The sequence below is a fragment of the Paraburkholderia bannensis NBRC 103871 genome (assembly GCF_000685015.1).
Classification (GTDB): Bacteria; Pseudomonadota; Gammaproteobacteria; order Burkholderiales; family Burkholderiaceae; genus Paraburkholderia; species Paraburkholderia bannensis.
This window is the reverse complement of sequence record NZ_BAYA01000001.1, coordinates 342,722-458,064: the sequence shown is the minus strand read 5'-3', so window position 1 is coordinate 458,064 and position 115,343 is coordinate 342,722. Positions and strand designations below refer to the sequence as shown.

The following is a 115,343-nucleotide window of genomic DNA, read 5'->3' as shown; positions in this document are numbered from 1 at the left end:
TCGCCGGCTGGAAGGGCATCGAAGCCTCGGACATGCTGCTCGTCCCGGACGCGAACACGGCGTTCATCGACCCGTTCTACGAAGAGCCGACCCTCGTGCTGACCTGCGATGTGGTCGAGCCGGCTGACGGCAAGGGCTATGAACGCGATCCGCGCTCGCTGGCGAAGCGCGCTGAAGCGTACCTGAAGAGCACGGGCCTGGGCGACACGGCTTTCTTCGGCCCGGAACCCGAATTCTTCATTTTCGACTCGGTTCAGTGGAACACGGACATGTCGGGCACGTTCGTCAAGATCGGTTCGGACGAAGCACCGTGGTCGTCGTCGCGTGAAATGGAAGGCGGCAACCCGGGTCACCGTCCGGGCGTGAAGGGCGGCTACTTCCCGGTTGCACCGGTCGACCAGTTCCAGGACATCCGTTCGGAAATGTGTCTGCTGCTCGAACAGATCGGCATTCCGGTCGAAGTGCACCACCACGAAGTCGCTGGCCAGGGCCAGAACGAAATCGGCACGAAGTTCTCGACGCTGGTTCAGCGCGCGGACTGGACGCAGCAGATGAAGTACATCATCCAGAACGTGGCGCACACGTACGGCAAGACGGCAACGTTCATGCCGAAGCCGATCGTTGGCGACAACGGTTCGGGCATGCACGTTCACCAGTCGATCTGGAAGGACGGCCAGAACCTGTTCGCAGGCAACGGCTACGCAGGCCTGTCGGAATTCGCGCTGTTCTACATCGGCGGCATCATCAAGCACGCTCGCGCGCTGAACGCCATCACGAACCCGTCGACGAACTCGTACAAGCGTCTGGTTCCGCACTTCGAAGCACCGGTCAAGCTGGCTTACTCGGCACGCAACCGTTCGGCATCGATCCGCATTCCGCACGTCTCGAACCCGAAGGGCCGCCGTATCGAAACGCGCTTCCCGGATCCGATGGCCAACCCGTACCTGTGCTTCTCGGCACTGATGATGGCAGGTCTGGACGGCGTGCAGAACAAGATCCATCCGGGCGAAGCCGCCGACAAGAACCTGTACGACCTGCCGCCGGAAGAGGATGCAAAGATCCCGACCGTGTGCGCCGGCCTCGACCAGGCTCTGGAAGCACTCGACAAGGATCGCGAATTCCTGACGCGCGGTGGCGTGTTCACGGATTCGATGATCGATGCCTACCTCGCACTGAAGGAAGGCGAACTGCAACGCGTGCGTATGACGACGCACCCGATCGAGTTCGAACTGTACTACTCGCTGTAATCGACGATGGCGTTTCGCTCGCCTGTGCGTAGCGAAACGTCTGTCCGACGTCGGCGATCGGTCACGAAGGGACGGCGGCGCCGTCCCTTTTTTGTTGGCGTCACCTTGCGCTTCACAGTGATGCCGCAGTGGCCTTCATCGACGTCGTAGTGCCAACCATCATCGACATGGACTGCCAGCCGGCGTGCCATCTGGCCGCAGGCGCCGAAACATGGTGCTCAAGAATCTGATCAAGGCAAGAAAGGGTCACGCAGATCCGCTCTCGGACGATGCGCCGCTCGCCGACTCGGGCCTCTTGCCCGGCTTCGAGGCGCTGCCCACGGTCGTGCTCGTGCTCGACAAGCGCACCTTGCGCGTGGCCTTCGCGAATCCCTCGGCCGAAGCGATGCTCGACCTGTCGCGTCGCCAGCTCGCGCAGATGGCGTGGTCTGATCTGTTCTCCAATGCCGACGAACTGCTGGAGACGATCGCATCGATCGCCGCGCATCGTTTTCATGCGACGCGTCTGGATGCGACGCTTGAGCGTCCCGGTCGCGAATCGTTGCACGTGCATGCGATCGTCGGCTTCCTGGAGAGCGCACCCGATTACGTGCTGCTCGAACTCTTCGAGAACGAGCGGCATCTCAAGAGCGATCGCGAGGAGCGCATTCACGACCTCGCGACCGTCAACAAGCATTTGATCCGCAACCTCGCGCACGAGATCAAGAACCCGCTCGGCGGCATTCGCGGCGCGGCCCAGTTGCTCGAATTCGAGCTCGGCACGCTTGAGCGCGGCGAACTGCGCGAATACACGCAGGTCGTCATCAAGGAGTCGGATCGCCTGCAGACGCTGGTCGACCGGCTGCTGGAGCCGCACCGTCACCCGCATATCGTGGGCGACGTGAATATCCACGAGGTCTGCGAGCGCGTGCGCGCCGTGATCCTCGCGGAATTCCCGCGCGGCCTCACGATCGAGCGCGACTACGACGTGAGCGTGCCCGACCTGCGCGGCGACAAGGAGCAATTGATTCAAGCGCTCCTGAACATCGTGCGCAACGCGGCGCAGGCGCTGCGCGAACGCATTTCGCAGGGCGATGCGCGCATCGAATTGCGCACGCGCATCGCGCGCAAGATCACGATTTCAAAACGCCTGTGCAAGCTGGCATTGGACTTGCATATCATCGACAACGGCCCCGGCATTCCCGAGGACATCCGTGACCGCATCTTCTATCCGCTCGTTTCGGGACGCGAGGATGGCAGCGGTCTCGGCCTCACGCTCGCGCAGACTTTCGTGCAGCAACACGATGGCCTGATCGAAGTGGAAAGCCGGCCAGGACATACCGAGTTTCAGATCCTGCTGCCGCTCGATTCCTGAGCGGGTTTAACCGGCAAGAGCCGTTTGAAAATTAGCTGAACCTGTTTCCCGATCTACCGCTACCGCACGCCACCAGGACTTCTGACCGACCTTATGAAGCCGATCTGGATAGTTGACGACGACCAATCGATTCGCTGGGTGCTTGAAAAAGCACTCGCCCGCGAAAATTTCGCGACCCGCAGCTTTTCGAACGTGCGCGACGCCGCAGCCGCGCTCGACCACGACAGCCCGCAGGTGCTCGTCTCCGACATTCGCATGCCGGGCGGCTCGGGGCTAGAGCTGCTGCAAACCGTGCGCGAACGCCTGCCCGGACTGCCCGTCATCATCATGACGGCGTTCTCGGATCTCGATAGCGCGGTGGCCGCGTTCCAGGGCGGTGCATTCGAGTACCTCGCCAAGCCCTTCGACGTGGACAAGGCGGTCGAGCTGATCCGCCGCGCCGTGGACGAAAGCATGCGCGGCGAGCAGCACTGGGACGACCGTCCCGCCGAAGCACCCGAGATGCTGGGCCAGGCGCCCGCGATGCAGGACATGTTCCGCGCCATCGGCCGTCTCTCGCATTCGGCGGCGACCGTGCTCATCACCGGCGAGTCGGGCACCGGAAAGGAGCTTGTCGCGCGCGCCTTGCACCGACATAGCCCACGCGCGAACGGCCCGTTCATCGCGCTGAACACCGCGGCGATCCCCAAGGATCTTCTGGAATCCGAACTGTTCGGTCATGAGCGCGGTGCGTTCACGGGCGCACAGGCGATGCGCCAGGGCCGCTTCGAGCAGGCCGAGAACGGCACACTGTTCCTCGACGAAATCGGCGACATGCCGTTCGACCTGCAGACGCGCCTGTTGCGCGTGCTCTCGGACGGGCAGTTCTATCGCGTGGGCGGCCACAATCCGTTGCGCGCCAATGTGCGCGTGATCGCGGCCACGCACCAGAACCTGGAAACGCGTGTGCGTCAGGGCCTGTTCCGCGAGGACTTGTATCACCGGCTCAACGTGATCCGCTTGCGTCTGCCCGCGCTGCGCGAACGTAGCGAGGATATCCCGCTGCTCACGCGTCACTTCCTGCAAAAGAGCGCACGCGAGCTGGGCGTCGAGCCCAAGCGCGTGTCCGACGAGGCACTCGCGTATATGTCGTCGTTGCAGTTCCAGGGCAACGTGCGCCAACTGGAGAACCTCGCCAACTGGCTCACGGTGATGGCGCCGGCGCAGACCATCGAGATCAAGGACTTGCCGCCCGATCTGGTGCCTGCGCATGTTGCGGCGACGGACGGCGCGCACATCATGGCGGGCGATGCGGCGACGGCTGGTGCCGTGGCGGCCAACGGCATGCTCGCGGGCGCGGCTGGCGGTCTGGCGACGGGCGCGGGCAGTGCGCTGGGCAGCTTGCCGGGTGCAGCCGGGGCCGTCGGCGGCGCGCTGCCTGGCGGCTTTCCTGCCGTCAACGGCGTGGCTTCGTCGCCGGTGAGCGTGTGGGAAAGCGGCCTGCGTACCGAAGTCGCGCGTCTGCTGCGCGAAAATAGCGCCGATGTCATGGACGAACTCTCGCGCCGTTTCGAAGCCGCCGTGATTCGTGAAGCGCTGGATTTCACCCGCGGACGCAAGGTCGAGGCCGCCGAGCGCCTGGGCATTGGCCGCAACACGATTACGCGCAAGATCCAGGAACTCAACCTGGAGTAAGTGGAGTAAGCGCGCTGGACGCAGCGGTTCCTGTGATCGCTGCGTCCACTGCACATAAGCGGCAATGCGCAGACCTTCGCGCATGCTGGGGCATAATCGACGCTGTTTTCCTGTCGATAACCACTATGCCCGTGACTTCTCCTTGGCCCGCCGAGGCCGATCCCTTCCTGTCCCTCGAAGAGCTCGACGATCCCGCCGCGATGGCGTGGGTCGAGCAGCAGAACGCGCGCACGCGTGCCGCGTGGCAGGGCGGCGCGCGTTTCGAGGCGCTGGAGAAGCGCCTTGCGCAGGCCTATTTGCCGCGTGAGCGGCCCGTGATTCCCACTCGCTGGCAGGAGTGGGCCTACGACCTCTGGGAGGACGAAGACAATCCCAAGGGTCTCTGGCGCCGCGCGAAATGGGCCGACTGGCGGGCGCATCGCCCGCAGTGGGACAGCCTGATCGATTTCGACGCGCTCGGCGAAGAGGAGGGCGTGCCCTGGGTGTGTGCGGGCATCGATATCCTTTATCCCGATGGCGACCGCGCGCTGATCCAGCTCTCCGATGGCGGCGCCGACGCTGTGATCGTGCGCGAGTTCGATCTCGACCGGCGCGTGTTCGTCGACGGCGGCTTTGCCATCGAGAAAGAAGGCAAGCACACGATTTCGTGGATCGACCGCGATACCGTGTACGTGGGCTGGGATCACGGCAAGAAGACGCTTACGCGTTCGGGCTATCCGCGCGAGGTGCGCCGCTGGAGCCGTGGTACGCGTCTCGCCGACGCCGCTGTGGTGTTTCGCGGCGAATTCGACGATATCAGCGTGGAAGGCGACTACGATCCTATCGAGCAGCGTCACGACGTGGTGCGCAGCGTCGACTTCTTCGATTCATATTCATATCGTCTCGATGCCCAGGGGCAGTGGCAGCTCTACGACGTGCCGTCGCATGTGGCCGTGGGCGCGTGGCATGGCTGGCTGCTGCTCGAACCGCGCCTCGACTGGACGCTGGGCACGCATACGTATGCAGGCGGCTCGCTGCTCGCGATTCGGGAAGACGCGTTCGTTGCGGGCGGTCGCGATGTGACGGCGCTTTTCACGCCCACGCCGGTGACGTCCGCCTGTGACTGGACTTATACGAAGAACGTCTTGATCGTGTCGTGGCTCGACGACGTGCAAAGCCGCACGAAGCTCTGGCAACCGGTCGAGGCGCAGGGTACGTGGACATGGCAATCGCGCCTGTTCCCGGGACGCGCCAGTTCGCAGGTGGAGGTGTCGCCGATCGAGGACACGCTCAACGACGAAGTCTTTGTCGATGTCGACGATTACCTGTTGCCGCCCGAGTACTGGCTCGCGGATCTCGCGAAAGAGGATCTGCAGACGTGGGAACTGCTCGATCGCTGGCCGACGCAGTTCGACGCCGCGCCGCTCACCGTGATCCGCTCGCATGCGCGCTCGGCCGATGGCACGCAGGTGCCGTTCACGGTGATCGGCCCGCGCGATGCGCTGGAAGGCGGCGCGCGCAAGCCGCTGCCGTGCCTGCTGGAGGGGTATGGCGGCTTTGCAATTTCGCTCACGCCGCAATATCTGGTGGGCTCGGGGATCGGCTGGCTGGAACAGGGCGGCATTATCGCCATCGCCCACATTCGCGGCGGCGGCGAATACGGTTCGTCCTGGCATACGCAGGCGCAGTGCGAGAACCGGCAGCGCTCGTTCGACGACTTCATCGCGGTCGCGCAGCAACTGGTCGCCGATGGCTTCACGAGCGCGCCGCAACTGGGCATTCGCGGCGGCAGCAACGGCGGGCTGCTGGTCGCCGCGTGCATGGTGCAACGTCCCGAACTGTTCGGCGCGGTGATCTGCGAGGTGCCGTTGCTCGATATGCAGCGTTATCCGCTGCTGCATGCGGGCGCGTCGTGGATCGACGAATACGGCGATCCTGAGGATGCCGAAGAAGCACAGGCGCTGGCTGCGTACTCGCCGTATCAACGCGTGAAAGCGGGCGTAGCGTATCCCGATGTACTTTTCACGACCTCGACGAGCGACGATCGCGTGCATCCCGCACATGCACGCAAGATGGTCGCGCGCATGCAGCAGCAGGGGCATGCGAACGTCTGGTATCTGGAGAATACCGATGGCGGCCACGGGCCGGGCAGCGATGCGCTGGAACGTGCGCAATACGATGCGCTGGTGTTCCGCTTCCTGTGGACCACGCTCGCGCAAGCGTGGTGATGTAGCGGTACAAGCGGCCGGCGCTCAGACAATGCGCCGTGCCGCTGTTTCACGCGGGTCTTTTCCTTCGGACTCGCGGTCTGATGCCTGCTCAGGCCGTCTGGACGATATCTGAATATCTTCTCCAAATCTCCCGTAAATAATCTGTATTCCGAATTATTTAAATCGAGTCTCAGGGCACGTTCCTGCTTTGCCTTTGACTTGCCCCTTAATAGGAATTTTCTTATTCATCGGCCCGTTATGGGGGCGATACACTCGCCTTGTTGCCGGAAGCTATAACGAAGCAGGTCGCAGAAACGATCACGGGGATTGACGTTTCGATTGGGTGACCCTATCAGGGCAACGCAGTGTGTCCGTTACGGGCTATCTAAAGCGGTGAATAGCGGTCAGTACGTTCAACAAGAACGTTCGCCACTATCAATAAGACATACTAAATGACCAGCAAAGGCATTCTGATCGAACGGGTCAGCAAGTTCTATCGTCTCGACAACGTCCAGATAGCGGGTCTTGTCGAGGTCAACCTGCAAATTGCCGCGAACCGCATGACGGTACTCAGCGGCCCATCCGGGAGCGGCAAGACCACCTTGTTGAACCTGATCGGCTGTATCGATCAGCCCGACAGCGGCCGCATCGTGATCTCAGGTGAAGATACCGCGCGTCTGTCCGATGACGCGCGATCCGACTTTCGCGCACGCCGTATCGGCTACGTGTTCCAGACCTTCAATCTATTGCCGGTTCTCTCCGCACTTGAAAATGTGGAGTATCCGCTGGCGATGGTTGGCGTGCCGCGCGACATGCGCCGCCGCCGAGCCATGGATCTCCTCGAACAAGTGGGTATTGCCGACCAGGCCCGTCATCGGCCAGGGCAGCTTTCTGGCGGTCAACGCCAGCGTGTCGCGATTGCGCGTGCGCTGGCGGCGCGCCCGGCATGGGTGCTGGCCGACGAGCCGAGCGCGAGTCTCGACAGCCAGACGGGTGCGCAGATCATCGCGTTGATGCGGCGCCTTCAGCGCGAGCAGGACGTCTCGTTCATCGTCTCTTCGCATGATCCGATCGTTCTGGATGCGGCGGACGATATCGTGCGCATTCGCGACGGCCGCGTCGTCGATCACGTGAGTCTTGCGCAGCAGGGGGCGGCATGATTGCCACTCTCCTGTTGGCGTTGCGCAACCTTCAGCGCAATCGGCGCCGCTCGATCGCCACGCTGCTCGCCATGATCGTCGGGGTCTGCGCCATCCTGCTGTTCGGTGGCTTCACGACAGACATCACGCTCGGCTTGCAGTCCGATATCGTGCGCAACAGCGGTCATCTACAGATCCAGCGTCGTGGTTATTACCTGTTTGGCAGCGGCAACTCGCGTGCTTACGGCATACGCGATTACACGCGCATCGTGCAAGCGCTGCAAGGCGATCCAGCACTGCGTAGCGAGGTCACCGTCATCACGCCCACGCTGGAACTCGGTGGCGTGGCGGGAAATTTCGACGCGGGCGTGACGCGCACGGTCGTTGTGGAGGGGGCCATTGCCACGGATCAGGCGCGCATGCAGCAGTGGGACGACTATGGCCTGGGGGCACCCGCCGCTTCGTCGCCGCTCGCAGGCACCCAGCCCGATGCGGCCGTAGCCGGTTTTGGCCTTGCGCGCGTGCTGAAGCTTTGCGAGCCGCTGCATCTGACCGGCTGCGCGTCGGATGACGTGATCGCCGATCACCCTGCCGGCGCCTCTGCTTCTACGGCACCCTCTGAGCTGCTCGCGCTGGTGGCGGCCGAGGCGCCCGCGCGCCCGGCAGCGCCCCAGGCGCGCATCGACGTACTCGCTGCGGCGGCGCAGGGCGCACCCAATGTGGGTAGTTTCGATGTCGTCGGTGTGGCTCAGCAGGGCGTCAAGGAATTCGACGACATCTACCTTGCCGTGCATCTGCCACGCGCGCAGCGACTCGTCTACGGCGGGGGCGAACCGCGCGTGACGGCGATCGAAGTGCAGCTTCGACACACGGCACAACTTCCCATGGCGCGCGAGCGCATCCGCCAGATCCTGGCCGCGAGCTTCGGCGACCAGCCGCTCGACGTGCAGGACTTCGAAACACTCAATCCGTCCTATGGGCAGACCAACAGCATGTTCTCGGTCATCTTCGGGTTCATGTTCGCGCTGGTGAGCTCAATCGTCCTGTTCGTGGTCGGCAACACCATGAGCACGGCGGTGGTCGAGCGCACGGTCGAGATCGGCACGTTGCGCGCGATGGGGATGCGGCGACGCGGCATCCAGAAGCTATTCGTCTGCGAAGGCCTGATGCTTGGCGTTCTCGTCGCCGTTGGTATCGCCGCGGTGGTCAATCACAGCGGGCTCACGTGGACCCCGCCTGCGCGGGTCGACTCCGTGCCGCTCTCCGTGCGCGTCTGGGGGGAATGGCGACAGATTGGCCTGGTTTTCGGTTGCCTGTCGCTTGTCGCGGCGCTGTCGGCATGGTGGCCTTCGCACAGGGCAGCGCGTCTGTCGGTCGTCGATGCGTTGCGTCATGTGTGAAGCGAGTTCGACACGTTTTGTACTGGAGATGGCCATGCGGCTGCGTTGGTTTAATTCGATCTGTTTTTTCCTGGTGTACGCAACTACGACACCGGCTTTTTCCGCGACAGATGGCCAGCAGCTTCTGGCGGCAAGCGACGTCATTCGCGTACCGGGCCAATCATTCTTGCTCAATGCCGCGCTGACCGAGTACCGGGCGGGCAAAGAGATCGACAGCAACGCGCTGACGATCTATACGAAACCCGATAGCGGTGGCGGCACATTTCGCACACTGGTGCGCTTCATCGCGCCAGCGCGCGATGTCGGCAAGCTGATGCTCAAAAGCGGTGACGACCTCTGGTTTTACGACCCCGCCAATCAGGCAAGCTTGCGCATTTCGCCCGACCAGCGTCTGCTTGGTCAGGAGTCCAATGGAGATGTCGTGACCGCGAATTTTTCACACGACTACGCCGCGACGCTCGTGGGCGAAGAAGACGTGATGGACGGTGATCGTCAGACGCGACACTGCTACCGGTTGTCGCTCGCGGGCAAGACCCCGAATCTGATTTATCGCCGCATCGACATGTGGCTCGACGCGAGCAATGCGCGTCCCGTTAAAGCGCGTTTCTATGCGGACGGCGATCGATTGCTGAAAACGGCCTTCTATCGCCGTTATCAGCAGGAACTCGGCGCCATGCGTCCGACCGAGGTCGTGATCATTGACGGCCTCGATTCGGGCTGGGTCACGGTCATGCGTTTCGATAACTACGCGTGGCGAGATATCCCCGATGCCTGGATGCAGCGCGACTATCTCGCGCGGTTTCGGCCGGAATGAGTAAGGGAAGGACAAGGGTACTCGTGTTGGCCGCGCTCATCGGTACGGCATCGCTGGTGTCGCGGGCCGCGTCGGCGGGTGAAGCTGCAAACGCCGCTCGGGACGATGCGATCGACGCCGCCTTGCGCCTCGCCGATCAGCACGATCAGCACGATCAGCACGATCAGGTTATGCCCGCCGAGGCGGCAGACAACGCTGCGTTGGCCGGGCGTGCGCAAGCCGCAGACGGTGCGAATCCATCGGCGCAGCGCGCAAGCGACACGACCGATCTTCCGCCCGTTCTGCCTGCGCCCGTCAGTGCTGGTTCGGCGCCGTCGTCGTCATCCGGTAGCCGGGATCTCGCATTGAGTGTTCAGGATGCGGTGCGATATGCCGATCTGCGCGACGGTGGGGGCGCCTGGCGCAATCAGGCTTCGCTCGACCTGCGCTATGAAAAGACACTGGCCGGGCAGTTCGATGTCAACGCGTCGTGGCGGCTCGACCGCTTCGATCCGCTTTCATCGGCGGCGGCGCCGGCTCATACAGAGAGCCTCTTGCGCGAGGCCTACGTGGGTTGGCGTCCGGGCAAGCTGACGACGCTCGACGTGGGGCGCATGAATCAGCGCGTCGGTGTGGCGTTCGGCTACAACCCGACCGATTTTTTCAAGGCGGGCGCGGTCGATCTCGATGTGTCGCCCGATCCGCTCAGTCGGCGCACGAACCGGCTCGGAACGATCGGCGTGCGCGGGCAGCAGGTGTGGGACTCGGGCTCGGCGCAGATGCTTTTCTCGCCGCGGCTAGCCAGCCGGATGGAGCCGGGCGACCCTGAGGCGTCGGGCACGCTCGAGCGGACCAACAGCATCGGCCGGTGGATGTTCGTTGGCAGCCAGCGCATGGGCGCTTCGTTGCAGCCGCAAGTGGTTGCATACGGCGAAGAAGGGCAGGCGCCGCAGTTCGGCATGAATCTCAGTGGCTTGTTCGGTAATGCGGTCGTTGGCTACACGGAGATTTCCATGGGACGCCGGCCTTCGTTGATCGCAAGCACGATGGGTACGAATGGCGATTCGGCGTTTCGGGTCAGTTCGGCGAGCGGTCTGACGTGGACGTTGCCGACGACTAACCTTGCGCTGACGCTCGAGTTGCAGACCAACGGCGCGGGTGCCAGCCCGGCGCAGTGGCGCACGCTTGCCGCGACGAATCCGATGGCCTGGGGCCGGGCCGTGCAGGGGAGCGTCACCGCACAGGAGTTGCCTACGCGATATGGAGTGTTTGCGATGGCGATCTGGCGTAACGCCGTTGTGCGGCGGGTCGATGTTTCGGCCTTCGGGCAGTTTGACCAGGGCGGGGGCGGTCAGGGGTGGCTGGAGGTCCGTCGGCATTTCGACCGCTTCGATGTGGCGTTGCAGTTGCAGACGCAATATGGCCCGGTTTGGGACCGCTACGGCGCGATGTCCGAGCGCAGCAGTGTGCAGGTTCTCGCGGCGTTCTATCGGTAACGACGCGTGAGGAAGCGCGGGATTCGGGGAGCTGGCTGAACACTGTCGGTGGTGGGTGTCCAGCGCTTCTTTTTCGATTGATTAGGAATGGAAACAAATAAAATGCGAGAAATTGCGGTGGTTGGCATGGCATGCCGTTTGCCCGGAGGACTCGACAATCTCGAGTTGTTGCTCAACGGCATGCGCAAACGCGTGGTGACGGCCGGCCCGGTGCCGGCGGACCGTTGGGACGCGAAGCGCTACTACGCGAAGGACGAAAGCGCCAAAGGGCGGGCCTATGTCGACCGCGCCAATTTCCTCCAGCAGGATATCCGCGCGATGGACGGCGAGTTCTTCGATCTGCCGCCGCGCGTGGCCGAGAATATCGACCCGCAGCAGCGTCTCCTGCTCGAACTGATCTGGGAAGCATTCGAGAACGCGGGTCTCGACCTCACCGCGCATGCCGGGCGCAACGTCGGGGTGTATATGGGCGGCTTCATGCTTGACCACATGGTCACGCAGATGCAGACAGCCAACCGGGCGCGTCACAACGCGAATACCGCGGCCGGCATGATGATGACCATGCTGTCGAATCGCCTCTCTCATATGTTCGATCTGCGCGGGCCGAGTCTCTCGATCGATACGGCATGCTCGTCCTCGCTCGTTGCCTTCAGCTACGCGTGCCGGGACATCTGGGCTGGCGTGTGCGATATGGCCGTCGTTGGCGGCGCCAATGTCATGACACGGCCCGAATACGCGATCGGCATGAGCAAGGGGCAGTTTCTGTCTCGCGATGGCCAGTGCAAGTCGTTCGACGCGCGCGGCGACGGATACGGGCGTGGGGAAGGCGCTGGCATCGTCCTGCTCAAGACCCTGGAGAAGGCGCTCGCGGATGGCGACACGATTCTCGCCACGGTTGCGGGCGCGGGGGTGAATTCCGACGGCCGCACGCCCGGTATCTCGATGCCCAGTGGCGAGGCGCAGAGCACCTTGATCCGCGAAGTCTGCGAGCGTCATGGCATCGATCCCACCGAGGTCCGCTACGTGGAGTGCCACGGCACCGGCACCGCAGTGGGCGATCCAATCGAGGCCGAAGCGATCGGCAGGATTTATGGTGTTGGCCGAAGTGCAGACAAGCGGGTGACGATTGGCTCGGTCAAGAGCAACATCGGCCATCTCGAAGCCGCCGCCGGTGTGGCTGGTGTCATCAAGGCTGTGCTGACGCTCCAGCATCGCGAGGTTTTTGCGCTCGGCAATCTGCAAACGCCGCATCCGGGCATCCGCTTCGAGGAACTCGGTGTGCGGCTCGCGGACTCGCCCTCGACGCTCGCCGCCGACGGCGAGCCTTGTCTGGTCGCGGTGAATTCTTTCGGCTACGGAGGCACCAACGCCCATGTGGTGCTGCGCTCGGCGCCGGTACCCCGCTGCGGGGACAATGCCCGTGACCGCATGCCGCGTCTCGAAGGATTTCCGCTCTATTTGCCGATTTCCGCTCGCCATCCCGGCGCGCTGCGCGCACTCGCCCGGCAATATGGCGCGATGCTCGCCCAGCCCGATACCGTGGTTGCCGACGTGCTCCATTCAGCGGCGCATCGACGTGCCGCGCTGAGTCATCGCGCGGTGGTCATCGGTGAGGATCTAGAGGCGTTGCGCGAGGGGCTCGATGCACTTGCGCGCGGCGAGAAGTCCGAGCGTGTCGTTGCTGGCCAGCAGCCTGCGATGGGGCGCGAGGAGTCCGTGTGGGTCTTCACCGGCATGGGGCCGCAGTGGTGGGCGATGGGACAGCAGTTGTATCGCGAGGAGCCTGTGTACCGCCGCGCCGTCGATGAAGCGGACGCTATCTTTCAGCGTATCGCGGGCTTTTCGGTTCTGACGGAAATGCTCAAGGACGAAGCGCAGTCGCAGATCACGCGCACGCAATTCGCGCAGCCGGCCAATTTCATCCTGCAATGGGGGCTCGTGGCGATGCTGCGCGCGGCAGGCGCGACGCCGGGCGCCGTGGTCGGCCACAGCGTGGGAGAAGTGACGTCGGCTTGTGTGAGCGGCGCGCTCAGCCTCGAAGATGCGCTGCGCGTGAGTCATTCGCGCAGCCGCCTGCAAGCCCGGCTTGCCGGCACCGGCAGCATGCTCGCCGTGGGCCTCGGTGCGCGAGAACTCGCGCCGCTGCTTGAGCCGTTCGGCGGGCGGGTGGAGATCGCGGCGATCAATGCCCCGGCAACGATTACGCTCGCTGGCGAGACGCTCGCCATCCGGCAACTCGCGGCGCAACTCGCGGAGCGCGACGTGTTCCATCGTCTGCTGACGGTCGAGGTTCCTTACCACAGCCATCTGATGGCGCCCATTCTCGGCGAACTGGAAACCGCCCTGGCGCCGGTGGCCGGCCGCGAGCCGGTTTTGCCGGTCTGGTCCACCGTGACGGGCGCGCGGGCGTGCGGGCCGTCGTTTGGCGCGGGCTACTGGCCGCGCAACGTGCGCGAGCCGGTCGCCTTCATGGCGGCGATCGAATCGCTGCTCGACGAAGGCTATACGACGTTTGTCGAGGTCGGTCCGCACCCTGTGCTGGCGAGCGCGATCCGGGAATGTGCGCAGGCGCGCGCGAAGGAGGTGCGGCTCGTCGAAACCCTGCGCCGTACGGAACCGGAACGCGCGCGCGTACAGCGTAGCGTGGCGCAGATTTTCGCTAGCGGGACGCCCATCGACTGGCGCGCGCTCAACGGCGAAGGGCGCTTTGTCGCGCTGCCGAACTATCCCTGGCAGCGCGAACGCCTCTGGCTGGAAACGGAGCGTGCCGCGTACCAGCGCGTGGGTTCGACAGACCGGCCGTTGCTGGGCTGCGAGTTCTATCCGGCCACTCATGTCTGGCTCAACGATCTAGAGCACGAGGCGCTGGCATATCTACGGGACCACGTGGTCTCGGGCACCGCGATCATGCCGGCGGCTGGCTACCTCGAAACGATGCTGGAGGCGGCTGCGACGCTGCACGCCGATGCGCCTGGCTGGCGTCTGAGTGACGTATCGATCCACGCACCGCTCGTGCTTTCGACGGATCGCGCGCTGGACTATCTCGCAGCCTTCGAGCATTCGACGCGCACGCTCAGCGTGCGTAGCAGCGAGACCGGCCGGATCGGCGAGGGGCAGTTGCATCTGAGTGGCACTCTCGATGCGCTGGTCGCGGCTGAACGCGCCGATGTCGACCTTGCTGCGTTGCGTGAGGAATATACCGACACGTGCGACTCTGCCGTGTTCTATCGGGGCCTCGCCCGGCTGGGTCTGCAATACGGCCCCGCGTTCCAGCCGGTGCGCGCGCTTTATCGCGGGGACAAGCGCGGCAGCGTGCTGGCACGCGTTGAACTGCCCGCGGATCTCGCGAGCGATGGCTATCGCGCGCATCCCGCGATGCTCGACGGTTGCTTCCAGGTGCTCGTCGGCATGCTCGACGACCATCAGGCGACGTGGCTGCCGACTGCCATCAAGGAGTTGCGCCTGCTGGTCGACGCGCTTCCCACGCGTTACTGGTGCCATGCCGCCGAGGTGGCGCGCACCGCGCGGCATATCGACTCCGATCTTCGGATCATCGCGGACGATGGCCGCGTGCTTGCGGTACTGCGCGGCCTTCGCGTGACCGCTGCGGCGGCGAAGCCCGGGCGGACCGACAGCCATGGGGACCCGGTCAAGCTGCAAATGGTGCAGTACGCGTGGTCGGAAGCGGGGCATCGTGGTGAGCCGCGCCGGATGGGCCGGTGGCTCGTCGTGGAGGCGCGTGGGTGCACGCGCGGCGTGCGTGTGGCAAGGGCGCTTGAGGCATTCGGGGCATTCGGCACGGTACGGCTACATGCTGCCGATGCGGCGGGCGCAACGGGCAATTGCTACGGTGTACGAACCGATTCGTCCGGCGATCTGGCGCAGGCGCTGGAAGAGATCGGGCCGCTCGATGGCGTGGTGTTCGTCAACGGCACGCCTGCCCAGTTGGCGAGCGCCGACCCCGTCGGCACACAGGCGCTGACGTTCATGGCGCAGGTCTCGCGTGCGCTTGCGTTACGTTCCGCCGAGTCCAGACCGCGCGCCTACGTGATGACACAAGGTGCATTCCAGCTCACGGAGCGCGATGCGCCCGTCGAGCCGGCCCAAACCGCGCTCAACGGTTTTGCGCGCGTCGCGTTCAGCGAGATCGAAGGCATGCGCTTCAGCACGATCGACCTGTCGGTCGAGGCGAGCATGGAAGACTTCGATAGCGCCATGCTCGAATTGCTCTGCGATGCGCCGGAAGATGAAGTCGCGATTCGCGCTGGACAGCGCTACGTCAGCCAGTTGAGCAACGACCTTGCGATAACGCAAGCGCGTATATCGCCGATCCCGCTCACGCAGGCGCGTCGCGTGCTGGTGCGTCCGCTTGCGGAAAATGAAGCGGGAGAGGGGCTCGTCAAGCTTGTCGAAACGCCGCCGGTCACGCTGGGTGAGGGCGACGTCGAACTGCGCGTCGAACATCTCGGGCTCACGTTGCGGCAACTCGATGCGTCGACGTCCGAGGCGTTCGACGGGCGTTTCGTCGAGGCGATCGGCACGGTTAGCGCGGTCGGTGCCAGCGTGGTCGACCTGAAGGTGGGCATGCGTGTCTACGGTCTTGTGCCTGCCGACTTCGCGAGCCATGTGCACGGCCCGCATCGCGATTTCCATGTCGTCGAGCTCCCGGCCGACGTTGCGCCGCGCGCGGTACTTTTCGCGGCGGTGCGGGCGGCGGTAGCTGAGCGCCTCGCGCAACAGATGGCGCTCGGGCCGGGCGCATGCGTGCTGGTGGTGCCCCACCCGCTCGGTGTCGCCGTGGCGGCGGCGCTGCAACGCCGCGGGGTCGAGGTCGTGAGAGCGCCGTCAGGCGATAACGGCTCTGTGCTTTGCGGCGATGTCCTCGAAGAGCTCATGGCGTCGCACACGGCCGGCGCCGGTTTCGACGCGATCGTCGCGCCGCTTGCGCAATGGGGCGAACAGTTCGGCTGGCGTGTGCTTGCCGAGGGTGGGGGACTGGTGGACATCGCCGCGCACGCGATGCCCTTCGCGGCGCCTGCGGCTGCGTCGTTCGTGCTGCGTGCCGACCTGGCTGCGCTCGCCGGCCGCACGAGCTTCGATGCCGCCTTGCGCGATGCCGTGGCGCGCGCCGCGCGCGGCGAGCTTGTGGCGGCGGACGTATTGCCCGTCTCGCTCGCCGACCTCGCCACGCGCAAGCTCGCCATGCCGCAGGCCGATCTCTCGATGATCGTGAGTTTCGATAGCGGCGCGGCGGCGTTGCCGGTCCAGGTTCACGAAGCGATAGCCTTGCGCGCCGATGCCACGTATCTCGTCACTGGCGGGCTCGGCGGCTTCGGGCAGAAAACGGCCGCGTGGCTGGTCGATCGAGGAGCGCGTCACCTCGTGCTGGCCGGGCGCAGCGGTGCCACCACGCCCGAGCGGCGTGCATTTGTCGAAGCGCTGGAGGCACAAGGCGTCGACGTGACCTGCGTCGCAAGCGATCTCTCGGACGCCGGCGCGGTCCGCGATCTCTTCGAAATGTTGCACGGCCGCCCTCAACCACTGCGCGGCGTATTTCACGCTGCCGCCGTGATCATCGACGAACCGGTCAGCGAGCTTTCTGCCGTGTCGCTCGACCGTGTCATGCGCGCGAAAGCACTGAGCGCCTGCTTGTTGCACGAGCACACGCTTGCGCTGCCACTCGATTACTTCGTGCTCTATTCGTCGATCGCCAATCTCGTCGGCAACAGCCGGCAGGCGAGCTACGTCGCGGCGAACGGGTTCCTCGACGGGCTCGCCTGGCGCCGCCGCGCGCTGGGCCTGCCGGCGACGAGCATCAACTGGGGCGCCATCGAGGATACGGGCGTCATCGCGCGCGACGAGAAGCTCGCGCAATTCATGCGCTACATGGGCCTGCGCGGCATGCAAACCGCAGAGGCACTGCATTGGCTTGAGCGCGCGTTGGCGCGCGACGTCGTGCAACTGGGCGTCATGCTGATCACGAACTGGACCGACTGGGCGCGTTTCGAAACGCTGGGCGGCACATCGCCAAGGTTTGCTGCGTTGATCGCAGCCGACTTGAGCGCCGACACGGGCACGCGCGAGCGGCTTCGGGAAGAACTCGAAGCGCTTGCGCCGCGCGAGCGCTTCGCGGTACTCGCGGGGCTCGTGTGTGCGCTGGTTGCCGACGAGCTCGATATGTCGATGGAGAGCATCGCGCTAGACCGGCCGATTCTCGACTACGGCGTCGATTCGCTGATGGCGACGGAGATTCAGTTGCTGATGGATCGGGATCTCGGCGTAGCCGTGTCGGTACTCGAGATTCTCGATGGTCTCACGGTGCGCCGGATTGTCGAGCGGACGCTGGGAAGCTTTGGTTGGGACGATAGCGTCCATGTCGCCGACGACAAGGCGGCGTGAGCGCGCAGGAAGCACATTCAAGGGAAGCACGACATGAGTCTGGAAATGCAAATCGAAATGGTGCGCAAGCGCGTGCTCGGCGCGCAACGCGGCGCGGCGGCGGCCGGTGACGCGCAGGCGCGGCGTGCAACGAAAATCGAGGTTCGCCCGGAGTTCACGGACTTTGCGAAGTTCGCCGAAATGCGTGAATACGACACCATGCGCTGGTACTACGAGAACCAGGGCTACGAATGGAACATGTTTCGCGAGCACCTTGGCGCTGCAACGGCCGAAGTCGAGGTAGCGGGGCGGCGCATGATCAACTTCTCGTCGTACAACTATCTCGATCTTTCGGACGATCCTCGTGTGAAGGACGCGGCCAAGCAGGCGATCGACGATTTCGGCACCTCCACGGGTTCAGGCCGCATCATTCGCGGCGAGATTCCGATCTTCGGCGAATTCGAGCGTGAGTTGAGCGAAACCTTGGGTGTGGAAGGCGCGTTGCTCGGGGTGAGCGGCTATGGAACCAATGTCGCTGCGATCGGCTACCTGATGCGCAAACAGGATCTGATTGTCTACGACGAACTCGTGCACAACAGCATGCTGACCGGCGCGAAACTCAGTGGCGCCCGCCGCTTCGCATTCGCCCACAACGATTGCGATGCGCTCGAAAGCCTGCTCATCGAGCATCGAGGCAGCTATGAGCGCGTGCTGATCATGACCGAAGGCGTGTTCAGCATGGATGGTGACATTCCGGATATTCCCCGCATGATCGAACTCAGCAAGCGTCACCACGCGTGGCTCATGGTCGACGAAGCACATTCGATCGGCGTGCTGGGTTCGCGCGGGATGGGCGTGGTCGATCACTTCGGGCTCGACCCCTCCGATATCGATATTCACTATGCGTCCATGAGCAAGGCTTTCGCGACGGTCGGCGGCTATATCGCCGGGCGTCAGGAAATGATCACGCTGCTCAAGCACTATGCGCCGGGACTGGGTTTATATATCGCTTCGCCGACGCCGGCGAATGCGGCAGCCGGTCTCGCCGCGCTGCGCATCATGCGCGCAGAACCGCAGCGCGCTCAGCGCGTTGTCGCTAACGCCCAGTACTTTCGCCAGCGCGCGCGTGAAGCGGGACTGGATACGGGCGCGAGCGAAAGCTCAGGTGTCGTGCCAGTCATGCTGCCCGATTCCGAACTGGCGCTCTGGTTGTCGGCGCGATTGTTCGACAACAACGTCTTTGCGTTCCCGATGCTGTTTCCGGTCGTGCCGCGTAACGCGGCGCGTCTGCGCTTCTTCCTGAGCGCGGCGCATACGCGTGAACATATCGACCATACCGTTGCGTTGCTGGCGACGCTGAAGGCGCAGGCTCCGGCGAGCAAGGGCCTGATATGAAGCAAATCCGCTTTGAAACGTTCGGCGTACCGGCGGCCGTGGCGCGTTGCGTCGAAGTTGCCGATCCGGGGCGGCCGTCGCCGTGGGAGGTGCTCGTCGATATCGAGGCGTGCGCGATCAACCCGGCCGATCTTGCGCAGATGTCCGCGAAATATGGCGTGCTGCCTGAATTGCCGGGCACGATCGGGCTCGACGCCGTTGGCCGCGTCGTCGAGTGCGGCAACGCCGTTCACGATATCGAGCCTGGAGATCGCGTGCTGCTGGTCGGTAACGAAAATGGGTGTCAGCGCCGGCGCGTGGGTCTCGCCCAGGTGTTCAAGGTCGCGCCGCATCTCGATGTGCTGCAACTCGCGGCCCTCAAGGTGGCGGCCTGTACGGCGCTTGAGTTGGTGCGACGCGAACGCGCGCTGGCGGCGGGGGACTGGCTCGTGCAGACGGCGCCGCTGTCGAGCGTGGGCCGCGCGGTGCTCCAGATCGCACGGCGCGATGGGCTGCGCACACTCAATGTGGTGCGTCGTCCCGAGGCCATCGATCCGGTGCGCGAAGCGGGTGCGGACGCAGTGATCGTCGACTGCGAGGATGCTGCCGAACTGGCGCGCCGCGCGCGCGAGGCGACCGGCGGCGCGTCGATCGCGCTTGGGCTCGACGGCGTGGGCGGGCAGGAGTGTGGCCGCCTCGCCGCGCTGCTCAAGGCGGGCGGTACGCTCGTGAACTACGGCATGCTGTCTGGCCAGCCGCTGCAAATTGCCTGTGATCTGACCATCTTTCGCGATATCACGGTCAAGGGATTCTGGCTGACCGGACGGCTCGGAAAAATGTTGCAGGCGCAACGACACGCGTTGATCGCCGAGGCCATTGCGCTGCTCGAAGAGGGGGTGTTCAACTGTCCGGTCGCCGCGACCTATCGGCTCGATCAGATTGGCGACGCGCTGCGCCACGCAATGACGCCATCGCGGAAGGGGAAGGTGTTTCTGTTGCCCAACGGCGCCATCGAATCCGCGATGGCGCTGTCGTGAGATGACCTGCGTAACCGGTGCCGGCTACGTGGTCGGGCTGGGGCCATTCAGCCCGCGAGCTTGAGATCGGCCACGACAGGCGTGTGATCGGACGGTTGCTCCCATTTACGCGGTACCTTGTCGATCTCGCACGAAACGAGCGCAGGGGCAAGCGTGGGCGACAGCAGGATGTGATCGATGCGCAGCCCCGCATTGCGGCGGAACGCGAACATGCGGTAATCCCACCACGTGAACATCTTTTCGGGTTGCTCGAACTGGCGGTACGAATCGACGAAACCGAGCGCGATAAGCCGCTCGAACTGCGCACGCTCTTCGGGCGAAACGAGATTCTGGCCTTCCCATGCCTTTGGATCGTGCACGTCGCGGTCTTCGGGCGCGATGTTGTAGTCGCCGAGCAGCGCGAGCTTCGGGTGCTGCTGCATCTCCTGCGCGAGCCAATCGTGCATCGCGTCGAGCCATGCGAGCTTGTAGGTGAACTTCTCGGAGCCCGGCGCCTGGCCGTTCGGGAAATAGGCGCTGACGAGGCGCACACCCTCGACCGTCGCCGCGATGACGCGCTGCTGCGGGTCTTCGAAGCCGGGGATGTTGCGCACGACCGTCGCTTCGTCGACGGCGAGGCCGTCGCGCACGAGAATCGCCACGCCGTTATAGGTCTTCTGGCCCGCGAACCAGCTGCGATAGCCGTGCGCTTCGAGTTCGGCGCGCGGGAACTTGTCGTCGGTGAGCTTGAGTTCCTGCAGGCAGAGCGCGTCGACCTTGCTTTCGCCGAGCCAGTCGATAACGTGCTGCAGACGGACTTTCAGGGAGTTGACGTTCCAGGTCGCGATTTTCATGGATGGATGAGCCGTTAAATGTGCGGGATGCGGGGAATCGCGCTGCCTGCCGCAGCGGGCGCGGGCGTTCCCGGGAGCGATACCGCACTATAGCCGCTCGGGCGGCGTCGGGCCAGGCGGCGGCCCGCAGCGCATGGCGAGCGACAGCACTGCCGCTCGCCATGCACTCCCGCCCGAAGCGATCCAGCCATCCGGCTCCGGCAATCAGGCTACTGCTTCAGCGGCCACGCCCAGTCGTTCGCGTGCCGCCTCGTATTCGCGCTTCAGACGCGCGACCAGATCCGCAGCGGGCACGATGCTCTTCACTGCGCCGATGCCCTGGCCCGAACCCCAGATGTGCTTCCACGCCTTCGCGCCGCTCGACGCGAAGCTCATCTTCGACGGATCGGATTCAGGCAGTGCGTCAGGATCGAGGCCGCTTGCGACGATGCTCGGGCGCAGATAGTTGCCGTGCACGCCGGTGAAGAGATTCGAATAGACGATGTCGGCGGCGCTGCTCTCGACGATCATCTGCTTGTACGCTTCGACCGCATTGGCTTCTTCGGTCGCAATGAACGCCGAGCCGACATAGGCGAGATCCGCGCCCGCCGCCTGCGCGGCGAGAATCGCGTTGCCGTTGCCGATCGCGCCGGACAGAAGCAGCGGGCCGTCGAACCATTCGCGGATCTCGTGGATCAGCGCAAACGGCGACAGCGTGCCGGCATGGCCGCCCGCACCGGCTGCAACGGCGATCAGGCCGTCGGCGCCTTTCTCGATGGCTTTCTTCGCGAAGGTGTTGTTGATGACGTCGTGCAGCACGATGCCGCCCCATGCGTGAATCGCGTCGTTGACTTCGGCGCGCGCGCCCAGCGACGTGATGACGATGGGCACCTTGTATTGCGCGCAGACGCCCAGATCGTGCTCCAGTCGGTCGTTGGACTTGTGGACGATCTGGTTCACGGCGAACGGCGCGGCAGGGCGGTCGGGATGCTTCGCGTTGTACTCGGCGAGTTCGGTCGTGATGCGGTCGAGCCATTCGCCCAGTACGTGCTCGGGACGGGCGTTGAGCGCCGGGAACGAGCCGACCACGCCCGCCTTGCACTGCGCGATCACGAGATCGGGGTTCGAAATGATGAAAAGCGGTGAGCCGACGACGGGAATCGACAGGCCGCGGCGCAGAACGGCGGGCAAGGACATGCGTATCTCCTGGACAGAACCGGCGGCCCCGCAGCCATGCGGGACGCCATCGTGTTGTTGGTGCTGGGTGCGATCAAACATAGCAAAGCGGCGGATACTATGCAACCAGTTGCATAGTATCCGCGCTCGGGAATTAACCGGGGCGGTAACGCGCGAGGCGTGGTTTAGAATCGGCGCATGTCCACGCCCCACGCCATCCTCATTGCCTTGCTGGAAAAGCCGTCCTCCGGCTACGACCTCGCAAGGCGCTTCGACCGTGCGATTGCCTACTTCTGGCAGGCCACGCATCAGCAGATCTATCGCGAACTCGGCCGCATGGTGGACGCCGGTTGGGTCGCTGTGATCGAAGAGGACGCAGCGGCCACGCGCAAAAAGGTGTATCGCGTGTTGCCGGTCGGGCGCGAGGAGGTGGCGCGCTGGGCGCGCGAAACGCCGCTGGGTGTCGATGACCGCAACCTGCTGCTGCTGAAGCTGCGCGCCGATGCGGTGATCGGGCCGCTCGGTCTCGCCGGGCAGGTGCAGCAAATGATTGCGGATGCGCGCGAGCGTCTGGACACCTATCGCGCCATCGAGCAACGCGACTTCGGCGCGTCGTCGCTCACGCGTGGCCAGCAGTTGCAGTACGCGATTCTCAAGGCGGGGATTCGTACGCAGGAGACGTGGCTCGAATGGGCCGACGAGTTGCCGTCGCTGCTGGAAGAGGGCGAACAATAATGGTTTGGATTCCGAATTAATGTGTGGCGACCCTGCGTTCGTCAACCGCAGTCAGAAGGCGTATCAGAAATAAGTGTTGACTTCATGACAACCTCATCCTATAATTCTTTTCTCTGACGGACGCGGGGTGGAGCAGTCTGGCAGCTCGTCGGGCTCATAACCCGAAGGTCGTAGGTTCAAATCCTACCCCCGCAACCAAACGCTGTAAGCTGTCCTGTCAGAAAACATAAACCCGCCGCGAGCGGGTTTTTTGTTGCCCGAAGAAAATCTATCTGGGCAGCCGTCCATCTCGCTGGGGGCTTTCTCCTGCCGCAGCGCGCAGCTATCGCGTCGCGCGCGCGCCCTCATGCGCAATAGCAGCACGGCCTTGAGCCGACCATAAAAACCCGCCCTTTGCGGGTTTTTTGCATTGCGCCGTTGACTCACCGCATATCCACGGCTGCTTGCGTCACGCCGCAATCGCGATGGTGCTTCCGTCCGGTGCGCCGCGACCATTTGGGGCAACTTGACCGCTGACAACTCGCGGCGACATCGCGCTTTCGCCGCTGCAATGCTGCCCGTAACCTTCTGCGCTTGCGTGCATTCGCCGTTGACCTTTCGGGTTCCCCGCTCTGTCCCTTGCCGTCAGCACTGCCCCCATCTTCGCGTTCCGTCGTTATCCGGTCGGGCGCAATGTTTCGTCCCGCAGCCCATGAAGAAATCCGTTACTCCTGAAAAGTACCAGTCGGTGCTCGAACACGTTTTGCAGCGTTTCGTCGATTCCAACGAGTCCGATATCGTGCTCCTGAACGACCTCGTCAGCAGCGTGCGGCCGCGCCGCGCATCCGATGGCGAGGCGGCCAGGCACGCCGTCTACACGCTTTGCTTCCTGCTTGAGCACAGCGCCGACTATCGGGCCGCGCTGCGCGGTGCGCTGCGGCGTTTGCTGGGCGAGCGCAAACAGGTGACGCTGTACACGGACGTCGGCATCTTCCCGAACAAAGGCTTTTTCACGGAAGTCACGCACCGGCTTGTTCGCAGCACGTTGCTGCCCGACCTGTTCGACCTCGGTCAGTTGCGCGACGTGATCGCCAAGGTCTTCAAGCGGGCAAGCGACCATCTGTGGGTTCGCGAGATGGGCATTGACGCATGGACTGACTTGCTGCGCGCGCTGCGCTTCGACGAGGAGGCGGGGCAAGAGGGCGCACGTGCCGCGCAGGACGCTGCGCCGCCATTGCATCAATTGCTTGAAGCGTTGCGCGTGCTGTCTTACCGGATTGCCGCGATTGGCCTCGAACCCGAGATGCTGCGGCACGATACGACGCTTGACTCGCTGCACTCGCCGTTCATTGCGCAGAACCAGGAAATGCTGGCCTACATCGCGAGCTTCGATGCATCGTCCGGCGCGGCACGGCAGTGTGCCGACGCATGCGACGACGACGGCGACACCATGCTGGCGGTCGCGGCCGGCGTCGACTCGCAACACCTCGCCGTCCTGCTCGACCAGTGCCGCGCCGTGGGTGACCGGATCCGGCGGCGCGCCGCGCGTGCCGGCACCAGCGTCTCGCTGACGCTGCACCTGCTGCGGCTGAACCAGCATCTGTCTCGCGCGGAAAGCCTGATTGGCGTCGTCGCCGCCCTGCGCGAGGAGCGCGGTGATGACATCGTCCTGCCCATGATCGCCACGCTGGCTTCCGGACTGATTCAGGCGGAATGCTGCCGCAACAACCTGCGCGATTACTTCCGCCAGAATGTCGAGCTGATCGCCTTGCGCGTGACGGAGAATGCCGGCCAGGCCGGCGAGCACTACATCGCGGCCAGTCGAAGGGATTACTTCGCGCTGCTGCGCTCGGCGCTTCTGGGCGGTTGCATCATCGGCTTCATGTCGGCGCTCAAGTTTCTCATCGCGGGATGTGGCTGGACGCCGCTCAACGAATCGTTCGGCTTTGGGCTCAACTACGGGCTCGGCTTCGTGCTGATTCACGTCCTGCGCGGCACAGTGGCCACCAAGCAGCCTGCGATGACGGCCCATGTTCTCGCGGCGGCCATCAAGGACAGCAGCCGCAAGGGCGGGCGCGACCTGGAGCACCTCGTCACCCTCATTGTTCGCACCATGCGCAGCCAGACCGCGGCGATCCTGGGCAATGTCGCGCTGGCCGTGCCGGTCGCGATGCTCATTGGGCTCGCGTACCGGGAGCTGATGGGGCATCCGATCATCAGCGCCACGAGGGCGACCGGCCTGCTCAACGAGGTGGCGTTCAAACCGTCGACGCTCGTCTACGCGGCGCTCGCGGGCGTCTGTCTTTTTCTTGCTGGCCAGATCAATGGCTACTGCGACAACCTGTGTATCTATGAGCGCATTCCCGAGCGCATCACGCATATCCGCTGGGCGAGGCGAGTGTTCGGCGAGCGCAACCTGCCGCGTATTGCCAACTACGTCAGGGGCAATCTCGGGGCGCTGATCGGCAACTTTGTCTTTGGTTTCATGCTGAGCGGGGTGTGGGTGGCCGGCATGTTGCTCGGGCTGCCGCTCGACATCCGGCACGTCGCGTTCGCGTCGACGTACTCGGGCTTCGCGAGTGTTTCGCTCAATTTCGCGGTGCCTCATGCATTGATGCTGACCGCGATAGCGGGCACCTGGGCAATCGGCGCGATCAACCTGTTCGTGAGCTTCAGTCTGGCGATGTGGGTCGCGCTGCGTGCGCGCAGCGTGACTTTCGCTGAAACGCGCCGTCTGCTCGGCGGCGTGCTGAGCCGCCTGCGCCATCATCCAAGGGAGTTCTTTTTCCCGCCGCGCGTCCATCCGGCAGCGGGTCACGATGCGCATGGCGAGGCGCACTGAGTCAGGGCCCGCTGTCGATGCGGGCGCTCAGCCCTGCAAGGCCCAGTCCACCGCGGCCTGCGCATGCAGCGCGGTGGTGTCGAACACCGGCAACCTCGAATCGTTCTGGCCAATCAGCAGCGTGATTTCCGTGCAACCCAGAATCACGCCCTGTGCGCCTTGCGCAGCGAGGTCGTCGATCACACGCTGATACACGCGACGCGATTGCGCGTCCACGTTGCCATGGCACAGCTCGTCATAGATGATGCGATGCACGTCCGCGCGATCGGGTTCGTTCGGCACGATGGCGTCGATGCCGTGCACCTCGCGCAACCGGCCCACATAGAAGTCCTGTTCCATCGTGTAGCGCGTCCCTAGCAGCCCCACGCGCGTCACGTTTGCCGCGCGCAGCGCTGCACCTGTCGGGTCGGCGATATGGAGGAACGGGATCGAGATAGCCGCTTCGATCGCGGCGTACACGCGATGCATGGTGTTGGTCGCGAGCAGCACGATATCGGCGCCGCCGCGTTCCAGTTGCTGCGCGGCCTGCGCCATCAAGACGCCTAGCGCCTCCCAGTCGCCCGCGCGTTGCAACGCCTCGATCTGCGCGAAATCGACGGTAGCCATCAGGCTGCGCGCGTTGTGGTGTCCGCCAAGCCGTGCCTTCATCTGGCTGTTGAGCAGCCGGTAGTACTCCGCCGACGATTCCCAGCTCATGCCGCCAATCACGCCAATTGTCTTCATTGCCTGCACCGCGAGTGGTTGAGATGTTCGCACGAGTATAGGCGTGGCGTCGCCGCTGTACAGGTACGGTTGTGCCCAGGTGTCACGATACGGGCAGGGGCGGTTTGCAGACACATCGCGCGCTCGCTGAGCCGCGCTCCAACTGTGCGCAGATTTCTGTCATCGCTAGAATCGGAACTCCGTGCATAACGAGACGCCAGCAAGGAGCCGTACATGGACTTGATCATTCGCCGCGCCGTGCTTGCGCATGGACATCCCGCCGGGCATTCGACGGTCGATATCGGCATCGAAGCGGGGCGCATTGCCGCCGTCGAGCCGCGACTGGACGCACCGGCACGCGAGGAAATCGACGCTGCCGGTTCGCTCGTTTGCGCGCCTTTCATCGACGCGCATTTCCACATGGACGCCACGCTGTCCTACGGCCTGCCGCGCGTGAACGCGTCGGGCACGTTGCTTGAGGGCATTGCGCTGTGGGGCGAGCTCAAGCCGCACCTCACGCAGGAAGCGCTGGTCGAGCGCGCGCTCCAGTACTGCGACTGGGCCGTCGCGCGCGGCTTGCTGGCGATCCGCTCGCACGTCGATGTCTGCGATCCGCGACTGCTGGCCGTCGAGGCGCTGCTTGAAGTGAAGCGCCGCGTCGCGCCGTATCTCGATCTGCAACTGGTGGCGTTCCCGCAGGACGGCGTGCTGCGCAGCGCGGGCGCATTCGACAATCTCAAGCGTGCTATTGCGATGGGTGTCGACGTGGTCGGCGGCATTCCGCATTTCGAGCGCACCATGGCCGACGGCGCGGAATCGGTGCGGCTGCTGTGCGAGTTCGCTGCCGAGAAAGGCCTGCGTGTCGACATGCATTGCGATGAGTCCGACGATCCGCTCTCGCGTCATATCGAAACGCTCGCGGCGCACACGCATCGACTTGGCCTGCACGGACGGGTGACGGGTTCGCACCTCACGTCGATGCATTCGATGGACAACTACTACGTGAGCAAGCTGATCCCGCTGATGCGCGAATCGGGCGTGGCGGCGATCGCCAATCCGCTCATCAACATCACGCTGCAAGGCCGCGCCGATACCTATCCGAAGCGTCGCGGCATGACCCGTGTGCCCGAGTTGATGGCGGCCGGCGTGACCGTCGCGTTCGGCCACGATTGCGTGATGGATCCGTGGTACAGCTTCGGTTCGGGTGACATGCTCGAAGTCGCGCAGATGGGCCTGCACGTCGCACAGATGACGGGCGTGGAAGCGTCGCGTGCGTGCTTTGACGCGGTGACGGTCAATCCCGCGCAGATTCTTGGCCTCGAAGGCTATGGCGTTGCGCCGGGCTGCGCGGCGAACCTGGTCGTGCTCGATGCACGCGATCCGATCGAGGCGATCCGACTGCGCGCGGCGCGTCTAGCGGTGGTGAGTCGCGGCAAGGTCGTGAGCCGGCAGCCTGCGCAGCGTGCGTCGCTCACGCTTGAAGGGCGGCCTGACAGCGTGGACTTCAAGCTGCATCGATAAAGCGCTACGGCAATAAAAAACCGCGCCCGGTGAAGGGCGCGGTCTTAAGGATGCTTCAGGCGTAAAGCGCTGGTTTATTGCGCCGGCGGCTGTTCCATGCCGTTATGACGCAGCAGCGCGTCGATGTTCGGCTCGCGGCCACGGAACGCCTTGAACGATTCCATCGCCGGGCGGCTGCCGCCCACTTCCAGAATCTCCTTGCGATAACGCGTGCCGGTGGCCGGATCGAGCACGCTCGACTTCGCGGCTTCGGCGGCTTCTTCGAAGGCTGCGTAGGCGTCTGCGGACAGCACTTCCGCCCACTTGTAGCTGTAGTAGCCCGCAGCGTATCCGCCCGCGAAGATGTGGCTGAACGTGTTCGGCCAGCGCGAGAACGGCGCCTGTGCGATCACGTGGTAGCGCTCGTTGATCTCGCGCGCGAGATCGTTCACGGTCTTGCCCTTCGAGGCGTCGAAGTCGACGTGCAGCGCCATGTCGAACATCGAGAACACGATCTGGCGCAGCGTGCCCAGGCCGCTCTGGAAGTTCTTCGCAGCGATCATCTTGTCGAACAGCTCGCGCGGCAGCGGCTTGGCGGTGTCGACGTGCGAGGTCATCTCGGTGAGAACGTCCCACTCCCAGCAGAAGTTCTCCATGAACTGCGAGGGCAGTTCGACCGCATCCCATTCCACGCCGTTGATGCCCGAGACCGACAGCTCGTCCACGCGCGTGAGCATGTGGTGCAGGCCGTGGCCGAATTCGTGGAACAGCGTGATGACTTCATCGTGCGTGAAGCAGGCCGGGCGGCCGCCCACCGGCGCCGAGAAGTTGCAGGTCAGGTACGCGACCGGCGTCTGCACGCCGTTGGCGTCGAGCTTGCGGCGCGAGCGCGCGTCGTCCATCCATGCGCCGCCGCGCTTGCCTTCGCGGGCGTAGAGGTCGAGATAGAACTGCGCGACGAGCGTGCCGTCGGCGTTCTCGACGCGGAAGAAGCGCACGTCGTCGTTCCAGACCGGCGCGCTGTCGTCGCGAATGCGTACGCCGAAGAGCGTCTCGGTGACCTTGAACAGGCCCTTGAGCACGAAGTCTTCAGGGAAGTACTGCTTGACCTCGTTTTCCGAGAACGAATAGCGGTTCTGGCGCAGACGCTCCGCCGCGAAGGCCATGTCCCACGGTTCGAGCTGCGCGAGGCCGAGTTCGCTGGCGGCGAATTCGCGCAGTTCCTGCCAGTCCTTTTCCGCGTGTGGACGTGCGCGCGTGGCGAGGTCTTCGAGGAAGCTCATCACCTGGGCGGGCGTTTCGGCCATCTTCGGCGTGAGCGAGACTTCGGCGAAGTTGTTGTAGCCGAGCATCTTCGCTTCTTCGGCGCGCAGCTTCAGTTGCTCGTCGACGATCGCGGTGTTGTCCCATTCGGGCTTGCCGCCGCCATAGACCGGGCCGAGTTCCGAGGCGCGCGTCACGTAGGCGCGATACATCGTCTCGCGCATCGCACGGTTTTCCGAGTACTGGAGCACCGGGAAATACGAGGGGAAGTGCAGCGTGAACTTGTAGCCTTCCTTGTTCTCGCGTTCGGCGGCTTCGCGCGCGGCGGCGATCACGTCTTCGGGCAGGCCGGCCAGTTCGCTTTCATCCTTGGCGTAGAACGCGTAGGCATTGGTCGCGTCCAGCACATGATCGGAGAACGCCTTGGCGAGCGCGGCCTGGCGTTCCTGCAGTTCGGCGAAACGCGGCTTCTGGTCTTCGGGCAGCTCCGCGCCCGAAAGGCGGAAGTCGCGCAGGGCGTTATCGAGAATCTTCTTGCGCTCGCTCGTGAGCAACTGGAACGAGTTGTGATTCGTGATGGCCTTGTACTTCTCGTAGAGCGCCAGATTCTGGCCGACGCTCGACCAGAATTCGGTCACGCGCGGCAGGTTCTCGCCGTAGACAGCGCGCAGCTCGGGCGTATCGGCGACGGCGTTCAGGTGGCCCACCACGCCCCAGGCGCGCGAGAGCGGTTCGGTGACGCGCTCGACCGGTTCGACCACGTCGCTCCATTGCGCGGGCGTCATGGGCTGGGCGGCGCGTTCGACGGCGGCGCTGGCGTTGGCGAGCAGCACGTCGAGCGCAGGCGTCACGTGTTCGGGACGGATCTCGCCAAAGCGCGGCAGGCCGGAAAAATCGAGCAGCGGATTATCGGAAAAGTTGATTGCCATGATGCGTCCTGTTCCTTCTGTCGCGGTTGATTCGCATGCGGATGTCGCATTGTGTGGGGCCGGGGCGGGCGGCTTCAATGCCGGGCGGCGAGACGTCTGCGCCAGGCTGCGCCCCGATAGATCGGTTATTGGGGCGCGGAGCCGACTTTCCAACCGGGTCATCCGAGCAAATTAACAGAAGTCGGGGCGCGGCGGCGTAACGGGCGCTCTATGGCGCTTGAAAGCGCGCCAGCAACAGCGCGACAAATCCGCGCCTCAAATGCAAAGCGGCCCGCATGGGGCCGCTTCTTTGCTGCATCGCTGGGTGGGGCGCTGCGCTTACGCGCCTGCCGCACGCTCCGCAGCTTCAATCGTGTTGACGAGCAACATCGTGATCGTCATGGGGCCGACACCGCCCGGCACCGGCGTGATGAAGCCGGCCTTGTCCTTCAGGCCCGCGAAATCGACGTCGCCGCACAGCTTGCCGTTATCGTCGCGGTTCATGCCCACGTCGATGACCGTCGCGCCCGGCTTGATCATGTCGGCGGTCAGGACGTTGCGCTTGCCCACGGCGGCCACGACGACGTCTGCGTCGAGCGTGTGTTTCGCGAGGTCGCGCGTCTTGCTGTGGCAGATCGTGACCGTCGCGCCCTTTTCGAGCAGCAGCAGCGCCATCGGCTTGCCGACGATGTTCGAGCGGCCGATCACGACGGCATTCGCACCTTCGAGGGGGATGTTGTACTCCTCGAACATCTTCATCACGCCATAGGGCGTGCAGGGGCGAAACAGCGGCTGGCCCGTCATCAGCGCGCCGGCGTTGGCGACGTGAAAGCCGTCGACGTCCTTCTCGGGGGCGATGGCTTCGATGACCTTGTGGCTGTCGATGTGCTTCGGCAGCGGCAACTGCACGAGGATGCCGTTGATCTTCGGGTCGTTGTTCAGCTCGTCGATGCGCTTGAGCAGGTCGGCTTCCGACAGCGTTTCCGGATAGCGGTCGTACGACGAGTGCAGGCCGTTGTCCTCGCACGCCTTGATCTTGTTGCGCACATAGACTTCGCTGGCCGGGTTGTCGCCGACCAGCACGACCGCGAGGCCCGGCTGATGGCCGCGTGCGGTGAGGGCGGCGGCGCGCGTGGCGACATCGGCACGCAGTTTCTTGGAGAGGGCGTTGCCGTCGATGATAGTGGCAGTCATGGTCGGTCGAGAATCGAGTGTGGCAAGGGACAGAAGCACGGGAGCGCGCCCGACGGGAGGGCGATTGCGCGGACGACGCGCGTGGCGGGCGCTGCTGTGAAGGCCGACATTATACCTGTCAGACGGACGCGACTTGTCGCGGCTGAACCGATTGGTGGCCGAACGGGACGGGAGATCGAGGTGGGAATACGCTACGCGGCCGCCCTGGATGAAACGGGGCGGCCGCGCTGTGGGGAGAACTGGCGAGCGGCCTGGCGGATCCCTTGAGCGGATCAGCCAGCCGCGGCCTTGTCGCGAAACTTATTGCTGCTGCGGCTGTTGCGCCTGCTGCGGCTTGTTGGAGAGCGCCAGGCGGAGCAGGTCGGCGACCGTGTTCACGTTGAGCTTTTCCATGATGTTGGCGCGGTGCGCTTCCACGGTCTTGATGCTGATGCCGAGGTCGTCGGCGATCTGCTTGTTCAGGCGGCCCGCGATGATGCGCTCCAGCACCTGGTGCTCGCGCGCCGTGAGCTTGCCCAGACGCTCGGCGGCCGCGCGCTGCTGCTGCACGTTGGTGCTTTCGCTGCGGGCCTTTTCCAGCATGCGCTCGACCAGCTTGCGCAGTTCGGCTTCGTCGAACGGCTTCTCGATGAAGTCCATCGCGCCTTTCTTCATGGTGGACACGGCCATCGGCACGTCGCCGTGGCCCGTCACGAAGATGATCGGCAGCGAGGCGTTGTCGGCGATCAGGCGCTCCTGGAGTTCGAGCCCGCTCATGCCCTGCATACGCACGTCAAGAATCAGACAGGCGATCTGGCCGGCTTGCTGCGCAGGCTGATAGGCGTCGAGGAATTCCTCGGCGCTCGTGAAGCACTGAACGCGGTAGCCGTTCGCTTCGAGCAGCCAGCGCAGGGAGTCTCGTACGGCCTCATCGTCATCGACAACAAAGACGGTTTCCTGGGTGGTGACTGGGCTGTTCATGGCTCTCCCGTAACGGTTTGTGGAGTCGGCTCGTCGCTGCCGTCCCGCGAGGAACGGTCCGAGTCGCCGATGGGCAGACTGCAATGGAACGTGGCGCCGCTGATGTGGCCGTCAGCTTCAATGTTGTTGACCACCCAAAGGCGCCCGCGATGCGATTCGATGATCGAGCGGCAAATATTCAGCCCCATGCCCATGCCGTCGGACTTGGTGCTGTAGAACGGTTCGAAGAGACGCTCGGCCGTGGCTTCGTCGACGCCCGGGCCCTGGTCCACGACGCTTACGCAGACGTTGCCGCCTTCGCGCTTCACGATCACGCGGATCACCGGGTCGATGGCGTTCGGGCGCGCGTCGGCCATGGCTTCGGCGGCGTTCTTCAGAAGATTGACGAGCACCTGCTCGATCAGCACCGGATCGACGTAGATCACGGGCATGCGCGAACGCATGTCGGTCACGATGCGGATGCGGCGCTTGCGTGCTTCGATTTCGGCGAGACCCACGGCGTCCGCGACGATGTCGGCGACGCGCGCGGCTTGCCGCTTGGGTTCGGAGCGCTTCACGAATTCGCGGATGCGCTTGATGATCATGCCGGCCCGCACGGCCTGTTGGGCCGTTTTTTCGAGCGCGGGCAGCAGGTTCTCGGGCGCGCCGCGGCCCGACTTCACCAGGGCGACCGTGCCCGAGGCGTAGTTGTTGATCGCGGCGAGCGGCTGGTTCAGTTCGTGCGCGAGCGACGAGGCCATTTCGCCCATCGTCATCAGGCGGCTCGTGAACTGGAGCTTTTCGTCCTGCTGGCGGGCCAGTTCCTGCGCCTGCTTGCGCGTGGTGATGTCGGTGGCGATCTGCATCTGCGCGAGGTGGCCGTCGACCCACTGGATGTACTGGCGGCGCACTTCGAACCACTTCTGGATGCTTTCGACGTAGATTTCCTGCGCGTCGGCGGCGCTGTCGGTGAGCGCGGTGGCGGGCAGGCCCGCGTAGGCGTCGACCATGTCGATCGAGTCCGACGAGGCGCTCGCCGAATCGAAGCCGCCGCCGCCCGCCAGTTCCAGATGGCCGTCCGGGCGGATGCCGAACAGGTGGCGGTAGTAGCGGTTCGCGAACAGCAGTTCGGCTTCGTCGGCGGCCAGCACGGACACCGCGGCGTCGAGGCTTTCCAGCACGGTCGTGAAGCGCTCGTGCGCGGCGGCGAGTTCTTCGCGCGCGCGTTTGGGTTCCGTGATGTCGGTCATCGACGACATCCAGCCGGTCTGGCGGCCCGAACTGTCGATCAGCGGCGACACATACAGGCGCGCGTGGAACTGCGAGCCGTCCTTGCGGCGCACGCGCAGTTCGAACCCCGAGGAGGGCGCCTTGCCGCGCAGCGTCATGTCGAGCTGGCGCTGCATTTCCGGATAGGCGTCGCGCGGCCAGTACGGGAACGGTGCATTCTTGCCCACCAGGTCGCTTTCATCCCAGCCCGTCATGCGACAAAACGCCGGATTGACGTGCGTGATCCGGCCATGCATGTCGAGCACGCGCATGCCGATCAAAACCGAGTTTTCCATCGCGCGGCGGAAGAACGCTTCCGCGTACAGCGCCTGCTGCGCCTCGAAGCGCTGGCGCGTGTGCTTCCACAGACTCCAGAGGCTCCACAGCACGAAGCAGGAGAGGCCTGCGACCAGCCACACGAGCGTGTTGTTCGTGAAGTTGGTCATCTGCGGATACGAGTACACGCGCACCGAGACGCCCTGGCCCGGCGGGTCGAGCGGCAGGTCGTAAAAGACGTCGCGCGGCAGGCGCGGGCGCGTCGAGGTCGTGGCGAGTTCGCGGTTGTTCGCGTCGAGAATCGAGATCTTGTACTTGGCCGACAGCTCGGGCGGAATGTCGTGCTTCAGGATGCCTTCGACCGAGAAGACGGCCGCGATCGTGCCAAGAAATTCCCGATCGCGGTATACCGGCGTCTGGAGCGTGATGTAGCCATTGCCGAGGTCGTCGTAAATGAGCGGCGAATAGACCTGACGGCGCGACGAGCGGGCTTCGGCGAAGGCAGCCTTCACCGCGTCGTCCATCTGCGAGTCGTTGGGCTTGGCGAGGCGCTGGCCGAACACCGGCATGGCCGTATTGGGCCAGCGCGGCTCCTGCTGGCTCGTGTACCAGTTCAGGTAAAGGATTTCCGGATGACCCTGCATGATGTCCGTGGTGGACGTCTGGAAATACTGCGGGTCGGAATGGCCGGTGGCGAGATCGCGCGAGAGCGCCTGCAATTGCTCCTGCGCGCCTGTCATGGAGAGGCGGATCTGTTGCTGGGCCCAGGCCACGTTGCGGTAGAGCGTGTCTTCCTGCTGCTGCTGCTCGCGGCGGTTCAGGCTCCACAAGATCAGGCTCATGACGATCAGGAACACCAGGATCGACAGGAGAGGCGTCAGCAAATAGGAATTCGACCACCACGGTCCGTGGTGCCAGCGGGACGGCGACGTGTCGCCGGGCGAACCGGGCGGCCGCGCCGAGCGTGCGAAAAGCCGTTCGGTCAACATGGCAAGGATTGTAGCTCAGCGTAAGACAGCGAAATGCCGCGAAAAAAGCGATAAATCGCCGATAAACAGGTTCAAACTGGCCGATATCGGCACAAGGGCGCGAACGATTCAGCGTGCGCTGCAACAATTTTTCGCATTATAAAATCCCATCCCGCAATTCGAAAATTTCCTTGCGCGAACGCGGAAGGCCTAATTACAATCGCCCGCAAAGCTGCTGCGGTCGGCCCGGTCACGTCTTCAAGCGTCGCTGCCCGCATGGTCCGATCAACAGCGTTCCCCTTACATCCAGGAGACGAGCATGTCCGCTGTACCCGACGAAGTCCTGAAGTACGTTGCCGCTGACAAGGACGAAGATCCCCAGGAAACCGCCGAATGGCTGGAGGCGCTCGATGGCGTCATCTCGACCATCGGCCCCGACCGCGCTCACTATCTGATCGAGAAGCAGATCGAATTCGCCCGCGTGCATGGCGAACATCTGCCGTTCTCGGCCAACACCCCGTACATCAACACGATTCCGGTCGTGGCCCAGGCGAAGAACCCGGGCGACCAGGACATCGAACACCGCATCCGCTCGTACACGCGCTGGAACGCCATGGCGATGGTCCTGCGCGCGGGCAAGCACACCAACGTGGGCGGCCACATCGCCTCGTTCGCGTCGGCGGCCACGCTCTATGACGTCGGCTACAACCACTTCTGGCACGCACCGTCGCCGGAACATGGTGGCGACCTGATTTTCGTGCAGGGCCACTCGTCGCCGGGCGTCTACTCGCGCGCGTTCCTGCTCGGCCGTCTGTCCGAGAACCAGCTCGACAACTTCCGTCAGGAAGTGGGCGGCGAGGGCATCTCGTCGTACCCGCACCCGTGGCTGATGCCGGACTTCTGGCAGTTCCCGACCGTCTCGATGGGTCTCGGCCCGATCATGGCGATCTATCAAGCCCGCTTCATGAAGTACATGCAGGCGCGTGGCATCGTGAAGACCGAAGGCCGCAAGGTCTGGGCCTTCCTTGGCGACGGCGAAACGGATGAGCCGGAATCGCTCGGCGCGATCGGCATGGCTGGCCGCGAGCGTCTGGACAACCTGGTGTTCGTCATCAACTGCAACCTGCAGCGTCTCGACGGCCCGGTGCGCGGCAACGGCAAGATCATCCAGGAACTCGAAAGCGAGTTCCGCGGTGCAGGCTGGAACGTCATCAAGGTCATCTGGGGCTCGCGCTGGGATGCGCTCTTCGCACGCGACAAGTCGGGCGCGCTGATGCGCCGCATGATGGAAGTCGTCGACGGCGAATACCAGACGTACAAGTCGGAGTCGGGCGCGTATGTTCGCGAACACTTCTTCAACACGCCGGAACTCAAGGCGCTGGTCGCCGACTGGTCTGACGATGACATCTGGAACCTGAACCGCGGCGGTCACGATCCGCACAAGATCTACGCGGCGTTCCACGAAGCATCGAACTCGAAGGGCCAGCCGACCGTCATCCTCGCGAAGACGATCAAGGGCTATGGCATGGGCGAAGCCGGCCAGGCCATGAACATCACCCACCAGCAGAAGAAGATGCAGGTGGATCAGCTCAAGAAGTTCCGCGACCAGTTCCGCCTGCCGATCACGGACGAGCAGATCGTCGACGTGCCGTACCTCAAGTTCGAGGAAGGTTCGAAGGAACTCGAATACATGCGCCAGAAGCGCATGGATCTCGGTGGTTACCTGCCGGCTCGTCGCCAGAAGGCCGAGTCGCTGCCGGTGCCGGCGCTCGACGCATTCGAGCCGCTGCTCAAGGGCACGGGCGAAGGCCGCGAGATTTCGACCACGATGGCGTTCGTGCGTATCCTCAACATCCTGTTGAAGGACAAGGCGATCGGCAAGCGCGTCGTGCCGATCGTGCCGGACGAGTCGCGTACCTTCGGTATGGAAGGCCTGTTCCGCCAGATCGGTATCTGGAATCAGCAAGGCCAGAAGTACGTGCCGGAAGATTCCGACCAGCTGATGTTCTACAAGGAATCGGAAAGCGGTCAGATCCTGCAGGAAGGCATCAACGAAGCCGGCGGTATGTCGGACTGGATCGCAGCCGCGACGTCGTACTCGACGCACGGCGAGACGATGATCCCGTTCTACATCTTCTATTCGATGTTCGGCATGCAGCGTATCGGCGACCTGGTCTGGGCCGCTGGCGACATGCGTTCGCGCGGCTTCCTGCTGGGCGGCACCGCAGGCCGTACGACGCTGAACGGCGAAGGTCTGCAGCACGAAGACGGCCACTCGCTCCTGTGGGCCGCTTCGGTGCCGAACTGCGTGAGCTATGATCCGACGTTCGGTTACGAACTCGCCGTCATCATGCAGGACGGTCTGCGCCGCATGGTGCAGGACCAGGAAGACGTGTTCTATTACATCACCGTGATGAACGAGAACTACGAGCACCCGGCGATTCCGCAGGGCGAGGCTGTAGCCGCCGACATCATCAAGGGCATGTACTCGTTCCGTAAGGGCGACGAGAAGGCCAAGGGCCCGCGCGTTCAACTGCTGGGCGCAGGCACGATCTTCAATGAAGTGATCGCCGCCGCCGACCTGCTCAAGAACGACTGGGGCGTCGAAGCCGACCTCTGGAGCGTGCCGAGCTTCACCGAACTAGCCCGCGAAGGTCACGAAGTCGAGCGTTACAACCTGCTGCATCCGAACGAGCCGCGCCGCGAATCGCACGTCGAGAAGCTGCTCAAGGGCACGGAAGGCCCGGTCATCGCATCGACCGACTACATCCGCGCACTGGTCGACCAGATCCGTGGTCTGGTGCCGCGCAAGTTCGTGGTGCTCGGCACCGACGGTTTCGGCCGCTCGGATACGCGTGAAAAGCTGCGTCACTTCTTCGAAGTCGATCGTTACTGGACGACGGTTGCCGCGCTCAACGCGCTCGCGGACGAAGGCAAGATCGATCGCAAGGTTGTCGGCGAAGCACTCGCCAAGTACAACCTCGATCCGTCCAAACCCAACCCGATGACCGTCTAACCCATCACCCCCTGTGCATCGCAAATGCGCCTCCCCGAAGCGGGGAGGCGTTCTTATGCGGCCCCGGAGACACTAACAATGAGTCAAGCGATCGAAGTCAAGGTGCCGGACATCGGCGATTACAAGGACATTCCTGTGATCGAGGTGCTGGTGAAGGCGGGTGATACCGTCGAGAAAGAGCAGTCGCTCGTTACGCTGGAATCGGACAAGGCGACGATGGACGTGCCGAGCCCGGCGTCGGGTACGGTCAAGGAAGTAAAGGTCAAGGTCGGCGACAACGTCTCGGAAGGCGTGCTCGTCCTCGTGCTGGAAGCCGGCGGCGCTGCCGCGGCTCCGGCAGCCGCACCGGCCGCTGCGCCTGCGCAAGCTGCAGCGCCCGCAGCCGCTGCTCCGGCTCCGGCTCCGGCAGCAGCCGCGCCCGCCGCAAGCGGTGGCGTGCAGAGCGTCAAGGTTCCCGATATCGGCGACTACAAGGGCGTGCCCGTCATCGAAATCGGCGTGAAGGTTGGCGACCGCGTCGAGAAGGAACAGTCGCTCGTCACGCTGGAATCGGACAAGGCCACGATGGACGTGCCGAGCCCGGTGGCCGGCATCGTCAAGGAAATCAAGGTCAAGGTCGGTGACGAAGTGTCGGAAGGCACGGAAATCGTCATCGTCGAAGCGGAAGGCGCTGCTGCCGCAGCACCCGCACCGGCTGCCAAGGCACCGGTCGAGCAGCCGTCCGACGCACCGCAGGCTGCGCCCGCCAAGGCCGCGCCCGCTGCGCCGTCGGCTCTCGCGCAGGCACCGATCATCCCCGCAGGCGAAGGCGGCGCACGCCGTCCGAGCCACGCTTCGCCGTCGGTGCGCAAGTTCGCACGCGATCTGGGCGTCGACGTTGGCCGCGTCACGGGCACGGGCCCGAAGGGCCGCATCACCCAGGACGACGTCACGGCGTTCGTGAAGGGCGTGATGACCGGCGCGCTGGCCGCTCCGGCTGCTGCTGCCGCACCGGCCGCCGGTGGTGGCGCAGGCCTGAACCTGCTGCCGTGGCCGAAGGTCGACTTCACGAAGTTCGGCCCGATCGACACGCAACCGCTGTCGCGCATCAAGAAGATCTCGGGCGCGAACCTGCATCGCAACTGGGTCATGATCCCGCACGTCACGAACAACGACGAAGCGGACATCACCGACCTCGAAGCACTGCGCGTTCAGCTGAACAAGGAAAACGAGAAGGCCGGCGTCAAGTTCACGATGCTCGCGTTCGTCATCAAGGCCTGCGTCGCCGCGCTCAAGAAGTTCCCGGCGTTCAACGCGAGCCTGGACGGCGACAACCTCGTCTTCAAGCAGTACTACCACATTGGTTTTGCTGCCGACACGCCTAACGGCCTCGTCGTCCCGGTGATCCGCGACGCCGACAAGAAGGGTCTCGTCGACATCGCGAAGGAAATGGCCGAACTGTCGAAGCTCGCACGCGACGGCAAGCTCAAGCCCGACCAGATGCAAGGCGGCTGCTTCTCGATCTCGTCGCTTGGCGGTATCGGCGGCACGCACTTCACGCCGATCATCAACGCGCCGGAAGTCGCGATTCTCGGCCTGTCGAAGAGCGCCATGAAGCCGGTGTGGGACGGCAAGCAGTTCGTGCCGCGTCTCACGCTGCCGCTGTCGCTCTCGTACGACCACCGCGTGATCGACGGCGCCGCTGCCGCGCGCTTCAACGCGTACCTCGGCCAGATCCTCGGCGATTTCCGCCGCGTGATCCTGTAAAAACGCTTCGACCGGCCAGCTCCCGCGCCGCATCGCTTGATTCAAGCCGATGCGCGCAGCGGCGGGCGGCCGGTCGTTCCTGAAGGGGACACCATGAGTCTCGTCGAAGTGAAAGTGCCGGATATCGGCGACTTCAAGGACATCGACGTCATCGAAGTCAACATCAAGCCGGGCGACGTGATCGAGAAAGAGCAGTCGCTGCTCTCGCTCGAGTCGGACAAGGCCACGATGGAAGTGCCCAGCGATGTCGCGGGCACGGTCAAGGAAGTGAAGATCAAGGCTGGCGACAAGGCGTCGCAAGGCACCGTGGTCGCGATCGTCGAAGTGTCGGATACCGCGGCTGCGCCCGCACCGGCTGCTGCTGCGCCTAAGGCCGAAGCGCCTAAGGCAGCTGAAGCGCCGAAGGCCGCTGCTCCGGCCGCCGCACCGCAAGCCGGCAGCTTCAGCGGCAGCGCCGACGTCGAATGCGACATGCTCGTGCTCGGCGCAGGCCCCGGCGGCTACTCGGCGGCGTTCCGCTCCGCCGACCTCGGCATGAAGACCGTGCTGGTCGAGCGTTATTCGACGCTTGGCGGCGTGTGTCTGAATGTGGGCTGCATCCCGTCGAAGGCGCTGCTGCACACGGCGCTCGTGATCGACGAAGCCGCTGCGCTGGAGTCGCACGGCATCTCGTTCGGCAAGCCGCAGATCGACCTGGACAAGCTGCGCGACTTCAAGTCGGGCGTCGTCAAGAAGCTGACCGGCGGTCTCGCCGGCATGGCCAAGGCGCGCAAGGTCGAAGTCGTGACGGGCCTCGGCTCGTTCATCGACCCGTACCACATGGAAGTGGCGGGCGAGGGCGGCAAGAAGATCGTCAAGTTCAAGCAGGCGATCATCGCTGCGGGTTCGCAGGCTGTGAAGCTCCCGTTCATGCCGGAAGATCCGCGCGTGGTCGATTCGACCGGCGCGCTCGAACTGCGTCAGATCCCGCAGAAGATGCTGGTGATCGGCGGCGGCATTATCGGCCTGGAAATGGCGACGGTCTACTCGACGCTCGGCGCGCAGATCGACGTCGTGGAAATGCTCGACGGCCTGATGGCTGGCGCTGACCGCGATCTCGTGAAGGTCTGGGAGAAGTACAACGCGAAGCGCTTCGCGAATGTCATGCTCAAGACCAAAACGACGAAGGCCGAAGCGAAGGAAGACGGCATCTACGTCACGTTCGAAGGCGAAAAGGCGCCGGCCGAAGCGCAGCGCTACGACCTCGTGCTGGTCGCCGTGGGCCGCTCGCCCAACGGCAAGAAGATCGGCGCGGACAAGGCCGGTGTGGCGGTGACGGATCGCGGCTTCATCGAAGTCGACAAGCAACTGCGCACCAACGTGCCGCACATCTTCGCGATCGGCGATGTGGTCGGTCAGCCGATGCTCGCGCACAAGGCCGTGCATGAAGGCCACGTGGCAGCGGAAGCGGCGCACGGCGAGAAGGCGTACTTCGACGCGCTGCAGATTCCGTCGGTGGCTTACACCGATCCGGAAGTGGCCTGGGCCGGCAAGACCGAAGAGCAGTGCAAGGCCGAAGGCATCAAGTACGGCAAGGCCGTGTTCCCGTGGGCCGCTTCGGGCCGCGCGATCGCCAATGGCCGCGACGAAGGCTTCACCAAGCTGATCTTCGACGAAGAGACGCATCGCGTGATCGGCGGCGGTATCGTCGGTCTGAACGCAGGCGACCTCATCAGCGAAGTCTGCCTCGCCGTGGAAATGGGCGCGGACGCGACCGATATCGGCAAGACGATTCACCCGCACCCGACGCTGGGCGAATCGGTCGGCATGGCCGCCGAGCTGTACGAAGGCGTGTGTACCGACCTGCCGCCGCAGAAGAAGAAGTAAATCTGCCCCGCGCCGCTTCGGCGGCGCGCGTGATGCAGCATCAAAGAAAAAACGGCGCACTCCGCGAGGAGTGCGCCGTTTTCTTTTGGGCAACGCTAGAGGCTGCGAGAGGCGCCGGAGCGAAAAAAGATTCCCGGTCGCCGGCGACCGGGCAAGCGACATGCCGGGCGGCATGTCGGAGCGTCAGATCCGGCGCGAGGCGCGCGCGAGGTTCAGGCGGGAACCTGCAAGCGGCTCGCGGCGCGCCCGCTCAATCCACGTGAGCTGGACTACGCTCAGGCGGGCTTCTTGACCGCAGCGGCAGCCGAGCGCGAAGCTTGCGAAGCTGCCTTGCTGGCGGCGGCGGTCGCGGCGTTGAAGTTGCTTTCTGCCATTTCGACGGCTTGCTTCGTCGCCTTGTGAACCGTTTCGTACGTCGTGTTAGCGGCGTTGATGGCCGACTTGATCACGGCGACAGCGGTTTCCGAACCGGCCGGTGCGTTCTTCGCGACGTTGTCGACGAGCGACTGAACCTTGCGGTTCTGTTCTTCGTAGTGGGCTTCGGCAACCTTCGCGAATTCGGCTTGCGTAGCCGAAGCGATTTCATAAACGTGGCGACCGTACGAGAGAACCTTCTCGGCGAGCGGCTGGGCATAGCTCGACTGCAGCGCGAAGAATTCCTGTGCATCCTTCGCCGACAGCGCGCGTTGCGCCTGTTCCTGCGATTCCGCCAGATTCGAGCGAACGGCCTGAAGGTTCAATTCGACGAGCTTTTCCACGCCTTCGAATGCCTTGCCGGTCAGACCGAACAGGGTTTCGAGGTTGGCTTTGTGTGCGGCGACGAATTGCTCAGGGGTCAGCAGACTCATGTTTACGCTCCTGGATGGTTGGCGGCCTCGTAGGTGGGTCGCCTGGAAGTAAGTGGCAAGACGCTGGTGATCTGCCTCACGCTTTAAGGCATTACGCGTTGCGCGCGCCTTTGTGCGTCGCAGCATTGAACCTGATTTTAGGTCGGCTGAAACGAATGTCAAGGACTTTTGATGCGGCGCACAATCTCATTAAAGTTTTATTAAACAAATACTTATGCTCACGGCATGAGGGTGCGAACGGGCTCTGCGCGGAGCTGCGGCATAGCGTCCTTTGACGATTTTGCTTCGCGCCTTGCCTGACAAGGATGCGCATATGCGCGCTGGTTCTGGCAAGATTGAGTCTGACGGCGCAAGGTGGCGTTTTTTGCCTGCGCCGTACGGCTTCCATGCAGGCGCTGTCAGGGAATGCACTATGGTGCGTACACCAGATTCCTACATGGAACGTTAAGGCGTTATTGCAGTCGAACAGCGCGTCGCGTGGTTCGGCGGCACGGATGTCAGAGCAACGTCCTCGGTATTTATCCCACATAAAGTTATCCATGACGCGCGCCGTTAATGCGTAGGTGACAGCAAACGTTGTCCGCGTGTTGTTGCGTATGGCGCGGCAGGGTGGGGCCGTCCGGTCGATTGTCTGACTTCATCGAATGCGTGAAGTACATTGGTCTGCTTAATCACGAACCAGACTTCGGTTTAACGAGTAGCCATAAGTGCTTCAATTTGCGAATTTTTCGTGGTTTTACTACACTTGGCGTACGATCCCGCCGCTTCATCCAGAACACCAATGAAATCCGACAAGCTCCTGTCGTTCAAACTGGTGCCCTCATCGGTTGTCAGCACCGCGCTGTCGGTCGCTGTTTCCGTGGCCATCAGTGCGACGCTGCTAGCGCCCGAGGGCGCTTTTGCTGCGTCGCAGAACACTGCCGCCGCTAAGACGGCGAAGGCCAAGAAGGCCACCAAGAAGGTTGTGAAGGCCGACGCCGCACCTGCAAAGGTTGCGAAGAAGGCGGGCGCAGCGCGTACCGTCGCGGCAGCCAAGGACGACGATGCGCGTCCGACGGCGAAAAAGCGCCGCGTCAGCTACACGATGAATGGCCGGCACCACACGGCTGTGCGCCGTGTTGCGTTCGAGCCGCGCCAGCCGACCGTCGGTCAGGCATTCGGCCTGCATGAGACGCCGGACTCGCTGATGCTGCGCTCGGGCGTGGCCTACGTGGTCGACCAGAACTCGCTGGAACCGCTCTTCGACAAGAATTCGCACGCGGTGGTGCCGATCGCCTCGATCTCGAAACTCATGACCGCAATGGTCGTGCTCGATTCGAAGGCGCCGCTCACCGAGCAGATCGAAGTCACGGACGAAGACCGCGATTACGAGAAGAACACGGGCTCGCGCCTGTCGGTGGGCTCGGTGCTGTCGCGCGAAGACATGCTGCACATCGCGCTGATGGCGTCGGAAAACCGCGCCGCTGCCGCGCTGTCGCGTTATTACCCGGGCGGCCGTCCGGCCTTCATCGCGGCGATGAACGCGAAGGCCAAGCAGCTCGGCATGACCGACACGCATTTCGAGAACTCGACCGGTCTGACGAGCCACAATGTGTCGACCGCACGCGATCTCGTGAAGATGGTGAACGCGGCGTACCAGTATCCGATGATCCGCCAGTTCTCGACCGATCACAGCTACGACGTGAACACGGGCAAGCGCACGCTGGCCTATAACAGCACGAACGCGCTGGTGCGCAACTCGTCGTGGGATATCGGCTTGCAGAAGACCGGCTTCATCAATGAAGCGGGCGAATGCCTTGTCATGCAGTCCACGATCCATGGCCGTCCGGTCATCATGGTTCTGCTCGATTCGAGCGGCAAGTATTCGCGTTTCGCCGATGCGACCCGTGTGCGCACGTGGCTCGACAACGGCGGTGCTGACCAGCAGCCGCGCATCACGAGCGCGGACGCAGGCGGAGCGGGCACCTGATACGCCTCGCCTGAGTTATCGAGTTTTCGAACGCCCCGCCATTGCGGGGCGTTTGTTTTTTGCGGCCCGCCCAGGCGCTCTTAGGCCATCCGGCTAGCTGTTTGAGACGCGATCCCATCAGCAGAATCTTCAGTGTTTCGCCACGCGCTGCCCGGCCGGGTAGCGCGAATTGTCCGCCCTGCCCATTTCGTTAGAAGCGTTCGAAGTTTGATGGTTGTCAATTGACAACTGCGGGGGCGGTGCATACACTGAGTTCGCCAATGAGACGATCGCATCCAAAGAAAGAGATCGAGGCAGCACTGACTTACGCCGAGGCAAAAGGTTGGTTAGTACGACCAGGCAAAGGCAATGGCCATGCATGGGGAAGACTTTATTGCCCGTCCAGGCAGGCAGATTGCCGCTGCGGGGAATTCTGCATCACGAGCATCTGGAGCACTCCTCGTAATGCAGGCAACCACGCGCATCTGCTGAAACGCGTGGTCGATAACTGCACGGCGGCGCGTGTCGGTGCGCAGGCCAGACCACTCGCGCCGCCCGCACCTCCCGTGCGAGCCGCAACAGAACAGGAGTGACACATGAACTACGTATTCACGCTTAAGTACCAACTGGCACCCGACGATTGCGATCAGGAGCAACTGGTCGAGCGCCTCGCGCAAGCAGGCTGCGACGACGCGACCATCGGCGTGGGGCTGCCGGGCCGCATCGCGCTGGCGTTCGCGCGTGACAGCGCAAGCGCCTGGGAAGCCATCTACACGGCGTTGCAGAATGTGAAGGAGGCGGTGCCGTCGGCGCGCCTTGTCGAAGCCGCGCCGGACTTCGTCGGCTTGACCGATGTGGCGGATCTGACCGGCATGTCGCGGCAGAACATGCGCAAGCTGATGCTCGCGCATTTTGCCGATTTCCCGCAGCCGGTACACGAGGGCAGTCCGTCGCTCTGGCATCTGGGCGACATCCTGACGTGGCTCAGTGCGCGCGAGGGCTATAGCATCGACGCCGCGTTGCTCGATACGGCGTGCACGGCGAAGCAGGTCAATCTGGCGAAGGACGCGCGCGAAGTCGATGCGCGCGTCAAACGGCAGTTGGCCGAGCTTGTCGCTTGAAGGGAGGTCGAGGTGCTGAGGTGAAGTGCTGAGGCGAAGTGCCTCAAGCGGGCTGCACGTGGCCTTCGGCCGGTTCGGCGTGGTAGCCGAGCGATTCCGAGATCGTGAGCGCCGTCTTGCTCAATTGGCCCAGCCACGAATCCTGAAGGCGGTCAGCCGGAGCGGAGAGCGACAGGCCCGCTACCAGTTTGCCGGTATCGTCGTAGATGCCCGCCGCAATGCAGCGCACACCCAGTTCGAGTTCTTCGTTGTCGCGTGCACAGGACTCCTGGCGCACGTGCGCAAGTTCGCGCTCGAGCCGGCTCAGGTCGGTAATGCTGTTGCGCGTGTGGCCCGACAGGCCGGTGCGCGTGGCGTAGGCGCGTACGCGGGTCGCTTCGTCGGCGGCCAGAAAGAGCTTGCCGACCGAAGTCAGGTGCAGCGGCGCACGGCCGCCAATCGCGCGCACCACCTGCATGCCGGAGCGCTCCGAATACGCGCGCTCGATATAGACGATTTCGTCGCCCTGGCGCACGGAGAGATTCACGGTCTGGCCCGTGAGTCGATGCAGTTCGCGCATCGGTGAAAGCGCTGCGTCGCGCACCGAAAGCCGCGCCTTGACGAGGTTGCCCAGCTCCAGCAGGCGCATGCCCAGGCGATAGGTGCCCGGATCCGAGCGATCGACCAGGCGGCAGCTCACCATGTCGTTGAGAATGCGGTGCGCGGTGGACGGATGCAGTTCCGTGCGTTGCGCGAGTTCTTTCAGGCTGACCGGATCGGTATGTGCGGCGAGCGCATCGAGGAGGCGCATCATGCGCTCGATCACCTGAATCGAGGTCTTCGGATCTGGATTGGTGTCGGTCATGGGGGCGTATTCCGGATACAGATTCGTGTGACGCGGGAAGGGTGCGAAAGGCAGAAATTCATTGTATCTCGTATTGTGAAAAAAGTAAGCGTCTAGCGGAAAGCGACTGCTGCATTGCGGCAGAGCCGGCCTGGGAGAGTCCAGCGTTGGTGGCACAAGCGAAACATCGGATAATCGGGGACGGTTTTCAGGAGAATTTCCAATGCGAGTCGGTCTGTTCGTCACCTGTCTCATCGACACCATGCGTCCCGAAATCGGCTTTTCGACGCTCAAATTGCTCGAAGAGGCCGGATACGAAGTGGTCGTGCCGCCTGCCCAGACGTGCTGCGGGCAGCCGGCCTACAACTCCGGCGAACGCGCACTGGCACGCGATCTCGCGGAAAAGACGCTGCGCGAATTCGAGCAGTTCGACTACGTGGTGGTGCCTTCGGGATCGTGTGGCGGCATGATCCGCGTGCATTTTGGCGATCTGTTTCGTGACGACCCCGAACTCATGGCGCGCTACGGCAAGCTGCGCGAGCGCGTGTTCGAATTGACGGACTTTCTCGTGAACGTCGCGCGCGTGACGTTGCCCGAGGGCGAATTACGTGGGCCGGTCACGTATCACGACTCGTGCGCGGGCCTGCGGGAGCTGGGCGTCAAGGCGCAGCCGCGCGAACTTCTGGCGCAGCGCGGCGTGCAGGTGCAGGAGATGAAGGATTGCGAGCATTGCTGCGGCTTTGGCGGCACGTTCGCGGTCAAATACGGTGCAATCTCGACTGCAATCGCCGATGAGAAATGCATGAACGTGCAGGCGAGCGGTGCGGGCGCTGTCGTTCTCGGCGATCTGGGCTGCATGCTGAATATAGAAGGGCGCCTGCGCCGCACCGGCGACCACAGTACGCGCGTGTTGCACATCGCCCAGGTGCTGGCCGGCGACATCTAACAACCGTCGGTCACTACGAAAACTCACGCCCTCACACGCCATGCAAGTCACCTCGATGCAGTTCAAGGCGCGCGCCGGCCAGAAGCTGGCCGATCAGCGTCTGCAACACAACCTCAAGAAGCTCTCGACCAAGTTCGTCAGCGCGCGTGCGGAAGCGATCACGGCGATCGACTTCGAGGCGACGCGCGCCGCGCTCAAGGAGCGCCGCAATCGCGCGCTAGAGAATCTCGACGCCTGGATCGAGCAGTTCGAAGCCGAGGCGACCCGGCGCGGCGTGACGGTGCTGTTCGCCGAAACGGCGAAGGACGCGGCAAAACTGGTCGCTGACATCGCGCGCCGCCACGAGGTGCGCAAGGTCATCAAGACGAAGTCGATGGTGTCCGAGGAGATGCAACTCAACACCGTCCTCGCGGAGATGGGCGTGCAGTCCATCGAAACCGACCTGGGCGAGTACATCCTCCAGATCAACAACAACGAACCGCCAAGCCACATCATTGCGCCCGTCGTCCACAAGGATAAGGACGAGATCGCCGATCTTTTCGCGCGCACGCACGACAAGCCGCGCCTGACCGAGATTCCCGACATGACGCGCGAGGCGCGCGAAGTCCTGCGGCCGCATTTTCTCTCGGCGGATATGGGCGTGACGGGCGGCAACTTCCTCGTCGCGGAGACCGGTTCGGTCGTGGTGGTGACGAACGAGGGCAACGAAGGCATGTGCACGGTCATGCCGCGTGTTCACGTGGCCGTCACCGGTATCGAAAAAGTCCTGCCGACGCTCGAAGACCTTGCCACGGCCATGCGCCTGCTGCCGCGCTCGGCGACAGGGCAGGCGACTTCGAACTATTTCTCGATGCTCACCGGCCCGCGCGGCGCGGGTGACCAGGACGGCCCGGAACATATGTATGTCGTGCTCGTCGATGGCGGGCGTACCGGGCTGATCGGCGGCGAGTTCCAGGAAATGCTGCGCTGTATACGATGCGGCGCGTGCATGAACCATTGCCCGGTCTATCAAAAGGTGGGTGGTCACGCGTACGGCTGGGTCTATCCGGGGCCGATGGGTTCGGTGCTGACGCCCAGCTATGTGGGCATCGACAAGACACTCGACTTGCCGCAGGCGGCGACGCTGTGCGGCGAGTGCAACAGCGTTTGCCCGGTGGGGATTCCGCTGTCCGACCTGCTGCGCAAGTTGCGCGAAAAGCAGACGGAGCGCCGTCTGCGGCCGTGGCGCGAGCGCGCGGCGCTGGCTGCGTGGGGCTGGCTGGCGCTGCATCCGACAGCCTATGGCCTGCTTGCCAAACTGGGTGTGCGGATTCTGGAGCGCATGGGCGGCTCGGGGCGCTTGATCCGCAAGCTGCCGTTCGCGCGCGGCTGGACTGATGGCCGCGATATGCCGGCGCCCGTCGGGCGGACGTTCCGCGAGCTGTACGCGGCGCGGCACACCCATCTGGACGCGAACGTCCAGAAGCGCAGGCCATCGTAAAGCGACGTCTCTGCGTGGGCGTCGTCAACCCCAATGGAGCCACTGTTTAATCTGCGACAACAGTGTGTTCGGCTTTACCGGGTTTTTCCTCATTGCGATCCTCTATATCATTTGGACTGGCGATAGTGCGTCTGAAACTCATCGCCCCACAGTCGATAGAGAGTCGCATCATGAAAAAGAAAATAGTGGTGTATTGGCCGCTGGCACTGATCGTGCCCCTTGCGGCAATCGCATGGATGCATGCGTGGAATACCGCCGAGCAGCAGTTCCCCCTGGCCGCCGATCAAGTGAGCGCCGAGTTGGCGCGCGCCGTGTCGTACGGGCTGGTCGACGATGGCGCGCAGATGAAAGCGCCGGTAAAGACGCTGCGTAGCGCCGCGCCGTTGCCGCAAGCCAGCGCAATCTGAACGGCGCCTGCCCGCCGAGTCGCGCCAAGCGCGTAAATCGTGCGCTTTGTATAATCGTGGATTCGCCGCTCGTCGATCCAGCTGGCTAGTTGGGTTGGCGGCCTGAACGATCGCCCAATCCGGGATGTCCTGGTGATGAAAAAGGTTTCCGTTTGCTTCGTCTGTCTTGGCAACATCTGTCGCTCGCCCACGGCTGAGGCCGTGATGCGGCAGCTTGTCGACGAAGCGGGTCTGGCCGATCGCCTGCTGGTCGATTCGGCGGGGACGGGCAACTGGCACATCGGCGAGGCGCCCGATGAACGCGCCCAGCGTGCGGGCAGCAAGCGCGGTTACGATCTCGCGGTGCTGCGCGCCCGCCAGATCGCCGCAGAGGATTTCGACGCATTCGACCTGATCGTCGCGATGGACGATGCCAACGTCACGGCGTTGCAGCAGGTCGCGCCGGCATCCGGACGCGACAAGATCCGCCTGCTGATGGAGTTCGCGCCGAATGCACCGGAGCGCGTGGTAACCGACCCTTATTTTGGCGGCGAAGCAGGTTTCGAGGCGGTGCTCGATCAATGTGAGGCAGCCTGCCATGGTTTGCTGGCGGCTTTGCGCCCGCAACTCGTGGATTGAGGCGGGCAGGAGACGTAAGTAGCAGTGAACGTGACGGCGCACCCCAATGTTCGTTTTGCGTCGTTTTCCCTTTTCGTCAGGCGCGTAATAACCCGGATCGCGGCACGGATACTTGACTAAACTAGTCATGTATTTATACTTGACGAAAATTGTCGAGAATTGCGGTTCCCCTACATCATGAGACTCACCACTAAAGGCCGTTTCGCCGTTACGGCGATGATCGACCTGGCCCTGCGCCAGGAGCAGGGCCCGGTGACGCTTGCGGGTATCAGCCAGCGCCAGCACATTTCGCTGTCGTACCTCGAACAGCTGTTCGGCAAGCTGCGCCGTCATGAAATCGTCGAATCGGTTCGCGGGCCGGGCGGCGGCTACAACCTCGCGCGTCGCGCCGAGGACGTCACGGTCGCGGACATCATCATCGCCGTGGACGAGCCGCTCGACGCCACCCAGTGCGGCGGCAAGGGCGCCTGCGAAGGCACCAAGCAGCACGACGGCCACTGCATGACGCACGAACTCTGGTCGACGCTGAACCAGAAGATGGTCGAGTACCTCGATTCGGTCTCGCTCAAGGATCTGGTGGACAAGCAGCGCGCCCGCGAAGGCGCCGCGCCCACCGTCCTGCGCGACCGCCGCAGCGAGGCGCCCGCGGTCGAGCCCGTCAGGGCCGTGCCGCTCGGGCCGAACTCGATCTTCAACATGGCGAGTTCATGAGCGCAGCCAGCGCCGCAAGATAGCAGGACACACAGTACACGCGCAGCACCCAGATTCCCCGGAGCGATAGATGAATAACGATATTCCCCACCTGCCCATCTACATGGACTACAGCGCGACGACGCCGATCGATCCGCGCGTGGTGGACAAGATGATTCCGTACCTGCGCGAGCAGTTCGGCAATCCGGCGTCGCGTAGCCACGCCTACGGCTGGGACGCGGAACGTGCAGTCGAGGAAGCGCGCGAGCAGGTCGCCGCGCTCGTCAACGCCGATCCGCGCGAAATCATCTGGACCTCCGGCGCAACCGAATCGGACAACCTCGCGATCAAGGGTGCCGCGCACTTCTACAAGAGCAAGGGCAAGCACATCATCACGGTGAAGACCGAGCACAAGGCTGTGCTCGACACCTGCCGCGAACTCGAGCGCGAAGGCTACGAAGTCACGTATCTGAGCGTCAAGGATGACGGTCTGATCGACCTCGACGATTTCAAGGCTGCGATCCGTCCCGACACGATCCTCGTTTCCGTGATGCACGTGAACAACGAGATCGGCGTGATCCAGGACATCGAGACGATCGGTGAGATCTGCCGCGAAAAGGGCATCATTTTCCACGTTGACGCTGCGCAATCGACGGGCAAGGCGCCCATCGACCTGCAAAAGCTCAAGGTCGACCTGATGTCGTTCTCGGCGCACAAGACCTACGGCCCGAAGGGCATCGGCGCGCTGTACGTGCGTCGCAAGCCGCGTATCCGTATCGAAGCGCAGATGCACGGCGGCGGTCACGAGCGCGGCATGCGTTCGGGCACGCTGGCTACGCACCAGATCGTCGGCATGGGCGAAGCGTTCCGCATCGCGCGTGAAGAGATGGCCACGGAAAACGAACGCGTGCGCATGCTGCGCGACCGTCTGCTCAAGGGCCTCTCGGAAATCGAAGAAACCTACGTGAACGGCGACATGGAAAAGCGTGTCCCGCACAACCTGAACATCAGCTTCAACTTCGTCGAAGGCGAATCGCTGATCATGGCGGTCAAGGACGTGGCGGTGTCGTCGGGTTCGGCTTGCACGTCGGCGTCGCTGGAACCGTCATATGTGCTGCGCGCGCTCGGCCGCAACGACGAACTGGCGCACAGCTCGATCCGCTTCACGGTGGGCCGTTTCACGACCGAGCAGGACGTCGACTACGTCATCAACCTGCTGAAGACGAAGATCGCCAAGCTGCGCGAGCTGTCGCCGCTGTGGGAAATGCACCAGGACGGCATCGACCTGTCGACCATCCAGTGGGCAGCGCACTAAGCGCCTCTCACTGAACAGACAGGCAAGCGAATCTCGACCCGGCCGCAGCGCAAACTGGCAGATCACTGCATGCAGCGCGGCCAACGAATTGAAGGAGTGTGATCATGGCATATAGCGACAAGGTTCTGGACCACTACGAAAACCCGCGTAACGTCGGCTCGTTCTCGAAGGACGACGATGCAGTCGGTACGGGCATGGTCGGCGCACCGGCTTGCGGCGACGTGATGAAGCTGCAGATCCGCGTGGGCGCGGACGGCGTGATCGAAGACGCGAAGTTCAAGACCTATGGCTGCGGCTCGGCAATCGCCTCAAGCTCGCTCGTCACGGAATGGGTCAAGGGCAAGACGCTCGACCAGGCGCTCGACATCAAGAACACGCAGATCGCCGAAGAACTGGCGCTGCCGCCGGTGAAGATCCACTGCTCGATCCTCGCGGAAGACGCGATCAAGGCAGCGGTCGCCGACTACAAGCAACGCCACACGGCAGAAGCAAAGGTCGACGCAGCATAAAGCCCAAGCGCGACTGCGGTCGCGCAAGCGGGCGGGACGGCGGCGCGCTCTCAGGGGCGCCGCTGTGGAATGAACGATCTGGATGCAGGCAAGCCTGCGCCGCGTCGTGATGAAGCGGGCGTAAGTTCAGGATTGAAGGCGCACTGCGGCGCACGACATGGAGTAGGGCGAAAACGTTATGGCAATCTCGTTGACTGAAAAAGCAGCACAGCACGTGCAGAAGTACCTGGTTCGTCGCGGCAAGGGCGTGGGCTTGCGCCTGGGCGTGCGTACGACGGGCTGCTCGGGTCTTGCGTACAAGCTCGAATACGTCGACGAGCTCGCGCCGGAAGACAACGTGTTCGAAAGCTTTGGCGTGAAGGTCATCGTCGATCCGAAGAGTCTTTCGTACATCGACGGCACGCAGCTCGACTTCGTGCGTGAAGGCCTCAATGAGGGCTTCAAGTTCAATAACCCGAATGTGAAGGACGAGTGCGGTTGCGGCGAGTCCTTCCGCGTGTAAGCCTGCGCGTTGCGCTGAAAAGGCGGCCTGTGCCGCCTTTTTGATTTTTCGAAGCGGCTTTCGTTGCCTTAATCGCTGCCTGAATGGCCGCCTGAGCTGCGGCTTCAAGATCCCACCAGAACGTTCAATCCGATGGCCTCGCTCTCTTCGCTTTCCGACAGCCACTTCGTGCTCTTTGGCCTGTCCGAGCAGTTCGCGCTCGACGCCGACGCGCTCGATCACGCCTATCGCGCCGTGCAGGCGCAGGTGCACCCCGACCGCTTCGCGGCGGCGGGCGAGGCGCAAAAGCGCGTCGCGATGCAGTGGGCCACGCGCGCGAACGAGGCGTACCAGACGCTGCGCGACCCGCTCAAGCGCGCGAAGTACATGCTGCATCTGCGCGGCATCGACGTCGGCGCCGAGAACAACACGGCGATGGAGCCGGCGTTCCTGATGCAGCAGATGGAGTGGCGCGAGGCGATCGAAGATGCGGTGGGCGCGAAGAACGTCGATGCACTCGACGCGCTCGCAAGCGACCTGCGCGACGACGAGCGCGTGCGGCTGGCGAAGCTCGGCGCGCTGCTCGATAGCGGCTCGAACCAGCCGGCGGCGGAAGCGGTGCGGCAACTCATGTTCATCGAGCGCGTGGCGGCCGAAGTCGATACGCAGATCGAGCGGCTGGAAGGCTGAAGCGCGAGCGCATAGCGGCGCCAGGCGCAGCGACGAATAATACGTAGAACCCCAGATACAGGACGGAGCCGCGCGGCGCGCGCACGATGCGCGCAACCACGGCCCCAAATAGATCAGAGCGATCAGACAGAAGATGGCATTACTGCAAATCTCCGAACCCGGCATGGCGCCGGCGCCGCACCAGCGGCGGCTGGCGGTCGGCATCGACCTCGGCACGACGAACTCGCTGGTCGCCGCGGTGCGCAGCGGCGTGGCCGATGTGCTGCCCGACGAAGACGGCCACGTGCTGCTGCCGTCCGTCGTGCGCTACCTGGCCAACGGCGGCCGCCGCATCGGTCGCGCGGCCAAGGCCGAAGCGGCCACCGATCCGCGCAACACCATCGTATCGGTCAAGCGCTTCATGGGCCGCGGCAAGGCCGACGTCGAAGGCGCGGCCAACGCGCCTTATGAATTCGTCGATGCGCCCGGCATGGTGCAGATCCAGACCATCGACGGCGTGAAAAGCCCGGTCGAAGTCTCGGCGGAAATCCTCGCGACGCTGCGTCAGCGCGCCGAAGATTCGCTCGGCGACGATCTGGTCGGCGCGGTCATCACGGTGCCCGCGTACTTCGACGAAGCGCAGCGCCAGGCGACCAAGGACGCCGCGCGTCTGGCCGGCCTGAACGTGCTGCGCCTGCTCAACGAGCCGACCGCAGCGGCGATCGCTTACGGCCTCGACAACGGTTCGGAAGGTCTCTACGCGGTCTACGACCTCGGCGGCGGCACCTTCGACCTGTCGATCCTCAAGCTCACGAAGGGCGTGTTCGAAGTGCTGGCGGCGGGCGGCGACTCGGCGCTCGGCGGCGACGATTTCGACCATGCCGTGTTCGCTTACGTGCTGGAGCAAAGCGGCATCGAACGTTCGGCGCTTGCGCCCGAAGACGTGCGCCTGTTGCTCGACCGCGCGCGCGACGCGAAGGAAGCGCTGTCGTCCGCGCCTGAAGCGCGCATCGAACTCACGCTGTCGAACGGCGCGGCGATTGCCGTGACGATCGACGAAGCGCGTTTCGAAGCGCTCACGCAGGCGCTCGTGCAGCGCACGCTCGTGCCGACTAAAAAGGCGCTGCGCGACGCGAAGGTCGCGTCGAAGGACGTCAAGGGTGTGGTGCTGGTTGGCGGCGCGACGCGCATGCCGGTGATTCGCCACGCTGTCGAACAGTTCTTCGGCCAGGCGCCGCTCACGAATCTCGATCCCGACCAGGTGGTGGCGCTCGGCGCGGCGATCCAGGCCGATCTGCTCGCGGGCAACCGCGGCGGCGACGACGACTGGCTGCTGCTCGACGTGATCCCGCTGTCGCTGGGTGTGGAGACGATGGGCGGCCTCGTCGAGAAGATCATTCCGCGCAACTCGACCATTCCGGTCGCGCGCGCGCAGGAATTCACGACCTTCAAGGACGGCCAGACGGCCATGGCGATCCAGGTGGTGCAGGGCGAGCGAGAGCTCGTGGCCGACTGCCGCTCGCTTGCGCGTTTCGAGCTGCGCGGCATTCCGCCGATGGCGGCGGGCGCGGCGCGCATCCGTGTGACCTACCAGGTGGACGCGGACGGCTTGCTGTCCGTGTTCGCGCGCGAGCAGTTGTCGGGCGTGGAGGCGTCAGTGGTGGTGAAGCCGTCCTACGGCCTCGCCGATGACGACATCGCCCGGATGCTCGAAGACAGCTTCAAGACCGCTGATATCGACATGCGCGCCCGCGCGTTGCGCGAAGCGCAGGTCGAAGCGCAGCGCGTGATCGAAGCGACGCAATCGGCGCTGGCCGCCGACGGCGAACTGCTCGACGACGCCGAGCGCGCGGAACTCGACAAGCTGGTGACGGCGCTTGCGCAGATCGCGCAGGGCGAGGACACCGACGGCATCGAAGCGGCCACCAAGGCGCTGGCCGAAGGCACCGACGAGTTTGCGGCACGCCGCATGGACAAGGGCATCAAGCGCGCGCTGGCGGGCAAGAAGCTCGACGAGATCGGTTAAGCGCGCTGAAAGCGCGATGACTAGCGCATCGAGAAGCGCATCGGGAAGCACCCACGCTCTGCGTGCTTTCCCGATGCAGCGAAGCGCGCGACGCCAGTAGAATGGGTGTGCCCCGGTAGGCGGGGCGCGCCCGATATGACAAGTTTTGGATACGGAAATCAGAATGCCTCAAATCGTGGTGCTGCCCCATGTCGAACTGTGCCCCGAGGGCGCGGTGATCGACGCCAAGCCGGGTGAGAGCGTGTGCGACGCGCTGCTGGAACACGGCATTGCAATCGAACACGCCTGCGAAAAGTCGTGTGCCTGCACAACCTGTCACGTGATCGTGCGCGAAGGCTTCAACGCGCTCGAGCCGTCGGAAGAACTCGAAGACGACCTGCTCGACAAGGCATGGGGTCTGGAGCCCACTTCGCGGCTGTCGTGCCAGGCGCTCGTGCCGGCCGAGGATGACCTCGTGGTCGAGATTCCGCGTTACTCGATCAATCACGCGAAGGAAAATCACTGATCCATCCCAAAGAGGAGCGCGCAGCCATGAAATGGACCGATACGCAGGACATCGCAGTGGCGTTGACGGACACCCATCCGGAAGTCGACCCACAGTATGTGCGCTTCACTGATCTGCATCGCTGGATCACCGAACTCGAGGGCTTTGACGACGATCCCGAGCGTTCGAACGAAAAAATCCTCGAAGCGATTCAGGCGGCATGGATCGAGGACGCGGGCTACTGATCGTAGCTACTGATCATTACTGATCGCGCGTTTTCGCAGCAAGCATGAAAAAGGCGATTCACCTTTCGGGTGAATCGCCTTTTGTGTTTCTGGCGCTGGATTGAGCTAGCTCATGCTCAAGCGGCTGCGAGCGAACCGTGTTCGATCCGCACGCGCTGGCCCTGCTGGAACGGCGGCGCTTCGTGATAGGTGAAGTAGCGCGTCTTGCCGTTGTCCATACGCACGCGCACCGAGTAGGCGGTCGTGCTGCGCAGATGTTTCTCAACCGAATTCCCGGCAAGACCACCACCCAGCGCGCCGAGCAGCGTCATGGCCGTGCGGCCATTGCCCGCGCCGAACTGGTTGCCGACCACGCCGCCCGCCACCGCGCCACCCACCGCGCCGATACCGGTGCCGTGGCCTTCCGTACGCGTGGCGGAAATCCCTTCGACGACGCCGCACGATGCGCAAGCGGCCGGTTGCGGCTGCGCCTGCTGGGCGTATTGCTGTTGTTGCGGCGCGTATTGCGGCTGCGGTACGGCCTGCACTTGTTGCTGCTGAGCGGGCGCCGGTTGCTGCGGCTCGGCGGGCGCGTTGTTCTGCGCGTATTGCGCATTCGTCGACGGCGTCGCTGCGCGCGTGGAGTCGACCACCGGCTGGGACGCCATCATGGTCGTCTGGCCGGTCTGCGTTTGCGCGTTTTGCTCGGCGTTGCTGGAGGCTTTCGGGAACACGCCGGTGATGGCGGCCGTTGCCGCGAGGCTCGCGACGATCACAGCGCCCGCCGCCGTGGCGACGAGAGGGTGAATGCGGCGGTTCGAACTTGCCGGCGTGGTCTGTGTGGTCAGTTTCGGATCAGGATTGTTCATGACAGGCTCCGTCTTTTGCAGAGTTGGCTCAGGGTAAGACCGGTGAATCTGGTCGAAGCAGTGTGAGCCAATCCCGCGACCCGGGCGTTTCAATTTGTAACCCATCGTGCGCGGCGGCGACGAGGAACGAGGACAGTGCCGATGAACCTCGAATCGACCTCGCTGCGCAGCCTTGCATGGCGTGGATTCCCGTGGATGCGCAATTGATATGCCCAGTGCCGGGGCGAGCCAGGATGGCAGCTTTTACCGCTGGTTACAAACAATTGACAATCGCGAGCGCCCGGACAGAAGCGCCGAAACAAAAGAAACGGGGCGCATGCGGCGTGAACCGCATGCGCCCCGTCTGGCGCGTCGCCCTCGCGAGAGGGCGGCGTAGTCCGTCAATGACTTAGTCTTCGCGGCGCAGGTGCGGGAAGAGAATGACGTCGCGGATGCTCGGGCTGTCGGTGAGCAGCATCACCAGACGGTCGATGCCGATACCGCAGCCGCCCGTCGGGGGCATGCCGTATTCGAGCGCGCGAATGTAATCGGCGTCGTAGAACATCGCTTCTTCGTCGCCGGCGTCCTTTTGCTCGACCTGCTTCTTGAAGCGCGCGGCCTGGTCTTCCGGATCGTTCAGCTCCGAGAAGCCGTTGGCAATTTCGCGGCCCGTGATGAAGAGCTCGAAACGCTCAGTGATGCCCGGCAGCGTGTCCGATGCGCGCGCGAGCGGCGAGACTTCGATCGGATAGTCGATGATGTAGGTCGGTTCCCACAGCTGCGATTCGGCGGTCTCTTCGAAGAGGGCCAGTTGCAGCGCGCCCACGCCTGCGTTGAGGAACTGCGGTTGGTTCGCGTCCACGCCGAACTTCTTCAGTTCAGTGCGCAGGAACGCAGCATCGGCGAGCTGTTCGGTCGTGTATTGCGGCGCGAACTTCTGGATTGCCTGCACGATCGTCAGACGATGGAACGGCTTCGACAGGTCGAGTTCGCGACCCTGATAGGTCAGCGTGGCGCTGCCGCGCGCGTCGATGGCGGCCTGGCGGATCAGCTGTTCCGTGAAGTCCATCAGCCACGTGTAGTCCGTGTACGCGGCGTAGAACTCCATCATCGTGAATTCCGGATTGTGACGCGGCGAGACGCCTTCGTTACGGAAATTCCGGTTGATTTCGAACACGCGCTCGAAGCCGCCCACGACGAGGCGCTTCAGGTACAGCTCGGGCGCGATACGCATGTACATCTGCATATCGAGCGCGTTGTGGTGCGTGACGAACGGCTTGGCCGCCGCGCCGCCCGGGATCGGGTGCAGCATCGGCGTTTCGACTTCCATGAAGTTCGCGTCCGACATGAAGCGGCGCACCGACGAGATCGCCTTGGTGCGCGCCACGAACGTGTCGCGTGCTTCCGGCGTGACGATCAGGTCGACGTAACGCTGGCGATAGCGCATTTCCTGGTCCGACAGGCCATGGAACTTGTCCGGCAGCGGGCGCAGCGACTTCGACAGCAGGCGCAGTTCGGTGACGCGCACCGACAGCTCGCCCTTGTTGGTGCGGAACAGCACGCCCTTCGCGGCGACGATGTCACCGAGGTCCCACTTCTTGAAGGCGTCGTAGGTCGTGTCGCCCACGTCGGCGGGCGTGATGAAGAACTGGATCTGGCCCGAGCCGTCGCGCACCGTCGCGAAGCTTGCCTTGCCCATCACGCGCTTGAGCATCATGCGACCGGCGATGGCGACTTCGAGCGGATTCGCTTCGAGGGCGTCTTTGTCCGTATCGGCGTGGTCGCGTTGCAGGTCGGCGGCGTGGTGAGTGGGGCGGAAGTCGTTCGGGAAGGCGACGCCCGCCTCGCGCAGCGCGCGCAGTTTCTCGCGGCGCTCGGCGATGATCTGGTTGTCGTCGATGTCGGGCGCGGCGCTGGGCGCGTTCTGCTGGGTCGGTTCGGTCATGATGGCTCGGGTTCTTTGAGTTCGGTTCCCGCAGCGCCGCGCATCGTGACGATGCGGGGCTGAGGAAGAGGGCGGCAACCGCTTGGCGGCGCCGCCGTGGCGCATAAAGGCTTAAACGCTGTTACACGCCCTGTTTCAGGCTTGCGCTGATGAAGGCGTCGAGATCGCCGTCGAGCACGGCCTTGGTATTGCTGATTTCGACGTTGGTGCGCAGATCCTTGATACGGCTGTTGTCGAGCACGTAGGAGCGGATCTGGTGGCCCCAGCCCACGTCCGACTTGCCCGCTTCGAGCTTGTCCTGCTCCGACTGGCGCTTGCGCATTTCGGCTTCATAGAGGCGCGATTTGAGCATGGCCATGGCTTCGGCGCGGTTGCGGTGCTGCGAGCGGTCGTTCTGGCACTGCACGACGATGCCCGACGGCACGTGCGTGATACGCACGGCGGAATCGGTCTTGTTGATGTGCTGACCGCCCGCGCCCGAAGCGCGGTAGGTGTCGATGCGCAGATCGGCCGGATTGACTTCGATCTCGAACGAATCGTCGATTTCCGGATACACGAACACCGACGAGAACGACGTATGACGCCCGCCCGACGAGTCGAACGGCGACTTGCGCACGAGACGGTGAATGCCGGTTTCGGTGCGCAGGAAGCCGTAGGCGTACTCGCCTTCGACCTTGATCGTTGCGCTCTTGATGCCGGCGACGTCGCCTTCCGATTCTTCGAGCACTTCGGTCTTGAAGCCCTTGCGCTCGCAGTAACGCACGTACTGGCGCAGCAGCATGGAGGCCCAGTCGCAGGCTTCGGTGCCGCCGGCGCCGGCCTGGATGTCGATGAAGGCGTTATTCGGGTCGGCTGGGTTCGCGAACATGCGGCGGAACTCGACGTCGGCGACGCGTGCTTCGATCGCTTGCGCATCGGCTTCGATGGAGACGAGCGTGTCTTCGTCGCCTTCTTCGCGCGCCATCTCGAAGAGATCCTGGGTGTCGCGCGTGTCGTTCTCGATACCGTCGAGCACGTGCACGACGCCTTCGAGCAGCTTCTTTTCCTTGCCGAGACCCTGCGCGTGCTTCGCGTCGTTCCAGACGTTGGGGTCTTCGAGTTCGCTATTGACTTCGACGAGCCGTCGGGCTTTTACGTCGTAGTCAAAGATACCCCCGTAGCTCGCCCGCGCGTGAGCGCAGGTCCGCCAAAAGGGCTTCGATCGCGTTGAGACGTTCCGCTTCCATTTTTGTCGTGATCCGGCGTGTAAAACACGCAATTATAGCCGATTGAGCATGGCTTGGCCCGGCCTCCAGCCCGCGCGGAGGAGGGCGCGGGCCAGTTTTGGCGCGATGCGGGGATCAGGATGGAAGCGGAGTCGAAGCGGACGTATGAGAGGGTCAGAGCGCCGCGTGTTCCACGACCAGTTGCACGCGCGAAACGCCGTTCCAGGTGTCGCGCACGAGGCGGTAGGCGACGGTGGTGTGCTGCGGCAGCGTTTCGGTGTGGTTGAACCAGATCGCGTTGAAGCGCTGGCGCCCGCGCAGCAGTTGCAGCTTCAGGTGCTTGTCCTTCACGAGTGCCTGCGACGCGACCTCGAATTCGCCCGAGAAAACCGGCGCCGGAAAGCCCTGGCCCCAGACCGCCGCATCGAGCATCTCGACGAAATCGGGCGTGAAATAGGCGTCTTCCAGATCGCCGTCGGTTTCTACGGTGCGTGCGAGCGCTTCGGCGCTGAGCCACTCGCGGCCCACGCGCTCGAATGCCTCGGCGAAGCGCGGCACGTCGGCGGCGGCGAGCGTCATACCCGCGGCCATCGCGTGGCCGCCGAACTTGTGGATCAGGCCCGGCTCGCGCTTGGAGATCAGGTCGATGGCGTCGCGCAGATGGAAGCCGGGGATCGAGCGGCCCGAGCCTTTCACGATATCGCCGTTGTCGTCGGCGGGTGCGAAGGTGAAGGACGGGCGGTGGAACTTCTCCTTGAGCCGGCCCGCGACGATGCCGATGACGCCCTGGTGCCAGCCTTCGTTGAAGAGCGTGATCGTGGCGTTGCCTTGCGGATCGACGTCGGCGAGATCCGCGAGCGCCTGCTGTTGCATGCCCGCTTCGATCTCGCGGCGTTCGCGGTTCATCCCGTCGAGCTGCTGGGCGAGCTCCCACGCGCGGCCCGCGTCGTCGGTGGTCAGCAACTCGATGCCGAGCGACATGTCCGAAAGCCGGCCCGCCGCGTTCAGACGCGGCCCGAGCGCAAAGCCCATGTCGAAGCCCGAAGCGGTCTTCGCTTCGCGGCCCGAAGCGCGGAACAGCGCCGCGATACCCGGCTGCATACGGCCATTGCGGATACGCTGCAAGCCTTGCGCGACCAGCACGCGGTTGTTGCTGTCGAGCTTGACGACGTCGGCGACGGTGCCCAGCGCCACCAGGTCGAGCAGGCCGTCCAGGCGCGGCTCGGGGCGCTCTTCATTGAACGCGCCGCGCTTGCGCAGCTCGGCGCGCAGCGCGAGCAGCGTGTAGAACATCACGCCCACACCGGCGATGCACTTGCTCGGAAACTCGCAGCCCGGCTGGTTCGGATTGACGATGGCGCGCGCGTCCGGCAGCGTGTCGCCGGGCAAATGGTGATCGGTCACGAGCACTTCGATGCCCAGTTCGTTCGCGGCTTCCACGCCTTCGACGCTGGCGATGCCGTTATCGACGGTGATCAGCACATCGGGCGGCCCGCCTTTGCGCTGTGCGGCGAGCGCGACGATCTCGGGCGTCAGGCCGTAGCCGTATTCGAAGCGGTTCGGCACCAGATAGTCGATCTGCGCGCCCATCATGCGCAGGCCGCGCACGGCCACCGCGCAGGCGGTCGCGCCGTCGCAGTCGTAGTCGGCGACCACCAGCATGCGGCAGTCCGCTTCGAGCGCGTCGGCGAGCAGTTCTGCGGCTTCGGCGAGTCCCTTCATGCCCGCAGGCGGAATCAGGCGGGCGAGGCCGGTCTCGATGTCGTCGGGCTGGCACACGCCGCGCGAGGCGTAGAGCCGGGCGAGCACCGGATGCAGGCCGTGGCGGATCAGCGCTTCGGTATCGGCGGGGGAACAGGCGCGGGTGACGATTCGGGTCATGCGAGGGCGCTTTTAGCGTGAAGTGAAACGATTATTCGAACGGTTATTCGATGAACAGCGACGCGAATTCGCGGCGTCGCCAGAATTTGCGCAGATCGCCGCGCGTGGCGTTGAGCGTCACCGATCCCGTGTCGCCGCACAGCGTCACGCCCAGTTCGGCCAGTTCGCCGTTTTCGATGGCGGCCAGGGCGGGCGCGAACCAGTCGCGCTCCAGCTGGGCGAAGGCGGCGTTCCAGCGGCCCCAGTCCTGCTGGATATAAGCGGCGGAGAACGGATCGAGCTCGATGAGCGTCGCGCCCGAGCTGATGCCGTTTGCAGCAGTCTGTTCGTTGAACGTCGCGGGCACCGCGCCGAGTTCCGCGCCCGAAGCGAGCGCGAGGCCGCGCGTGGCGGCGGCGTCCGAGCGCACGCGCGCGAACGCACGCTGCACGGGCCGTATTGCGCCTTGAGCGTGGAACCAGATCGAGTTGACGGCGGGCAGGCCGCGCGCCTCGCGCGCTTCGTTGACGGGGTGCTCGAACCAGGCCATCTGCACTTCGTTCTGCACCTTCATCCAGGTGCGCGAGCGCTGGCCGGAATGCGCTTCGTGCGGCAGCCAGATTTCGATATTGCGGCCGCTGGCGCGCAGCGGCGACGCGCCCGCGAGCGTGCCGAACTGATCGCTCGACAGGTACCAGCGCTGCGGCGTGGGCGCTTCGACCCGGATGCCGAGTTCCTCGATCAGCGGCTTCGCGACTGCGTAGAGCGCAGCGGCGTCGGCGTCGGTGAGTCCGAGCGAGGCGGGGTCGATCAGCACCAGATGGTCGTGCGCGATGCGTACGTGCACCGGCTGGATGCAGGCCCAGGTGGCGTCGCCGGGCGCGCCGCCGTCGGCGAGCAGCATCCACGGGGCGAGCGGCGCTTCGTCGTCGGCGGCCGCGCCGTTCGACCTGGCAGCCGAACCTGGCGTTGCCGCGCCGAACGCGCGTGCCACCCAGCGTTCGTGCGGCAGAGTGCGCTGGAAGTCCTCGCCGATCACCTGGTCGCCCAGGCGAGCGCGCGCAATCAGCTTCGACAGCGCTGGGTAATGGAGGCCGGCGAGGGCGGTGGACGCCACGGCCGCCGAGGGCAGCGCGAACGGGACGAGAAGATGGAGACGGTCGGCAGGCATGATGGAGCGCATTGTACTTCGGAGCCGGGTGCGCGAGGCTCGGAACTCCGGGCGCGGGGATCTGTGCAAAATGCGTCGCGCTCGCGTAGATCCATACAAATCAGCGGCTTACAAACGCACTGATACAAAATCGCGCGGCACCTGTGTGCGGCTTGCGCGTCCAATTACCGGAGCGCGAAGCGAGGCGCCCATCGCCGGTCGCCATGCCGCAAAGTCCTTCAGGGGGCGGTAGTGTGGCAAACTTCGCGCTTGATCGCCGATCTGCTCCGGCACGCAATATTGTGAAATGCGCCGCGAATGCGCCTCGCATCGACGAAGCAGAAGCAACGAAGCACAAAAGGATTCGCTTGAAACTTCCCTACGAATGGCAGATAGGCTGGCGCTACACGCGCGCTGGCAAGCGCACGACCGGCAACGGTTTCATCTCGTTCATCGCGCTGATTTCGATGTCGGGCATTGCGCTCGGCGTCGCGGCGCTGATCGTCGTGCTCTCGGTGATGAACGGCTTCCAGCGCGACGTGCGCGACCGCATGCTGTCCGTGCTCGCCCACGTCGAGATCTTCTCGCCGACGGGCTCGATGCCCGACTGGCAGCTCACGGCGAAGGAAGCCAAGACCAATAACGAGGTGATCGGCGCGGCTCCCTACGTGGACGCCCAGGCGTTGCTCACGCGCGGCGACAGCGTAAGCGGCGTGGCGCTGCGCGGCGTCGAGCCGTCCGAAGAGCCGCAGGTCTCGGACATCGGCAAGGAGATGAAGCTGGGCAGCCTCAACGATCTGACGCCGGGCGGCTTCAATATCGTGCTGGGCGCCGATCTGGCCACGAGTCTGGGCGTGACCGCCGGCGACAAGGTCACGCTGGTCGCGCCCGAAGGCACCATCACGCCGGCCGGCATGCTGCCGCGCCTGAAGCAGTTCACGGTGGTGGGCGTGTTCGAATCGGGGCACTACGAGTACGACAGCACGCTCGCGCTCGTCAATATCCGCGACGCCGAAGTGCTGTATCGCCTTGCCGCGCCCAGTGGCGTGCGTCTGCGCCTGAAGGACATGCAGCGCGCGCCGGCCGTGGCGCGCCAGCTCGTGCACACGCTCTCGGGCGATCTCTACATTCGCGACTGGACGCAGCAGAACAAGACCTGGTTCTCGGCCGTGCAGATCGAGAAGCGCATGATGTTCATCATCCTCACGCTGATCATCGCGGTGGCTGCGTTCAACCTGGTGTCGTCGCTCGTGATGACGGTCACCAACAAGCAGGCCGATATCGCGATTCTGCGCACGCTCGGCGCGCAGCCCGGCTCGATCATGAAGATCTTCGTCGTGCAGGGCGTGACGATCGGCTTCGTGGGCACGGCCATCGGCGTCGCGCTCGGCTGCCTGATCGCGTGGAGCATTCCGTGGCTCGTGCCGATGATCGAGCATCTGCTCGGCGTGCAGTTCCTGCCGCCGTCGGTCTATTTCATCAGTGAGCTGCCCTCGGAACTCGTCCCCGGCGACGTGATCCGCATTGGTTTGATTGCGTTCGTGCTGTCCGCGCTGGCGACGCTTTATCCCAGCTGGCGCGCGGCCAAGGTACGTCCCGCGGAGGCACTGCGTTATGAATGAGCGTCAATCGATTCAAGCCGCGGCGGGCGATTACCCTTATGTGATCGAAGCGCATGGCATTTCTAAGGTATTCGGCCAGGGTGCGCTCTCCGTGCAGGTGCTGCACGACACCGATATCACGGTGAAGCGCGGCGAAAAGCTCGCGATCGTGGGCGCGTCGGGTTCGGGCAAGAGCACGCTGCTGCATGTGCTGGGCGGCCTCGACGAGCCGGGCACCGGCAACGTCAAGCTGCTGGGCAAGCCGTTCACCGAACTCTCCGAGCGCGATCGCAACGACTTGCGTAATCGCGCGCTCGGCTTCGTGTATCAGTTCCACCATCTGCTGCCCGAATTCACGGCGCTCGACAACGTGGCGATGCCGCTGCGGATTCGCCGCATGCCGCAGGAAGCGGCGCGCGCCGAGGCGCTGGCGATTCTTGATCGCGTGGGGCTTGCCCATCGCGCGCGCCATCGTCCAGGCGAGCTGTCGGGCGGCGAGCGCCAGCGTGTGGCCATCGCGCGCGCGCTCGTGACGAAGCCTGCCTGCGTGCTGGCGGACGAGCCGACCGGCAACCTCGACGGCGGCACGGCGGACAACGTCTTCAATCTGATGATGGAGCTGTCCGACCAGTTCGACACGAGCTTCGTGATCGTCACGCACGACGCCGATCTGGCGGCGCGCTGCGACCGCATCGTGCGTCTGCGCGACGGCATGCTGCACGAAGAACCGGTCGTGCCGGTTTAAGCGGCGCGGTTTTTAGCGCGGGCCAGTCATGTGGATCGATACGCATTGCCATCTCGACGCCGGTGAGTTCGACGCAGACCGCGATGCGGTTGCGTCGAGCGCGCGCGCAGCAGGTGTGTCGCGCATCGTGATTCCGGCGGTCGCGCGCGAAAATTTCGACACCGTGCGCGCGCTTGCGCATCGCACGCCCGGCGCGGTCTACGCGCTGGGCATCCATCCCCTCTACACGCCGAATGCGCGCGATGAAGACCTCGTCGAACTGCGCACGCAGATCGAGGCGAGTCTCGGCGATCCGAGGTTCGTCGGCATCGGTGAAATCGGTCTCGATTTTTTCGTGCCGGGTCTCGATGAGACGCGGCAACAGCACTTTTATGACGCGCAACTGAAGCTTGCGCGCGAGTTCGAGCTGCCGGCCATCTGTCACGTGCGCAAGTCGCAGGACAAGGTGCTCGCGGGCTTGCGCCGCAATGGCGTGCGCAGCGGGATCGCGCATGCGTTCAACGGCAGTTTTCAGCAGGCCAATGCGTTTATCGAGCAGGGCATGCATCTGGGCTTTGGCGGCAACACGACGTTCGAGCGCGCGTTGCAGATCCGCCGTCTTGCGGAGCAGTTGCCGCTGGAAGCGATCGTCATGGAAACCGACGCGCCCGATATCTCGCCGTCCTGGCTCTACAAGCAGCGCAACACGCCGGATCAGGTGCCGCGCATCGGCGCCGCGCTGGCGGCCTTGCGCGGCATGACGCCCGAGGAACTCGCCCTTGGCACAACGGCTAACGCTGCGGCGGCGCTGCCGCGGCTCGCACTTTCATCTGCATAATTTCCTCGTGAGGTGAGGCGCGTTTTGCGCCTGAAAGCGATGACGTGACGTTGCTTGAACGACGTCACGCGGCTCGCGTTTTGCCTCGGGCGAGGAGGGGCGATGCGGGCTGTGTGGTGCGGATTTGCGCTGGGCGTGATCGTGTTGCAGCGTCAGGCGAACTTGCCTCGCGCGGGCGTATGGCTCGGCCTTGTACTGGGCGTTGTGCTGCTGATCGCATGGGTCGTTTGGGTGCTGCGCGCCGATGACGATGAGCGCGGCACGCGCGCGGCTCGGGTTGCTTCGGCGTGGCTGGCGATCTGGCTGGCTTCGGTTTGTGTCGGCTTCGGTTACGCGGCGTGGCGTGCGGAACTGCGTCTCGCGCAAACACTCCCCGCTGCGTGGCAGAAGCGCGATATCGAAGTGACCGGCCATATCGCGCGCATGCTTGCCCAGGATGCGGCGGCTGCGAGCTTTCTGTTTTCGGTCGAGTCGTGGGGCGTGCTGGGCTCCCACGGGAAAACGCTACCGGATCTCCTGCAGTTGAGCTGGGTCGCTCGCGACGCTGCTTTGCCGATGCTCGTGCCTGGAGCGCGCTGGCGGTTGAATGTGCGGCTCAAGCGGCCGCATGCGGAGGGCAACTTTGGCTTGCGCGACGCCGAGGCCACGCTGCTTGCCCGCGGTGTGCGCGCAACAGGTTATGTGAGTGACGAACAACGCGCGACTCGCCTGCTGCCCGACGCGCAGGGCTTGGGTGTGCGCATCGAACGCTCGCGTGCGGCGGTGCGTGCGCGAATCGATAGCGTGCTCGCGCATGAGCCGCATCGAGGCATCGTCATTGCACTGGCAACCGGCGCGCAGGACGCAGTGAGCGACGATGACTGGCGAAGGCTGCGCAACACCGGCACGAGCCACATCGTCGCGATCTCGGGGCTGCATCTGGCGTTCGTCGCCGGGCTGGCGGGCTGGGCTGCGGGCGCGTTCTGGCGGCGCGCGCGCTGGCGAGGCGTCGAAGCGCCGCTCATCGTTCCCGCGCAGCAGGTGGCGGTGGCGGGCGCCGTGGTGGCTGCGGCGGCGTATGCGGCGCTCGCAGGCTTTAATGTACCGGTGCAGCGCGCGCTCTGGATGATCGTGGTCGCGGCGGTGGCGCTGTGGCGCTCGCGCGAAGTGTCGCGCAGCCACGTTCTGGCGTGGGCGCTCGGGCTGGTGCTCGTGCGCGATCCGTGGGCTGTGACCGCGCCCGGTTTCTGGCTGTCGTTCGGCGCTGTGGCTGCGATTCTTTTCGCCGCGAGCGGTGTGCCGCGCGTGCGTCGCGCTGACGATACGGCGCTATCGCCGGACGAACTCGATCCGATGCGCGAGCATGACGCTACACCGGCGCGCGTGGGACGCATTCGAGAGTTTTGCCGCCGCTTCGTTGGCCGTTGGCGCGTGTCTGTCCATCATTTGGCAGGAAGGCTTGCCGATAGCGCCCGCGTCCAATGGGCCGTCACGCTCGCGCTCGCGCCCCTGACCGCGTACTGGTTCATGCAGATCCCCCTGATCGGCCCGCTCGCGAATGCGGGGGCGATCCCGTGGGTGAGCATGTTCGTGACGCCCATGGTGCTGGCTGGCGTGGCGCTGCCCGCGCCGCTCGACGGCTACGCGTGGCACGCGGCGCATACGATGCTGAACGGGCTGCTGGACGTTCTGGGGATGCTCGAAGGCTGGCCGTGGGCCTTGCTTCGCCTGCCGCAGCCGGGCTTCTGGGCGCTGGCTTGCGCCGTCGTCGGCGTCGCCTGGCTGCTTGCACCGCGCGGCTGGCCGTTGCGCTGGCTCGCGCCGTTCATGGGGTTGCCGCTTGTCCTGACATCGCCGGCCGGGCCGCCGCCGGGTGCGTTCAGACTCACGGCGCTGGACATCGGGCAGGGCACGTCGGTGCTGGTCGAGACGGCGCGGCATGCGCTGCTGTTCGACGCGGGGCCTGGGCCCGAGTCCACACACGCGGGCGAGCGCGTCGTCGTGCCTTATTTGCAGACGCACGGCGTAAGGCGGCTCGACACGCTCATGATCAGCCACGACGACTCGGATCATTCAGGCGGCGCGCCCGCCGTGCTCGATGCGGTGCCGGTGCGTGACTTTGTTGCAGGGATCCTCCCGGGCCATCCACTCTGGACGAGCGCGCGCAAGCTGGGCGCGCAGACCGTGCAATGTGCCGCCGGGCAGCGCTGGCAGTGGGACGGCGTGGCGTTCGAGGTGCTCTGGCCCGATCCCGGGCCGCTTGCCGGCAAACCCAACACGCATTGCTGCGTGCTGCGCGTCTCCACCGCGCAGGGCGCCGGGGGCGTGGTCTCCGCTCTGCTTGCCGCCGATATCGAGGCCAGCGCCGAGCGCACGCTGGTCGCCCGTGACGCCGCGGGTCTGCGCTCACAGGTGCTGGTGGTGCCGCACCACGGCAGCCGCACTTCGTCGACTGAACCGTTCCTCGATTCTGTCTGGCCGCTCGTCGCCATATTTCAGGTAGGCTACCTGAACCGTTTTCATCACCCGCAATCCGGCGTCTACGCGCGCTACGTCTCGCGCCATATCGTGCTTGCGCGCAGCGACGCCGATGGTGCCGTGCGCATCGAAGCCGCGCCAGGTTCGCTTGCCGTCGAACGCTTTCGCGATACGCAGCGGCGGTACTGGATGGACACGGTGAATGAGTGACGCGATGAGTAACGCATTCGGTAACACAAGTTCGCGCCGCAGCACGACCAACAAGACCAACAAGACAAACAAAGGCAGCAGGCGAGGCGCGGGTTGCCGCACCCGCCATCTGGAACGGAGACAACACGACATTGAAGAACGTCATCCACTTTTCTCACGCGAACGGCTTTCCGGCTTCGACCTACGGCACGCTTTTCGCCGAACTCGGCGATACCTACGAGTTGCGCTACATCGAGCGCATCGGTCACGACACGCGCTTTCCGGTCACGCGCGACTGGCCGCACCTCGTCGACCAACTGCTGGAGGACATCGGCCGCCGCTATGAAGAACCGGTCTGGCTGGTCGGCCATTCGCTCGGCGGCTATTTGTCGCTGATGGCGGCGCTAAGGAAGCCGCAGTGGGTGAGGGGCGTGGTGATGCTCGACTCGCCTGTGATCGCGGGCTGGCGCAGCAGCATGCTCAAGGTCTCGCAATGGACGGGGCTGGACGAGCGCCTGTCGCCCGCCGCGGCCACGCGCACGCGACGCACGCAATGGGCGAGCCGCGATGAGGCGTGGCGTCACTTCCACTCGAAGCCGGCGTTCGCGCGGTGGGACGAGCGCGTGTTGTCCGACTACATCGATCACGGTATTCCTCAGACGTCAGCCGACGGCACACGCACGCTCGCCTTCGACCGCCGCACCGAATATCTGATCTACCGCACCTTGCCTCACACGTTCGGCACGCGTCTCGCGCACGGCTCGCCGGTGCCGATCAGCTTTATCGCCGGGACGAAATCGAAGGAGATACGCCAGGTCGGCATTGCGGCGACGCAGCGTCTCGCAGGCGAGCGCCTCGAATGGATCGAAGGCAGTCATCTGTATCCAATGGAGCGGCCCATCGAGACCGCCCGCGCCGTGCAGCGCATGCTCTACGCGATGGAGAACGGCGGCTGAAAATCGGCCAGCACGCGCGCCCGATCAAAGGGATCGATCGGCTGCCAGGCAGGAGGTGCGGACGTTCGCGCGGGGATGTCGTGTGTGCAGAGCGGGGGCGCACGCGTTTGTGCAAAGCGCTCAAGCAAAATTCAGGGTTAGCCCTTGCTTTACGGTATAATCCGTTTTTCCCGCGAGCATCCAGCGATGACCAAATATGTTTTCGTCACCGGCGGCGTAGTTTCTTCCCTTGGCAAGGGTATTGCCGCCGCCTCCCTCGCCGCGATCCTCGAATCGCGCGGTCTGAAAGTCACCCTCCTCAAGCTCGACCCTTACATCAACGTCGACCCCGGCACGATGAGCCCGTTCCAGCACGGCGAAGTGTTCGTGACGGAAGACGGAGCGGAGACTGACCTCGACCTCGGCCACTATGAGCGCTTCATCACCACGAAGATGCGCAAGGCCAACAACTTCACCACGGGCCAGATTTACGAATCGGTGATCCGCAAGGAACGCCGCGGCGACTATCTCGGCAAGACGGTGCAGGTCATCCCGCACATCACCAACGAAATCCAGGCGTTCGTCGAACGCGGCGCGGCTTCCGCGACGTGCGGCGAGCCGGATGTGGCTATCGTCGAAGTCGGCGGCACGGTGGGCGACATCGAGTCGCTGCCGTTCCTCGAAGCCGCTCGTCAGATGAGCCTGCGTCTCGGTCGCAACAGCTGCTGCTTCGTGCACCTGACGCTCGTGCCGTTCATCGCGACGGCGGGCGAGCTGAAGACCAAGCCCACGCAGCACAGCGTGCAGAAGCTGCGCGAAATCGGCATCTATCCGAACGTGCTGCTGTGCCGCGCCGACCGCCGCATTCCGGACGACGAGCGCGCGAAGATCTCGATGTTCTCGAACGTGCCGGAAGACTCGGTGATTTCGGTGTGGGACGCCGACAGCATCTACAAGATTCCGCAGATGCTGCACGACCAGGGTCTCGATTCGATCGTTTGCGACGAACTGAAGCTCTCCGCCAAGCCCGCCGATCTGTCGATCTGGTCGGAAATGGTCGAGAAGCTCGAACACCCGCAGCACGAAGTCACGATCGGTATGGTCGGCAAGTACGTCGACCTGACCGAGTCGTACAAGTCGCTCATCGAAGCGCTGCGCCATGCGTCGATCAAGACGTCGGCCAAGGTCAACATCGAGTACATCGACTCGGAGCAGATCGACGAGCAGGGCGTGGACAGCCTCAAGCACCTGGACGCGATCCTCGTGCCGGGCGGTTTCGGCCGTCGCGGCACCGAAGGCAAGATCAAGGCGATCCAGTACGCCCGTGAAGCGAAGGTGCCGTACCTCGGCATCTGCCTCGGCATGCAGCTCGCCGTGATCGAATTCGCCCGTGACGTCGTGGGCCTGAAGCACGCGAACAGCACGGAATTCGATCCGGATACGCCCGACCGCGTCGTTGCGCTCATCACCGAATGGGCCGACCGCGAAGGCAAGGTCGAAAAGCGCAGCGAAGATTCGGATCTGGGCGGCACGATGCGCCTCGGTTCGCAGCGTTGCCCGATCAAGCCCGGCACGCTCGCAGCGGAAATCTATGGCAAGGACGTGAACGAACGTCACCGTCACCGTTATGAAGTCAATAACGGCTACGTGCCCAAGCTCGAAGCTGGCGGCCTTATCATCAGCGCCCGTACCCCGAGCGAAGATTTGCCGGAAATGATGGAGCTGCCGCGCGAGATGCACCCGTGGTTCGTCGGCGTCCAGTTCCACCCGGAATTCACGTCTACGCCGCGCGACGGCCATCCGCTGTTCAAGGCCTATGTCGAAGCGGCAGTCGCGCACAAGCTGGCGCGCGCTGAGGAGAAAGCATGAATCTGTGCGGTTTCGAGGTTGGTCTCGACAAGCCGTTCTTCCTGATCGCGGGCACCTGTGTCGTCGAATCTGAACAGATGACGATCGACACGGCTGGCCGCCTGAAGGAAATCACCGCGAAGCTCGGCATCCCGTTCATCTACAAGTCGTCGTTCGACAAGGCCAATCGTTCGAGCGGCAAGTCGTTCCGGGGCCTGGGGATGGACGAGGGCCTGCGCATCCTCTCCGAAGTGAAGCGTCAGCTCGGCCTGCCCGTGCTCACGGACGTGCACACGGAAGAGGAAGTGGGGCCGGTGGCCTCGGTCGTGGACGTCCTCCAGACGCCTGCGTTCCTGTGCCGCCAGACCGATTTCATCCACGCTTGCGCCCGCTCGGGCAAGCCGGTGAACATCAAGAAAGGTCAGTTCCTCGCACCGCACGACATGAAGAACGTGATCGACAAGGCGCGCGACGCGGCGCGTGAAGCGGGTCTGTCCGAAGACCGTTTCATGGCTTGCGAACGCGGTGTCTCGTTCGGTTACAACAACCTCGTTTCGGATATGCGCTCGCTCGCGATCATGCGCGAGACGGCAGCGCCGGTCGTGATGGACGTCACGCACTCGGTGCAGTTGCCGGGCGGTCAAGGTACGAGCTCGGGCGGCCAGCGCGAATTCGTGCCGGTGCTCGCGCGCGCGGCCGTGGCCACGGGCGTGGCGGGTCTCTTCATGGAGACTCACCCGAACCCCGCGCAGGCGAAGTCCGACGGCCCGAACGCCGTGCCGCTGAACCGCATGGCCGACCTGCTCGAAACGCTCGTGACGCTCGACCAGGCGGTCAAGCGCACGCCGTTCCTCGAGAACGACTTCAACTGACCGGTTGAACAGCACGGGTTGAACAGTTTCACGCAGTAAGGCACCGGCGCGCTTCACGCGCGTCGCGTGTTGTGTCGTATAGCTTGACCGCGAGATTCGATCGCGGAGTTCTATAGCATCACGCGCCGCTTCGATTGCATGAGCGGCGCGATGGAGGAGCCGCAGCGCGCGACCCGCCGGTGCAGCAGGTGTCATGAAGCGATGCCATGCTGCACAGGACGGCCAGCGCGCCGCGCCAGATGTACAAGGCAGCGTGGCGGCGCAGCGGTTACGGTAGTGCGTAACCCTCGCGCCGCAACAAGTTGAACCCGACGACCACGCCGCCTGTCCCAGTGACGGTGTGTCCCGCGCAAGCGCAAGCTGCGCTGCGCCGGACGATGCACAAGGCGTGTGTCTCGCAAGAATTACTGTCATTTCCTGAGGAAACCATGAGTGCAATCGTAGATATCATCGGTCGCGAGATTCTGGATTCGCGCGGCAATCCCACCGTCGAATGCGACGTGCTGCTCGAATCGGGCACGATGGGCCGCGCGGCAGTGCCGTCGGGCGCATCCACCGGCTCGCGTGAAGCGATCGAACTGCGCGACGGCGAAGCCGGCCGCTACAACGGCAAGGGCGTGCTGAAGGCTGTCGAGCACATCAACACCGAAATCTCCGAGGCAATCATGGGCCTCGACGCGTCGGAACAAGCCTTCCTCGACAAGACCCTGCTCGAACTCGACGGCACCGACAACAAGTCGCGTCTCGGCGCGAACGCGATGCTGGCTGTCTCGATGGCCGTTGCGAAGGCTGCTGCTGAAGAGGCCGGCCTGCCGCTGTACCGCTACTTCGGCGGTTCGGGCGCGATGCAACTGCCGGTGCCGATGATGAACATCGTCAACGGCGGCGCACACGCGAACAACAGCCTGGACATCCAGGAATTCATGATCGTGCCGGTGAGCCAGCCGACGTTCCGCGAAGCGCTGCGTTGCGGCGCGGAAATCTTCCACGCGCTCAAGAAGATCCTCTCGGATCGCGGCATGAGCACGGCCGTGGGCGACGAAGGCGGTTTCGCACCGAACTTCGGCAGCAACGACGAGTGCCTCTCGACGATCCTGCAAGCGATCGAAAAGGCAGGCTATCGCGCCGGTGAAGACGTGCTGCTCGCACTCGACTGCGCAGCCAGCGAGTTCTACCACGACGGCAAGTACCAGCTGGCGGGCGAAGGCCTGCAACTGTCGTCGGCTGAATTCGCCGACTACCTCGCAACGCTCGCCGACAAGTTCCCGATCGTCTCGATCGAAGACGGCATGCACGAGTCCGACTGGGCAGGCTGGAAGCTGCTGACCGAAAAGCTCGGCAAGAAGGTTCAGCTCGTGGGCGACGACCTGTTCGTCACCAACACGCGCATCCTGAAGGAAGGCATCGAGAAGGGCATCGCCAACTCGATCCTCATCAAGATCAACCAGATCGGCACGCTGACGGAAACCTTCGCCGCCATCGAAATGGCCAAGCGCGCTGGCTACACGGCTGTCATTTCGCACCGCTCGGGCGAAACCGAAGATTCGACCATCGCGGACATCGCCGTCGGCCTGAACGCCGGTCAGATCAAGACCGGTTCGCTCTCGCGCAGCGACCGTATCTCGAAGTACAACCAGCTGCTGCGCATCGAGGAAGACCTCGGCGATATCGCCAGCTACCCGGGCAAGTCGGCGTTCTATAACCTGCGTTAAGCGGAACTGAACCCCGGCAGCGGCCTTGCTGTCCCACTTCGCAATCCCTTCCGCCGCCCTGCGTCAAGCGCAGGGCGGCGTGTATTTATCCGGCTCTAGTTACTCATGCGGCTCGTCACTGTCGTCCTGATCATCCTGCTTGTGCTGATCCAGTATCCGCTCTGGTGGGGCCATGGCGGCTGGCTGCGCGTGCACGAGCTGCAAGGCGAGCTTGCCCAGCAGCAAAAGCAGAACGATGACGAGAAACTGCGCAACGAACGCATCGCGGGCGAAGTGCAGGATCTGCAGAACGGCACGGCGGCGGTCGAAGAGCGCGCCCGCTATGAGATGGGCATGGTGAAGGACGGCGAGGTGTTCGTGCAGTTCGTTTCGCCGAACCAGCCCTTGCCCGCGACGCCCGCCGGCTCATCGAATACCTCGACTCGCGGCGAGATGTCCACGCCGGTGAAGGTCGTGCCGAACCCGGTGTCGCGCGTGCCTGAAAAACGGCACGGGCATGGCAAGGAAGCGAAGAAGGCGGGTTAAGCCTCGTCGTTGCAGAAGCACAAAAAAAGCGCGGCATCCGCAAGGATGTCGCGCTTTTTATTTGCGCTGCGCTCGCCAGAATGCGAGCGACGCGGACTTACCAGCCCCAACCCCAACCGGGATAACCGTAGCCGATCCCGCCACCCCAGCCGCGCCCCCAGCCGCCAGAGGAGTAGCTGCCGTAGACGCTGACGGGCGGCGGCGCATAAGCGCGCGCCCAGGCTTCAGCAGCGGCTTCGGCGGCCATCGCCTGGGCCTGCTCGTTGAGCGCCTGCTGGTCGATCGCGTCGTAACGCTTGAGCTCTTGCGGCGAGAGCGCCGGCGCCGTGGCGGCTACGCCCGATTGATTCGCGGGCAGGCGGCTGTAGATCGGCGACGGGCCGGGTGGATCGAGCGTGCAACCGCTCGTCAGCACGATGCCCGCGCCCAGCATCGCGGCGGCCGCGACGGCAAAGCGCGTGCGGCCGGATCGCCTTGCGGCGGGTCTTTCAGTGAATTCAGCGAATTCGGTGAAATTGGCCCCGAAGTCCTTGTTCATGTCTTTTCCTTCCCCAGTCGGACAAAGCGTCCCATGCTGCCCGGCCACGCGTCTTGAACCGGAGAAGGCCGACTTCAATGACGCTGGTCCGCGGCGGGGGACACACCTTCTGAGAGCCCCGGAGTCGCGAAAAGTTGCGCCACATCGACGGGGTCGAACTCGTAGCGCTGGTTGCAGTAGTCGCAATGGACCTCGACGTGGCCGCGCTCTTCGATCACGCCTTCGGCTTCCTCGCGGCCCAGCATCTTGAGCATCGCGCCCACTTTTTCGCGCGTGCAGCTGCACGAAAAGCGCGTGCCGGTGGGCTCGAAGTGCTGCACGTTCTCCTGCCAGAAGAGACGGCGGAACAGCGTTTCCGGCTCCTGTTCGAGCAGTTCCTCGCGCGACAACGTGCCGCCGAGCGTGCACACGCGCTCCCACGTATCCGCGTCCAGTTCGTGCGGGTGCGGCACGATGCCGCCGTCGCCCGGCAGCTTCTGCAACAGCATGCCTACCGCGCGGTCGTCATTGGCGCCGAGCCACAGACGCGTGTCGAGCTGCTCCGAATGATGCATGTAGTGTTCGAGCACTTCGGCGATCGACGCGAGCGGGCCGTCTTCGCCGTTCATCGGCACGATGCCTTGATACGGCTGCTGGCCGGGCTGCTTGTTGGCCGGATCGAGCGTGATGACGCAGCGGCCCTGGCCGCTGGCGTTGACGAGCTTGTCGAGCGTGAGGTCTTCGGTGAACACGGATGCGTCGTCGGCGGCGATGCCGTCCGACAGGCGCGCGGTCGCGCGCATCGACAGATCCGAGCTGCACTGCACGACCAGCATCCGCACCGGGCCGTCGCCCAGGATCTGCATGATCAGCGTGCCGTCGAACTTCAGGTTGGCCGAGAGCAGGGCGCAAGCCGCCATCATCTCGCCGAGCACCGTGCGCACGGGGGCCGGGTACTGACGGCGCGTGAGCACCTCTTGCCACGTGTTGCGCAGCGAGACGATCTCGCCACGCACCGGCGCGGCGCTGAACATGAATTTTTGCAACTGGTCGTTCACAATCTTTTCCTTCGTTTCGTTCCTGGCGGCGCGGCCCGCGTCGCACAGCGGCAAGGCCTGGATGACCCAGAGGCCTTTAGCCGATGCGCACGAGCTGCGCCTTGAAATACTGCCGGCGCTCGGTGTAGACATCTGCATTGCGCTTGAGGCCGGCGATGTCTGCCTCGGTCAGTTCGCGCACCACTTTTGCGGGCGCACCGAGAATCAGCGAGTTGTCGGGGAATACCTTGCCTTCGGTGACCACCGCGCCCGCACCAACCAGACAGTTGCGGCCGATCACCGCGCCATTCAAGACCACCGCCTGAATCCCGATGAGCGCACCTTCCTTCACCGTGCAGCCGTGCAGCATGGCCTGATGGCCGACCGTCACGTTGGCTTCGAGCGTGAGCGGGTAGCCGGGGTCGGTATGCAGCACCGCGCCTTCCTGGACGTTGCTGCGCGGGCCGACCGAAATCAGCTCGTTGTCGCCACGCAGCGTTGCGCCGAACCAGACGCTCGCGTCCTCGGCGAGTTCGACCTTGCCGACGATGGTGGCGTTGTCCGCCACGAACACGCTTTCGTGAATGGTGGGCGCTGCTTCGCCAAGCTTGTAGATGGCCACGGTGTTGCGTCTCCTGTTTTCTTGCGGTGGCTGCGGCCTGCGCGTCTTGTCCCGATACCGGACAGGGCGCAGGCGGCGCAGTGCGGGTGAATCGCGTATTGTAAACGGTTGCGCCCAATGCTTCCGGGGGCGCAATTTTCCCGCTCGCCCGAGTGTCTTGCCGATTTCTGTCAGTTTTGCGATGAGTTCCGTGTTTTCCGCCGCCGCCGAATCCGCTCAACCCTTGTCGGCCAGCGCCAGTTGGCGCGCCGCCGCGCTCGACGCGCTGCGCGAGCGCGATCCCCTTGCCAAGACGCAGGCCGTTGCCGCGCTGCACGCGCTGACGCTGGAAGCCGCCGCGCATGGCGAAGCGATGTGGGGCGCGGCGCACGCGCTGCAAACGCCCGCCGATCTGCCCGGCCGCCCGGCGCGCCCCGACCTCGTCGAGCCGCGCAGCCTCCAGCGCCGTAGCATGAGCACGCCGCAAGGGCGCGTCGTGCTGCTGCATGCGCTCGCGCACATCGAATTCAACGCGATCAACCTCGCGCTCGACGCCGTCTGGCGCTTCGCGGGCATGCCCGACGCCTTTTACGCCGACTGGCTCAAGGTCGCGGCGGAAGAGGCATACCACTTTTCACTGGTGCGCCAGCGCCTCGGGGACTACGGCCACGATTACGGCGATTTCCCGGCGCATAACGGCCTCTGGGAGATGTGCGAGCGAACCTGCGACGACGTGCTCGCCCGCATGGCGCTGGTGCCGCGCGTGCTGGAGGCGCGTGGGCTGGACGCCTCGCCGCCGATTCGCGCGCGCCTGACGCAGGCCCAGGATCACGAATCGGCCGCGATCCTCGACATCATCCTGCGCGACGAGGTGGGCCATGTGCGCATCGGCAATCACTGGTTCCGCTACCTGTGCGACCAGCGCGGGCTCGATCCGCATGCGGCCTGGCTCGAACTTGCTGCCCGCTATCACGCGCCCAGGATGCGCGGCCCGTTCAACGTCGAAGCGCGACGCTCGGCGGGCTTCGACGAAGCCGAACTCGACGCGCTGATCGCCCAGGACGCCGCCGAAAAATGACAGCGCGCCGGCCCATCTGTCAGACGGTGTCGATATAATCGAACGATCATTCGTTTTTCTGCGAGCGCAATGAACCTCTCCCGATCCGAATTCGTCACCGTCAACGGTATCCGCCTGCACGTGCGCCGCTGGGGCGCTGAGGACGCGCCGGTGCTCTTCATGCTGCACGGCTGGATGGACGTGGCGGCGTCGTTCCAGTTCGTCGTCGACGCGCTGGGCGGCGACTGGCAGGTGATCGCGCCGGACATGCGCGGCTTCGGGCTGTCGGACTGGCCCGCGGCGCAACAGGGCGGCGGCGGCTACTGGTTCCACGATTACGTCGCCGATCTCGACGCACTGCTCGACCATTACGCGCCGCAGGGCGAGGTGAACCTGGTCGGGCATAGCCTTGGCGCGAATGTCGTGTGCTTTTACGCGGGCGTGAGGCCCGAGCGCGTGCGGCGCGTGGTCGATCTGGAAGGCTTCGGCTTGCCCGCGGCGGTGCCTGCGCAGGCGCCGGGGCGGGTGCGCGACTGGCTCGACGAGATGCGCAAGCCGCCGCAACTGCGCCCCTACGCGACGCTCGCGGACGTGGCGGCACGCCTGACCAAAACCAATCCGCGCCTGCTGCCCGCGCGGGCGCGCTTCCTCGCTCAGCACTGGTCGAAACCGGTAACGGGCGAGAAAGGCGAGGGCGGCTACATGCTGCTCGGCGATCCCGCGCACAAGATGGTCAATCCGGTGCTCTACCGGCTCGAAGAAATCATGGCCGTCTGGGCCTGCGTGAGCGCAAAGGTGCTGCACGTTGAAGCGACGAATTCCGAGACGCTTGCGCGCATTGCGGGCAAGGTGCCCATCGACGTGTTCAAGAAGCGCTTCGAGGCCTTCCCCGACTGGCGTGAGCGCTTGATCGAGGACGCCGGACACATGGTTCACCACGATCAGCCCGAGGCCGTGGCGCGGCTGATCGAGGCCTTCTGCGCAGGCTAAAACCCGCCAAAACGTACGCAAAAACGCGAAGCAGCCTGGTCAGGGCGTGCCGGGACGGCTTCGCCGCATTGCAGTAAAATGGCTGCTTACTCCCATGACGCCCGCAATGAACGCCGATCTCCACTGTCACTCCACTGTCTCCGACGGCCAGATGGCCCCGGCTGCCGTCGCGCAGCTGGCAAAGGCGGGCGGCGTGGGGCTGTGGGCGCTCACCGATCACGACGAACTCGGCGGCCAGCGCGAAGCGCGCGAGGCGGCTGAAGCGCTCGGCATGCGTTACCTGAGCGGTGTCGAAATTTCCGTCACGTGGGCGTCGCGCACGGTGCATATCGTCGGCCTGCATGTCGATCCGGAGTGCCCGGCGCTGGTCGACGGCCTCGCGCGTACGCGCAACGGCCGCGCCGCACGCGCGGAGGCGATCGGCGAAAAGCTCGAAACGCTCGGCATTCCCGATGCCTACCAGGGCGCGCTGCGCTATGTCTCGAATCCCGATCTGATTTCGCGCACGCACTTCGCGCGCTTTCTGGTGGAGTCAGGCCGTGCGCGCGACATGCAGGACGCCTTCACGCGCTGGCTAGGCGATGGCAAGGCGGGCTACGTGTCGCACCGCTGGGCCAAACTCGCCGATGCGCTGAGCTGGATCAAGGCCGCCGGCGGCGAAGCGGTGGTCGCGCATCCGGGACGTTACAGCTACACGCAGCTCGAACTCGACGCTTTCTTCGGCGAGTTCATCGACCTGGGCGGCAAGGCCATCGAAGTCGTCACCGGCAGCCATACGCCCGACCAGTACGGCGAGTATGCTGCGGTGGCGCGCCGCTTCGGCTTCGAGGCGTCGCGCGGCTCGGATTTCCACGCCAAAGGCCCGGATTCGATCGAGCCGGGTACGCTGCCGCCGCTGCCGTCCGATCTCAAGCCTGTCTGGGAGCGATGGCTGTAGGCTGTGCCTGAGGCGCGGCCCAGCGCTGTTGTGCTTAGCCTTGTGCCTGGCCTTATGCCTGGCTTTGCCCCCGAGCCTCACTTTCAAACCGCTGTAACACGCGCCATGCCGCCGCCGCGCGGCGTGACGCGTCCGGTTCGCTTTCCAATTCGCTTCGCCTTCGTCAGCTGATTACTGCCATGTCACAGTTTTTTCGGCTTCACCCAGAGAATCCTCAGCCGCGCCTCGTCAAGCAGGCCGTGCAGATTATTCGCGACGGCGGCGTGATCGCGCTGCCGACCGATTCGAGCTACGCGCTGGCCGCGCGCATCGACGACAAGCAGGCCGCCGAGCGCCTGCGCCGCATCCGTCATCTCGACGAAAAGGCGCTGCTGTCGCTGATGGTGCGCGATCTGTCAGAACTCGCGAACTTTGCCATGGTGGACAACCGCCAGTACCGCTTGATCAAGTCGGTGACGCCGGGGCCGTACGTATTCGTGCTTGAGGCGACGAAGGAAGTGCCGCGTCGTCTGTCGCATCCGTCGCGCAAGACTATCGGGCTGCGCGTGCCGGGGCATCCGATTCCGCTGGCGATCCTGGAAGAACTGGGCGAGCCGCTGCTCGCCTCGACGCTGATCCTGCCGCCCGACACCGAGCCGCTCAACGATCCGGAAGAAATTCGCGATCGGCTGGAAAAACAGCTCGATCTCGTGATTGACGGCGGTGCGTGCCCCTGGGAGCCTTCGACGATCGTCGATCTGAGCGGCCCGGAACCGGTACTCGTGCGCGCCGGACGCGGTTCGCTCGCGCCGTTCGGCCTCGAAGAGGAGGCGTGACGCGCGCCACCGTCCTGCTGTTTCGTGCGTGGATAAACGTGCACGAAACAGCGCACCGCTAGCGCATTGTTACAATACGCCGCCATGGAAGAAGCCACGATCATTCAGACGCTCGCCGTCTACGCCTTGCCCGTCATCTTCGCGATCACGTTGCACGAAGCCGCGCACGGCTATGTCGCGCGCCTGCTCGGCGACAACACCGCCTACGTGCTCGGGCGCGTTTCGCTCAATCCGATGCGCCACATCGATCCGGTCGGCACGATCGCCATGCCGCTGATCCTGTATTTCCTCACGAGCGGCGCGTTCGTGTTCGGCTATGCCAAGCCGGTGCCGATTTCGTTCGGCAACCTGCGCAATCCGCGCTGGGGCACACTGTGGGTCGCGGCGGCAGGCCCGGCCTGCAACTTCGTGCAGGCGCTGGCGTGGGGCGTGTTCGGCGTGGCGCTCGCAGTGATGGGCGTCGACGAGCCGTTCTTCACGCGCATGGCCGCTGCCGGCCTGGGCGTGAACCTGGTGCTCGGCGTGCTCAATCTCTTTCCGCTGCCGCCGATGGATGGCGGCCGGGTGCTCGCGGCGCTGCTGCCCACGCGCGCGAGCATTGCGCTCTCGCGCCTCGAGCCCTATGGTTTCATCATCGTGATGGCGCTGCTGGTCTCCGGCGTCTTCACGCGATTCTGGCTGCGCCCGCTCGTGTCGATCGGCTACGACGTGGTGACGGCAGTGCTTAACCCCCTTGTTTCGCTCTTCTCATAACATCATGTTCCCAGACCGTATTTTCTCCGGCATGCGGCCCACCGGGTCGCTGCACCTCGGCCACTATCACGGCGTGCTGAAAAACTGGGTCAAGCTTCAGTCCGAGTACCCGTGCTTCTTCTGCGTGGTCGACTGGCACGCGCTCACGACGCACTACGAGACGCCGGATGTGATCGAGAAAAACGTCTGGGACGTGCTGATCGACTGGCTTGCATCGGGCATCGACCCGAACCAGGCGACGCTGTTCATCCAGAGCCGCGTGCCCGAGCACGCCGAACTCGCGCTCCTGCTCGGCATGAGCACGCCGCTGTCCTGGCTCGAACGCGTGCCGACCTACAAGGAGCAGATCGAAAAGCTGCGCGACAAGGATCTGGGCACCTACGGCTTCCTGGGCTACCCGGTGCTGATGGCCGCCGACATCCTGCTGTACCGCGCGTCGCTCGTGCCGGTCGGCGAAGACCAGGTGCCGCACGTCGAAATGGCGCGCGAAATGGCGCGCCGCTTCAACTACATGTACGGCCGCGAGCCGGGCTTCGAAGAGAAGGCCAACGAAGCCGCGAAGAAGCTGGGCGGCAAGCGCTCGAAGCTCTATCACGAACTGCGCAACGCCTATCAGCAGGAAGGCAACGAGGAAGCGCTCGAACAGGCGCGTGCGATGCTGTCGGAATCGCAGAGCCTGTCGATGAGCGACCGCGAGCGCCTGTTTGGCTACCTCGAAGGTTCGCGCAAGATCATCCTGCCGGAGCCGCAGGTGCTGCTGACCGAAGCCTCGCGCATGCCGGGTCTCGACGGCCAGAAGATGTCGAAGTCGTACGGCAACACGATCGCGCTGCGCGAAGACGCCGCATCGATCGAGAAGAAGGTGCGCACGATGCCGACCGACCCCGCGCGCGTGCGCCGTACCGATCCGGGCGATCCGGACAAGTGCCCGGTGTGGCAACTGCACCAGGTCTACACGGACGCCGAGACGCACGACTGGGTGGAGAAGGGCTGCCGTTCGGCGGGAATCGGCTGCCTGGAGTGCAAGCAGCCGGTGATCGAAGGCATTCTTCGCGAGCAGCAGCCGATGCTCGAACGCGCGCAGAAGTACATGGATGATCCGTCGCTGCTGCGCGCCATCGTCGCCGACGGTTGCGACCGCGCCCGCAAGTACGCCACGGAAACGATGCGCGACGTGCGCGATGCGATGGGCCTCTCGTACAACTAAGGCATGACGATGCAGGCCACGCACGCGATGCATGGAGTGGGTGAGCCGTCGGCCTGGGTGCGCCAGTGGGCGCACCTGATCGCGCCGGGCGGCACGGTGCTCGACCTCGCTTCGGGCGCGGGCCGTCACGCGCGCTGGCTGGCGCAGCAGGGGCATCCGGTCGCAGCACTCGACCGCGACCCCGCCGCGCTTGCCACGATGGAAGGCGTGCCCGGCATCGGCACGTTAGAGTGCGACCTCGAAGGCGCGCCCTGGCCGCTGCCCGACGATGCGCGCTTCGCCGCTATCGTTGTCACCAATTACCTGCATCGTCCGTTGATGGCGCGCCTGCTCGACGCTTTGGCGCCGGGCGGCGTACTTATTTACGAAACCTTCGCGCAAGGCAACGAGACGGTGGGCAAGCCGTCGAACCCCGCGTTCCTGCTGGCGCCGGGCGAGTTGCTGGCGCTCTGCGCGCCCGCATTGCGCGTGATTGCGTATCAAGACGGATTTATCCTGCACCCGCGCGAAGCGTTCGTGCAGCGCATCTGCGCGGTGCGCGAAAACCGCCCGCAGACGCGAAACCCGGCTTCCCAGCCGGCGTCGGCAGGGTCGGATGCAGTATCAGAAATACCCGGTCATACACAGACGACTCAGGTACTACCCGTATCGCGTTACGTTCTGACCGCCTAATCCGCTACAATCGCGGTTTAACGTACTCATTTCTTTGACGTTTCATGGCTAACGGCACTCAGGACGGCATCAAGCTTGGCGGCAGCATTCCCGCGATCGTCACCCCCATGCACGAAGACGGCAGTCTCGACCTGCCGGCGTTCCGCAAACTGATCGACTGGCACGTCGAAGAGGGGACGGATGCCCTCGTCGTGGTGGGCACGAGCGGTGAATCCGCTACGCTGGACGTCGAAGAACACATCCTGATGGTCAGGACGGCCGTCGAGCACGCCGCAGGTCGCATGCCGATCATCGCGGGCGCGGGCGGCAACTCGACCGCCGAGGCCATCGAACTGACGAAGCACGCGAAGGAAGTCGGCGCGCAGGCTTCGCTTCAGGTGGTGCCGTACTACAACAAGCCCACGCAAGAGGGCCAGTACCTGCACTTCTCGAAGATCGCCGAAGCTGTCGATCTGCCGGTGATCCTGTACAACGTGCCGGGCCGCACCGTCGCCGATATGACGAACGAGACGATCCTGCGTCTGGCGCAGGTGCCGGGCATCGTCGGCGTGAAGGAAGCGACGGGCAATATCGACCGCGCCGCGCACCTCATCAAGTACGCGCCGGAAGGTTTCAAGATCTTCAGCGGCGACGATCCCACCGCGATCGCGCTGATGCTGCTGGGCGGCCACGGCAATATTTCGGTGACCGCAAACGTCGCGCCGCGTCAGATGAGCGACCTCTGCAAGGCTGCTATCGCTGGCGACGTAAAGACCGCGCGTGAGATTCACCTGAATCTCCTGTCGCTGCACAAGAACCTGTTCATCGAATCGAACCCGATTCCGGTGAAGTGGGCGCTGCAGGAACTCGGCCGCATCGAGGGCGGTATCCGCCTGCCGCTTACGCCGCTCGACGCGCGTTACCACGACGTGGTGCGCGCAGCGCTGCGCGAGGCCGGCCTGATCGGCTAAGCCGACGCGCCGCATTTTCAATCGACGTCGCATTGCCCGGCCGCCGACAGACTTCGGCGGATCCTGGCTCAGCGTTCCCGTATTACGAAGGTCCACATGAAACGTTCCGCTCTTTCCCTCCACGCAACCCGCATGGCGGTGCTGGCGCTCGCAATCGGAGCAATCGGCTCGCTCGCAGGCTGCGAGTCGCTGAACGACATGTTCGCGTCGGATCGCGTCAACTACAAGGACACGCCGAGCGCGCCGCCGCTGGCTGTGCCGCAGGATCTGTCTTCGGCGCCGAACGGCCAGAAGTACGTCGCGCCGGCGCCCACGCTGACGCTGGGCGGCAGCGCGCAGCGCACCGTCACCAAGGCGGGCAATGCCACGCTGGGCGTGCCGGACGCGCAAGACCCGCTTGGCATGCACGTCGAGCGTGACGGCGATCACCGCTGGCTCGTGATCGACGGCCGCACGCCGGACGACGTCTGGCCGCAGCTGCAGGAGTTCTGGTCGGAAAGCGGCTTCACGCTGACCACCGACTCGGCTGCCACCGGCATCATGACCACGGACTGGGCCGAAAACCGCGCCAATATTCCGGACGACTGGTTCCGCCGCACGATCGGCCGCGTGATCGATTTCGCGTACTCGTCGGGCACGCGTGACCGCTTCCGCACGCTGGTGTCGCGCGGCCCGAACGGCCAGACCGATATCTCCGTCACGCATAGCGCGATGGAAGAAGTGCTGACGGGCACGGACAAGACCGGTTCGAAGTGGGTCGAGCGTCCGCGCGATCCGGCTCTCGAAGCCGCGTTCCTCGCCAAGATCATGCAGAAGTTCGGCCTGACCGATGCGCAGTCGAAGCAACTGCTGACTGATGCACGCCCGTCGTCGGCGACCGCGAAGGTTGCGGCCGGCACGGACGGCACGACGCTCGATCTGCCGGAATCGTTCGACAGCGCCTGGCTGCGTGTGGGCCTCGCGCTCGACCGCACCAACTTCACGGTCGACAACCGCGACCGCTCGAAGGGCATCTACTACGTCCGTTACGCGGACTCGATGCAGGAACTCAAGGGTGACGGCCTGTTCGGCAAGCTGTTCTACAACCCGAAGAAGGACGCAGCAAAGAACCAGGGGCCGGAATTCCTCGTTGCGGTGCGCGCGAAGGGCGATGCGCAAACCCAGGTGGCGGTTCTCGACCAGAACGGCCAGGTGGATACCTCGTCGGACGCGCAGCGCATCGTGACCGCGCTGCACGCCCAGCTGAACTGATCCGGCCGTGCGGTTTGCGAGCCTCGGCAGCGGTAGCGAAGGCAACGCACTGGTAGTAGAAGCAGGCGGCGGCGCGACGCCCACGCGCGTGCTGCTCGACTGCGGTTTTTCCGCGAAGGAAGTGGAGCGGCGGCTCGCGAGAGCGGGCCTCGCCGCCGACACCCTGAGCGCGATCCTCATTACCCACGAACACAGCGACCATATCGGCAGCGCGCTCACGCTGGCGCGCCGCTGGTCGATCCCGCTTTATACGAGCTGGGGCACGGCCCGCGCGGTCGGCGCCGACGAAGCGGCAGGCGTCGAACTCAACGTCCTCTGGGGCGACGAGGCGGTCGAAATCGGCGAGCTTGGCGTGCTGCCCTATACGGTGCCGCACGACGCGCGCGAGCCGTTGCAGTTCGTGTTCAACGACGGTGCGTGCCGGCTTGGCGTGCTGACCGACGTCGGCGAATCGACGCCGCATATCCATTCGGTGCTGAGCGGTTGCGATGCACTGGTGCTCGAATGCAATCACGACCTCGACATGCTGGCGACGAGCCGCTATCCGGCGTCGCTGAAGGCGCGCATCAGCGGGTCGTATGGTCATTTGAACAATGACGCGGCGGGGGAGATTCTCGCGGCGCTCGACCGTTCGAAGCTTCGGCATCTGATTGCGGCGCATCTGAGCCAGCAGAACAACACGCCGGAGCTGGCGCACGCAGCGATGGCGGCCGTGCTCGGAAACGCAGCGACGGAAATTGGCATCGCAACGCAAGCCGAAGGATTCGACTGGCTTACGCTGTAGTCGGGTGTGTTGCTGCGGGTGAAATCACGAAATCGCGGGACGAAAAAAAGCCCATGACGCGCGTCATGGGCTTTTTGTTTGCAGGGTCGATTTGGCTTCGACCCTTAAGACCTTAGTTACGGTTGCCGCCGAAAATCCCGAGGATCGCCAGCAGGTTCGTGAACACGTTGTACAGGTCGAGGTAGATCGCGAGCGTGGCCGAGATGTAGTTGGTCTCGCCGCCGTTCACGACGCGCTGCACGTCGAACAGCATGTACGCCGAGAAAATCACGATCGCCATCACGGACACCGTGAGCATCAGCGCGGGCAGGTGCAGGAAGATGTTCGCGACGCTGGCGAGCAGAATCACGATCACGCCCATGAACAGCCACTTGCCGAGGCCCGAGAAGTCACGCTTGCTGACCGTGGCGATGGTGGCCATCGCAGCGAAAATCACGCCGGTGCCACCGAATGCGAGCATGATGAGCGACGGGCCGTTCGAGAAACCGAGGATGAACGACAGCAGGCGCGAAAGCATCAGGCCCATGAAGAACGTGAAGCCGAGCAGCACGAACACGCCGACCGAGCTGTTCTTGGTGCGTTCGATGGCAAACATGAAGCCGAAGGCGATCGCGAAGAACGCGAGCAGGCTCATGGCGGGGCTGGTGGCAGCGAAAAGCGAGAAGCCCGTGGTGACGCCCACCCACGCGCCGAGAACCGTCGGCACCATCGACAGCGCCAGCAGCCAGTAGGTGTTGCGCAGTACGCGGTTGCGGGTCTCCGCCGAGGTGACGCTGCCGCCGCGGCCGAAGTTGTAGGGATACTCGTTCATGCTTTCTCCTTGCGTGAGACGCGTGGTTAGCGGTGCGCGGCTTTTGCGCATACCGCTCCTCGTAAGATATGCGCGGCGCTCCAGAGTTTCAACGGGTTGCCACACGGTTTGAGCTATCGTGTCAGAGCGTATGCCGGGATTCTTAAATCCCGCTGAAAGCCCCGGCGGCGCGGCTTTTGCGCCTGTTTCGGCTGGTTGTCCGGTCTAACAGGGTTCAATCGCAATCATACATGGGAACATGCTACAATTGCGGATTCATTTGAATCTGTAACCTCTTAATTTTCTGGAGTTTTTATGGCGATCGAACGCACCCTGTCGATTATCAAGCCGGACGCAGTGGCAAAGAACGTGATCGGTCAGATCTACAGCCGCTTCGAAAACGCTGGCCTGAAGATCGTTGCTTCGCGCATGGTTCAACTCTCGCGCGCTGACGCAGAGAAGTTCTACGCTGTTCACGCAGAGCGTCCGTTCTTCAAGGACCTCGTTGAATTCATGATCTCGGGCCCGGTCGTGATCCAGGCTCTGGAAGGCGAAAACGCCATCCTGAAGCACCGCGATCTGATGGGCGCAACGGACCCGAAGAAGGCAGAAAAGGGCACGATCCGCGCTGACTTCGCAGACAGCATCGACGCAAACGCAGTCCACGGTTCGGACGCAGCGGAAACGGCACGCGTTGAAATCGCGTTCTTCTTCCCGGAAGTCAACGTTTACTCGCGTTAATTCACTAACGCGCGGTAAGCGGTAGTTCACAGTAGCATAGGGTCGCGAACGGCGATCTCGCTTGCCGCCCGGTCTCGGGCTCGCCCGGATTGGCGGCAAGCGCGCTCTCGCACTGAAATGGCAGGATTCGACATGACGAGCAGTTCCACCGTCAACCTTCTCGATCTCGACGCCCAAGGGCTCGTCGCTTATTGCGAAAGCCTGGGCGAGAAGCCGTTTCGCGCCAAACAGCTTCAGCGCTGGATCCACCAATACAATGCCGCCGATTTCGACGGCATGACGGATCTGGCCAAATCGCTGCGCGAGAAGCTCAAAGGGCGCGCCACGATCGGCATGCCCGATATCATTTCCGACAACGTTTCCTCCGATGGCACGCGCAAATGGCTCGTGGACGTCGGCAACGGTAACGCGGTCGAAACCGTGTTCATCCCCGAAGAAACGCGTGGCACGCTGTGCGTGTCGTCGCAGGCGGGATGCGCGGTCAATTGCCGGTTCTGTTCGACCGGCAAGCAAGGTTTTTCACGCAATCTCACCACCGCCGAAATCATCGGTCAGCTGCGCATGGCGGAATTCGCCCAGCGCGCGTCGCTGGGCGAGGCGGGCGGTCGCGCCAACGGCGGCGACGGCAAGGGCGAGCGCGTCATCACCAATGTCGTGATGATGGGCATGGGCGAGCCGCTGCTCAATTACGACGCCGTGGTGCCCGCGATGCGCCTGATGCTCGACGACAACGCATACGGCCTGTCGCGCCGCCGCGTCACGCTGTCGACCTCGGGTGTGGTGCCGATGATGGATCGCCTTGGCGCAGACCTGCCGGTGGCGCTTGCTGTCTCGCTGCACGCACCCAATGACGCGCTGCGCGACGAACTGGTGCCGCTGAACCGCAAGTATCCGCTGCGCGAGCTGATGGCCGCGTGCCAGCGTTACCTGAAGGTGGCGCCGCGCGACTTCATCACCTTCGAGTACTGCATGCTCGACGGCGTGAACGACACGGAAGAGCACGCACGCCAGTTGCTCGCCGTTACGCGTGACGTGCCGTGCAAGTTCAACCTGATCCCGTTCAACCCGTTCCCGGAATCGGGCTTGCTGCGCTCGAAGAACGAACAGATCAAGCGTTTTGCGCAGATCCTGATGGATGCGGGCGTCGTGACGACCGTGCGCAAGACGCGCGGCGACGATATCGACGCGGCCTGCGGTCAGCTCGCCGGCGAGGTGAAGGATCGCACGCGTCTGGCCGAGCGTACCCAGCGCGCGGGCCAGAAGGTCATCGAAGTCTGGCCCGTCCAGCATTGAGCGGAAAAGCCGAAGGGCGCTGACCGGTTGGTCGGCACCCGGCCGCAGCGGCTGCGCGGGGGGCAACGCAGCGCTGACGGCAGTTTGACAAGAAACGTTGCAGAAGCGATCGGATGCGGCACAGACGCCGCGCATTTTGTTATAAACGGTCTGCGATTTGGGACGGGGCGCGATGCGCCCGCCGGTCGTGGGTTAGAAAAGAATCGACGCAAGGACTTTGGGATGAGCGAGCCGCAGCACCCTTTCGGGACAGACGGGACAGAGACCAACGCAGGCCGTTCGGCGCATGAGAGTGCGCCGTCGCCGGTGCAGGCCGTGCCCGAGACGCTCGGCGCAGTGGGCGCGCGACTCGCGCAGTTGCGCCAGTCGAAGGGCTGGTCGGTCGAGGATGTCTCGGCGCGTCTGAAGGTGGCGGTGCCCAAGCTGCGCGAACTCGAAGCGGGCGATATCAGCCATCTGCCCGACGCGACGTTCGCAGTCGGCGTGGTGCGCGCCTACGCGAAGCTGCTCGGCGCGGATCCCGCGCCGTTCACCCAGGCGCTGCGCCGCGAGCGTGGCGAAGCGCAGCAGGATCTGTCGATGCCCGCTTCGGCGGGTGCCGACCTGCCGCGCGGCCGTGTCTCGCTGTCGCTTGGTGGCTCGGGCGGCGTGCGTGCGCCGCGACGCCGTGCGTCGTGGCTTTGGGGCGTGGCGCTGGTGATCGTCGCTGTCGTGGTGATCGGCATGTGGCGTACCAATAGCGGCGATTCGTCGGCCTGGTTCGCGCGCATCAAATCGATGGCGAACGGCGTGGGCAGCAGCACGGCAAGCGGCGACGCGGGCGCATCGTCGGCGACGGTGACGGAAGGTTCAACGGCGGGTGCATCGGACGCACAGGGCGCAGATCAGGCCGCGACGCAGGCGTTCCCGCCGGACGCGCAGGCGAGCGCCGATCAAGGCGCGGCGAGCGCGCCGCAGGCAGCAGCGGTGGCACCGGTTGCGTCGGTTGGGGCGGTCGCGTCGGCACCCGCAGCGCCGGTCGCGAACACAGCGACAGCGCCGAAGGCGGCAAGCGCCGTGCAGGCGCCGGCGGTTCAGGCCGCTCAAGCGGCGAGCGAGCCGGCGGCGCAGGCCGCATCGGCACCTGTCGCGGCGGCAGGCGACACTTCGACATTCGCGATCCGCGTGACGCAGGACACCTGGGTCAACGTGCGACAGAAAGACGGTAAGGAGGTCTTCTCCGGACTGATTCGCGGCAGCGACGCCCGTGAAATCACCGGAGTGGGGCCGTTGAAGGTTACGGTGGGCAACAAGGCCGGCATCGAATCGATGACCATCGATGGTCAGCCGGTCGACGCGGCGAAGTACGCGTCGGCGCGCGGCAATGTCGCGCGCTTCGTGCTGCCCTGAGATAGAGACATGGCATGCGTCGCGGCCGGCGAAGATCAGTTTGCCGGCCGCGACGCTTTTTCAATTCGCGCAGCGTAGCCGTTCGTTGTGAGCGGTGGCGCGCGCGAGGTGTAAATGGGTTTTTCGATGCAAAGCGAAACGCAATCCCCGACCAGCAATAGTCAGATCGTGTCCAATGAACCGATCCTCGGCGGCCACGCGCCGCGCCGCAAGTCGCACGCCGTGCATGTGCGCTGGGGCGGTCAACTGGTGACGATCGGCGGCGACGCGCCGGTGCGCGTGCAGTCGATGACCAATACCGATACCGCCGATGCGATCGGTACCGCGATCCAGATCAAGGAACTCGCGCAAGCCGGTTCGGAACTCGTACGTATCACGGTCAACACGCCGGAAGCGGCTGCCGCCGTGCCGCACGTGCGCGACCAGCTCGACCGCATGGGCGTGATGGTGCCGCTCGTCGGCGACTTTCACTACAACGGCCATCTGCTGCTGCGCGATCACCCCGCGTGCGCGGAAGCGCTCTCGAAGTACCGTATCAATCCGGGCAACGTGGGCCAGGGCGCCAAGCGCGACACGCAGTACGCGCAGATGATCGAAGCGGCCATCAAGTACGACAAGCCGGTACGTATCGGCGTGAACTGGGGCAGCCTGGACCAGGATCTGCTCGCGCGCATGATGGACGAAAACGCGGCGCGCAGCGTGCCGTGGGAAGCGCAAAGCGTGATGTACGAAGCGCTGATCCAGTCGGCCATCGGCTCGGCGGAACGCGCGGTCGAACTCGGTCTGACGCGCGACAAGATCATCCTGTCGTGCAAGGTCAGCGGCGTGCAGGATCTGATCGCCGTGTACCAGCAACTGGCCAAGCGTTGCGATTTCGCGCTTCACCTGGGGCTGACCGAAGCGGGCATGGGCTCGAAGGGCATCGTCGCTTCGACGGCGGCGCTCTCCGTGCTGCTCCAGCAGGGCATCGGCGACACCATCCGTATCTCGCTCACGCCGGAACCGGGCGCACCGCGCACCGGCGAAGTCGTGGTCGGCCAGGAAATCCTCCAGACGATGGGCCTGCGTTCGTTCACGCCGATGGTCATCGCCTGCCCCGGTTGCGGCCGCACGACCAGCACGCTGTTCCAGGAACTCGCTTCGCAGATCCAGAATTATCTGCGCGCGCAAATGCCGGTTTGGCGCGAGTCCTATCCGGGCGTCGAAACGATGAACGTCGCGGTGATGGGCTGCATCGTCAACGGCCCGGGCGAGTCGAAGCACGCGAACATCGGCATCAGCCTGCCGGGCTCGGGCGAGAACCCGGCCGCGCCGGTCTTCATCGACGGCGAAAAGGTCAAGACGCTGCGCGGCGAGCATATCGCCGAAGATTTCCAGCAGATCGTGAGCGACTATGTCGCGCGCAAGTACGGCAAGGCCGAAGCCACTGCGTAAGCGCGCTGGCTACGGACTCCGCATATCGACATTCGCAACGCACTCGCAACGACAATTCGCATCGCAATGACTGAACAGAAAAGAAAGCCCGAAAAGCTGACCGGCGTGAAGGGCATGAACGACATCCTGCCGCAGGACGCAGGGCTGTGGGACTTCTTCGAAACGACCGTGAAGTCCATGCTCCGTTCGTACGGATACCAGAACATCCGTACGCCGATCGTCGAGCACACGCAGCTCTTCACGCGCGGCATCGGTGAAGTGACCGATATCGTCGAAAAAGAAATGTACAGCTTCACCGACGCGCTCAACGGCGAACACCTCACGATGCGCCCGGAAAATACGGCGGCAGTCGTGCGTGCGTCGATCGAGCACAACATGCTCTACGACGGCCCGAAGCGCCTGTGGTACATCGGCCCGATGTTCCGTCACGAGCGTCCGCAGCGCGGCCGCTATCGCCAGTTCCATCAGGTCGGCGTGGAAGCGCTCGGCTTTGCCGGCCCGGATGCGGATGCGGAAATCATCCTGATGTGCCAGCGTCTTTGGGACGACCTTGGACTGACGGGCATCAAGCTGGAAATCAACTCGCTGGGTCTGGCGGAAGAGCGCGCTGCGCACCGCGTCGAACTCATCAAGTATCTCGAACAGCACGTCGATCTGCTCGATGAAGACGGCAAGCGCCGCCTCTACACCAACCCGCTGCGCGTGCTCGACACGAAGAACCCGGCGCTGCAGGAAATGGCCGACAAGGCGCCGAAGCTGATCGATTTCCTCGGCGAGGAATCGAAGGCGCACTTCGAGGGGCTGCAACGCATCCTGAAGTCGAACAACATCCCGTTCAAGATCAATCCGCGTCTCGTGCGCGGTCTCGATTATTACAATCTGACCGTATTCGAGTGGGTGACGGACAAACTCGGCGCGCAGGGCACCGTCGCGGCCGGCGGTCGTTACGACCCGCTGATCGAACAGCTCGGCGGCAAGCCGACGGCGGCGTGCGGCTGGGCGATGGGCATCGAGCGCATCCTTGAATTGCTCAAGGAAGAGAACCTCGTGCCGGAAGCCGAAGGCTGCGACGTGTACGTCGTGCATCAGGGCGAAGCCGCGCGCGAACAGGCGTTCATCGTCTCCGAGCGTCTGCGCGACACGGGTCTCGACGTCATCCTCCATTGCAGCGCGGATGGCCAGTCGGCCAGCTTCAAGTCGCAGATGAAGCGCGCAGACGCAAGCGGCGCGGCGTTCGCCGTGGTGCTCGGCGACGACGAAGTGGCGCAGGGCGTGGCCGGTGTGAAGGCGCTGCGCGGCAGTGCCGCCGAGGCTCGCAGCGAGCAACAAACGGTAGCCTTTGAGGACTTGACCGAATATCTGATCAATGCGATGGTTGCAACCGCCGAAGACGGCGAGGATTGATCGGGCCTGCCGGGCCGCTTAGGCCGCGCCGCGCAGATCGGGCGTATTTGACGACTTTCGCGGCGCGCCCGGTTCGGCATTGACTGTGCATTGACCTTTGCATTGACCTGTGTGGCGCGCCCGAAAACAGGCATCAAAATAAACGAGGAATCGCTACGCGATGAGTTATCACGACGAACAGGAATCGATCGAGAGTTTCAAGGCCTGGTGGACGCAGTGGGGCAACGCGACCACGTGGGTCGTGCTGATCGTTCTGCTCGCGCTCGCTGCGTGGAACGGCTGGAACTTCTGGCAGCGCCGTCAGGCGGCCGAAGCGGCCGTCCTGTACGACCAGGTGCAACAGGCTTCCACGGGTAGCGACAAGGCGCTGCTTACGCGCATCGCGACCGATATGGAAGACCGCTTCGGCGGCACCGCGTATGCGCAGATGAGCGCGCTGACGGTGGCCAAATCGCTGTACATGGCAGGTGACACGGCAGGCGCCAAGGCGCAACTGCAGTGGGCCGCCGATCACGCGAAAGACGAGGAATTCCGCCAGATCGCGAAGCTGCGTCTCGCGTCGGTGCTGCTCGACGAGAAGGCCTACGATCAGGGACTCGCGCTGATTCCGCAGCCGGATTCGGGCCCGTTCAAGGGTGTCGTGGCCGACGGCCGCGGCGACCTGCTCGAAGCAGCGGGCAAGCACGACGACGCGCGCGCGGCTTACAAGCTCGCACTCGACACGTTGCCGAAGTCCGATGCATCCGAGCGCCAGCTGGTTCAGTTCAAGCTCGACGCACTGGGCGGCTAATGCGCTGCCGGCATTGATCGCACGCATTGACGCACCACCGCATCATTATTCAATCAACTCCATTCATGCTTCGTTCACCGATGAATCTGCTGAAACGAACCGTTGTGCCTGTCGCTTGCGCGATGACCGTTCTCGCACTGGCGGCTTGCTCGTCGACCAAAGACGAGCGCCGCGTGCCGGTGCCGCTGACCGAGTTCAAGCCGGTGCTGGACGTCCAGCAGGTCTGGAAAGCGAGCGTCGGCAAGGCCGGCCGCTATCTGTTCTCGCCGGTTGCCGTGGGCGACAACGTCTACGCCGCAGGCGCTAACGGCTCGGTTGCGAAGTTCGACGCGCAAACGGGCAAGGAAGTCTGGAGCACCAAGCTCAAGGACGATCTGTCGGCGGGCGTGGGCAGCGACGGCAACCTGACGGCAGTGGGCGGCCTGAAGGGCGACGTGTATGTGCTCGATTCGAACGGCAAGCTGTCGTGGCAAGCGAAGGCGCCGGGCGAAATCATCTCGCCGCCGCTGGTCGGCAACGGCCTCGTGGTCGTGCGCACGATCGACGGCCAGGTCGTGGCGTTCAACGCGCAGACCGGCGAGCAGAAGTGGACTTACCGCAACCGCGCCGTGCCGCTGAATCTGCGTGTGTCGGCCGGCATGACGTTCGCTGGCGACCAGGCGATTCTCGCGGGTTTCCCGGGCGGTGCATTCTCGGCGATCAACCTGCAAAGCGGCGACGCTTTCTGGGAAACGCCGGTGTCGTATCCGAAGGGCGTGACGGAAGTCGAGCGTATCAATGACGTGAGCGGCCCGCCCACGCTGATTGGTGCCACGACCTGCGCGGTCACGTTCCAGGGCCAGCTGGGCTGCTTCGACGCCAACTCGGGCCGTCCGATGTGGGAAAAGCCGTTCTCCAGCACGAGCGGTATCGCTCAGGACGACTCCACCGTGGTCGGCGGCGACGACTGGTCGGTCGTGAAGGCCTACAACGTTGCAACCGGCGCGCAGACGTGGAGCACCGACAAGCTGAAGAACCGCGACGTCAGCGTCCCGGCGATGCTCGGCCACGCGGTGGCGGTGGGCGACTATCAGGGCTACGTGCATTTCCTCTCGCTCGACGACGGCAGCTTCGTCTCGCGCGTGAAGACCGACGGCAGCCCGATTACGGCAGCGCCGGTGCTGGCCGGCAATACGCTGGTCGTGCAGACGAAGGACGGCGATCTCTACGGTCTGCGTCCGCGCTGATCGAGTCAGGACGCCGGGCGCTGGCCGCCTGGCGTCGCTTCGAGGGGCCGCGCCCGCGGGCGGCGGCCTCTTGTGTTTTTCCGGCGTGCATCGGTGTCGTCTTGCTGCATGCCGCCCGCGAACCTTATGAGACGACGGATGGCCGGGGCGGCTACACCCGGTGTTCCAGTCGAACGCCGAAGCGCGATTGGCCGCTTCGGGCCGACCGGTGCGATATCTCACCGGTAACGGCAATCGGGTACACAGCCCGATTCGTGATAATTTGCAACTATTGCAGCATCTGCGGGCACTCATAGCAGACGCTTGCCGCGCAGCGCGCCGGACGTCCCGGCGCCGCGCCTTACTGTAGAAAAGATCAGATGAAACCCGTAATCGCCCTCGTCGGGCGCCCCAATGTGGGGAAATCCACGCTCTTCAACCGGCTCACGCGTTCGCGCGATGCGCTGGTCGCCGACCTGCCCGGTCTCACGCGCGACCGCCACTATGGCGAAGGGCGCGTGGGCGATCGCGCCTATCTGGTGGTCGACACCGGCGGCTTCGAGCCGGTCGCCAAGGACGGCATCCTGCACGAAATGGCGCGCCAGACGCGCCAGGCGGTCGAGGAAGCCGACATCGTCGTGTTCATCTGCGACGGCCGTAACGGCCTCGCGCCGCAGGACAAGCACATCGCCGATTACCTGCGCAAGACCGGCCGACCGATCTTCCTCGTGGTCAACAAGGCCGAAGGCATGAAGTACAGCGCCGTGGCCGCCGACTTCTACGAGCTGGGTCTGGGCGACCCGCGCGCAATTTCGGCTGCGCACGGCGACGGCGTGACGGAAATGATCAACGAGGCGCTCGACCAGGCCTACGCGGATCGTCCGGAAGAAGACGAAGACGACGCCAGCAAGCACGGCGTGAAAATCGCAATCGTCGGCCGTCCGAACGTGGGCAAGTCGACGCTCGTCAATACGCTGATCGGCGAAGACCGCGTGATCGCGTTCGACATGCCGGGCACGACGCGCGATTCGATCTATGTCGACTTCGAGCGCAACGGCAAGAAATACACGCTGATCGATACGGCCGGCCTGCGCCGCCGCGGCAAGGTGTTCGAGGCAATCGAGAAGTTCTCGGTCGTGAAGACGCTGCAGTCGATCGCCGACGCCAATGTGGTGATCCTGCTGCTCGACGCGCATCAGGAAATTTCCGACCAGGACGCGCATATTGCGGGCTTCGTGGTCGAGCAGGGCCGCGCGCTGGTCGTGGGCGTGAACAAGTGGGACGGCATGGACGATCACGCACGTGAGCGCACCAAGCACCACCTGCAACGCAAGCTGAAGTTCCTCGATTTCGCGGAAATGCGCTTTATCTCGGCGACGGAAAAGTTCGGTATCGGCCCGCTGATGCGCTCGGTGGACGACGCCTATGCCGCCGCCATGGCCAAGCTGCCCACGCCGAAGCTCACGCGCGCGCTGATCGAAGCCGTGGAATTCCAGCAGCCGCGCCGCCGTGGCCCGGTGCGTCCGAAGCTGCGTTACGCGCACCAGGGGGGACAGAACCCGCCGATTATCGTGGTGCACGGCAATGCGCTCGACGCGGTCACGGAAACCTACAAACGCTATCTGGAGAACCGCTTCCGGGAAACTTTCTCGCTGAAGGGCACTCCATTGCGCATAGAGTTTCGTTCTTCGACGAACCCCTACACCGAAAAGAGTTGAGCTGCGTTCGCTACCGCGCATTGCCGCGTCAATCCGGCGGTCAGGCCGTCTGGCTGGGCCGTCGCTAGCGGCGCGGGGTAACGAGAATCAGCTATAGTGTAGCGATTGGTGGTGGATTTCTTTTTCTTCATCCCAATATAAGTTAAACCTGCAAAAAAATACGGAGTTTGCTATGAGCAACAAAGGGCAACTGTTACAAGACCCGTTTCTGAACGCGCTGCGCAAGGAGCACGTGCCTGTTTCGATCTACCTGGTCAACGGCATCAAGCTTCAGGGGAACATTGAATCGTTCGACCAGTACGTCGTGTTGCTCCGTAATACGGTTACGCAAATGGTTTACAAGCACGCCATTTCCACGGTGGTCCCGGCCCGTCCGGTGAACTTCCACCCGGACTCGGAAGCGTCCTGACCCATGACGCGGCCGGTTCGGGGTGCCTCGCAGGCGCTTCCGGGCCGGCCGTTTCCATTTTGATACCAGCTAATTTGATCAACGCCGCACTTGTCGGCATCGACTTCGGCAAGACCGACTTCGAAGCCAGCCTCGAAGAACTCAGCCTGCTCGCTAAAAGCGCGGGCGCCACTCCCGCTGTCACGCTCACCGGGCGCCGTTCCAGCCCCGACGCTGCCATGTTCATCGGCAGCGGCAAGGCCGAGGAACTCCGTCTCGCCTGTGAAGCGAACGACATCGAAATCGTCATCTTCAATCACGCGCTGTCGCCCGCCCAGCAACGTAATCTGGAGCGCGCACTCGGCCGCCGCGTGGTGGATCGCACGAGCCTCATTCTCGACATTTTTGCGCAACGCGCACGCAGCCACGAAGGCAAGCTGCAGGTCGAACTCGCCCAGCTTCAGTACCTTGCGACGCGCCTTGTGCGCGCGTGGACTCACCTTGAGCGCCAGAAGGGCGGTATCGGTCTGCGCGGCCCTGGCGAAACGCAGCTTGAAACCGACCGCCGCTTGATCGGCGAGCGCATCAAGATGCTGCAAGGCAAGCTCGCGAAACTGCGCCGTCAGCATGGTACGCAGCGCCGTCAGCGCGAACGCACGCGCACGATGAGCGTCTCGCTCGTCGGCTATACGAACGCGGGCAAGTCCACGCTGTTCAATGCGCTCACCAAGGCGCAGGCCTATGCGGCCGACCAGTTGTTCGCGACGCTCGACACGACTTCGCGGCGCGTGTGGCTCGGCGACGAAGTCGGCCAGATCGTGCTGTCCGACACCGTGGGTTTTATCCGCGAACTGCCTCACCAACTGGTGGCCGCTTTCCGCGCGACGCTGCAGGAAACCGTGCAGGCCGACCTTCTGCTGCACGTGGTCGATGCGTCGAGCGCGGTGCGACTCGACCAGATCGACCAGGTGAACGAGGTGCTGCACGAGATCGGCGCCGATACGATCCGCCAGGTGCTGGTGTTCAACAAGATCGACGCCGTGCCCGAACTGGCGGCCCGAGGCGGGAAGGTCGAGCGGGACGAGTATGGTAATATTTCGCGCGTCTTTTTGAGCGCGCGCACGGGCGTCGGACTGGATGCGCTGCGCGCCGCCATCGCCGAAATCGCGACTGCCGAGCCGCTCGTCGAGCCGTCGCAGCCTCAAGTCGCCGCCGACTGGAGTCCGCTGTCGCACGAACCCAGCAGGGAACCCGAGCACGGCCGCTGACCCCAACCGGCAGCGCCCGGCGTCGCCATTCGTGGCGCGCGGGCGCACTTCCACGCACATGACCCGCTGTCTACTCTGGTGAACGAACACAGGTGAACGATTACAACAAGCGGACTGGCTGGCGCGCGCGTGCCATTTTCTCGCTGAACGACCCGCGATGGGGCCGCGGCGAGGGCAATGGCCAGCGCAACGAGGACGCGCGGCGTCCCTCCGGTAACAACGGCAAAAACGGCAACAACGGCGGCGGCCAGGGCGACGGCCCGCCCGATCTCGACGAAATGTGGCGCGAGTTCAACCGCCGCCTGTCGTCGTTCTTCGGCAAGAAGGGCAAGGGGCCTGGCGGCCTCGGCCCGCGTCCGGACAACGGCCACGGCGCGCGCATCGGCGTGGGCATCGTGCTCGGCGTGCTGATTGCCATTTATGTCGGCAGCGGCGTGTTCATCGTTCAGGACGGCCAGGCCGGCGTGGTGCTTCAGTTCGGCCAGTATCGGCACACCGTGGGGCCAGGCGTTCATTGGCGTCTGCCGTTCCCGTTCCAGGCGCACGACATCGTGAACGTCGGCCAGATCCGCAGCGTCGAGATCGGCCGCAACAATCCGGTGCGTCCGTCGAACGTGAAGGACGCGTCCGTGATTACGCATGACGGCGATATTCTCGACGTGCGCCTGATCGTTCAGTACCAGGTCAAGCAGCCGACCGATTACCTGTTCCGCAGCGTCGACCCCGATCTCACCGTGAGCCAGGCCGCCCAGGCCGCCGTACGCACGGTCGTGGGCGCGCATAGCACCAACGATCTTCTTTACGCCGATCGCGAACCGATCCGCGCGCAACTCGCCGATACGATCCAGCATGCGCTCGACCAGTACAAGACGGGCCTGGGCGTGGTGGGCGTGACGATCCAGAGCGTTGCTGCACCCGATCGCGTACAGGCGGCGTTCGACGATGAAGCGAAGGCTCATCAGGATCGCGAACGTGCGAAGCGCGACGCGCAGGCTTACGCCGATCAACTGCTGCCGCGCGCGCAGGCCGACGGCGCCAAGCTGATCGACGACGCCAAGGCGTATAGCGATCGCGTGGTCGAGCAGGCACAGGGCGACGCCCAGCGTTTCAACAGCGTCTACGAGCAGTACGCGAAGGCTCCGGCCGTGATTCGCGAGCGCATGTACCTGGATACGATGCAGCACATCTACTCGAATACGACGAAGGTGTTCGTCGACAGCAAGTCGGGCAATAACGTGATCTATCTGCCGCTCGACAAGATCGTCGATGCGACGCGTCAGCGCGCTGCGGCAGCTGTCGCCGCATCGGGCGCGGCGGCAGCGAATGCGCCTGCTGCGAACGGTGCCAACGATGCGAACGGCAGCGCTGCGTCCGCACCGGCAACGAATAGCACGGGCAGCACGAGCAGCACGAACGGCGATTCGCAGCAGAACGCTCAGCCGCAAAGCCAGCCGCAAGCCACGCAGCAGGGCGCCGCAGCGGCGCCGGCTCCTTCGGCCAGCGACGCCGCGCAAGCCGCGAGCGACGCCTTCCGTTCGCGCGACGCGTTCCGCTCGCGCGGCCGCGAAGACGACGTGCAATAAGGGGCGCCGACATGAACAAGATCATTGCGTTTGTCGTCGCCTTCGTGGTGGTGGTGCTTGTCGCTTCGTCGGCGGTGTTCGTCGTCGATCCGCGCCATGTGGCTGTGGTGTCGTCGTCGGGCGGCTCGAAGGCCTCGCTCGCCGAGCCGGGCCTGCACGTGAAGCTGCCGCCGCCGTTCCAGACCGCGACGTTCCTCGATACCCGCATCCAGGCGTTCGACGCGCCGGACGCCGACCGCTATACGACGTCGGACAAGACCGAGCTGCTCGTGAACCCGGTTGTGCGTTACCGCATCGGTGAGCCGCTCAAGCTGTTCGCGGCAACCAAGGGCGACCCGCAGACGCTTGCCGACCGGCTCGCTTCGCTTTCGCGCGATGCGTTGTCGGACGCGTTCTCGAAGGTCACGCTGTCCGACGCGCTGGCGCAGCAGGAAGCGATCGCCAGCCGCGCACGCGACGAACTGAAGACGGCCGCTGCGCCGCTGGGCATCGATGTCATCGACATCGAACTCACGCGCATCGACTATCCGGCCGAACTCGCCGACGTGGTCTACAAGCGCATGAGCGCCGCACGCGAGCAGGCCGCCGCCGACGAGCGCGCGAAGGGCGCAGCAGAGGCGCAGCAGATCAAGGACGATGCGGAGCGCAAGCAGCAGGGCGCGGTCGCCGATGCCTACAGCCAGGCGCAAGCCATCAAGGGCGAAGGCGACGGCAAGGCTGCCGCCATCGCCGCGCAGGCGTACGGTCGCGATCCGGACTTCTATCGCTTCTACCAAAGCATGCAGGCGTACCGCGAGAGCTTCAAGCCGGGCGACGTCGTCGTGGTCGATTCGTCGAGCGACTTCTTCCGCTTCATGCGTAGTCCCAGTGGCGACGCGCCGTCGGCTCCCGCCGCACCGCGCAAACATTAAACGAGACATTGGCGCCGCGCGCGTGCGCGGCGCATCTTCATCGCATGGACATAGCCGGCTCCCTGTTGCTCGCGATCGCGTTGATGCTGATTATCGAGGGCATGTTCCCGTTCGTCTTCCCGACGGCGTGGCGTGACACTTTCCGTAGAATTGCGGAACGGCCTCCCCATCACATCCGGATCGGCGGGCTGATTGTGATGGTGCTCGGTCTCGTGCTGCTGATGCTCGCTACCTGAATTCAAGGCGCGCGCCGCGAGGCGTGCGCCGTTTCTATCGTCCGGCCCGCACTGGGCGTGTGTTCGCGCGCGCCGTCGTTACGTTCCGCGTGACGTTTTTGCGTGGCCCTTATCGTCGTAGGATTTCCCCGATGTCGACCTGGTTACTCCCCGAGAATATCGCCGACGTGCTGCCGTCCGAGGCGCGCAAGATCGAAGAGCTGCGCCGCCGCCTGCTGGACCGCTTCCGCGCCTATGGCTACGAAATGGTCATGCCGCCGCTGCTCGAGTACATCGAGTCGCTGCTGGTCGGCAGTGGGCGCGATCTCGATTTGCGCACCTTCAAGCTCGTCGATCAGCTGTCGGGCCGCACGCTCGGCCTGCGCGCCGACATGACGCCGCAGGTGGCGCGTATCGACGCGCACCTGTTGAACCGTCAGGGCGTGACGCGCCTGTGCTACGCGGGCAACGTGCTGCATACGCGTCCGCGCGGCCTGCACGCGACGCGCGAGCAGATCCAGATCGGCGCGGAAATCTATGGTCACGCCGGCCTCGAAGCCGACCTCGAAATCCAGCAACTGCTGCTCGACGCGCTGCGCCTCGCGGGCCTGTCGAAGGTGCGCCTCGATCTCTCGCACGCGGGTGTGCTCGCGGCGATTTTCGAAGCCGATCCGGCAGCCGCCGCGCTCGGCGACGCTCTGTATGAAGCGCTCGCAGGAAAGGACGTGCCGCGTCTGGCCGAACTCACCGCAAATCTCCAGCCGGCTTCGCGCGACGCACTGCGCGCGCTGCCGTCGCTGTACGGCGACGCGAGCGTGATCGACGAGGCGCGTGCGCGTCTGCCGGCGCTGCCGGGCATTGCGCGCGCGCTCGACGACCTCGCGTTCCTGATGCGCGAAATCGAAGGCGCCGAGCTGATGCTCGACCTCGCGGACCTGGGCGGTTACGCGTACCACAGCGGCGTGATGTTCTCGGCGTATGTGGACGGCGTGCCGAACGCGGTCGCGCGCGGCGGCCGTTACGACAAGGTGGGCGAGGCCTATGGCCGTGCGCGCGCGGCGACGGGCTTCTCGCTCGATCTGCGCGAAGTGGCGCGTATTTCGCCGGTGGAAGCGCGCAGCACGGCGGTGCTCGCGCCGTGGCGTCACGACGAAGCGCTGCGCGCTGCCGTCGCGGCCCTGCGCGACGCGGGCGAAGTGGTCATCCAGGCGCTGCCGGGCCACGAACACGACATGGACGAATTCGCCTGCGACCGCGTGCTGGTCGAGCGCGACGGTGCGTGGATCGTGCAAGCGCGCGGCGCCTGAAATGTCCGCTTGATGGCGCGGGAAGGGCGCGCGTAGGGTGCAGTAAGCACCCGTCGCCGTCCCGCATACCGTTGAGCGCAAAAGGAAATTCCGCGAATTTCGGGAAAAAGTGGCGGCCTCGCTGCCGAACCCAGGTAGAATACGTTTTTAACCAGCTAACGAAACACCATGTCTGCCAGCGCAGTGAATGTAACCCCGGGACGCAATGTCGTCGTCGTGGGCACCCAATGGGGCGATGAAGGCAAGGGCAAGATCGTCGACTGGCTGACGGACCACGCGCAAGGCGTGGTGCGTTTCCAGGGCGGTCACAACGCCGGCCATACTCTCATCATCGGCGGCAAGAAGACCATCCTCCGACTGATCCCGTCGGGCATCATGCGTGCCGGCGTCGCCTGCTACATCGGCAACGGCGTGGTGCTGTCGCCCGAGGCCCTGTTCAAGGAAATCGGCGAACTCGAAGAAGCGGGCATCGACGTCCAGAAGCGCCTCTTCATCTCCGAAGCGACAACCCTCATCCTGCCGTACCACATCGCCATCGACCAGGCGCGCGAAGCCAAGCGCGGCGCCGCGAAGATCGGCACGACTGGCCGCGGCATCGGCCCGGCTTACGAAGACAAGGTGGCACGCCGCGGTCTGCGCGTGCAGGATCTGTTCGAGCCGGAAATCTTCGCTGCCCGTCTGCGCGAAAACCTCGACTATCACAACTTCGTGCTCACGCAGTATCTGGGCGCGCCGGCGGTCGACTATCAGCAGACGCTGGACACGATGCTCTCGTACGCCGACCGTCTGAAGCCGATGGTAACGGACGTTTCGCGTCGTCTTTATGACGTGAACAACGAAGGCAGCAACCTGCTGTTCGAAGGCGCGCAAGGCACGCTGCTCGACATCGACCACGGCACGTACCCGTTCGTCACGTCGAGCAACTGCGTTGCAGGCGCGGCATCGGCAGGCGCAGGCGTCGGCCCGCAAAAGCTGAACTACGTGCTCGGCATCACCAAGGCGTACTGCACGCGTGTCGGTTCGGGCCCGTTCCCGAGCGAACTGTACGATGCCGACAACGCTGATCGCCAGGAAGAAGTGGGCCTTACGCTCGCGAAGGTCGGCAAGGAATTCGGTTCGGTCACGGGCCGTCCGCGCCGCACCGGCTGGCTCGACGCCGCCGCGCTGCGCCGCTCCATCCAGATCAACGGCGTGACGGGCCTGTGCATCACCAAGCTCGACGTGCTCGACGGCCTCGAAGAAGTGAAGCTGTGCGTCGGCTACAAGGTCGATGGCAAGGACGTGGACATTCTGCCGCGCGGCGCATCGCAGGTTGCAGCGTGCGAGCCGGTCTACGAGACGTTCGCGGGCTGGAAGGAAAGCACGATCGGCGTCACGCAGTTCGACGCACTGCCCAAGAGCGCGCAGGCGTACCTCACGCGCGTGCAGGAAGTCGCCGGCGTGCCGATCGACATGGTGTCGACCGGCCCGGATCGCGACGAAACGATCCTGCTGCGTCACCCGTTCAAGGTCTAAGTTGTAAGAAGGTAGAAGCAAAAGATGATTCAAATGACGGACCCGCGCAACGACGACAAGCACCTGTGGGTAGGCTGGGACGAATATCACCGGCTGATCGAGCTGCTCGCGCTCAAGGTACATGAGTCGCGCTGGAAGTTCGACCAGATCCTGTGCCTCGCACGCGGCGGTCTGCGCGTGGGTGACCAGCTCTCGCGCATCTACGATCTGCCGCTGGCGATCCTCGCAACCAGCTCGTACCGCGAAGCTGCGGGCACGGAGCAGGGCGATCTCGACATCGCGCAGTACATCACGATGACGCGCGGCGAGCTCTCGGGCAACGTGCTGCTGGTCGACGACCTAGTCGATTCGGGCGTGACGCTTGCCCGCGTGCAGGAACACCTCAAGGTGCGTTACCCGGCTGTGACCGGCGTGCGTTCCGCGGTGCTCTGGTACAAGGGCTGCTCGAAGGTCACGCCGGACTATTTCGTCCAGCATCTGCCGACCAACCCGTGGATCCACCAGCCTTTCGAGGAATGGGACACGGTGCGTCCGCATAACCTTGGCGCATGGATCAAGCGCGGCCTCCAGCAGGCCCAGCAGGATTCGCAGAAGTAAGCCAGTCCAGGATGGCCTGAGCCGCCGGCAGCGTCGTTAAGCGCCGGCCAGTGGCCAGGAATCGAACGGAGCCTCTTGAGGCTCCGTTTTTTTATGCGCGAAGCCCTTGCGCAACGGCCGCGCCGGCGTTATGGGCCCGCTTGCGCGTGCGTCGCCGCGCAAGCGGGCAGACGCTGTCAAAGGCGAATGCTAAACTGCGCGGGACTGGATACGTGACGGGGCCATAACGAACATCCAGCGATGCCTCTGGGTTCCGCCCCCAAGCCGGTTTAGAATAGCGCTCGTTTTTTCCGCCTCAAACGGATCTCTGCGTATATGACAACTAGCACGCACGTGGCAAAACAGCCGCTGCCCTCACTCGCCGTAGCGGCCATTGGCGTGGTGTTCGGCGACATCGGTACGAGTCCGCTGTACTCGCTCAAAGAGGCGTTCAGCCCCGCCCACGGCATTCCCCTCAATAACACGTCGATCCTCGGCGTCATCTCGCTGCTGTTCTGGGCGATCATGATTGTCGTCAGCGTCAAGTACGTGCTCATCGTGATGCGCGCCGACAACAACGGCGAAGGCGGCGTGCTCGCGCTCATGGCGCTCGCGCTGCGCTCGTTCGACCGCAGGAGCAAGGCGGCCGTGGTGCTCACCGCGCTGGGCATTTTTGGCGCCTGCATGTTCTATGGCGACGCCGTGATCACCCCGGCGATCTCCGTGATGTCGGCGGTCGAGGGCCTGGAAATCGCCGCACCCAAGCTCACGCATCTGGTGTTGCCGCTGACGATGGTGATTCTGATCGCGCTGTTCTGGATCCAGCGCCACGGCACCTCGCTCGTCGGTCGCCTGTTCGGGCCGATCATGGTGCTGTGGTTCGTAACCATCGCCGTGCTGGGCGTGTCGCGCATCGTGGAGCAGCCGGGCGTGATCGCCGCGCTCAATCCGTACTACGCCTTTACGTTCATGGGCGCGCACCTGCTGCAGGCTTACGTGGTGCTCGGCTCGGTCGTGCTGGTGCTGACCGGCGCGGAGGCGCTCTACGCTGACATGGGCCACTTCGGTGCGAAGCCGATCCGCTGCGCGTGGTACACGCTGGTGATGCCGTCGCTCGTGCTCAACTATTTCGGCCAGGGCGCGCTGCTGATGCAAGACCATCGCGCGATCGAAAATCCGTTCTTCCTGCTCGCGCCGGACTGGGCGCTGCTGCCGCTTGTCGTGCTGTCGACGGTTGCGACCGTGATCGCATCGCAGGCCGTGATTTCCGGCGCGTATTCGCTGACGAGCCAGGCGATTCTGCTCGGCTACGTGCCGCGCATGAAGGTGCTGCATACCTCCGATCTCGCCATCGGCCAGATCTATGTGCCGGTCGTGAACTGGATGCTGCTCTTCATCATTCTGTGCATCGTGGTTGCGTTCAAGAGCTCGGACAACCTGGCAGCGGCCTACGGTATCGCCGTGACCGCGACGATGGTGATCACCACGATCCTCGTCGCCGTCGTGATGACGAAGGTGTGGAAGTGGAACCGGGCGCTCGTGGCCGGCATCATCTCGGTGCTGCTGGCCGTCGACCTGGGCTTCTTCGGCGCGAACCTGCTGAAGGTCGAAGAAGGCGGCTGGCTGCCGCTTGGCATCGGCGCGCTGCTGTTCTTCCTGCTGATGACCTGGTTCAAGGGGCGCATGATCGTCAAGGAGCGCACCGCTGCCGACGGTATCCCGCTCATGCCGTTCCTTCAGGGCCTGCTTGCGCACCCGCCGCATCGTGTTTCGGGCACGGCGATCTATCTCACGGGCAGCGATACGCTCGTGCCGGTAAGCCTGTTGCACAACCTCAAGCACAACAAGGTGCTGCACGAGCGCACGATCTTTCTCACGTTCAAGATTCGCGACATTCCCTACGTGCCGAATGCGGAGCGCGTGACGGTCAAGGATATCGGCGGTGGGCTGTATCTCGTGAAGGCCGACTATGGTTTCAACGAGACGCCTGATGTGAAGGCCGTGCTCGAAGAGATCGGGCGTTCGGAAGGCCTGGCGTTCGAGATGATGGACACGTCGTTCTTCCTCGCGCGCGAAACCGTGGTGCCGACACAGTTGCCAGGCATGTCGATCTTCCGCGAACGCATCTTCGCGTGGATGCATCAGAACGCCGCGAAGCCGACCGACTTCTTCAGCATTCCGGCCAATCGGGTCGTGGAGCTGGGGACGAAGATCGAGATTTGATGTTCGCTCCGGCGTTGGCCGGAGCCAGATGCAAAAAAGGCGCCGTGAGGCGCCTTTTTTGTTGCACGAGCAACGTGAGCCCGAAGACTCACGTGCGCGACAGGAGCGTTACCGCTTCAACTTCGCAAACGCGGCGGCCATTGCACCGGCCGGTTCCGCATCACGCGATCGCTGGCCGCCGCGATTGGCATTGCCGCCACGGTCATTGCGATCACGACCGCCGCTGCCCGAGCCGCCGCCGCTACGCTGCGCGGCGCTCGCGGGATCGTCGTCCATGCGCATCGTGAGTGCGATGCGCTGACGCTTCACATCGACGTCGAGCACCTTCACCTTCACGACCTGGCCGGCCTTCACGACTTCGTGCGGATCCTTGATGAACTTCGTCGACAGCGCCGACACGTGCACGAGACCATCCTGATGCACGCCCACGTCGATGAACGCGCCGAACGCCGCCACGTTGGTCACGACGCCTTCGAGCACCATGCCCGGCACGAGATCGGATACCTTCTCGACGCCTTCGCGGAAGGTTGCCGTCTTGAACTCGGGGCGCGGATCGCGGCCCGGCTTTTCGAGCTCGCTCAGGATGTCGCGCACGGTCGGCAGACCGAAACGGTCGTCGACGAACTCGGTGGGCGAGAGGCCGGACAGCGCCTCGCGATTGCCCAGCACGTCGCCGATGGCGCGCTTGATCTTCGCGAGCATGCGTTCGACGACCGGATACGCTTCCGGGTGAACCGACGAGCGATCGAGCGGATTCTCGCCGCTATTGATGCGCAAGAAGCCCGCAGCCTGCTCGAAGGTCTTGTCGCCCAGACGCGGCACCTTCTTCAGGTGTTCGCGCGACGGGAAAGGGCCGTTCGCGTCGCGGTAATCGACGATATTACGTGCGAGCGTCGAGTTCAGGCCCGACACGCGCGCGAGCAGTGCCACCGACGCCGTATTCGCATCCACGCCCACCGCGTTCACGCAGTCCTCGACGACCGCATCGAGCGAGCGCGCGAGTTCGCGCTGGTTCACGTCGTGCTGGTACTGGCCGACGCCAATCGCCTTCGGCTCGATCTTCACGAGTTCGGCGAGCGGGTCTTGCAGGCGGCGCGCAATCGACACGGCGCCGCGCAGCGAGACGTCCATGTCCGGGAATTCCTTCGCCGCCAGTTCGGACGCCGAATAAACCGATGCGCCCGCTTCGGACACGACGATCTTTTGCAGATTCAGTTCCGGGTGCTTCGAGATCAGTTCGCTCGCAAGCTTGTCGGTCTCGCGCGAAGCGGTTCCGTTGCCGATGCTGATGAGTTCGGCCTGCGTCTGCGCGGCGATGCGCGCAAGCTTGGCAAGCGAGCCGTCCCAGTCGCGGCGCGGCTCGTGCGGGTAGATCGTGTCGGTTGCGAGCACCTTGCCGGTGCGATCGACCACGGCCACCTTCACGCCCGTGCGCAGACCCGGATCGAGGCCGATCACGGCCTTCGGGCCAGCCGGCGCGGCCAGCAGCAGATCCTTGAGGTTGCGCGCGAACACGCGGATCGCCTCGTTTTCGGCCTGCTCGCGCAGGTTCGTCAGCAGTTCGTTTTCGAGATGCGGCTGCACCTTCACGCGCCAGCACCAGCGGCACACGTCCGAAAGCCACTTGTCCGCTGCACGGCCCTGGTTGGCGATGCCGAAGTGACGCGCGATATGCGCTTCGCCCGGATGCGGCGTCTGCGTGTCGAGCTCGCCGCCCAGACCCAGCTTCACCATCAGCACGCCGGCGTTGCGGCCGCGGAAGAGGGCGAGCGCGCGGTGCGACGGCACGGTCTTGATGGTTTCCGAGTAGTCGTAGTAGTCGCGGAACTTCTCGCCTTCCTCGTTTTCCTTGCCTTCGACCACGCTCGACATCACCACGCCCTGGTTGTGCAGCCAGTCGCGCAGCTTGCCCAGCAGCTCGGCCGTTTCGCCGAACTGCTCCGACAGAATGTCGCGCGCGCCGTCGAGCGCAGCCTTCACGTCGGCGACACCCTTTTCGGCGTCCACGTACTGCGCGGCTTCCGTTTGCGGATCGAGCAGCGGGTTGGCGAGCAGGGCGTCGGCGAGCGGCTGCAGTCCGGCTTCGCGCGCGATCTGCGCGCGCGTGCGGCGCTTGGGCTTGTACGGCAGGTAGAGATCTTCGAGAACCTGCTTGCTGTCGGCGGTCTCGATGGCGGTGCGCAGTTCGTCGGTGAGCTTGCCTTGCTCTTCGATGCTCGCGAGGATCGCGGCGCGGCGGTCTTCGAGCTCGCGCAGATAGATCAGCCGCTCCTCGAGCGTGCGCAGTTGCGTATCGTCGAGATTGCCCGTGACTTCCTTGCGGTATCGGGCGATGAACGGAACAGTCGCTCCTTCGTCGAGAAGCTGGACGGCGGCTGCCACCTGACGCGGCTGGACGGTCAGTTCGCTGGCGATACGCTGGACGATCTTGAGTGCTACGGTTTCCGTCATAGGGTCTGGATATTCCTGCGAGGATCGGTTTGCGGTCCGGATTGAAGTTCCGGCAACCGGTGCGGCAACCGGCGGGGCAGGTCCGCGAAGGCGCGCCCGCCGGCCAGTGGAGCGGGTCATTTTGCCATAAATGGCGGGGCGCTCAACCCGGGGGGTGTTAGAATTTGCGGCATGTTCCGCTGCCCTCAGAAGACGTTGAACCCATCCCGATTGTTATCTGTCCGGTCCCGTGTGCGCGAAGCCGCGGCATGGCAGACCACCGCCCGCGCGGCGGCTTGTGCCGTTGCCTTGCTGGCCACGGCGAGTGTTCCGGCCCTCGCGCAGGAGGCAGCAGCCCCTGGAATGGTTTCCGGCGTCGATCCGTCGGCAAATGGCGCGCAAGCGGCACGCCCGGCATCCGGGGCAGTCGTGTCGCCTGGCGCCACTGACGCAAGCGGTGCGCAGGGTTCGTCGAGCGAGCAGAACGCGGCTATCCAGAACGATTTCGCCGCACGCCAGAAGGTGCTTGATCGTCGCACGGCGGAAAACAACTATCAGTACGGCGTGGCGCAGCACAATTGCTACGACACGTTTTTCGTGAATCACTGTCTGGGCAAGGCGCGCGACGCAATGCGCGTGGTGCAGGCGGATATCCGCCACCAGCAGCTGGCGCTCGACGAAGAGCAGCGTGCCGACAACGCACGTCGCCGCGACGAGCAGGCCGCGCTGCAACGCGCCCGTGACCAGGCCGACGCACCGCAGCGTGCCGCCAACGAGGCGGCGAGCGCGAAGTCGTTCGAGGACAAGCAGCGCCAGCACGAGCTCGATCAGGCGCAGCGCCAGGCGGAAGCGCCGCAGCGCGCGGCGAACGAGCAGGCGTTCCAGCAGAAGCAGCAGCAACACGCGCTGGACCAGGCGCAACGTGAAGGCGCGCAGGCCCAGTCGCAGCGTTCGGCCAATCAGGCCGCCTACGACAAGAAGCAGTCGGATTACCAGACGCAGCTTGATCAGGCGCGCCGCGAAGGCCAGCAGAAGGCGCAGGAGCGTGCCGACAAGGCCGAGCGTTTCCAGCAGAAGCAGGCAGACGCGGCGAAGCACAAGTCTGACGTCGAAGCGCGTCAGAAGCAGGCGGCCGAAAAGGCACAGCAGCAGCAACAGCAAAAGCAGCAGCAGGAACAGCAGCAACAGCAACTCAAGCAGCAACAGCAGCAGGGTCAGTAACACCAGGCCGCAGTAGCCAGCAGCAAATCGCAGCACCCCGCAACACGACGCTTTTTCAGCCAGACAGCAACCTCAGGCGTGTGACCCTTCGCAAGGCGCACGCCGTTCATGACGAGGAGGCGAGCATGCGCGAGCAACGTGAAGTCAAGAGCGAGGTCCTTCGTGACCGCATTCTGCAACTGGAATCGGAACACGGCGATCTTGACCGTGTGATTGAACGAATGTGCGAGACGTCGGACTTCGACGATCTCGAGCTGCAAAAGCTGAAGAGGCGCAAGCTTAAGCTGAAAGACAACATTCTCTTGCTGCAATTGCAGCTAGACCCCGATTTACCGAAGACCTCGAACGGGCACGCCTGATTCCGGGTCCCGGCAGGCGCCGGGGCGCGGCAGCAGTCGGGCCGCGCTTCGAGGACCGAGCAGGAACCGCTTGCCTTGAATTCAACGACCGTTTCCCGATCCGGTTCTGCGCGCGACGACAATGCGCGCAGCGGTGACGCGCGCGCCGCGCAAACGGCGTCGGCGCCCGCATTGAGCGCACGCCGTGGCGCCGAACTCGAAGAACTGTTCGCCGCCAATGGCCTGCTTGCACGCGAGATCGACGGTTATCGTCCGCGCGCCGCGCAGATCGAAATGGCGCGCGCCGTTGCGGCCGCCATGGAAGCCGCTGCACAGGCGCAGGCCGAGCCGGCTGCATTCGAGTTGCAGTCGCGTCCGGCGCGCCGCCTGGAACGTGGCGCTCCGGCGCCTGTCGCACCGCAGGCCGAAGAGGCCGCCCACGCCGCCGCCGAATCCGGCGACAACACCTTGATCGTCGAAGCCGGCACCGGCACCGGCAAGACCTATGCGTACCTCGTGCCTGCGATGCTGTGGGGCGGCAAGGTGATCGTCTCCACGGGCACGAAGCACCTTCAGGATCAGCTTTTCGCGCGCGATATTCCGACGGTGCGCGATGCGCTTGCCGTGCCGGTGAGCATCGCGATGCTCAAGGGCCGCTCGAACTATCTGTGTCACTACTACCTCCAGCGCACGGCCGACAATGGTCGCCTGCCGTCGCGTCAGGAGACGGCGTACCTGCAGGAGATCATCCGGTTCGCGAAGATCACGCGCTCGGGCGACAAGGCTGAACTGGCCAGCGTGCCGGAAACGGCAGCAGTGTGGTCGATGGTCACGTCGACGCGCGATAACTGCCTCGGCCAGGAGTGCCCGAACTACAAGGACTGCTTCGTGATGCAGGCGCGCCGCGAGGCGCAGCAAGCCGACGTCGTCGTCGTGAATCACCACCTGTTCTTCGCCGACATCATGCTGCGCGACACCGGCATGGCCGAACTGTTGCCCAGCGCGAACACGATCATCTTCGACGAAGCGCACCAGTTGCCCGAAACGGCCACGCTGTTCTTCGGCGAGACGCTGTCGACCACGCAGTTCCTCGAACTCGCGCGCGATTGCGTCGCCGAAGGCTTGAGCCATGCGCGCGATGCGGTCGAGTGGGTCAAGCTCGGCGCTGGCCTGGAGCGAGCGGCGCGCGACGTGCGGCTGGCGTTCAAGGAGGATTCGCTGCGCGTGTCGATCACGCAGTTGCCGGAAGACCATCCGTTGTTCGACACGCTGGACACGTTGCAGACCGAACTCGGTACGCTCGCCAACGCGCTTGCGAGCCAGGCCGAGCGTGCTGAATCGCTGGGCGCCTGCCTGCGCCGCGCGCGCGAACTGCAGGGCGTGCTCAATGGCTGGACGTCGCCTGGCGCTGTTGCTGAAGTCGTGGCCAGCGACAACAAGCGCGAAAAGGAAGGCGACGGCGACGAAGCGCGCTATCCGGACGACGACGAGAAAGTCCGCTGGGTCGAAGTGTTTTCGCACACGGTGCAGCTCCACGAAACGCCGCTTTCCGTTGCGCCAATTTTCGCGAAGCAGCGCGCAGGTGTGCCGCGCACGTGGATCTTCACGTCGGCCACGTTGTCAGTGCGCGGCGACTTCACGCACTATGCGGCGCAGATGGGTTTGAGCTCGCGTCGTTCGATGACCTTGCCGAGTCCGTTCGACTATCCGCAGCAGGGCTTGCTGTACGTGCCGCGCAATATGCCGCAGCCGTCTTCGCCGCAATTCACCGATGCCGTGTTCGATGCTGCGTTGCCGGCTATCGAAGCGTCGGGCGGCGGCGTCTTCATGCTGTGTACGACCTTGCGTGCGGTCAACAAGATCGCCGATCGGCTGCGCGACACGATCGAAGCGCGCGGCTGGAAGACACCACTGCTCGTCCAGGGCGATGCGAGCCGCACCGAGCTGCTCGAGCGCTTCCGCGCTTATGGCAATGCGATCCTGGTGGGCAGCCAGAGCTTCTGGGAAGGCGTGGACGTGCGCGGCGACGCCTTGTCGCTCGTCGTCATCGACAAGCTGCCTTTCGCGCCGCCGGATGACCCGGTGCTGGCCGCACGCCTCGACGCGTTGACGAAGAAGGGCTTGAGCCCGTTTGCGGTTCATCAGTTGCCGCAAGCCGTCATCACGCTCAAGCAGGGCGCAGGGCGCCTGATTCGCGCGGAAACCGATCGCGGCGTGCTGATGATCTGCGACACGCGCCTGGTCGACAAGCCTTATGGCCGACGCATCTGGCAGAGCCTGCCACCGTTCAAGCGCACGCGAGAGATTGAAGTCGTGCAGGCGTTTTTCTCGGGCGAGGAAGAGGTACAGGAAGACGCGTAATACGCGCTTGCAGATTAAGAAAATGGGTTACATGCCGCGTTGCATTTCGAATTCGATGCGCGGGGCATGAAATCCATTTTTGTTGTGTCGATGCATCAACGGGTCGTCACCGCTGCAACGTTTGAGGCACCCAGATCAAGGCAACAAACAAAAAAGCCACGAACTTGCGTTCGTGGCTTTTTTGCTTGCCCGTCATGCGACTGACGATGTCGTCAGGCTGCACGGCGGTTCGCTTCGCTGCCCGCTGAAGCCGGAGCTTCGCACGGGCAACGTGCGAATGCAGCTTACTGGCTTGCGCCCGAAGCCGGAGCAGCAGCCGAAGCAGCAGCGTCCGAAGCAGCAGCCGTTGCATCCGAAGCAGCAGCCGTAGCCGAAGCAGCAGCGTCGCTCGCAGCAGCAGCAGCGCCCGAAGCAGCAGCTGCGGAATCCGAAGCAGCAGCAGCCGGTGCCGAAGCAGCGGTCGCATCGCTAGCCGGCGCAGCAGCTTGGTCGCTGCTCTTGTTGCATGCAGCCAGTGCAACAGCTGCCAGCAGGGATGCTACGAGGAGGGATTTCTTCATGATCACGTCCTTTTATGGTTAAAGGTAAGCAACAGCGCAAAATAATACCGGTAATGTGCCCCAACACCGACCTTGAGCCGCTGGTGGAGATGCACTGCAAGAGCGTGAATCTTCCCTACGGCCTGGGCGGAAATTATAGGCACTTTCGTATCGACCGTCGACAAATCCGGGGACAATACGTTGTCTTTCTCATACAAGCTTCGTACGGTATATCAGCCCCGAGCGCTTACGCAAGCGCCCCAAGCTGAATCCAGCCCGCACAATACCACTCGTGTAGCAACACTGTCACACTCGAATCGTGTGAGAGTGTTACAAAGCGTTTCCCTTCAAGCAAGCGGTTATCGGCCAGTGCCGGCAGCCACTTCCTTGCCTCTTTGAGCAAGTACTGTTCCCCGTTGAGGTAATACGACCGCGCATCGTAAAGCAGGATCGTCCTGCGGTCGAGTCTTATCCCGCTTTTCGCGGCGCGCGCAACAAAACGGGCCTCGTCGAGGGGCTTTTCGGGGGCGTCGAACACCACATTGGATTTCGGTTCTGAAAGCCAGGAGCCGACGAACGACGAGACATCGGCATCGTTCCAGCGCACTTTAGCAAGCACCGACGAGACGCGCTCCACAAGTGCCGGGGGCAGTTGTGCCGGATGCGACACCGCGGGCTGATCGGGGTCGCGGTAGAGCGTCGGATTGGCCGATGGTGCGTTGTCCGCGCCGCGCTCCGCGAGCCAGTAGAGAAACTGGCTCGTGAGCTCGTCGGTGGAAGGTGAACGAAAGCCGATCGAGCACGTCATGCATTCGCCCTCGGCGACGCCGTCGTGCGCGATGTGCGGCGGCAGGTACAGCATGTCGCCGGGTTCCAGCACCCATTCTTCTTCCGGCTCGAAGTTCGCGAGCACCTTCAGCGGCAAGCCTTCCTGCAACGACAGATCGCGCTGCGCGCCGATGCGCCAGCGCCGCTTGCCGTGTACCTGGAGCAGGAACACGTCGTAGGAGTCGAAATGCGGGCCTACGCCGCCTCCGTCGCTCGCGTAAGAGATCATCAGATCGTCGAGGCGGGCGTCGGGCGCAAAGCGGAAGCGTTCGAGCAGCGCGCGGGCGCGGTCGTCGTGCAGGTCGGCGCCTTGCACGAGCAGCGTCCACTGGCGCGTTTTCGGCGTCGGCAGTTCGTCGGCGGCGAAGGGGCCGTGTTCGAGCGCCCAGCGCTTGCGGAAATGCGTGATGAGGCGCGACTCGACATCGTCGCTATCGGCCAGCGCGAAGAGTTCGTCGCGCGAGAGCGGCGCCTCGATGCCGGGTATCGCCTGGCGGATCAATAATGGCTTTTTCTGCCAGTATTTCTTCATGAACTGCGCCGGACTCAGGCCGCCAAGCAGCGGCGTGGGCGCATCAGGTGCAGGACATGCCAGGGAAGGGGAGGCGCGCCGCTTGCGGGCGTCCTCCGGGTGGTCAGGGGACCGCTTGGGCATCGTATAATGTGGTCTGTAATCTGGAGAATCGAATGAAAATCGCAAAGGACACCGTCGTGTCGGTCGCTTACAAGCTATCG

The 115,343-nt window shown here is 64.3% G+C and carries 93 protein-coding genes and 1 tRNA gene (2 of these 94 running past the window's edge); 73 read left to right on the top strand and 21 right to left on the bottom strand.

From position 1 onward, the window contains the following. The 11 genes from glnA to BBA01S_RS01945 all read left to right on the top strand — a co-directional run. Window positions 1–1,247, top strand: the 3' portion of a protein-coding gene (gene glnA / locus BBA01S_RS01995) for a type I glutamate--ammonia ligase (RefSeq protein WP_027814973.1). 169 nt of this gene lie to the left of the window's left edge; only the last 1,247 of its 1,416 coding nucleotides appear in the window; its start codon lies off the left edge, out of view; the stop codon is at window positions 1,245–1,247. A gap of 211 nt (window positions 1,248–1,458) precedes the next feature. Beyond that, window positions 1,459–2,601: a nitrogen regulation protein NR(II) gene (gene glnL, locus BBA01S_RS01990; protein ID WP_027814972.1), complete on the top strand. Its 1,143-nt coding sequence runs from the start codon at window positions 1,459–1,461 to the stop codon at window positions 2,599–2,601. 93 nt (window positions 2,602–2,694) lie between these two features. Next, complete coding sequence (gene ntrC, locus BBA01S_RS01985) at window positions 2,695–4,275, top strand: nitrogen regulation protein NR(I) (protein ID WP_027814971.1); 1,581 nt, start codon at window positions 2,695–2,697, stop codon at window positions 4,273–4,275. 125 nt (window positions 4,276–4,400) lie between these two features. Next, window positions 4,401–6,482 (top strand): prolyl oligopeptidase family serine peptidase, encoded by a 2,082-nt coding sequence (locus BBA01S_RS01980; RefSeq protein ID WP_027814970.1) that lies wholly within the window; start codon window positions 4,401–4,403, stop codon window positions 6,480–6,482. A gap of 434 nt (window positions 6,483–6,916) precedes the next feature. After that, window positions 6,917–7,624 carry an ABC transporter ATP-binding protein gene (locus tag BBA01S_RS01975; RefSeq protein WP_027814969.1) on the top strand — a complete coding sequence of 236 codons (708 nt, stop codon included), beginning with the start codon at window positions 6,917–6,919 and terminating at the stop codon, window positions 7,622–7,624. Next, window positions 7,624–9,003, top strand: a complete 1,380-nt coding sequence (locus tag BBA01S_RS01970; protein WP_027814968.1) for an ABC transporter permease — start codon at window positions 7,624–7,626, stop codon at window positions 9,001–9,003. The genes BBA01S_RS01975 and BBA01S_RS01970 overlap by 1 nt, the downstream gene beginning before the upstream one ends. A 34-nt stretch (window positions 9,004–9,037) precedes the next feature. Continuing rightward, a complete protein-coding gene (locus tag BBA01S_RS01965) occupies window positions 9,038–9,817 on the top strand; it encodes an outer membrane lipoprotein-sorting protein (protein ID WP_027814967.1) in 780 nt (259 codons plus the stop codon). A 170-nt stretch (window positions 9,818–9,987) separates the two neighbouring features. Continuing rightward, window positions 9,988–11,292: a hypothetical protein gene (locus BBA01S_RS01960; protein WP_027814966.1), complete on the top strand. Its 1,305-nt coding sequence runs from the start codon at window positions 9,988–9,990 to the stop codon at window positions 11,290–11,292. Between the two features lie 102 nt (window positions 11,293–11,394). Further along, on the top strand, window positions 11,395–17,691 hold the full coding sequence (locus BBA01S_RS01955; RefSeq protein WP_027814965.1) for a type I polyketide synthase: 6,297 nt from the start codon (window positions 11,395–11,397) through the stop codon (window positions 17,689–17,691). A 45-nt stretch (window positions 17,692–17,736) separates the two neighbouring features. Next, window positions 17,737–19,065, top strand: a complete 1,329-nt coding sequence (locus BBA01S_RS39685) for an aminotransferase class I/II-fold pyridoxal phosphate-dependent enzyme (RefSeq protein WP_167335991.1) — start codon at window positions 17,737–17,739, stop codon at window positions 19,063–19,065. Beyond that, a complete protein-coding gene (locus BBA01S_RS01945; RefSeq protein WP_027814964.1) occupies window positions 19,062–20,081 on the top strand; it encodes a zinc-dependent alcohol dehydrogenase family protein in 1,020 nt (339 codons plus the stop codon). Before BBA01S_RS39685 ends, BBA01S_RS01945 begins: the two co-directional genes overlap by 4 nt. 47 nt (window positions 20,082–20,128) lie before the next feature. Here the strand turns inward: BBA01S_RS01945 and xth are convergent, their stop codons facing one another. After that, window positions 20,129–20,914, bottom strand: a complete 786-nt coding sequence (xth, locus tag BBA01S_RS01940) for an exodeoxyribonuclease III (RefSeq protein WP_027814963.1) — start codon at window positions 20,912–20,914, stop codon at window positions 20,129–20,131. 204 nt (window positions 20,915–21,118) lie between these two features. Further along, entirely contained in the window at window positions 21,119–22,090 is a 972-nt protein-coding gene (locus BBA01S_RS01935; protein WP_027814962.1) for an NAD(P)H-dependent flavin oxidoreductase, read from the bottom strand. Window positions 22,091–22,267: 177 nt separating this feature from the next. Between BBA01S_RS01935 and BBA01S_RS01930 the strand changes: the two genes are divergently transcribed. From BBA01S_RS01930 to BBA01S_RS39680, 3 genes are all read left to right on the top strand, one after another. Next, window positions 22,268–22,804: a PadR family transcriptional regulator gene (locus tag BBA01S_RS01930; protein ID WP_027814961.1), complete on the top strand. Its 537-nt coding sequence runs from the start codon at window positions 22,268–22,270 to the stop codon at window positions 22,802–22,804. Between the two features lie 121 nt (window positions 22,805–22,925). Continuing rightward, window positions 22,926–23,002, top strand: a tRNA-Met gene (locus BBA01S_RS01925). Between the two features lie 493 nt (window positions 23,003–23,495). Continuing rightward, window positions 23,496–25,625: a site-specific recombinase gene (locus BBA01S_RS39680; RefSeq protein WP_042295605.1), complete on the top strand. Its 2,130-nt coding sequence runs from the start codon at window positions 23,496–23,498 to the stop codon at window positions 25,623–25,625. A gap of 27 nt (window positions 25,626–25,652) precedes the next feature. Here the strand turns inward: BBA01S_RS39680 and BBA01S_RS01915 are convergent, their stop codons facing one another. Further along, window positions 25,653–26,348, bottom strand: coding sequence for an aspartate/glutamate racemase family protein (locus tag BBA01S_RS01915; protein ID WP_027814960.1), 696 nt, complete (start codon window positions 26,346–26,348; stop codon window positions 25,653–25,655). A gap of 213 nt (window positions 26,349–26,561) precedes the next feature. Between BBA01S_RS01915 and BBA01S_RS01910 the strand changes: the two genes are divergently transcribed. After that, the gene (locus tag BBA01S_RS01910; RefSeq protein WP_027814959.1) at window positions 26,562–27,848 is read left to right on the top strand and encodes an amidohydrolase family protein; all 1,287 of its coding nucleotides are present in this window, start codon (window positions 26,562–26,564) and stop codon (window positions 27,846–27,848) included. 74 nt (window positions 27,849–27,922) lie between these two features. Here the strand turns inward: BBA01S_RS01910 and BBA01S_RS01905 are convergent, their stop codons facing one another. From BBA01S_RS01905 to fixL, 4 genes are all read right to left on the bottom strand, one after another. Beyond that, window positions 27,923–30,019, bottom strand: coding sequence for a M3 family metallopeptidase (locus BBA01S_RS01905; RefSeq protein WP_027814958.1), 2,097 nt, complete (start codon window positions 30,017–30,019; stop codon window positions 27,923–27,925). A 318-nt stretch (window positions 30,020–30,337) separates the two neighbouring features. Next, window positions 30,338–31,192: a bifunctional methylenetetrahydrofolate dehydrogenase/methenyltetrahydrofolate cyclohydrolase FolD gene (gene folD, locus BBA01S_RS01900; protein WP_027814957.1), complete on the bottom strand. Its 855-nt coding sequence runs from the start codon at window positions 31,190–31,192 to the stop codon at window positions 30,338–30,340. Between the two features lie 300 nt (window positions 31,193–31,492). Beyond that, a complete protein-coding gene (gene fixJ, locus BBA01S_RS01895; protein WP_027814956.1) occupies window positions 31,493–32,152 on the bottom strand; it encodes an oxygen response regulator transcription factor FixJ in 660 nt (219 codons plus the stop codon). Further along, complete coding sequence (gene fixL / locus BBA01S_RS01890; protein WP_027814955.1) at window positions 32,149–34,665, bottom strand: oxygen sensor histidine kinase FixL; 2,517 nt, start codon at window positions 34,663–34,665, stop codon at window positions 32,149–32,151. Before fixL ends, fixJ begins: the two co-directional genes overlap by 4 nt. 298 nt (window positions 34,666–34,963) lie before the next feature. Between fixL and aceE the strand changes: the two genes are divergently transcribed. From aceE to lpdA, 3 genes are all read left to right on the top strand, one after another. Next, window positions 34,964–37,660, top strand: a complete 2,697-nt coding sequence (gene aceE / locus BBA01S_RS01885; protein ID WP_027814954.1) for a pyruvate dehydrogenase (acetyl-transferring), homodimeric type — start codon at window positions 34,964–34,966, stop codon at window positions 37,658–37,660. Window positions 37,661–37,738: 78 nt separating this feature from the next. Beyond that, the gene (gene aceF / locus BBA01S_RS01880) at window positions 37,739–39,406 is read left to right on the top strand and encodes a dihydrolipoyllysine-residue acetyltransferase (RefSeq protein WP_027814953.1); all 1,668 of its coding nucleotides are present in this window, start codon (window positions 37,739–37,741) and stop codon (window positions 39,404–39,406) included. 93 nt (window positions 39,407–39,499) lie between these two features. Further along, window positions 39,500–41,272 carry a dihydrolipoyl dehydrogenase gene (gene lpdA, locus BBA01S_RS01875; protein WP_027814952.1) on the top strand — a complete coding sequence of 591 codons (1,773 nt, stop codon included), beginning with the start codon at window positions 39,500–39,502 and terminating at the stop codon, window positions 41,270–41,272. A 275-nt stretch (window positions 41,273–41,547) separates the two neighbouring features. Here lpdA and BBA01S_RS01870 read toward each other — a convergent pair whose 3' ends face one another. Next, complete coding sequence (locus BBA01S_RS01870) at window positions 41,548–42,120, bottom strand: phasin family protein (protein ID WP_027814951.1); 573 nt, start codon at window positions 42,118–42,120, stop codon at window positions 41,548–41,550. Between the two features lie 781 nt (window positions 42,121–42,901). Between BBA01S_RS01870 and pbpG the strand changes: the two genes are divergently transcribed. The 3 genes from pbpG to BBA01S_RS01860 all read left to right on the top strand — a co-directional run bounded on the left by pbpG (window position 42,902) and on the right by BBA01S_RS01860 (window position 45,189). Next, on the top strand, window positions 42,902–44,089 hold the full coding sequence (gene pbpG, locus BBA01S_RS01865) for a D-alanyl-D-alanine endopeptidase (protein ID WP_027814950.1): 1,188 nt from the start codon (window positions 42,902–42,904) through the stop codon (window positions 44,087–44,089). 260 nt (window positions 44,090–44,349) lie between these two features. Next, on the top strand, window positions 44,350–44,661 hold the full coding sequence (locus tag BBA01S_RS47965) for a hypothetical protein (RefSeq protein WP_084161708.1): 312 nt from the start codon (window positions 44,350–44,352) through the stop codon (window positions 44,659–44,661). Window positions 44,662–44,664: 3 nt separating this feature from the next. Beyond that, window positions 44,665–45,189, top strand: coding sequence for a helix-turn-helix transcriptional regulator (locus BBA01S_RS01860; protein WP_027814949.1), 525 nt, complete (start codon window positions 44,665–44,667; stop codon window positions 45,187–45,189). 43 nt (window positions 45,190–45,232) lie between these two features. Here the strand turns inward: BBA01S_RS01860 and BBA01S_RS01855 are convergent, their stop codons facing one another. Next, window positions 45,233–46,033, bottom strand: a complete 801-nt coding sequence (locus BBA01S_RS01855) for an IclR family transcriptional regulator (protein WP_027814948.1) — start codon at window positions 46,031–46,033, stop codon at window positions 45,233–45,235. Between the two features lie 202 nt (window positions 46,034–46,235). Between BBA01S_RS01855 and BBA01S_RS01850 the strand changes: the two genes are divergently transcribed. From BBA01S_RS01850 to iscX, 12 genes are all read left to right on the top strand, one after another. Further along, complete coding sequence (locus BBA01S_RS01850) at window positions 46,236–46,958, top strand: (Fe-S)-binding protein (protein WP_027814947.1); 723 nt, start codon at window positions 46,236–46,238, stop codon at window positions 46,956–46,958. Between the two features lie 40 nt (window positions 46,959–46,998). Then, window positions 46,999–48,438 carry a lactate utilization protein B gene (locus BBA01S_RS01845; protein WP_027814946.1) on the top strand — a complete coding sequence of 480 codons (1,440 nt, stop codon included), beginning with the start codon at window positions 46,999–47,001 and terminating at the stop codon, window positions 48,436–48,438. Window positions 48,439–48,608: 170 nt separating this feature from the next. Further along, window positions 48,609–48,845, top strand: a complete 237-nt coding sequence (locus BBA01S_RS01840) for a hypothetical protein (protein ID WP_027814945.1) — start codon at window positions 48,609–48,611, stop codon at window positions 48,843–48,845. 135 nt (window positions 48,846–48,980) lie between these two features. After that, window positions 48,981–49,463, top strand: a complete 483-nt coding sequence (locus BBA01S_RS01835; protein WP_027814944.1) for a low molecular weight protein-tyrosine-phosphatase — start codon at window positions 48,981–48,983, stop codon at window positions 49,461–49,463. 177 nt (window positions 49,464–49,640) lie between these two features. After that, window positions 49,641–50,174 carry a Fe-S cluster assembly transcriptional regulator IscR gene (gene iscR, locus BBA01S_RS01830; RefSeq protein WP_027814943.1) on the top strand — a complete coding sequence of 178 codons (534 nt, stop codon included), beginning with the start codon at window positions 49,641–49,643 and terminating at the stop codon, window positions 50,172–50,174. A gap of 70 nt (window positions 50,175–50,244) precedes the next feature. Next, window positions 50,245–51,468: an IscS subfamily cysteine desulfurase gene (locus BBA01S_RS01825; RefSeq protein WP_027814942.1), complete on the top strand. Its 1,224-nt coding sequence runs from the start codon at window positions 50,245–50,247 to the stop codon at window positions 51,466–51,468. Window positions 51,469–51,572: 104 nt separating this feature from the next. Continuing rightward, the gene (gene iscU, locus BBA01S_RS01820; RefSeq protein WP_027814941.1) at window positions 51,573–51,977 is read left to right on the top strand and encodes a Fe-S cluster assembly scaffold IscU; all 405 of its coding nucleotides are present in this window, start codon (window positions 51,573–51,575) and stop codon (window positions 51,975–51,977) included. Between the two features lie 178 nt (window positions 51,978–52,155). Then, window positions 52,156–52,479: an iron-sulfur cluster assembly protein IscA gene (iscA, locus tag BBA01S_RS01815; RefSeq protein WP_027814940.1), complete on the top strand. Its 324-nt coding sequence runs from the start codon at window positions 52,156–52,158 to the stop codon at window positions 52,477–52,479. A 132-nt stretch (window positions 52,480–52,611) separates the two neighbouring features. Further along, window positions 52,612–53,148: a Fe-S protein assembly co-chaperone HscB gene (hscB, locus tag BBA01S_RS01810; protein ID WP_027814939.1), complete on the top strand. Its 537-nt coding sequence runs from the start codon at window positions 52,612–52,614 to the stop codon at window positions 53,146–53,148. A 133-nt stretch (window positions 53,149–53,281) separates the two neighbouring features. Continuing rightward, window positions 53,282–55,153, top strand: coding sequence for a Fe-S protein assembly chaperone HscA (hscA, locus tag BBA01S_RS01805; protein WP_027814938.1), 1,872 nt, complete (start codon window positions 53,282–53,284; stop codon window positions 55,151–55,153). Window positions 55,154–55,316: 163 nt separating this feature from the next. After that, a complete protein-coding gene (fdx, locus tag BBA01S_RS01800) occupies window positions 55,317–55,658 on the top strand; it encodes an ISC system 2Fe-2S type ferredoxin (RefSeq protein ID WP_027814937.1) in 342 nt (113 codons plus the stop codon). A 26-nt stretch (window positions 55,659–55,684) separates the two neighbouring features. Then, a complete protein-coding gene (gene iscX, locus BBA01S_RS01795) occupies window positions 55,685–55,882 on the top strand; it encodes a Fe-S cluster assembly protein IscX (RefSeq protein ID WP_027814936.1) in 198 nt (65 codons plus the stop codon). Between the two features lie 116 nt (window positions 55,883–55,998). On the opposite strand, the gene BBA01S_RS01790 is transcribed toward iscX, so the two are convergent. From BBA01S_RS01790 to BBA01S_RS01770, 5 genes are all read right to left on the bottom strand, one after another. Beyond that, entirely contained in the window at window positions 55,999–56,730 is a 732-nt protein-coding gene (locus BBA01S_RS01790) for a glycine zipper 2TM domain-containing protein (RefSeq protein ID WP_027814935.1), read from the bottom strand. A 388-nt stretch (window positions 56,731–57,118) separates the two neighbouring features. Further along, complete coding sequence (gene lysS / locus BBA01S_RS01785; protein ID WP_027814934.1) at window positions 57,119–58,654, bottom strand: lysine--tRNA ligase; 1,536 nt, start codon at window positions 58,652–58,654, stop codon at window positions 57,119–57,121. Window positions 58,655–58,775: 121 nt separating this feature from the next. Next, window positions 58,776–59,880, bottom strand: a protein-coding gene (gene prfB / locus BBA01S_RS45650; protein ID WP_156965816.1) for a peptide chain release factor 2 whose coding sequence is annotated in 2 segments (ribosomal slippage) — window positions 58,776–59,798 and window positions 59,800–59,880 — 1,104 coding nt in all. Because the reading frame shifts where the segments join, the coding sequence is not laid out codon by codon here. A gap of 153 nt (window positions 59,881–60,033) precedes the next feature. After that, on the bottom strand, window positions 60,034–61,740 hold the full coding sequence (gene recJ / locus BBA01S_RS01775; protein ID WP_027814932.1) for a single-stranded-DNA-specific exonuclease RecJ: 1,707 nt from the start codon (window positions 61,738–61,740) through the stop codon (window positions 60,034–60,036). A 43-nt stretch (window positions 61,741–61,783) separates the two neighbouring features. Then, window positions 61,784–62,902 (bottom strand): hypothetical protein, encoded by a 1,119-nt coding sequence (locus BBA01S_RS01770; protein WP_027814931.1) that lies wholly within the window; start codon window positions 62,900–62,902, stop codon window positions 61,784–61,786. A gap of 335 nt (window positions 62,903–63,237) precedes the next feature. Here BBA01S_RS01770 and BBA01S_RS01765 point away from each other — a divergent pair, with 335 nt between their 5' ends. The 9 genes from BBA01S_RS01765 (at window position 63,238) to ftsB (ending at window position 74,570) form a co-directional block, all read left to right on the top strand. After that, window positions 63,238–64,491 carry a lipoprotein-releasing ABC transporter permease subunit gene (locus BBA01S_RS01765; RefSeq protein WP_027814930.1) on the top strand — a complete coding sequence of 418 codons (1,254 nt, stop codon included), beginning with the start codon at window positions 63,238–63,240 and terminating at the stop codon, window positions 64,489–64,491. Next, on the top strand, window positions 64,484–65,215 hold the full coding sequence (locus BBA01S_RS01760) for an ABC transporter ATP-binding protein (protein WP_027814929.1): 732 nt from the start codon (window positions 64,484–64,486) through the stop codon (window positions 65,213–65,215). Before BBA01S_RS01765 ends, BBA01S_RS01760 begins: the two co-directional genes overlap by 8 nt. Before the next feature lie 28 nt (window positions 65,216–65,243). Next, window positions 65,244–66,032, top strand: a complete 789-nt coding sequence (locus BBA01S_RS01755; protein WP_027814928.1) for a TatD family hydrolase — start codon at window positions 65,244–65,246, stop codon at window positions 66,030–66,032. Window positions 66,033–66,134: 102 nt separating this feature from the next. Continuing rightward, window positions 66,135–68,699, top strand: a complete 2,565-nt coding sequence (locus BBA01S_RS01750; protein ID WP_027814927.1) for a ComEC/Rec2 family competence protein — start codon at window positions 66,135–66,137, stop codon at window positions 68,697–68,699. Between the two features lie 131 nt (window positions 68,700–68,830). Beyond that, window positions 68,831–69,634: an alpha/beta fold hydrolase gene (locus BBA01S_RS01745; protein WP_027814926.1), complete on the top strand. Its 804-nt coding sequence runs from the start codon at window positions 68,831–68,833 to the stop codon at window positions 69,632–69,634. A gap of 186 nt (window positions 69,635–69,820) precedes the next feature. Then, complete coding sequence (locus BBA01S_RS01740) at window positions 69,821–71,482, top strand: CTP synthase (RefSeq protein ID WP_027814925.1); 1,662 nt, start codon at window positions 69,821–69,823, stop codon at window positions 71,480–71,482. Beyond that, window positions 71,479–72,333, top strand: a complete 855-nt coding sequence (kdsA, locus tag BBA01S_RS01735) for a 3-deoxy-8-phosphooctulonate synthase (RefSeq protein ID WP_027814924.1) — start codon at window positions 71,479–71,481, stop codon at window positions 72,331–72,333. Before BBA01S_RS01740 ends, kdsA begins: the two co-directional genes overlap by 4 nt. A gap of 428 nt (window positions 72,334–72,761) precedes the next feature. Continuing rightward, window positions 72,762–74,045, top strand: coding sequence for a phosphopyruvate hydratase (gene eno, locus BBA01S_RS01730; protein WP_027814923.1), 1,284 nt, complete (start codon window positions 72,762–72,764; stop codon window positions 74,043–74,045). Window positions 74,046–74,150: 105 nt separating this feature from the next. Next, window positions 74,151–74,570, top strand: coding sequence for a cell division protein FtsB (gene ftsB / locus BBA01S_RS01725; RefSeq protein ID WP_027814922.1), 420 nt, complete (start codon window positions 74,151–74,153; stop codon window positions 74,568–74,570). A 97-nt stretch (window positions 74,571–74,667) separates the two neighbouring features. Here the strand turns inward: ftsB and BBA01S_RS39675 are convergent, their stop codons facing one another. The 3 genes from BBA01S_RS39675 to BBA01S_RS01710 form a co-directional block, all read right to left on the bottom strand. Next, complete coding sequence (locus BBA01S_RS39675) at window positions 74,668–75,003, bottom strand: hypothetical protein (protein WP_042295725.1); 336 nt, start codon at window positions 75,001–75,003, stop codon at window positions 74,668–74,670. Window positions 75,004–75,182: 179 nt separating this feature from the next. Next, entirely contained in the window at window positions 75,183–76,145 is a 963-nt protein-coding gene (gene hslO / locus BBA01S_RS01715; protein ID WP_027814921.1) for an Hsp33 family molecular chaperone HslO, read from the bottom strand. Between the two features lie 76 nt (window positions 76,146–76,221). Beyond that, entirely contained in the window at window positions 76,222–76,746 is a 525-nt protein-coding gene (locus tag BBA01S_RS01710) for a gamma carbonic anhydrase family protein (RefSeq protein WP_027814920.1), read from the bottom strand. 181 nt (window positions 76,747–76,927) lie between these two features. On the opposite strand from BBA01S_RS01710, the gene BBA01S_RS01705 reads away from it, so the two are divergent. From BBA01S_RS01705 to BBA01S_RS01660, 10 genes are all read left to right on the top strand, one after another. Further along, window positions 76,928–77,803, top strand: coding sequence for a ferritin-like domain-containing protein (locus BBA01S_RS01705; RefSeq protein ID WP_042295598.1), 876 nt, complete (start codon window positions 76,928–76,930; stop codon window positions 77,801–77,803). Between the two features lie 69 nt (window positions 77,804–77,872). Further along, window positions 77,873–78,772, top strand: coding sequence for an alpha/beta fold hydrolase (locus tag BBA01S_RS01700; protein ID WP_027814918.1), 900 nt, complete (start codon window positions 77,873–77,875; stop codon window positions 78,770–78,772). A gap of 106 nt (window positions 78,773–78,878) precedes the next feature. Then, on the top strand, window positions 78,879–79,709 hold the full coding sequence (locus BBA01S_RS01695) for a 3',5'-nucleoside bisphosphate phosphatase (RefSeq protein WP_027814917.1): 831 nt from the start codon (window positions 78,879–78,881) through the stop codon (window positions 79,707–79,709). 179 nt (window positions 79,710–79,888) lie between these two features. Further along, window positions 79,889–80,524: an L-threonylcarbamoyladenylate synthase gene (locus BBA01S_RS01690; RefSeq protein ID WP_027814916.1), complete on the top strand. Its 636-nt coding sequence runs from the start codon at window positions 79,889–79,891 to the stop codon at window positions 80,522–80,524. 84 nt (window positions 80,525–80,608) lie between these two features. Next, the gene (locus BBA01S_RS01685; RefSeq protein WP_027814915.1) at window positions 80,609–81,277 is read left to right on the top strand and encodes a site-2 protease family protein; all 669 of its coding nucleotides are present in this window, start codon (window positions 80,609–80,611) and stop codon (window positions 81,275–81,277) included. A gap of 4 nt (window positions 81,278–81,281) precedes the next feature. After that, a complete protein-coding gene (locus BBA01S_RS01680) occupies window positions 81,282–82,484 on the top strand; it encodes a tryptophan--tRNA ligase (RefSeq protein ID WP_027814914.1) in 1,203 nt (400 codons plus the stop codon). A gap of 3 nt (window positions 82,485–82,487) precedes the next feature. Beyond that, a complete protein-coding gene (locus tag BBA01S_RS39670; protein ID WP_156965815.1) occupies window positions 82,488–83,156 on the top strand; it encodes a class I SAM-dependent methyltransferase in 669 nt (222 codons plus the stop codon). Window positions 83,157–83,200: 44 nt separating this feature from the next. Further along, window positions 83,201–84,106, top strand: a complete 906-nt coding sequence (gene dapA, locus BBA01S_RS01670) for a 4-hydroxy-tetrahydrodipicolinate synthase (protein ID WP_027814913.1) — start codon at window positions 83,201–83,203, stop codon at window positions 84,104–84,106. Between the two features lie 96 nt (window positions 84,107–84,202). Beyond that, window positions 84,203–85,357: an outer membrane protein assembly factor BamC gene (bamC, locus tag BBA01S_RS01665; protein ID WP_027814912.1), complete on the top strand. Its 1,155-nt coding sequence runs from the start codon at window positions 84,203–84,205 to the stop codon at window positions 85,355–85,357. 7 nt (window positions 85,358–85,364) lie between these two features. Beyond that, on the top strand, window positions 85,365–86,141 hold the full coding sequence (locus tag BBA01S_RS01660) for an MBL fold metallo-hydrolase (RefSeq protein WP_027814911.1): 777 nt from the start codon (window positions 85,365–85,367) through the stop codon (window positions 86,139–86,141). A 112-nt stretch (window positions 86,142–86,253) separates the two neighbouring features. Here the strand turns inward: BBA01S_RS01660 and BBA01S_RS01655 are convergent, their stop codons facing one another. Next, window positions 86,254–86,952: a Bax inhibitor-1/YccA family protein gene (locus BBA01S_RS01655; RefSeq protein ID WP_027814910.1), complete on the bottom strand. Its 699-nt coding sequence runs from the start codon at window positions 86,950–86,952 to the stop codon at window positions 86,254–86,256. Between the two features lie 294 nt (window positions 86,953–87,246). Between BBA01S_RS01655 and ndk the strand changes: the two genes are divergently transcribed. The 17 genes from ndk to BBA01S_RS01570 all read left to right on the top strand — a co-directional run bounded on the left by ndk (window position 87,247) and on the right by BBA01S_RS01570 (window position 106,891). Beyond that, window positions 87,247–87,672, top strand: coding sequence for a nucleoside-diphosphate kinase (gene ndk / locus BBA01S_RS01650; RefSeq protein ID WP_027814909.1), 426 nt, complete (start codon window positions 87,247–87,249; stop codon window positions 87,670–87,672). Between the two features lie 132 nt (window positions 87,673–87,804). After that, the gene (gene rlmN, locus BBA01S_RS01645) at window positions 87,805–88,965 is read left to right on the top strand and encodes a 23S rRNA (adenine(2503)-C(2))-methyltransferase RlmN (RefSeq protein ID WP_027814908.1); all 1,161 of its coding nucleotides are present in this window, start codon (window positions 87,805–87,807) and stop codon (window positions 88,963–88,965) included. Window positions 88,966–89,187: 222 nt separating this feature from the next. Further along, the gene (locus BBA01S_RS01640; RefSeq protein WP_027814907.1) at window positions 89,188–90,354 is read left to right on the top strand and encodes a helix-turn-helix domain-containing protein; all 1,167 of its coding nucleotides are present in this window, start codon (window positions 89,188–89,190) and stop codon (window positions 90,352–90,354) included. Window positions 90,355–90,468: 114 nt separating this feature from the next. Continuing rightward, window positions 90,469–91,788, top strand: coding sequence for a flavodoxin-dependent (E)-4-hydroxy-3-methylbut-2-enyl-diphosphate synthase (ispG, locus tag BBA01S_RS01635; RefSeq protein WP_027814906.1), 1,320 nt, complete (start codon window positions 90,469–90,471; stop codon window positions 91,786–91,788). A gap of 66 nt (window positions 91,789–91,854) precedes the next feature. Continuing rightward, complete coding sequence (gene hisS / locus BBA01S_RS01630; RefSeq protein ID WP_027814905.1) at window positions 91,855–93,192, top strand: histidine--tRNA ligase; 1,338 nt, start codon at window positions 91,855–91,857, stop codon at window positions 93,190–93,192. Between the two features lie 160 nt (window positions 93,193–93,352). Beyond that, window positions 93,353–93,982 carry a tetratricopeptide repeat protein gene (locus BBA01S_RS01625; protein ID WP_027814904.1) on the top strand — a complete coding sequence of 210 codons (630 nt, stop codon included), beginning with the start codon at window positions 93,353–93,355 and terminating at the stop codon, window positions 93,980–93,982. 80 nt (window positions 93,983–94,062) lie between these two features. Beyond that, a complete protein-coding gene (gene bamB / locus BBA01S_RS01620) occupies window positions 94,063–95,208 on the top strand; it encodes an outer membrane protein assembly factor BamB (RefSeq protein WP_027814903.1) in 1,146 nt (381 codons plus the stop codon). 359 nt (window positions 95,209–95,567) lie between these two features. Next, window positions 95,568–96,905 carry a ribosome biogenesis GTPase Der gene (gene der, locus BBA01S_RS01615; RefSeq protein WP_042295594.1) on the top strand — a complete coding sequence of 446 codons (1,338 nt, stop codon included), beginning with the start codon at window positions 95,568–95,570 and terminating at the stop codon, window positions 96,903–96,905. A gap of 172 nt (window positions 96,906–97,077) precedes the next feature. Further along, window positions 97,078–97,314, top strand: a complete 237-nt coding sequence (gene hfq / locus BBA01S_RS01610; RefSeq protein WP_027814901.1) for an RNA chaperone Hfq — start codon at window positions 97,078–97,080, stop codon at window positions 97,312–97,314. A gap of 74 nt (window positions 97,315–97,388) precedes the next feature. Then, window positions 97,389–98,561 (top strand): GTPase HflX, encoded by a 1,173-nt coding sequence (hflX, locus tag BBA01S_RS01605; RefSeq protein ID WP_027814900.1) that lies wholly within the window; start codon window positions 97,389–97,391, stop codon window positions 98,559–98,561. A 92-nt stretch (window positions 98,562–98,653) separates the two neighbouring features. Further along, entirely contained in the window at window positions 98,654–100,144 is a 1,491-nt protein-coding gene (hflK, locus tag BBA01S_RS01600; RefSeq protein WP_027814899.1) for an FtsH protease activity modulator HflK, read from the top strand. Between the two features lie 11 nt (window positions 100,145–100,155). Next, a complete protein-coding gene (hflC, locus tag BBA01S_RS01595) occupies window positions 100,156–101,055 on the top strand; it encodes a protease modulator HflC (protein ID WP_027814898.1) in 900 nt (299 codons plus the stop codon). A 44-nt stretch (window positions 101,056–101,099) separates the two neighbouring features. Further along, a complete protein-coding gene (locus BBA01S_RS01590; protein WP_027814897.1) occupies window positions 101,100–101,291 on the top strand; it encodes a DUF2065 domain-containing protein in 192 nt (63 codons plus the stop codon). 131 nt (window positions 101,292–101,422) lie between these two features. After that, window positions 101,423–102,577 carry an ATP phosphoribosyltransferase regulatory subunit gene (locus tag BBA01S_RS01585; RefSeq protein ID WP_027814896.1) on the top strand — a complete coding sequence of 385 codons (1,155 nt, stop codon included), beginning with the start codon at window positions 101,423–101,425 and terminating at the stop codon, window positions 102,575–102,577. 168 nt (window positions 102,578–102,745) lie between these two features. Beyond that, window positions 102,746–104,092: an adenylosuccinate synthase gene (locus BBA01S_RS01580; RefSeq protein WP_027814895.1), complete on the top strand. Its 1,347-nt coding sequence runs from the start codon at window positions 102,746–102,748 to the stop codon at window positions 104,090–104,092. A gap of 24 nt (window positions 104,093–104,116) precedes the next feature. Next, the gene (locus BBA01S_RS01575; protein ID WP_027814894.1) at window positions 104,117–104,689 is read left to right on the top strand and encodes a phosphoribosyltransferase; all 573 of its coding nucleotides are present in this window, start codon (window positions 104,117–104,119) and stop codon (window positions 104,687–104,689) included. 315 nt (window positions 104,690–105,004) lie between these two features. After that, window positions 105,005–106,891: a potassium transporter Kup gene (locus BBA01S_RS01570; RefSeq protein WP_027814893.1), complete on the top strand. Its 1,887-nt coding sequence runs from the start codon at window positions 105,005–105,007 to the stop codon at window positions 106,889–106,891. Window positions 106,892–106,999: 108 nt separating this feature from the next. On the opposite strand, the gene BBA01S_RS01565 is transcribed toward BBA01S_RS01570, so the two are convergent. Further along, complete coding sequence (locus tag BBA01S_RS01565; RefSeq protein WP_027814892.1) at window positions 107,000–109,342, bottom strand: Tex family protein; 2,343 nt, start codon at window positions 109,340–109,342, stop codon at window positions 107,000–107,002. Window positions 109,343–109,684: 342 nt separating this feature from the next. Between BBA01S_RS01565 and BBA01S_RS39665 the strand changes: the two genes are divergently transcribed. The 3 genes from BBA01S_RS39665 to BBA01S_RS01550 all read left to right on the top strand — a co-directional run bounded on the left by BBA01S_RS39665 (window position 109,685) and on the right by BBA01S_RS01550 (window position 113,241). Further along, window positions 109,685–110,542, top strand: coding sequence for a colicin transporter (locus BBA01S_RS39665; protein ID WP_084161699.1), 858 nt, complete (start codon window positions 109,685–109,687; stop codon window positions 110,540–110,542). A gap of 125 nt (window positions 110,543–110,667) precedes the next feature. After that, window positions 110,668–110,901, top strand: coding sequence for a DUF465 domain-containing protein (locus BBA01S_RS01555; protein WP_027814891.1), 234 nt, complete (start codon window positions 110,668–110,670; stop codon window positions 110,899–110,901). A 75-nt stretch (window positions 110,902–110,976) separates the two neighbouring features. After that, a complete protein-coding gene (locus BBA01S_RS01550) occupies window positions 110,977–113,241 on the top strand; it encodes an ATP-dependent DNA helicase (protein WP_027814890.1) in 2,265 nt (754 codons plus the stop codon). A 284-nt stretch (window positions 113,242–113,525) separates the two neighbouring features. Here the strand turns inward: BBA01S_RS01550 and BBA01S_RS47960 are convergent, their stop codons facing one another. Together BBA01S_RS47960 and BBA01S_RS01540 are read right to left on the bottom strand one after the other, a co-directional pair. Next, on the bottom strand, window positions 113,526–113,801 hold the full coding sequence (locus BBA01S_RS47960; protein WP_084161696.1) for a hypothetical protein: 276 nt from the start codon (window positions 113,799–113,801) through the stop codon (window positions 113,526–113,528). A 226-nt stretch (window positions 113,802–114,027) separates the two neighbouring features. Further along, the gene (locus BBA01S_RS01540; protein ID WP_027814888.1) at window positions 114,028–115,263 is read right to left on the bottom strand and encodes a cupin domain-containing protein; all 1,236 of its coding nucleotides are present in this window, start codon (window positions 115,261–115,263) and stop codon (window positions 114,028–114,030) included. A 32-nt stretch (window positions 115,264–115,295) separates the two neighbouring features. Between BBA01S_RS01540 and BBA01S_RS01535 the strand changes: the two genes are divergently transcribed. Then, window positions 115,296–115,343, top strand: partial view of an FKBP-type peptidyl-prolyl cis-trans isomerase gene (locus BBA01S_RS01535; protein WP_027814887.1) — the 5' portion only. It continues 498 nt past the right edge of the window; the window shows 48 of its 546 coding nt (coding positions 1–48); the start codon lies at window positions 115,296–115,298; its stop codon lies beyond the right edge, outside the window.

Excerpts from the sequence above, each read along its gene's own strand:
- glnL (WP_027814972.1), top strand. The coding sequence starts at position 1,459 with ATGGTGCTCAAGAATCTGATCAAGGCAAGAAAGGGTCACGCAGATCCG.
- ntrC (WP_027814971.1), top strand. The coding sequence starts at position 2,695 with ATGAAGCCGATCTGGATAGTTGACGACGACCAATCGATTCGCTGGGTG.
- BBA01S_RS01980 (WP_027814970.1), top strand. The coding sequence starts at position 4,401 with ATGCCCGTGACTTCTCCTTGGCCCGCCGAGGCCGATCCCTTCCTGTCC.
- BBA01S_RS01975 (WP_027814969.1), top strand. The coding sequence starts at position 6,917 with ATGACCAGCAAAGGCATTCTGATCGAACGGGTCAGCAAGTTCTATCGT.
- BBA01S_RS01965 (WP_027814967.1), top strand. The coding sequence starts at position 9,038 with ATGCGGCTGCGTTGGTTTAATTCGATCTGTTTTTTCCTGGTGTACGCA.
- BBA01S_RS01960 (WP_027814966.1), top strand. The coding sequence starts at position 9,988 with ATGCCCGCCGAGGCGGCAGACAACGCTGCGTTGGCCGGGCGTGCGCAA.
- BBA01S_RS01955 (WP_027814965.1), top strand. The coding sequence starts at position 11,395 with ATGCGAGAAATTGCGGTGGTTGGCATGGCATGCCGTTTGCCCGGAGGA.
- BBA01S_RS39685 (WP_167335991.1), top strand. The coding sequence starts at position 17,737 with ATGCAAATCGAAATGGTGCGCAAGCGCGTGCTCGGCGCGCAACGCGGC.
- BBA01S_RS01945 (WP_027814964.1), top strand. The coding sequence starts at position 19,062 with ATGAAGCAAATCCGCTTTGAAACGTTCGGCGTACCGGCGGCCGTGGCG.
- xth (WP_027814963.1), bottom strand. The coding sequence starts at position 20,914 with ATGAAAATCGCGACCTGGAACGTCAACTCCCTGAAAGTCCGTCTGCAG.
- BBA01S_RS01935 (WP_027814962.1), bottom strand. The coding sequence starts at position 22,090 with ATGTCCTTGCCCGCCGTTCTGCGCCGCGGCCTGTCGATTCCCGTCGTC.
- BBA01S_RS01930 (WP_027814961.1), top strand. The coding sequence starts at position 22,268 with ATGTCCACGCCCCACGCCATCCTCATTGCCTTGCTGGAAAAGCCGTCC.
- BBA01S_RS39680 (WP_042295605.1), top strand. The coding sequence starts at position 23,496 with ATGAAGAAATCCGTTACTCCTGAAAAGTACCAGTCGGTGCTCGAACAC.
- BBA01S_RS01915 (WP_027814960.1), bottom strand. The coding sequence starts at position 26,348 with ATGAAGACAATTGGCGTGATTGGCGGCATGAGCTGGGAATCGTCGGCG.
- BBA01S_RS01910 (WP_027814959.1), top strand. The coding sequence starts at position 26,562 with ATGGACTTGATCATTCGCCGCGCCGTGCTTGCGCATGGACATCCCGCC.
- BBA01S_RS01905 (WP_027814958.1), bottom strand. The coding sequence starts at position 30,019 with ATGGCAATCAACTTTTCCGATAATCCGCTGCTCGATTTTTCCGGCCTG.
- folD (WP_027814957.1), bottom strand. The coding sequence starts at position 31,192 with ATGACTGCCACTATCATCGACGGCAACGCCCTCTCCAAGAAACTGCGT.
- fixJ (WP_027814956.1), bottom strand. The coding sequence starts at position 32,152 with ATGAACAGCCCAGTCACCACCCAGGAAACCGTCTTTGTTGTCGATGAC.
- fixL (WP_027814955.1), bottom strand. The coding sequence starts at position 34,665 with ATGTTGACCGAACGGCTTTTCGCACGCTCGGCGCGGCCGCCCGGTTCG.
- aceE (WP_027814954.1), top strand. The coding sequence starts at position 34,964 with ATGTCCGCTGTACCCGACGAAGTCCTGAAGTACGTTGCCGCTGACAAG.
- aceF (WP_027814953.1), top strand. The coding sequence starts at position 37,739 with ATGAGTCAAGCGATCGAAGTCAAGGTGCCGGACATCGGCGATTACAAG.
- lpdA (WP_027814952.1), top strand. The coding sequence starts at position 39,500 with ATGAGTCTCGTCGAAGTGAAAGTGCCGGATATCGGCGACTTCAAGGAC.
- BBA01S_RS01870 (WP_027814951.1), bottom strand. The coding sequence starts at position 42,120 with ATGAGTCTGCTGACCCCTGAGCAATTCGTCGCCGCACACAAAGCCAAC.
- pbpG (WP_027814950.1), top strand. The coding sequence starts at position 42,902 with ATGAAATCCGACAAGCTCCTGTCGTTCAAACTGGTGCCCTCATCGGTT.
- BBA01S_RS47965 (WP_084161708.1), top strand. The coding sequence starts at position 44,350 with ATGAGACGATCGCATCCAAAGAAAGAGATCGAGGCAGCACTGACTTAC.
- BBA01S_RS01860 (WP_027814949.1), top strand. The coding sequence starts at position 44,665 with ATGAACTACGTATTCACGCTTAAGTACCAACTGGCACCCGACGATTGC.
- BBA01S_RS01855 (WP_027814948.1), bottom strand. The coding sequence starts at position 46,033 with ATGACCGACACCAATCCAGATCCGAAGACCTCGATTCAGGTGATCGAG.
- BBA01S_RS01850 (WP_027814947.1), top strand. The coding sequence starts at position 46,236 with ATGCGAGTCGGTCTGTTCGTCACCTGTCTCATCGACACCATGCGTCCC.
- BBA01S_RS01845 (WP_027814946.1), top strand. The coding sequence starts at position 46,999 with ATGCAAGTCACCTCGATGCAGTTCAAGGCGCGCGCCGGCCAGAAGCTG.
- BBA01S_RS01840 (WP_027814945.1), top strand. The coding sequence starts at position 48,609 with ATGAAAAAGAAAATAGTGGTGTATTGGCCGCTGGCACTGATCGTGCCC.
- BBA01S_RS01835 (WP_027814944.1), top strand. The coding sequence starts at position 48,981 with ATGAAAAAGGTTTCCGTTTGCTTCGTCTGTCTTGGCAACATCTGTCGC.
- iscR (WP_027814943.1), top strand. The coding sequence starts at position 49,641 with ATGAGACTCACCACTAAAGGCCGTTTCGCCGTTACGGCGATGATCGAC.
- BBA01S_RS01825 (WP_027814942.1), top strand. The coding sequence starts at position 50,245 with ATGAATAACGATATTCCCCACCTGCCCATCTACATGGACTACAGCGCG.
- iscU (WP_027814941.1), top strand. The coding sequence starts at position 51,573 with ATGGCATATAGCGACAAGGTTCTGGACCACTACGAAAACCCGCGTAAC.
- iscA (WP_027814940.1), top strand. The coding sequence starts at position 52,156 with ATGGCAATCTCGTTGACTGAAAAAGCAGCACAGCACGTGCAGAAGTAC.
- hscB (WP_027814939.1), top strand. The coding sequence starts at position 52,612 with ATGGCCTCGCTCTCTTCGCTTTCCGACAGCCACTTCGTGCTCTTTGGC.
- hscA (WP_027814938.1), top strand. The coding sequence starts at position 53,282 with ATGGCATTACTGCAAATCTCCGAACCCGGCATGGCGCCGGCGCCGCAC.
- fdx (WP_027814937.1), top strand. The coding sequence starts at position 55,317 with ATGCCTCAAATCGTGGTGCTGCCCCATGTCGAACTGTGCCCCGAGGGC.
- iscX (WP_027814936.1), top strand. The coding sequence starts at position 55,685 with ATGAAATGGACCGATACGCAGGACATCGCAGTGGCGTTGACGGACACC.
- BBA01S_RS01790 (WP_027814935.1), bottom strand. The coding sequence starts at position 56,730 with ATGAACAATCCTGATCCGAAACTGACCACACAGACCACGCCGGCAAGT.
- lysS (WP_027814934.1), bottom strand. The coding sequence starts at position 58,654 with ATGACCGAACCGACCCAGCAGAACGCGCCCAGCGCCGCGCCCGACATC.
- recJ (WP_027814932.1), bottom strand. The coding sequence starts at position 61,740 with ATGACCCGAATCGTCACCCGCGCCTGTTCCCCCGCCGATACCGAAGCG.
- BBA01S_RS01770 (WP_027814931.1), bottom strand. The coding sequence starts at position 62,902 with ATGCGCTCCATCATGCCTGCCGACCGTCTCCATCTTCTCGTCCCGTTC.
- BBA01S_RS01760 (WP_027814929.1), top strand. The coding sequence starts at position 64,484 with ATGAATGAGCGTCAATCGATTCAAGCCGCGGCGGGCGATTACCCTTAT.
- BBA01S_RS01755 (WP_027814928.1), top strand. The coding sequence starts at position 65,244 with ATGTGGATCGATACGCATTGCCATCTCGACGCCGGTGAGTTCGACGCA.
- BBA01S_RS01750 (WP_027814927.1), top strand. The coding sequence starts at position 66,135 with ATGCGGGCTGTGTGGTGCGGATTTGCGCTGGGCGTGATCGTGTTGCAG.
- BBA01S_RS01740 (WP_027814925.1), top strand. The coding sequence starts at position 69,821 with ATGACCAAATATGTTTTCGTCACCGGCGGCGTAGTTTCTTCCCTTGGC.
- kdsA (WP_027814924.1), top strand. The coding sequence starts at position 71,479 with ATGAATCTGTGCGGTTTCGAGGTTGGTCTCGACAAGCCGTTCTTCCTG.
- eno (WP_027814923.1), top strand. The coding sequence starts at position 72,762 with ATGAGTGCAATCGTAGATATCATCGGTCGCGAGATTCTGGATTCGCGC.
- ftsB (WP_027814922.1), top strand. The coding sequence starts at position 74,151 with ATGCGGCTCGTCACTGTCGTCCTGATCATCCTGCTTGTGCTGATCCAG.
- BBA01S_RS39675 (WP_042295725.1), bottom strand. The coding sequence starts at position 75,003 with ATGCTGGGCGCGGGCATCGTGCTGACGAGCGGTTGCACGCTCGATCCA.
- BBA01S_RS01705 (WP_042295598.1), top strand. The coding sequence starts at position 76,928 with ATGAGTTCCGTGTTTTCCGCCGCCGCCGAATCCGCTCAACCCTTGTCG.
- BBA01S_RS01700 (WP_027814918.1), top strand. The coding sequence starts at position 77,873 with ATGAACCTCTCCCGATCCGAATTCGTCACCGTCAACGGTATCCGCCTG.
- BBA01S_RS01695 (WP_027814917.1), top strand. The coding sequence starts at position 78,879 with ATGAACGCCGATCTCCACTGTCACTCCACTGTCTCCGACGGCCAGATG.
- BBA01S_RS01690 (WP_027814916.1), top strand. The coding sequence starts at position 79,889 with ATGTCACAGTTTTTTCGGCTTCACCCAGAGAATCCTCAGCCGCGCCTC.
- BBA01S_RS01685 (WP_027814915.1), top strand. The coding sequence starts at position 80,609 with ATGGAAGAAGCCACGATCATTCAGACGCTCGCCGTCTACGCCTTGCCC.
- BBA01S_RS01680 (WP_027814914.1), top strand. The coding sequence starts at position 81,282 with ATGTTCCCAGACCGTATTTTCTCCGGCATGCGGCCCACCGGGTCGCTG.
- BBA01S_RS39670 (WP_156965815.1), top strand. The coding sequence starts at position 82,488 with ATGACGATGCAGGCCACGCACGCGATGCATGGAGTGGGTGAGCCGTCG.
- dapA (WP_027814913.1), top strand. The coding sequence starts at position 83,201 with ATGGCTAACGGCACTCAGGACGGCATCAAGCTTGGCGGCAGCATTCCC.
- bamC (WP_027814912.1), top strand. The coding sequence starts at position 84,203 with ATGAAACGTTCCGCTCTTTCCCTCCACGCAACCCGCATGGCGGTGCTG.
- BBA01S_RS01655 (WP_027814910.1), bottom strand. The coding sequence starts at position 86,952 with ATGAACGAGTATCCCTACAACTTCGGCCGCGGCGGCAGCGTCACCTCG.
- ndk (WP_027814909.1), top strand. The coding sequence starts at position 87,247 with ATGGCGATCGAACGCACCCTGTCGATTATCAAGCCGGACGCAGTGGCA.
- rlmN (WP_027814908.1), top strand. The coding sequence starts at position 87,805 with ATGACGAGCAGTTCCACCGTCAACCTTCTCGATCTCGACGCCCAAGGG.
- BBA01S_RS01640 (WP_027814907.1), top strand. The coding sequence starts at position 89,188 with ATGAGCGAGCCGCAGCACCCTTTCGGGACAGACGGGACAGAGACCAAC.
- ispG (WP_027814906.1), top strand. The coding sequence starts at position 90,469 with ATGGGTTTTTCGATGCAAAGCGAAACGCAATCCCCGACCAGCAATAGT.
- hisS (WP_027814905.1), top strand. The coding sequence starts at position 91,855 with ATGACTGAACAGAAAAGAAAGCCCGAAAAGCTGACCGGCGTGAAGGGC.
- BBA01S_RS01625 (WP_027814904.1), top strand. The coding sequence starts at position 93,353 with ATGAGTTATCACGACGAACAGGAATCGATCGAGAGTTTCAAGGCCTGG.
- bamB (WP_027814903.1), top strand. The coding sequence starts at position 94,063 with ATGAATCTGCTGAAACGAACCGTTGTGCCTGTCGCTTGCGCGATGACC.
- der (WP_042295594.1), top strand. The coding sequence starts at position 95,568 with ATGAAACCCGTAATCGCCCTCGTCGGGCGCCCCAATGTGGGGAAATCC.
- hfq (WP_027814901.1), top strand. The coding sequence starts at position 97,078 with ATGAGCAACAAAGGGCAACTGTTACAAGACCCGTTTCTGAACGCGCTG.
- hflC (WP_027814898.1), top strand. The coding sequence starts at position 100,156 with ATGAACAAGATCATTGCGTTTGTCGTCGCCTTCGTGGTGGTGGTGCTT.
- BBA01S_RS01590 (WP_027814897.1), top strand. The coding sequence starts at position 101,100 with ATGGACATAGCCGGCTCCCTGTTGCTCGCGATCGCGTTGATGCTGATT.
- BBA01S_RS01585 (WP_027814896.1), top strand. The coding sequence starts at position 101,423 with ATGTCGACCTGGTTACTCCCCGAGAATATCGCCGACGTGCTGCCGTCC.
- BBA01S_RS01580 (WP_027814895.1), top strand. The coding sequence starts at position 102,746 with ATGTCTGCCAGCGCAGTGAATGTAACCCCGGGACGCAATGTCGTCGTC.
- BBA01S_RS01575 (WP_027814894.1), top strand. The coding sequence starts at position 104,117 with ATGATTCAAATGACGGACCCGCGCAACGACGACAAGCACCTGTGGGTA.
- BBA01S_RS01570 (WP_027814893.1), top strand. The coding sequence starts at position 105,005 with ATGACAACTAGCACGCACGTGGCAAAACAGCCGCTGCCCTCACTCGCC.
- BBA01S_RS01565 (WP_027814892.1), bottom strand. The coding sequence starts at position 109,342 with ATGACGGAAACCGTAGCACTCAAGATCGTCCAGCGTATCGCCAGCGAA.
- BBA01S_RS39665 (WP_084161699.1), top strand. The coding sequence starts at position 109,685 with ATGGTTTCCGGCGTCGATCCGTCGGCAAATGGCGCGCAAGCGGCACGC.
- BBA01S_RS01555 (WP_027814891.1), top strand. The coding sequence starts at position 110,668 with ATGCGCGAGCAACGTGAAGTCAAGAGCGAGGTCCTTCGTGACCGCATT.
- BBA01S_RS47960 (WP_084161696.1), bottom strand. The coding sequence starts at position 113,801 with ATGAAGAAATCCCTCCTCGTAGCATCCCTGCTGGCAGCTGTTGCACTG.
- BBA01S_RS01540 (WP_027814888.1), bottom strand. The coding sequence starts at position 115,263 with ATGCCCAAGCGGTCCCCTGACCACCCGGAGGACGCCCGCAAGCGGCGC.